Source organism: Streptomyces spororaveus (assembly GCF_016755875.1).
Taxonomy (GTDB): Bacteria; Actinomycetota; Actinomycetes; order Streptomycetales; family Streptomycetaceae; genus Streptomyces; species Streptomyces spororaveus.
Map to the genome: position 1 here is coordinate 2,645,001 of NZ_BNED01000005.1, position 115,107 is coordinate 2,760,107.

Annotated in this window: 103 protein-coding genes (1 of these 103 cut by a window edge); 31 read left to right on the forward strand and 72 right to left on the reverse strand. The window is 71.7% G+C overall.

Annotated features, from left to right (window positions below; translation table 11 throughout):
- Positions 1-121: 121 nt before the first annotated feature.
- The 3 genes from Sspor_RS13995 to thyX all read right to left on the reverse strand — a co-directional run bounded on the left by Sspor_RS13995 (position 122) and on the right by thyX (position 3,771).
- Positions 122-1,807: a ribonuclease J gene (locus Sspor_RS13995; protein ID WP_202199443.1), complete on the reverse strand. Its 1,686-nt coding sequence runs from the start codon at positions 1,805-1,807 to the stop codon at positions 122-124.
- Between the two features lie 123 nt (positions 1,808-1,930).
- A complete protein-coding gene (gene dapA, locus Sspor_RS14000) occupies positions 1,931-2,830 on the reverse strand; it encodes a 4-hydroxy-tetrahydrodipicolinate synthase (protein ID WP_202199444.1) in 900 nt (299 codons plus the stop codon).
- Between the two features lie 200 nt (positions 2,831-3,030).
- The gene (gene thyX, locus Sspor_RS14005; RefSeq protein WP_030011069.1) at positions 3,031-3,771 is read right to left on the reverse strand and encodes an FAD-dependent thymidylate synthase; all 741 of its coding nucleotides are present in this window, start codon (positions 3,769-3,771) and stop codon (positions 3,031-3,033) included.
- A 223-nt stretch (positions 3,772-3,994) separates the two neighbouring features.
- Here thyX and Sspor_RS14010 point away from each other — a divergent pair, with 223 nt between their 5' ends.
- Both Sspor_RS14010 and Sspor_RS14015 read left to right on the forward strand, forming a co-directional pair.
- Positions 3,995-4,234, forward strand: coding sequence for a hypothetical protein (locus Sspor_RS14010; protein WP_202199445.1), 240 nt, complete (start codon positions 3,995-3,997; stop codon positions 4,232-4,234).
- Between the two features lie 48 nt (positions 4,235-4,282).
- Complete coding sequence (locus tag Sspor_RS14015) at positions 4,283-4,849, forward strand: SCO5741 family PH domain-containing membrane protein (RefSeq protein ID WP_202199446.1); 567 nt, start codon at positions 4,283-4,285, stop codon at positions 4,847-4,849.
- A 35-nt stretch (positions 4,850-4,884) separates the two neighbouring features.
- Here Sspor_RS14015 and Sspor_RS14020 read toward each other — a convergent pair whose 3' ends face one another.
- From Sspor_RS14020 to eccD, 6 genes are all read right to left on the reverse strand, one after another.
- Positions 4,885-5,337: a tetratricopeptide repeat protein gene (locus tag Sspor_RS14020; RefSeq protein ID WP_202199447.1), complete on the reverse strand. Its 453-nt coding sequence runs from the start codon at positions 5,335-5,337 to the stop codon at positions 4,885-4,887.
- 16 nt (positions 5,338-5,353) lie between these two features.
- A complete protein-coding gene (dapB, locus tag Sspor_RS14025) occupies positions 5,354-6,106 on the reverse strand; it encodes a 4-hydroxy-tetrahydrodipicolinate reductase (RefSeq protein WP_202199448.1) in 753 nt (250 codons plus the stop codon).
- Between the two features lie 42 nt (positions 6,107-6,148).
- Positions 6,149-7,528 carry a M16 family metallopeptidase gene (locus tag Sspor_RS14030; protein WP_202199449.1) on the reverse strand — a complete coding sequence of 460 codons (1,380 nt, stop codon included), beginning with the start codon at positions 7,526-7,528 and terminating at the stop codon, positions 6,149-6,151.
- Entirely contained in the window at positions 7,525-9,747 is a 2,223-nt protein-coding gene (locus Sspor_RS14035; RefSeq protein ID WP_202203652.1) for a polyribonucleotide nucleotidyltransferase, read from the reverse strand. The genes Sspor_RS14030 and Sspor_RS14035 overlap by 4 nt, the downstream gene beginning before the upstream one ends.
- Before the next feature lie 306 nt (positions 9,748-10,053).
- A complete protein-coding gene (rpsO, locus tag Sspor_RS14040; protein ID WP_030011220.1) occupies positions 10,054-10,341 on the reverse strand; it encodes a 30S ribosomal protein S15 in 288 nt (95 codons plus the stop codon).
- Between the two features lie 183 nt (positions 10,342-10,524).
- Positions 10,525-12,045: a type VII secretion integral membrane protein EccD gene (eccD, locus tag Sspor_RS14045; protein ID WP_202199450.1), complete on the reverse strand. Its 1,521-nt coding sequence runs from the start codon at positions 12,043-12,045 to the stop codon at positions 10,525-10,527.
- Between the two features lie 196 nt (positions 12,046-12,241).
- On the opposite strand from eccD, the gene eccCa reads away from it, so the two are divergent.
- Together eccCa and Sspor_RS14055 are read left to right on the forward strand one after the other, a co-directional pair.
- Positions 12,242-16,198: a type VII secretion protein EccCa gene (gene eccCa / locus Sspor_RS14050; protein WP_202199451.1), complete on the forward strand. Its 3,957-nt coding sequence runs from the start codon at positions 12,242-12,244 to the stop codon at positions 16,196-16,198.
- Positions 16,199-16,341: 143 nt separating this feature from the next.
- Positions 16,342-16,587 carry a DUF397 domain-containing protein gene (locus Sspor_RS14055; protein ID WP_030708695.1) on the forward strand — a complete coding sequence of 82 codons (246 nt, stop codon included), beginning with the start codon at positions 16,342-16,344 and terminating at the stop codon, positions 16,585-16,587.
- Between the two features lie 107 nt (positions 16,588-16,694).
- On the opposite strand, the gene Sspor_RS14060 is transcribed toward Sspor_RS14055, so the two are convergent.
- From Sspor_RS14060 to eccB, 4 genes are all read right to left on the reverse strand, one after another.
- The gene (locus tag Sspor_RS14060; protein ID WP_202199452.1) at positions 16,695-17,006 is read right to left on the reverse strand and encodes a WXG100 family type VII secretion target; all 312 of its coding nucleotides are present in this window, start codon (positions 17,004-17,006) and stop codon (positions 16,695-16,697) included.
- A gap of 49 nt (positions 17,007-17,055) precedes the next feature.
- Entirely contained in the window at positions 17,056-17,397 is a 342-nt protein-coding gene (locus tag Sspor_RS14065) for a hypothetical protein (RefSeq protein WP_202199453.1), read from the reverse strand.
- 213 nt (positions 17,398-17,610) lie between these two features.
- A complete protein-coding gene (gene mycP, locus Sspor_RS14070) occupies positions 17,611-18,897 on the reverse strand; it encodes a type VII secretion-associated serine protease mycosin (RefSeq protein ID WP_202199454.1) in 1,287 nt (428 codons plus the stop codon).
- Between the two features lie 11 nt (positions 18,898-18,908).
- The gene (eccB, locus tag Sspor_RS14075; RefSeq protein ID WP_202199455.1) at positions 18,909-20,486 is read right to left on the reverse strand and encodes a type VII secretion protein EccB; all 1,578 of its coding nucleotides are present in this window, start codon (positions 20,484-20,486) and stop codon (positions 18,909-18,911) included.
- A 258-nt stretch (positions 20,487-20,744) separates the two neighbouring features.
- Between eccB and eccE the strand changes: the two genes are divergently transcribed.
- From eccE to Sspor_RS14090, 3 genes are all read left to right on the forward strand, one after another.
- Positions 20,745-22,019, forward strand: a complete 1,275-nt coding sequence (eccE, locus tag Sspor_RS14080) for a type VII secretion protein EccE (RefSeq protein ID WP_237403862.1) — start codon at positions 20,745-20,747, stop codon at positions 22,017-22,019.
- Positions 22,016-22,714, forward strand: coding sequence for a hypothetical protein (locus Sspor_RS14085; protein WP_202199456.1), 699 nt, complete (start codon positions 22,016-22,018; stop codon positions 22,712-22,714). The genes eccE and Sspor_RS14085 overlap by 4 nt, the downstream gene beginning before the upstream one ends.
- A gap of 105 nt (positions 22,715-22,819) precedes the next feature.
- Positions 22,820-25,162 carry an SCO5717 family growth-regulating ATPase gene (locus Sspor_RS14090; RefSeq protein WP_202199457.1) on the forward strand — a complete coding sequence of 781 codons (2,343 nt, stop codon included), beginning with the start codon at positions 22,820-22,822 and terminating at the stop codon, positions 25,160-25,162.
- A 72-nt stretch (positions 25,163-25,234) separates the two neighbouring features.
- Here the strand turns inward: Sspor_RS14090 and Sspor_RS14095 are convergent, their stop codons facing one another.
- The 9 genes from Sspor_RS14095 to rimP all read right to left on the reverse strand — a co-directional run bounded on the left by Sspor_RS14095 (position 25,235) and on the right by rimP (position 37,205).
- Complete coding sequence (locus Sspor_RS14095) at positions 25,235-26,191, reverse strand: bifunctional riboflavin kinase/FAD synthetase (RefSeq protein ID WP_202199458.1); 957 nt, start codon at positions 26,189-26,191, stop codon at positions 25,235-25,237.
- A gap of 126 nt (positions 26,192-26,317) precedes the next feature.
- A complete protein-coding gene (locus tag Sspor_RS14100; RefSeq protein WP_202199459.1) occupies positions 26,318-29,899 on the reverse strand; it encodes a serine protease in 3,582 nt (1,193 codons plus the stop codon).
- Positions 29,900-30,137: 238 nt separating this feature from the next.
- Positions 30,138-31,046 carry a tRNA pseudouridine(55) synthase TruB gene (gene truB / locus Sspor_RS14105; RefSeq protein ID WP_202199460.1) on the reverse strand — a complete coding sequence of 303 codons (909 nt, stop codon included), beginning with the start codon at positions 31,044-31,046 and terminating at the stop codon, positions 30,138-30,140.
- Complete coding sequence (rbfA, locus tag Sspor_RS14110; RefSeq protein WP_202199461.1) at positions 31,043-31,495, reverse strand: 30S ribosome-binding factor RbfA; 453 nt, start codon at positions 31,493-31,495, stop codon at positions 31,043-31,045. The genes truB and rbfA overlap by 4 nt, the downstream gene beginning before the upstream one ends.
- A gap of 28 nt (positions 31,496-31,523) precedes the next feature.
- A complete protein-coding gene (locus Sspor_RS14115; protein WP_030161467.1) occupies positions 31,524-31,817 on the reverse strand; it encodes a DUF503 domain-containing protein in 294 nt (97 codons plus the stop codon).
- Positions 31,818-31,977: 160 nt separating this feature from the next.
- The gene (gene infB / locus Sspor_RS14120; protein WP_202199462.1) at positions 31,978-35,112 is read right to left on the reverse strand and encodes a translation initiation factor IF-2; all 3,135 of its coding nucleotides are present in this window, start codon (positions 35,110-35,112) and stop codon (positions 31,978-31,980) included.
- Positions 35,113-35,261: 149 nt separating this feature from the next.
- Complete coding sequence (locus Sspor_RS14125; protein WP_202199463.1) at positions 35,262-35,549, reverse strand: YlxR family protein; 288 nt, start codon at positions 35,547-35,549, stop codon at positions 35,262-35,264.
- A 145-nt stretch (positions 35,550-35,694) separates the two neighbouring features.
- Positions 35,695-36,705, reverse strand: coding sequence for a transcription termination factor NusA (gene nusA, locus Sspor_RS14130; RefSeq protein WP_202199464.1), 1,011 nt, complete (start codon positions 36,703-36,705; stop codon positions 35,695-35,697).
- 2 nt (positions 36,706-36,707) lie between these two features.
- Complete coding sequence (gene rimP, locus Sspor_RS14135; RefSeq protein ID WP_202199465.1) at positions 36,708-37,205, reverse strand: ribosome maturation factor RimP; 498 nt, start codon at positions 37,203-37,205, stop codon at positions 36,708-36,710.
- A 167-nt stretch (positions 37,206-37,372) separates the two neighbouring features.
- Here rimP and Sspor_RS14140 point away from each other — a divergent pair, with 167 nt between their 5' ends.
- The 4 genes from Sspor_RS14140 to Sspor_RS14155 are packed head-to-tail and all read left to right on the forward strand — an operon-like array spanning position 37,373 to position 40,300.
- A complete protein-coding gene (locus tag Sspor_RS14140; RefSeq protein ID WP_202199466.1) occupies positions 37,373-37,915 on the forward strand; it encodes a hypothetical protein in 543 nt (180 codons plus the stop codon).
- Entirely contained in the window at positions 37,912-38,379 is a 468-nt protein-coding gene (locus Sspor_RS14145) for a ferritin-like domain-containing protein (RefSeq protein ID WP_237403863.1), read from the forward strand. Before Sspor_RS14140 ends, Sspor_RS14145 begins: the two co-directional genes overlap by 4 nt.
- Positions 38,380-38,395: 16 nt before the next feature.
- Positions 38,396-39,298, forward strand: a complete 903-nt coding sequence (locus Sspor_RS14150; protein ID WP_202199467.1) for an aminoglycoside phosphotransferase family protein — start codon at positions 38,396-38,398, stop codon at positions 39,296-39,298.
- 42 nt (positions 39,299-39,340) lie between these two features.
- Entirely contained in the window at positions 39,341-40,300 is a 960-nt protein-coding gene (locus tag Sspor_RS14155) for a slipin family protein (protein WP_202199468.1), read from the forward strand.
- 98 nt (positions 40,301-40,398) lie between these two features.
- Here Sspor_RS14155 and Sspor_RS14160 read toward each other — a convergent pair whose 3' ends face one another.
- The 11 genes from Sspor_RS14160 to Sspor_RS14210 form a co-directional block, all read right to left on the reverse strand.
- Entirely contained in the window at positions 40,399-42,096 is a 1,698-nt protein-coding gene (locus Sspor_RS14160; protein WP_202199469.1) for a proline--tRNA ligase, read from the reverse strand.
- A gap of 42 nt (positions 42,097-42,138) precedes the next feature.
- Entirely contained in the window at positions 42,139-42,681 is a 543-nt protein-coding gene (locus tag Sspor_RS14165; protein WP_202199470.1) for a GNAT family N-acetyltransferase, read from the reverse strand.
- Between the two features lie 86 nt (positions 42,682-42,767).
- Positions 42,768-43,610 (reverse strand): GNAT family N-acetyltransferase, encoded by an 843-nt coding sequence (locus tag Sspor_RS14170; RefSeq protein ID WP_202203655.1) that lies wholly within the window; start codon positions 43,608-43,610, stop codon positions 42,768-42,770.
- A gap of 159 nt (positions 43,611-43,769) precedes the next feature.
- Positions 43,770-44,927, reverse strand: coding sequence for a flavodoxin-dependent (E)-4-hydroxy-3-methylbut-2-enyl-diphosphate synthase (ispG, locus tag Sspor_RS14175; protein ID WP_202199471.1), 1,158 nt, complete (start codon positions 44,925-44,927; stop codon positions 43,770-43,772).
- A gap of 174 nt (positions 44,928-45,101) precedes the next feature.
- On the reverse strand, positions 45,102-46,403 hold the full coding sequence (locus Sspor_RS14180; protein WP_202199472.1) for a M50 family metallopeptidase: 1,302 nt from the start codon (positions 46,401-46,403) through the stop codon (positions 45,102-45,104).
- Complete coding sequence (gene dxr, locus Sspor_RS14185) at positions 46,400-47,653, reverse strand: 1-deoxy-D-xylulose-5-phosphate reductoisomerase (protein WP_202199473.1); 1,254 nt, start codon at positions 47,651-47,653, stop codon at positions 46,400-46,402. Before dxr ends, Sspor_RS14180 begins: the two co-directional genes overlap by 4 nt.
- A 20-nt stretch (positions 47,654-47,673) precedes the next feature.
- Positions 47,674-49,002: a hypothetical protein gene (locus tag Sspor_RS14190; protein ID WP_202199474.1), complete on the reverse strand. Its 1,329-nt coding sequence runs from the start codon at positions 49,000-49,002 to the stop codon at positions 47,674-47,676.
- Between the two features lie 91 nt (positions 49,003-49,093).
- Positions 49,094-51,037, reverse strand: coding sequence for an acyl-CoA dehydrogenase family protein (locus tag Sspor_RS14195; RefSeq protein WP_202199475.1), 1,944 nt, complete (start codon positions 51,035-51,037; stop codon positions 49,094-49,096).
- A 230-nt stretch (positions 51,038-51,267) separates the two neighbouring features.
- Positions 51,268-52,713, reverse strand: coding sequence for an aldehyde dehydrogenase family protein (locus Sspor_RS14200; RefSeq protein ID WP_030011232.1), 1,446 nt, complete (start codon positions 52,711-52,713; stop codon positions 51,268-51,270).
- A gap of 176 nt (positions 52,714-52,889) precedes the next feature.
- Positions 52,890-54,470 carry a PucR family transcriptional regulator gene (locus Sspor_RS14205; RefSeq protein ID WP_202199476.1) on the reverse strand — a complete coding sequence of 527 codons (1,581 nt, stop codon included), beginning with the start codon at positions 54,468-54,470 and terminating at the stop codon, positions 52,890-52,892.
- Positions 54,471-54,597: 127 nt separating this feature from the next.
- The gene (locus Sspor_RS14210; RefSeq protein ID WP_202199477.1) at positions 54,598-56,709 is read right to left on the reverse strand and encodes an ATP-binding protein; all 2,112 of its coding nucleotides are present in this window, start codon (positions 56,707-56,709) and stop codon (positions 54,598-54,600) included.
- A gap of 253 nt (positions 56,710-56,962) precedes the next feature.
- On the opposite strand from Sspor_RS14210, the gene gabT reads away from it, so the two are divergent.
- Both gabT and Sspor_RS14220 read left to right on the forward strand, forming a co-directional pair.
- Positions 56,963-58,309, forward strand: a complete 1,347-nt coding sequence (gene gabT, locus Sspor_RS14215; protein ID WP_030012869.1) for a 4-aminobutyrate--2-oxoglutarate transaminase — start codon at positions 56,963-56,965, stop codon at positions 58,307-58,309.
- Positions 58,310-58,703: 394 nt separating this feature from the next.
- Complete coding sequence (locus tag Sspor_RS14220; protein WP_308296070.1) at positions 58,704-59,240, forward strand: phosphatase PAP2 family protein; 537 nt, start codon at positions 58,704-58,706, stop codon at positions 59,238-59,240.
- Here the strand turns inward: Sspor_RS14220 and Sspor_RS14225 are convergent.
- From Sspor_RS14225 to Sspor_RS14260, 8 genes are all read right to left on the reverse strand, one after another.
- Positions 59,206-61,011: a chitinase gene (locus Sspor_RS14225; RefSeq protein ID WP_202199479.1), complete on the reverse strand. Its 1,806-nt coding sequence runs from the start codon at positions 61,009-61,011 to the stop codon at positions 59,206-59,208. The two genes, Sspor_RS14220 and Sspor_RS14225, sit on opposite strands and share 35 nt — an antisense overlap.
- 70 nt (positions 61,012-61,081) lie before the next feature.
- On the reverse strand, positions 61,082-61,570 hold the full coding sequence (locus Sspor_RS14230) for a hypothetical protein (protein WP_202199480.1): 489 nt from the start codon (positions 61,568-61,570) through the stop codon (positions 61,082-61,084).
- 141 nt (positions 61,571-61,711) lie between these two features.
- Complete coding sequence (locus Sspor_RS14235; protein ID WP_202199481.1) at positions 61,712-63,130, reverse strand: NAD(P)/FAD-dependent oxidoreductase; 1,419 nt, start codon at positions 63,128-63,130, stop codon at positions 61,712-61,714.
- A 42-nt stretch (positions 63,131-63,172) separates the two neighbouring features.
- Positions 63,173-63,979: an ABC transporter permease gene (locus Sspor_RS14240; protein WP_030386359.1), complete on the reverse strand. Its 807-nt coding sequence runs from the start codon at positions 63,977-63,979 to the stop codon at positions 63,173-63,175.
- Entirely contained in the window at positions 63,979-64,917 is a 939-nt protein-coding gene (locus tag Sspor_RS14245; protein WP_202199482.1) for an ABC transporter permease, read from the reverse strand. The genes Sspor_RS14240 and Sspor_RS14245 overlap by 1 nt, the downstream gene beginning before the upstream one ends.
- Positions 64,914-66,086: an ABC transporter ATP-binding protein gene (locus Sspor_RS14250; protein ID WP_202199483.1), complete on the reverse strand. Its 1,173-nt coding sequence runs from the start codon at positions 66,084-66,086 to the stop codon at positions 64,914-64,916. The genes Sspor_RS14245 and Sspor_RS14250 overlap by 4 nt, the downstream gene beginning before the upstream one ends.
- A 64-nt stretch (positions 66,087-66,150) precedes the next feature.
- On the reverse strand, positions 66,151-67,401 hold the full coding sequence (locus tag Sspor_RS14255) for a polyamine ABC transporter substrate-binding protein (RefSeq protein ID WP_202199484.1): 1,251 nt from the start codon (positions 67,399-67,401) through the stop codon (positions 66,151-66,153).
- Positions 67,402-67,470: 69 nt separating this feature from the next.
- Positions 67,471-68,988 (reverse strand): gamma-aminobutyraldehyde dehydrogenase, encoded by a 1,518-nt coding sequence (locus Sspor_RS14260; RefSeq protein ID WP_202199485.1) that lies wholly within the window; start codon positions 68,986-68,988, stop codon positions 67,471-67,473.
- A gap of 194 nt (positions 68,989-69,182) precedes the next feature.
- Here Sspor_RS14260 and ybiA point away from each other — a divergent pair, with 194 nt between their 5' ends.
- Both ybiA and Sspor_RS14270 read left to right on the forward strand, forming a co-directional pair.
- Positions 69,183-69,749 carry a riboflavin biosynthesis intermediates N-glycosidase gene (ybiA, locus tag Sspor_RS14265; protein ID WP_202199486.1) on the forward strand — a complete coding sequence of 189 codons (567 nt, stop codon included), beginning with the start codon at positions 69,183-69,185 and terminating at the stop codon, positions 69,747-69,749.
- 475 nt (positions 69,750-70,224) lie between these two features.
- Entirely contained in the window at positions 70,225-71,814 is a 1,590-nt protein-coding gene (locus Sspor_RS14270) for a TROVE domain-containing protein (RefSeq protein WP_202199487.1), read from the forward strand.
- 10 nt (positions 71,815-71,824) lie between these two features.
- Here the strand turns inward: Sspor_RS14270 and Sspor_RS14275 are convergent, their stop codons facing one another.
- The gene (locus Sspor_RS14275; protein WP_202199488.1) at positions 71,825-72,511 is read right to left on the reverse strand and encodes a DUF4190 domain-containing protein; all 687 of its coding nucleotides are present in this window, start codon (positions 72,509-72,511) and stop codon (positions 71,825-71,827) included.
- A gap of 110 nt (positions 72,512-72,621) precedes the next feature.
- Between Sspor_RS14275 and Sspor_RS14280 the strand changes: the two genes are divergently transcribed.
- From Sspor_RS14280 to Sspor_RS14300, 5 genes are all read left to right on the forward strand, one after another.
- Positions 72,622-73,647, forward strand: coding sequence for an adenosine deaminase (locus Sspor_RS14280; RefSeq protein ID WP_202199489.1), 1,026 nt, complete (start codon positions 72,622-72,624; stop codon positions 73,645-73,647).
- Between the two features lie 36 nt (positions 73,648-73,683).
- Positions 73,684-74,373: a glycerophosphodiester phosphodiesterase gene (locus Sspor_RS14285; RefSeq protein WP_202199490.1), complete on the forward strand. Its 690-nt coding sequence runs from the start codon at positions 73,684-73,686 to the stop codon at positions 74,371-74,373.
- Positions 74,367-75,536, forward strand: coding sequence for a sensor histidine kinase (locus tag Sspor_RS14290; RefSeq protein WP_425587389.1), 1,170 nt, complete (start codon positions 74,367-74,369; stop codon positions 75,534-75,536). Before Sspor_RS14285 ends, Sspor_RS14290 begins: the two co-directional genes overlap by 7 nt.
- On the forward strand, positions 75,533-76,210 hold the full coding sequence (locus Sspor_RS14295) for a response regulator (protein WP_202199491.1): 678 nt from the start codon (positions 75,533-75,535) through the stop codon (positions 76,208-76,210). Before Sspor_RS14290 ends, Sspor_RS14295 begins: the two co-directional genes overlap by 4 nt.
- A gap of 147 nt (positions 76,211-76,357) precedes the next feature.
- Positions 76,358-77,545 carry a serine hydrolase domain-containing protein gene (locus Sspor_RS14300; protein WP_202199492.1) on the forward strand — a complete coding sequence of 396 codons (1,188 nt, stop codon included), beginning with the start codon at positions 76,358-76,360 and terminating at the stop codon, positions 77,543-77,545.
- 3 nt (positions 77,546-77,548) lie between these two features.
- Here the strand turns inward: Sspor_RS14300 and Sspor_RS14305 are convergent, their stop codons facing one another.
- The 3 genes from Sspor_RS14305 to Sspor_RS14315 all read right to left on the reverse strand — a co-directional run bounded on the left by Sspor_RS14305 (position 77,549) and on the right by Sspor_RS14315 (position 80,800).
- Entirely contained in the window at positions 77,549-78,013 is a 465-nt protein-coding gene (locus tag Sspor_RS14305) for a hypothetical protein (RefSeq protein ID WP_202199493.1), read from the reverse strand.
- A 76-nt stretch (positions 78,014-78,089) separates the two neighbouring features.
- The gene (locus Sspor_RS14310; RefSeq protein ID WP_237403864.1) at positions 78,090-79,268 is read right to left on the reverse strand and encodes a polyamine ABC transporter substrate-binding protein; all 1,179 of its coding nucleotides are present in this window, start codon (positions 79,266-79,268) and stop codon (positions 78,090-78,092) included.
- Between the two features lie 92 nt (positions 79,269-79,360).
- The gene (locus Sspor_RS14315) at positions 79,361-80,800 is read right to left on the reverse strand and encodes a gamma-aminobutyraldehyde dehydrogenase (protein ID WP_202199495.1); all 1,440 of its coding nucleotides are present in this window, start codon (positions 80,798-80,800) and stop codon (positions 79,361-79,363) included.
- 168 nt (positions 80,801-80,968) lie between these two features.
- Between Sspor_RS14315 and Sspor_RS14320 the strand changes: the two genes are divergently transcribed.
- The 10 genes from Sspor_RS14320 (at position 80,969) to Sspor_RS14365 (ending at position 90,780) form a co-directional block, all read left to right on the forward strand.
- A complete protein-coding gene (locus tag Sspor_RS14320; RefSeq protein WP_007266859.1) occupies positions 80,969-81,472 on the forward strand; it encodes an Lrp/AsnC family transcriptional regulator in 504 nt (167 codons plus the stop codon).
- A gap of 3 nt (positions 81,473-81,475) precedes the next feature.
- Positions 81,476-82,837 (forward strand): aspartate aminotransferase family protein, encoded by a 1,362-nt coding sequence (locus Sspor_RS14325; protein WP_202199496.1) that lies wholly within the window; start codon positions 81,476-81,478, stop codon positions 82,835-82,837.
- A 185-nt stretch (positions 82,838-83,022) separates the two neighbouring features.
- Positions 83,023-83,781 (forward strand): ABC transporter ATP-binding protein, encoded by a 759-nt coding sequence (locus tag Sspor_RS14330; protein ID WP_202199497.1) that lies wholly within the window; start codon positions 83,023-83,025, stop codon positions 83,779-83,781.
- Positions 83,763-84,836, forward strand: coding sequence for a hypothetical protein (locus Sspor_RS14335; RefSeq protein WP_202199498.1), 1,074 nt, complete (start codon positions 83,763-83,765; stop codon positions 84,834-84,836). Before Sspor_RS14330 ends, Sspor_RS14335 begins: the two co-directional genes overlap by 19 nt.
- A gap of 26 nt (positions 84,837-84,862) precedes the next feature.
- Entirely contained in the window at positions 84,863-85,954 is a 1,092-nt protein-coding gene (locus tag Sspor_RS14340) for an LOG family protein (RefSeq protein WP_202199499.1), read from the forward strand.
- 79 nt (positions 85,955-86,033) lie between these two features.
- Positions 86,034-86,939, forward strand: a complete 906-nt coding sequence (locus Sspor_RS14345; RefSeq protein ID WP_202199500.1) for a DMT family protein — start codon at positions 86,034-86,036, stop codon at positions 86,937-86,939.
- A 100-nt stretch (positions 86,940-87,039) separates the two neighbouring features.
- Positions 87,040-87,681, forward strand: coding sequence for a hypothetical protein (locus tag Sspor_RS14350; RefSeq protein ID WP_237403865.1), 642 nt, complete (start codon positions 87,040-87,042; stop codon positions 87,679-87,681).
- 121 nt (positions 87,682-87,802) lie between these two features.
- Positions 87,803-88,066, forward strand: a complete 264-nt coding sequence (locus tag Sspor_RS14355; protein ID WP_202199501.1) for a ferredoxin — start codon at positions 87,803-87,805, stop codon at positions 88,064-88,066.
- A complete protein-coding gene (locus Sspor_RS14360) occupies positions 88,063-89,466 on the forward strand; it encodes an NAD(P)/FAD-dependent oxidoreductase (protein WP_237403866.1) in 1,404 nt (467 codons plus the stop codon). Before Sspor_RS14355 ends, Sspor_RS14360 begins: the two co-directional genes overlap by 4 nt.
- Before the next feature lie 66 nt (positions 89,467-89,532).
- The gene (locus Sspor_RS14365) at positions 89,533-90,780 is read left to right on the forward strand and encodes a cytochrome P450 (protein ID WP_202199502.1); all 1,248 of its coding nucleotides are present in this window, start codon (positions 89,533-89,535) and stop codon (positions 90,778-90,780) included.
- A gap of 48 nt (positions 90,781-90,828) precedes the next feature.
- Here the strand turns inward: Sspor_RS14365 and Sspor_RS14370 are convergent, their stop codons facing one another.
- From Sspor_RS14370 to rpsB, 9 genes are all read right to left on the reverse strand, one after another.
- Positions 90,829-91,866 (reverse strand): ABC transporter ATP-binding protein, encoded by a 1,038-nt coding sequence (locus Sspor_RS14370; RefSeq protein WP_202199503.1) that lies wholly within the window; start codon positions 91,864-91,866, stop codon positions 90,829-90,831.
- On the reverse strand, positions 91,866-93,482 hold the full coding sequence (locus Sspor_RS14375) for an ABC transporter permease (RefSeq protein ID WP_202203659.1): 1,617 nt from the start codon (positions 93,480-93,482) through the stop codon (positions 91,866-91,868). Before Sspor_RS14375 ends, Sspor_RS14370 begins: the two co-directional genes overlap by 1 nt.
- Before the next feature lie 95 nt (positions 93,483-93,577).
- Complete coding sequence (locus Sspor_RS14380; RefSeq protein ID WP_202199504.1) at positions 93,578-94,675, reverse strand: thiamine ABC transporter substrate-binding protein; 1,098 nt, start codon at positions 94,673-94,675, stop codon at positions 93,578-93,580.
- Between the two features lie 253 nt (positions 94,676-94,928).
- Positions 94,929-96,041 (reverse strand): dual-specificity RNA methyltransferase RlmN, encoded by a 1,113-nt coding sequence (gene rlmN / locus Sspor_RS14385; protein ID WP_073911009.1) that lies wholly within the window; start codon positions 96,039-96,041, stop codon positions 94,929-94,931.
- 93 nt (positions 96,042-96,134) lie between these two features.
- Positions 96,135-97,211, reverse strand: coding sequence for a phosphatidate cytidylyltransferase (locus tag Sspor_RS14390; RefSeq protein WP_202199505.1), 1,077 nt, complete (start codon positions 97,209-97,211; stop codon positions 96,135-96,137).
- A complete protein-coding gene (gene frr, locus Sspor_RS14395; protein ID WP_030016386.1) occupies positions 97,211-97,768 on the reverse strand; it encodes a ribosome recycling factor in 558 nt (185 codons plus the stop codon). Before frr ends, Sspor_RS14390 begins: the two co-directional genes overlap by 1 nt.
- Before the next feature lie 93 nt (positions 97,769-97,861).
- Positions 97,862-98,641, reverse strand: a complete 780-nt coding sequence (gene pyrH / locus Sspor_RS14400; protein WP_030016384.1) for a UMP kinase — start codon at positions 98,639-98,641, stop codon at positions 97,862-97,864.
- Between the two features lie 162 nt (positions 98,642-98,803).
- On the reverse strand, positions 98,804-99,640 hold the full coding sequence (tsf, locus tag Sspor_RS14405; RefSeq protein WP_202199506.1) for a translation elongation factor Ts: 837 nt from the start codon (positions 99,638-99,640) through the stop codon (positions 98,804-98,806).
- A 135-nt stretch (positions 99,641-99,775) separates the two neighbouring features.
- Positions 99,776-100,657, reverse strand: coding sequence for a 30S ribosomal protein S2 (gene rpsB, locus Sspor_RS14410; protein ID WP_202199507.1), 882 nt, complete (start codon positions 100,655-100,657; stop codon positions 99,776-99,778).
- A 251-nt stretch (positions 100,658-100,908) separates the two neighbouring features.
- Between rpsB and Sspor_RS14415 the strand changes: the two genes are divergently transcribed.
- Positions 100,909-101,379: a M23 family metallopeptidase gene (locus tag Sspor_RS14415; RefSeq protein WP_202199508.1), complete on the forward strand. Its 471-nt coding sequence runs from the start codon at positions 100,909-100,911 to the stop codon at positions 101,377-101,379.
- 31 nt (positions 101,380-101,410) lie between these two features.
- Here Sspor_RS14415 and Sspor_RS14420 read toward each other — a convergent pair whose 3' ends face one another.
- The 18 genes from Sspor_RS14420 to proS all read right to left on the reverse strand — a co-directional run.
- Positions 101,411-101,968: a TetR/AcrR family transcriptional regulator gene (locus Sspor_RS14420; RefSeq protein WP_202203660.1), complete on the reverse strand. Its 558-nt coding sequence runs from the start codon at positions 101,966-101,968 to the stop codon at positions 101,411-101,413.
- A gap of 52 nt (positions 101,969-102,020) precedes the next feature.
- Complete coding sequence (whiG, locus tag Sspor_RS14425) at positions 102,021-102,857, reverse strand: RNA polymerase sigma factor WhiG (RefSeq protein WP_202199509.1); 837 nt, start codon at positions 102,855-102,857, stop codon at positions 102,021-102,023.
- A gap of 209 nt (positions 102,858-103,066) precedes the next feature.
- A complete protein-coding gene (gene dprA / locus Sspor_RS14430; protein ID WP_202199510.1) occupies positions 103,067-104,242 on the reverse strand; it encodes a DNA-processing protein DprA in 1,176 nt (391 codons plus the stop codon).
- A complete protein-coding gene (locus tag Sspor_RS14435) occupies positions 104,239-105,873 on the reverse strand; it encodes a YifB family Mg chelatase-like AAA ATPase (protein ID WP_202199511.1) in 1,635 nt (544 codons plus the stop codon). The genes dprA and Sspor_RS14435 overlap by 4 nt, the downstream gene beginning before the upstream one ends.
- Positions 105,873-106,244, reverse strand: a complete 372-nt coding sequence (locus Sspor_RS14440; protein WP_202199512.1) for a YraN family protein — start codon at positions 106,242-106,244, stop codon at positions 105,873-105,875. The genes Sspor_RS14435 and Sspor_RS14440 overlap by 1 nt, the downstream gene beginning before the upstream one ends.
- Before the next feature lie 126 nt (positions 106,245-106,370).
- Positions 106,371-106,679 carry a DUF2469 domain-containing protein gene (locus Sspor_RS14445; RefSeq protein ID WP_006139554.1) on the reverse strand — a complete coding sequence of 103 codons (309 nt, stop codon included), beginning with the start codon at positions 106,677-106,679 and terminating at the stop codon, positions 106,371-106,373.
- Positions 106,680-106,734: 55 nt separating this feature from the next.
- A complete protein-coding gene (locus Sspor_RS14450; protein WP_202199513.1) occupies positions 106,735-107,241 on the reverse strand; it encodes an NUDIX hydrolase in 507 nt (168 codons plus the stop codon).
- Complete coding sequence (gene lepB / locus Sspor_RS14455) at positions 107,231-108,013, reverse strand: signal peptidase I (RefSeq protein ID WP_202199514.1); 783 nt, start codon at positions 108,011-108,013, stop codon at positions 107,231-107,233. Before lepB (Sspor_RS14455) ends, Sspor_RS14450 begins: the two co-directional genes overlap by 11 nt.
- A 45-nt stretch (positions 108,014-108,058) precedes the next feature.
- Positions 108,059-108,958: a signal peptidase I gene (gene lepB, locus Sspor_RS14460; RefSeq protein WP_202199515.1), complete on the reverse strand. Its 900-nt coding sequence runs from the start codon at positions 108,956-108,958 to the stop codon at positions 108,059-108,061.
- Between the two features lie 112 nt (positions 108,959-109,070).
- Positions 109,071-109,955, reverse strand: a complete 885-nt coding sequence (lepB, locus tag Sspor_RS14465; protein WP_202199516.1) for a signal peptidase I — start codon at positions 109,953-109,955, stop codon at positions 109,071-109,073.
- The gene (gene lepB / locus Sspor_RS14470) at positions 109,948-110,685 is read right to left on the reverse strand and encodes a signal peptidase I (protein WP_202199517.1); all 738 of its coding nucleotides are present in this window, start codon (positions 110,683-110,685) and stop codon (positions 109,948-109,950) included. Before lepB (Sspor_RS14470) ends, lepB (Sspor_RS14465) begins: the two co-directional genes overlap by 8 nt.
- Before the next feature lie 44 nt (positions 110,686-110,729).
- Positions 110,730-111,080 (reverse strand): 50S ribosomal protein L19, encoded by a 351-nt coding sequence (gene rplS, locus Sspor_RS14475; protein ID WP_030011886.1) that lies wholly within the window; start codon positions 111,078-111,080, stop codon positions 110,730-110,732.
- A 133-nt stretch (positions 111,081-111,213) separates the two neighbouring features.
- Positions 111,214-112,035 carry a tRNA (guanosine(37)-N1)-methyltransferase TrmD gene (gene trmD, locus Sspor_RS14480; protein WP_202199518.1) on the reverse strand — a complete coding sequence of 274 codons (822 nt, stop codon included), beginning with the start codon at positions 112,033-112,035 and terminating at the stop codon, positions 111,214-111,216.
- Positions 112,035-112,604, reverse strand: coding sequence for a ribosome maturation factor RimM (rimM, locus tag Sspor_RS14485; RefSeq protein ID WP_202199519.1), 570 nt, complete (start codon positions 112,602-112,604; stop codon positions 112,035-112,037). Before rimM ends, trmD begins: the two co-directional genes overlap by 1 nt.
- A gap of 125 nt (positions 112,605-112,729) precedes the next feature.
- Complete coding sequence (locus tag Sspor_RS14490) at positions 112,730-112,969, reverse strand: RNA-binding protein (RefSeq protein WP_030011889.1); 240 nt, start codon at positions 112,967-112,969, stop codon at positions 112,730-112,732.
- Between the two features lie 2 nt (positions 112,970-112,971).
- A complete protein-coding gene (gene rpsP, locus Sspor_RS14495) occupies positions 112,972-113,412 on the reverse strand; it encodes a 30S ribosomal protein S16 (protein ID WP_030011890.1) in 441 nt (146 codons plus the stop codon).
- A gap of 308 nt (positions 113,413-113,720) precedes the next feature.
- Complete coding sequence (locus tag Sspor_RS14500; protein ID WP_202199520.1) at positions 113,721-114,317, reverse strand: hypothetical protein; 597 nt, start codon at positions 114,315-114,317, stop codon at positions 113,721-113,723.
- A 226-nt stretch (positions 114,318-114,543) separates the two neighbouring features.
- A protein-coding gene (gene proS / locus Sspor_RS14505; RefSeq protein ID WP_202199521.1) for a proline--tRNA ligase crosses the window boundary here: on the reverse strand, positions 114,544-115,107 show its 3' end. 849 nt of this gene lie beyond the right edge of the window; only the last 564 of its 1,413 coding nucleotides appear in the window; its start codon lies beyond the right edge, outside the window; it ends in the stop codon at positions 114,544-114,546.

The window sequence follows — 115,107 nt, forward strand, 5'->3', positions numbered from 1 at the left end:
ACCCGTCCGGGCACACGTGCGTGCCGGGGTGCCGTGCGAGGTGGAGACGTAAACGTACTGGAGCGGGGCCCCCGGATGCAAATCCGGTTGCCCCGCTCCCGTTCGGTCGCTACGGCGAGGGTCAGACCTCGACGACGACCGGGAGGATCATCGGGCGGCGGCGGTAGCCGTCCGAGACCCACTTGCCCATGGTGCGGCGGATGAGCTGCTGGATCTGGTGCGGCTCGGCGACGCCGTCGGCCGCGGCGCGGGCGATGGCTTCCTCGATCTTCGGGATGACCGAGGAGAAGGCCGAGTCGTCGATGCCGGAGCCGCGGGCCTGGATGTTCGGGCCGGTGACGACCTTGCCGGTGGAGCTGTCCACCACGACGTAGACCGAGATGATGCCCTCGTCGCCGAGGATCCGGCGGTCCTTGAGCGAGGCCTCCGTGACGTCGCCGACCGAGAGGCCGTCCACGTACACGTAGCCGGCCTGGACCTTGCCGGAGATCCGGGCCTTGCCGTCGATCAGGTCGACGACGACCCCGTCCTCGGCGATGACGATGCGGTCCTTCGGGACGCCCGTCATGGCACCGAGCTCGGCGTTGGCGCGCAGGTGGCGCCACTCGCCGTGGACCGGCATCAGGTTCCGCGGCTTGCAGATGTTGTAGAAGTACAGCAGCTCGCCGGCCGAGGCGTGGCCCGAGACGTGCACCTTGGCGTTGCCCTTGTGCACGACGTTGGCGCCCCAGCGGGTCAGACCGTTGATCACGCGGTAGACCGCGTTCTCGTTGCCCGGGATGAGGGACGACGCCAGGATCACGGTGTCGCCGGGGACGATCCGGATCTGGTGGTCGCGGTTGGCCATGCGGGACAGGGCCGCCATCGGCTCGCCCTGGGAGCCCGTGCAGACCAGCACGACCTCGTCGTCCGGCAGGTCGTCGAGGGTCTTGACGTCGACGACGAGACCGGCCGGGACCTTCAGGTAGCCCAGGTCACGGGCGATGCCCATGTTGCGGACCATCGAACGGCCGACGAAGGCGACCCGGCGGCCGTACTCGTGGGCGGCGTCGAGGATCTGCTGGATGCGGTGCACGTGGCTGGCGAAGGACGCCACGATGATGCGCTTCTGGGCACCCGCGAAGACGCCGCGGATGGCGTTGGAGATGTCGCGCTCGGGCGGGACGAAGCCCGGGACCTCGGCGTTCGTGGAGTCGGAGAGGAGGAGGTCGATGCCCTCCTCGCTCAGACGCGCGAAGGCGTGCAGGTCGGTGAGGCGGTTGTCCAGCGGGAGCTGGTCCATCTTGAAGTCGCCGGTGGCCACGACCATGCCGGCGCCGGTACGGATGGCCACGGCCAGGGCGTCCGGGATGGAGTGGTTGACCGCGATGAACTCGCAGTCGAAGGGGCCGAGGGCCTCTCGCTCGCCTTCCTTCACCTCAAGGGTGTAGGGGCGGATGCGGTGCTCCTGGAGCTTGGCCTCGATGAGGGCCAGCGTCAGCTTGGAGCCGATCAGCGGGATGTCCGGCTTCTCCCGCAGGAGGTAGGGGACGGCGCCGATGTGGTCCTCGTGGCCGTGCGTGAGGACGATGCCGTCGATGTCGTCGAGGCGGTCCCTGATGGACGAGAAGTCCGGCAGGATCAGGTCGATGCCCGGCTGCTCCTCCTCGGGGAAGAGGACGCCGCAGTCGACGATCAGCAGGCGGCCGTCGTACTCGAAGACGGTCATGTTGCGGCCGATCTCACCGAGACCACCCAGGGGGGTGACTCTGAGGCCGCCCTTGGGCAGCTTCGGCGGCGGACCGAGTTCCGGATGCGGATGGCTCAAAAGTGTCTCCTCACCACGCACGCCACGTACCCGGAAGGCACGTGGCGCGCATGTCATTCGTGCACTATCTGTTGTCTGTTCTGTATGCGGTTGTTCGTGCTTATTCAGTTGTGAAGTCTGTTGTCAGAGCTGTACCCCGCCGGCGGCAAGATCGATCTTGAGCTGGGCCGTCTCTTCGGCGGTCAGCTCGATCAGCGGGAGCCGCAGCGGGCCCGCGGGCAGGCCCTGCAGGTTCAGTGCGCCCTTGGTGGTCATCACACCCTGCGTACGGAACATGCCGGTGAAGATCGGGAGCAGCTTCTGGTGGATCTCTGTCGCCTTCTGGACGTCTCCGCCCAGGTGGGCCTCCAGCATGGCGCGCAGGTCGGGGGTGACCACGTGGCTGACCACGGAAACGAATCCGACCGCGCCGATCGACAGGAGCGGCAGGTTCAGCATGTCGTCGCCCGAGTACCAGGCCAGGCCGCTCTGCGCGATGGCCCAGCTTGCGCGGCCGAGGTCGCCCTTGGCGTCCTTGTTCGCAACGATACGGGGGTGCTCGGCCAGCCGGACGAGGGTTTCGGTGTCGATCGGGACACCACTACGGCCGGGGATGTCGTAGAGCATGACCGGCAGCTCGGTGGCGTCGGCGATCGCCGTGAAGTGCCGGAAGAGGCCTTCCTGCGGCGGCTTGCTGTAGTACGGGGTGACGGCGAGCAGACCGTGCGCGCCGACGCGCTCGGCCTGTCGGGCCAGCTCAAGGGTGTGGCGGGTGTCGTTGGTGCCGATGCCGGCGACCACGTGGGCGCGGTCTCCGACCGCCTCGACCACGGCTCGTACGAGGTCGTTTTTCTCCGCGTCGGTGGTGGTCGGCGACTCACCGGTGGTGCCGTTGATGATCAGGCCGTCGTTGCCTGCGTCCACCAGGTGGACGGCGAGCTGCTGCGCGCCGTCGAGGTCGAGTGCGCCATCAGCCGTGAACGGCGTGATCATGGCGGTGAGGACCCGCCCGAAGGGGGTCTGCGGAGTCGAGATCGGAGCCATGGGTAACACGCTACTCGCTGCCATGGTCGCGGTGTCCCCTCGGGGGACGTCAACGGGGTGTTGGACGCCGGCACTGCCTGCTCGGGGGTTCAAGCAGTGCCGGGTCCGTTTGATCAGCCTAGATGAAGTTTACGAAACGTCGCAATACGGACACTTAGGACTTGACGCCGTACATCTGTACGCCGCGGGTGTACCGACCCTTACGGGGCAACGCGACCGTTGCCGTTGTAGGCCGCGTACGTCAGCGGCATGAGCTTCGCCCAGTGCTGCTCCATCTTCTCGCCGACCATCTCGATCTCCCGCTGCGGGAAGGACGGGACCGCCGCGAGCTCGTGCTGCGTACGCAGGCCGAGGAAGTGCATCAGCGAGCGGGCGTTGCACGTGGCGTACATCGAGGAGAAAAGACCGACCGGCAGGACCGAACGGGCAACCTCCCGGGCCACGCCCGCGGCGAGCATCTCGCGGTAGGCCTCGTAGGCCTGCACGTAGGAGTCCTCCATGACGCGGCCGGTCAGTTCCTGCTGCGCCTGGGTGCCCTCGACGAAGACGTACTTGCCCGGGCGGCCCTCCTGGACCAGCTTGCGCTCGGCGTCCGGGACGTAGAAGACCGGTTCGAGCTCCCTGTAGCGGCCCGACTCCTCGTTGTACGACCAGCCCACGCGGTGGCGCATGAACTCGCGGAAGACGAAGATCGGGGCGCTGATGAAGAAGGTCATCGAGTTGTGCTCGAACGGGCTGCCGTGGCGGTCGCGCATCAGATAGTTGATGAGGCCCTTGGAACGCTCCGGGTCCTTCTGCAGCTCCTCCAGCGACTGCTCGCCGGCCGTGGAGACGCGAGCGGCCCACAGTACGTCGGAGTCGGCGGCGGAGTGCTTCACCAGCTCCACCGTCACGTCACTGCGGAAGCTGGGTTTCAGATCTGAAGCGGCGGTTTCGCTCACCGGGGGTCCTTCCAAACGTGCGTCCTGGGGCGCGCCCACTCTACGGCGCCCCTCGCACGGCCTGCGCAGACGCACGCGGACTCCGGGGCCCGCGCGGGGCGTCCCGGAGCTGACGCACCGCCATGAATTTTTCCTAATGTCCTGAAATCCGGCACGGATTGAGCGGCTCGTACGTCCTACCTAGAAGAACGCACACCCCACCACCCCGAGGAGATTCGTTCTGATGTTCCTCCGGCGCGAACCCGTTCCGTTCGCCTTCGTCTCCGAGGCAGACCGTTTCCGAAGCAACGTCACTCCGCCGCCGCGCGAGCGCCTGGGGAGGACCCAGTTGCTCGCCCGTACCCTGGTCGGACTGACCGTGGTTGCGGGGCTCGCCGGCTCACTGCTCCTCGGCATGCCCGCACTGCAGCCGAGCAAGGTGCCGGAGAAGTCGCAGCAGTCGGAGGCGTCCCAGGGGCGGTAGCCTCACGGGCACAGCCCAACCGAACGTGCATGTGAGTGAGGTCCAGCCGTGCCCCTGCCCTTCCTGACGGCCGACGGCGTATCCGATGTGGATGACGACGGCGACGGCGACGAGATCCTGGCCCATGCCGACCAGGACCGCTGGCGCCGGCCCTACCGGCCCGGCCCCTGGCGCGTGGGCATCGGCGCGCTCCTGCTGCTGCTGTCGGCCTTCATGCTGCTGGCCACGATGATCGTCGCCTTCGCGGGCGGCTGGGGCGGAGCCCTCGTCTGTCTGATCGCCGCGCTCGCGGTCGTCGGGTCGGCGGTGCAGATCCTGCGCGTCGGCGTGTGGGTGAGCCCCGCCGGGCTGCGCCGGGTGGGGTTCTTCGTCACCCGCACCACCGCCTGGAGCGAGATCGGCGAGCTCCGTACGGTGCAGCAGCCGGTGCGCTGGCTCGGGCTGCCGAGGACCGTACAGGGGCAGGCGCTGACGATGTCGGGGCAGGGCGGAGCGGAGGCGCCGGTCCTGCTGACCGACCACAACGCCGACTTCCTGTCCCGGACCGAGGCCTTCGACCGCGCCGCCGACACGGTGGGGGCCTGGGCCGACGAGTACCGGCCCGTGACCGCCTGACCGGCCGGAACGGCCCCCGTAAGCCCGTACAGGGATCAGACCTGTACGGGCTTCTTGTCGTGCAGGGCGATCGCGCGCTGCATCGCCTTGCGGGCCCGCGGGGTGTCCCGGGCGTCGTGGTAGGCGACGGCGAGCCGGAACCAGCTGCGCCAGTCCCCCGGCGCGTCCTCGGTCTCGGCCTTGCGGCGCGCGAAGACCTCGTCGGCCGAGTCCCGCAGGATCCGTCCGTACTTGTCCCGCTCCAGCTCGTCGACGGGCAGTCCGCCCTCGGCCTCCAGCTCGGTCGCGAGATGGTTGGCCCGCGTGACGAACCGGGTGTTCTGCCAGAGGAACCAGACACCGATGACCGGCAGGATCAGCACGGCCACCCCGAAGGTGACGGTGAGCAGGGTGCCGTGCTCGATGAGCATCAGGCCCCGGCTGCCGACCAGGACGAAGTAGACCACCAGGACGGCGGCCGTGAGGAAGTACGTGATCTTCGCGCGCATCGTGAAATCAGTCCGGTCAGCCCAGGTCGAGGAAGTGTTCCAGGCCGAAGGTGAGGCCCGGGGTCTGCGTCACTCGGCGCACACCGAGCAGGATGCCCGGCATGAAGCTGCTGTGGTGCAGGGAATCGTGACGGATGGTCAGGGTCTCGCCCTCGCCGCCGAGGAGCACCTCTTGGTGGGCCAGCAGGCCCCGCAGGCGGACGGCGTGCACCGGGACGCCGTCGACGTCCGCGCCGCGCGCCCCGTCGAGGGCGGTGGCGGTGGCGTCGGGCTGGGCGCCGAGGCCGGCCTCGGCACGGGCGGCCGCGATGAGCTGCGCCGTACGGGTCGCGGTGCCGGAGGGGGCGTCGACCTTGTTGGGGTGGTGCAGCTCGACGACCTCGACGGACTCGAAGTAGCGGGCGGCCTGGGCGGCGAACTTCATGGTGAGGACGGCGCCGATGGAGAAGTTCGGGGCGATGAGCACACCGGTCTCCGGCGAACCGTCGAGCCAGGTGCCCAGCTGCGCGAGACGGTCCTCGGTCCAGCCGGTGGTACCGACCACTCCGTGGATGCCGTGGCGGATGAGGAAGTCCAGGTTCCCCATCACCGATGCCGGAGTGGTCAGCTCGACCGCGACCTGGGCACCGGCGTCGGCCAGCGTCTCCAGCTTGTCGCCGCGGCCGAGCGCCGCGACCAGTTCCATGTCCTCGGCGGCCTCGACCGCCTTGACGGCCTCGGCGCCGATCCGGCCCTGGGCTCCTAGGACTGCCACGCGCAGCTTGCTCATCATTACGTCCTTAGATAAACGCAGTCTTGCTTGCCGTACGAACTAGGCGACCGCTTCGTCGAGACGGGCGGCCTGCTTCTCCTTCAGCGGGCCGATCACCGCGAGCGAGGGCCGCTGGGCCAGTACATCCTGTGCGACCGAGCGGACGTCGTCCGGGGTCACGGCGGCGATCCGGGCCAGCATGTCGTCGACCGACATCTGGTCGCCCCAGCACAGCTCGCTCTTGCCGATGCGGTTCATGATCGCGCCGGTGTCCTCCAGGCCGAGGACGGTGGATCCGGAGAGCTGGCCGATGGCCCGCCTGATCTCCTCGTCGGCCAGTCCCTCGGTCACGACCTTGTCGAGCTCGTCGCGGCAGATCCGGAGCACGTCGTGCACCTGGTTGGGGCGGCAGCCCGCGTACACGCCGAAGAGGCCGGTGTCGGCGAAGCCCGAGGTGTACGAGTACACGCTGTAGGCGAGGCCGCGCTTCTCCCGGACCTCCTGGAAGAGGCGGGAGGACATGCCGCCGCCGAGGGCGGTGTTCAGGACGCCCAGTGCCCAGCGGCGCTCGTCGGTACGGGCGAGGCCGGGCATGCCGAGGACGACGTGGGCCTGCTCGGTCTTGCGGTTCACCAGGTCGACGCGGCCGGCCGTGCGGATGCGCTTGGCGCCGGTGCGCGGGCCGATCGGCTCGGCGTCGGTACGGCCGAGGGCGCCGGCCTTCTCGAAGGCGGCGCGGACCTGGCGTACGACCTTGTTGTGGTCGACGTTGCCGGCGGCGGCCACGACCAGGTGGGTCGGGTCGTAGTGCTTCTTGTAGAAGCGGCGGATCCGGTCGGCGCCGAGCGCGTTGATCGTGTCGACGGTGCCGAGGACCGGACGCCCCAGGGGGGTGTCCCCGTACATGGTCTGCGCGAACAGGTCGTGCACCATGTCGCCCGGGTCGTCCTCGGTCATCGCGATCTCTTCGAGGATGACGCCGCGCTCGGCGTCGACGTCCTCCTCGCGGATCAGCGAGCCGGTGAGCATGTCGCAGACCACGTCGATGGCCAGCGGCAGGTCGGTGTCGAGCACCCGGGCGTAGTAGCAGGTGTACTCCTTCGCCGTGAAGGCGTTCATCTCGCCGCCGACCGCGTCGATCGCGGAGGAGATGTCGAGGGCGCTGCGCTGCTGCGTGCCCTTGAAGAGGAGGTGCTCCAGGTAGTGCGTGGCGCCGTTGAGCGTGGGCGTCTCGTCACGGGAGCCGACGTGCGCCCAGATGCCGAAGGTGGCGGAGCGGACGGAGGGCAGCGTCTCGGTGACGATGCGCAGTCCGCCGGGCAGGACGGTGCGCCGGACGGTGCCGATGCCGTTGCTGCCCTTGAGGAGGGTTTGGGTACGGGCGACGGCCCGCCCCTCCGAAGAGGGGCGGGCCGTCACACGGGAACTACGCGACATCACTTGTCGGAGTCGTCCTTGTCAGCGTCGTCGCCGGCGGTCTCGCCGTCGATCACGGGGACCAGCGAGAGCTTGCCGCGCTGGTCGATCTCGGCGATCTCCACCTGGACCTTGGTGCCGACCGCGAGCACGTCCTCGACGTTCTCCACGCGCTTGCCACCGGCGAGCTTGCGGATCTGCGAGATGTGCAGCAGGCCGTCCTTGCCGGGCATGAGGGAGACGAAGGCACCGAAGGTGGTGGTCTTGACGACCGTACCCAGGTAGCGCTCGCCGACCTCCGGCATGGTCGGGTTGGCGATCGAGTTGATCGTGGCGCGGGCGGCCTCGGCGGCCGGGCCGTCGGAGGCACCGATGTAGATGGTGCCGTCGTCCTCGATCGTGATCTCGGCGCCGGTGTCCTCCTGGATCTGGTTGATCATCTTGCCCTTGGGGCCGATGACCTCACCGATCTTGTCCACGGGGATCTTGACGGTGATGATCCGCGGGGCGAACGGGGACATGGCGTCCGGCGTGTCGATCGCTTCCATCATCACGTCGAGGATGTGGAGGCGGGCGTCGCGGGCCTGCTTGAGGGCCGCGGCCAGGACGGAGGCCGGGATGCCGTCCAGCTTGGTGTCCAGCTGGAGCGCGGTGACGAACTCCTTGGTGCCGGCGACCTTGAAGTCCATGTCGCCGAAGGCGTCCTCCGCACCGAGGATGTCGGTGAGGGCGACGTAGTGCGTCTTGCCGTCGATCTCCTGGGAGATCAGGCCCATGGCGATACCGGCGACGGGGGCCTTGAGGGGCACACCGGCGTTCAGCAGCGACATGGTGGAGGCGCAGACCGAGCCCATGGACGTCGAACCGTTGGAGCCGAGGGCCTCGGACACCTGACGGATCGCGTAGGGGAACTCCTCGCGGGTCGGGAGGACCGGCAGGATCGCGCGCTCGGCGAGCGCGCCGTGGCCGATCTCGCGGCGCTTCGGCGAACCGACGCGGCCGGTCTCGCCGACGGAGTACGGCGGGAAGTTGTAGTTGTGCATGTAGCGCTTGCGGGTCACCGGGGAGAGGGTGTCCAGCTGCTGCTCCATGCGGAGCATGTTGAGGGTGGTGACGCCCAGGATCTGGGTCTCGCCACGCTCGAACAGCGCCGAGCCGTGCACGCGCGGGATGGCCTCGACCTCGGCGGCGAGGGTACGGATGTCCGTGATCCCGCGGCCGTCGATGCGGACCTTGTCCTTGATGACGCGCTCGCGCACCAGGGCCTTGGTCAGGCTGCGGTACGCGGCGGAGATCTCCTTCTCGCGGCCTTCGAAGGCCGGGAGGAGCTTCTCGGCGGCGATCTCCTTGACGCGGTCCAGCTCGGCCTCGCGGTCCTGCTTGCCCGCGATGGTCAGCGCCTGGGAAAGCTCGCCCTTGACGGCGGCCGCGAGGGCCTCGTACACGTCGTCCTGGTAGTCCAGGAAGACCGGGAACTCGCCCTCGGGCTTGGCGGCCTTGGCGGCCAGGTCGGCCTGGGCCTTGCAGAGGACCTTGATGAAGGGCTTCGCGGCGTCCAGACCGGCGGCGACGACCTCCTCGGTCGGCGCCTCGGCGCCGCCCTTGACGAGGGCGATGGTCTTCTCGGTGGCCTCGGCCTCGACCATCATGATCGCGACGTCGCCGTCCTCAAGGGTGCGACCCGCGACGACCATGTCGAAGACGGCGTCCTCGAGCTCGGTGTGCGTCGGGAACGCCACCCACTGGCCGCGGATCAGCGCGACGCGGACGCCGCCGATCGGGCCGGAGAAGGGCAGGCCGGCCAGCTGCGTGGACGCGGACGCGGCGTTGATCGCGATGACGTCGTACAGGTGGTCGGGGTTGAGCGCCATGATGGTGGCGACGACCTGGATCTCGTTGCGCAGGCCCTTCTTGAAGGACGGGCGCAGCGGGCGGTCGATCAGGCGGCAGGTGAGGATCGCGTCCTCGGAGGGGCGGCCCTCACGGCGGAAGAAGGAGCCGGGGATCTTGCCGGCCGCGTACTGCCGCTCCTCGACGTCCACCGTCAGGGGGAAGAAGTCGAGCTGGTCCTTGGGCTTCTTCGACGCGGTGGTGGCGGACAGCACCATCGTGTCGTCGTCCAGGTAGGCAACGGCGGAGCCGGCGGCCTGGCGGGCCAGACGGCCCGTCTCGAAGCGGATGGTGCGGGTGCCGAAGGAACCGTTGTCAATGACGGCCTCGGCGTAGTGGGTCTCGTTCTCCACTAGCGTTTTCTCCATTTTCGTCGTCTCCGTCCGCCGCCCGTGTGGCGGTGGACGGTTGCGGAGAAGCGCTCCTGGCGTGCGGGCCGGTCTTCGATCGAAGCACCCGGTTCGTTGCCCTTCGGGGCATTCCGGGTGCCACTACCGAGGACCGGCGGCGTGGGAGGGCGCTCCCCCTCTTCAGTTGTGCACGTCTCGTCGTCGGACGTACACGTGCGTCGTTTCCAGACTACAAAGGGTCCGGTCCGTCCCGCACGTACAGCAAAGGGAGCGGCCCCCGGATGTGGGAACCGCTCCCTTCACGGCGTCTTACTTGGCGCCGGCCGCACCGCGGCGGATGCCGAGGCGCTCGACCAGCGTACGGAAGCGCTGGATGTCCTTCTTGGCCAGGTACTGCAGCAGGCGGCGACGCTGGCCGACCAGGATCAGCAGACCACGACGGGAGTGGTGGTCGTGCTTGTGCGTCTTGAGGTGCTCGGTCAGGTCCGAGATGCGGCGGGAGAGCATCGCAACCTGGACCTCGGGGGAGCCGGTGTCGCCCTCCTTGGCACCGAACTCGGTGATGATCTGCTTCTTCGTAGCGGCGTCGAGCGGCACGCGTACTCCTCGTTTAGGTCTTCGTTGCCACCGAGTGCCCCAGGTCTGAGTCTCTGGGGAGCTTCCGTTACTCGGGAGGCGGGGTCCGCTGAGCGCAGTCCACAGACCCTCTTGCCGAGGAGTCCGGGGACGCGTACACAAACGGCCGTCACACAGCGTACCAGGCTGCCGCTCCGCCACGTCTCAGCTGGTGAGAGACCTGGCGCGGGAGTATACGTCCAGCACGGCCAGGGTGAGCGGCACAAGGGCGAGCAGGACCGCCGCCTCGGTGAGGTCGAGCAGCCGCCCCCAGAAGGGTGACAGACCCTTGCGGGGAATGACCAGCGCAATTCCGGCGAGGAGGGCCGCGCCGGCCGCGACGGCCGCGGTCAGCCAGATCGTCCGCAGGTCCAGGCCGCTGCTGTCGTGGTCCAGCAGGAGGGCTTCGATCAGGTTCCTCGGCGGGTGCAGGGCCATGCCCAGGATCAGCAGCGCGATGGCGACGAGGCCCGCGGTCAGGGCGCAGACCACCTGGGAGGTGTAACGGAAGAGGCGGGCGCGCAGCAGCATGGCGAGGCCGGTGGTGAGCGCCAGCAGGCGGCCCCAGACGTTGTCGGAGAAGCCGAGGACGGCGGCGGCGCCGACGGCGACCGCGGCGCAGCCGCCGACCAGGCCGAGCAGCATCTCGTGGCCGCGGCGGGCCTGGGCGGCGATGGCCTCGGCGTCGAGCGGGGCGCCGGCCGCCTCGTGCTGGTCGGAGCCGGACTGCTCGCCGTACGGCTCGGTCTCGTACCGGTCCGCGGTCACCGCGTGGTCGACGTACTCGTCCGTGGCGCTCTGCGGAGCGGCGTAGCCGATGGGCAGGCGGGCGAAGCGGGCGGAGAGGCCGGGGAGGAAGGCGACGAGGCCGATGGCCACGGGGGCGCAGACGGCGGCGGTGGAGGTGGCGGAGGCTTCGGTGGCGATGGCCGCGAAGGTGGCGAGGGTCCCGGTGGTGGCGACGAAGGTGGCCGCCACGAACGGGGCGTCGCCGCTGGGGGTCAGCGCGACCAGGGCGACGGAGGCCGTCAGGGCGCAGACGCAGCCGAGCAGGAACTGGAGGCGTCCGGGGCCGTGGCCGACGGCCGGGGCGATGATCCCGGAGCCGGCGATCATCAGGTGCGGGAGGGCGCCGAGGCCGAGCGCGACGGCGGAGAGGCGGTCGCGGTAGACGCGGGCGCGCACTCCGGCGACGGCGGTGAGCAGGACGCCGACGGCGCCCGCGATGATCCCGGGCAGGCCGTGCATGTCGTGGCGCAGCGGGTCGGCGTACCAGAGGACGAAGCCCAGCATGACGAGCAGGACGGCCGAGCCGGCCAGGCCCGCGCCGCGCAGCATGTCGTCGCTCCAGCGGTGCCGGTCGCGGACGACGGCGGAGGCGACGGCGTCGGACACGTCGTCGAACACGGCGGGCGGCAGGGACTCCGCGAAGGGGCGCAGGCTCAGCACCTCGCCGTCGAGGACCTGCTGCCCGGCGAGGGTCCGGGCGCCGTCGAGGACGGTGCCGGAGCGGCGGACGAGGTGGAAGCCGGTCGGGGCGCCCACCGGCTGGGTCTGGCCGGTGAGGCGCAGCAGCTCGGGGTAGACGTCGGCGACGGCGATGTCCTCGGGGAGGGCGACGTCGATGCGGCTGTCGGGGGCCACGACGGTGACCCTGCAGAATCCCGTCGTCCCGGCCGTACTCACCTGTGTGACCCCCCTGGTTGGTGCCCGCACCGGCGGACGATTCGCGGATGCGCATGCTGCGCGCGCCACCCTACCGGGCTTATGACCGACTGTCGGCAAGTAGGATCACCGTCGCGTGGGGGAGACCCCCTTCGCGCCCGGGACTTGGGGGCGCCGGTTGCGACGTCCCGTCCGTTTTCGAGGGATTGATGCTCCGGTGAGCCAGATCGTCGTCAAACGCCCGCCGCGGTCCCTGCCGCCCGAGGTTCCCGCGGAGGAGCTGCGGCTGGAAGCTCCGCCCGAACTTCCGCGCGGGCAGCAGGAGGGCATGCTGATGCAGCTCCTGCCGATGCTCGGCATGGGCTCGTCCGTCGTCTTCTTCTTCATGCCGGGCGCCGCTCCCTTCATGCGCATCATGGGTGTGCTGATGCTGGCGTCCACGGTGGCCATGGTCGTGGCCCAGTTGGCGCGCCATCGGCGTGGTACGCAGGGGCAAATGGCCGATGTGCGCCGGGACTACCTCAAATATCTCGCCCAGACACGCCGTCAGGTACGCCGGACCGCGCGGGCGCAGCGCGACGCGCAGCTCTACCTGCACCCGGCTCCCGAGCAGTTGTGGTCGGTGGTGGCGGAGGGCTCCCGGCTGTGGGAGCGGCGGGTCGGCGACCAGGACTTCGGGCAGGCCCGGGTCGGGCTGGGCGCGCAGCGCCTGGCGACACCGCTGGTGGCGCCGGACACCGCGCCGGTGGACGAGCTGGAGCCGCTGACCGCGGGCGCGATGCAGCGGTTCCTGAAGGTGCACTCCTCGCTGGACGGACTCCCGATGGCGCTGTCGATCCGCGCCTTCTACCACGTGACGGTGTCCGGGGAGCCGGAGTCCGCGCGCAGTACCGCGCGGGCGATGGTGGCGCAGCTGGCGACGCTGCACTCCCCCGAGGACCTGATGGTGGCCGTGGTGGCCGCGCCGGGTGCGGTGCCCGCGTGGGACTGGACGAAGTGGCTGCCGCACACGCAGGTGCCGGGTCAGGTCGACGGGGCCGGTACGAAGCGGCTGTTCGGCGACGACCTCGTCGAGCTGGAGGGGCTGCTGGCCTCCCGGCTGGACGGCCGGCCGCGGTTCAGCCGCGAGGTGTCCCCGGTGCTGGACCAGCCGCACCTGGTGGTCGTGCTGGACGGTGGCATGGTGCCGCCGGACTCGGTGTTCGCCGCGGCCGAGGGCCTGCAGGGCGTCACCATAGTCGAGGTGGTCGCGGGCGAGCTGGACGAGCCGCGCGGCGGTCTGTCGGTCGTGGTACGGCCGGGCCGGCTGCGTCTGGATTCGGGCGCGGGGGTCGCGTACGAGGGCGTGCCGGACACGCTGTCGCTGCCCGCGGCGGAGGCGCTGGCCCGGCAGCTGGCGCCGATGCGCACCGGTGGCGGGGACGACGACGAGCCGCTGCTGGCCAATCTGGACTTCACCGATCTGCTGAACCTGGGTGACGCGGCCGCGGTCGACGTCGCGCGGACCTGGCGGCCGAGGTCGGCCGGTGAGCGGCTGCGCGTGCCGATCGGTGTGGGCGAGGACGGCGCCCCGGTCATGCTGGACCTGAAGGAGGCCGCGCAGGAGGGCATGGGTCCGCACGGTCTGTGTGTGGGCGCGACCGGTTCCGGCAAGTCGGAGCTGCTGCGCACGCTGGTGCTGGGTCTGGCGGTCACGCACACCTCGGAGACCCTGAACTTCGTGCTCGCCGACTTCAAGGGCGGTGCGACCTTCACGGGTATGGGGCAGATGCCGCACGTCGCGGCGGTGATCACCAACCTGGCGGACGACCTCACGCTCGTGGACCGCATGGGCGACTCGATCCGCGGTGAGCTGCAGCGCCGTCAGGAGCTGCTGCGTTCGGCGGGCAACTACGCGAACATCCACGACTACGAGAAGGCCCGTGCGGCGGGCGCCCCGCTGGAGCCGCTGGCCTCGCTGGTGCTGGTCATCGACGAGTTCAGCGAGCTGCTGACGGCGAAGCCGGACTTCATCGACATGTTCATCCAGATCGGCCGTATCGGCCGTTCGCTGGGTGTGCACCTGCTGCTGGCCTCGCAGCGCCTGGAGGAGGGCAAGCTGCGCGGTCTGGAGACGTACCTGTCGTACCGGATCGGTCTGCGGACCTTCTCGGCGGCGGAGTCGCGGACCGCGATCGGTGTGCCGGACGCCTACCACCTGCCGTCGGTGCCCGGTTCGGGCTATCTGAAGTTCGGTACGGACGAGATGACCCGCTTCAAGGCGGCGTACGTCTCGGGCACCTACCGTTCGGGCGGGCCGGACCTGTCGGTGGGGCAGTTCCCGGTGGAGCGGCGGCCCGCGCTGTTCACGGCGGCGCCGGTGCCGGTGGTGTACGCGGCCCCGGACCCGGCGTACCTGGCGGCGCAGTCGGCGCGGGAGGACGACGCGCTGGCGGACACGGTGCTGGACGTGATCGTGAGCCGGCTGGAGGGCCAGGGCGTACCGGCGCACCAGGTGTGGCTGCCGCCGCTCGACCAGGCTCCGCCGCTGGACCAGTTGCTGCCGGCGCTGGCGCCGAGCGCCGAGCGCGGGCTGCACGCGGACGGGTACACGCGGCTCGGTGGGCTCGTCGTCCCGCTCGGCCTCATCGACAAGCCGTTCGAGCAGCGGCGCGAGGTGCTGTACCGGGACTTCTCGGGTGCGGCGGGCCACATGATGGTGGTCGGCGGTCCGCAGTCGGGCAAGTCGACGCTGATGCGGACGCTGATCGCCTCGTTCGCGCTGACCCACACCCCGCGCGAGGTGCAGTTCTACGGGCTGGACTTCGGTGGCGGCAGCCTGTCGTCGATCGCCGAGCTGCCGCACGTGGGCGGGATCGCCTCGCGGCTTGACCCGGAGCGGGTCCGGCGTACGGTCTCGGAGGTGGGGGGCATCCTCAACCGCCGTGAGGAGTTCTTCCGCGCGAACAACATCGACTCGATCGGCACCTACCGGCGCCGGCGGGCGGCCGGCGACCTGCCGAACGAGCCGTGGGGCGACGTGTTCCTGATCGTCGACGGCTGGGGCAACTTCCGGGGCGAGTACGAGGGCCTGGAGCAGATCGTCACGGACATCGCCTCCCGGGGTCTGGGCTACGGCATCCACGTGGTGATCACCGCGGCTCGGTACATGGAGGTGCGGGCCGCGCTCAAGGACCAGATGCTCAGCCGTCTGGAGCTGCGGCTCGGCGACACGATGGACTCCGAGTTCGACCGCAAGGTCGCGGCGAACGTCCCCACCGGGATGCCCGGCCGCGGCCAGGTCGCGGAGAAGCTGCACTTCCTGGGCGCGCTGCCGCGGACGGACGGCTCGCACGAGGAGGGCGACCTGTCCGAGGCCACGGCCGCGTTCGTGGCCGCGGTGAAGCAGAACTGGGCGGGGCAGGCGGCTCCCGGGGTGCGGCTGCTGCCGCGGCTGCTCCACTCCGACCAGCTGCCCAAGGGCGGGGAGTACCCCGGCCGCGGGATCGCGATCGGTATCGACGAGACCGATCTGGAGCCGGTCTTCATCGACTTCGAGTCCGATCCCTTCCTGCTCGTCTTCGGTGAGAGCGAGTCGGGCAAGACGAACCTGCTGCGGCTCATCGCCAAGCAGATCTCCGAGCGGTACACGCCTGACCAGGCACGTCTGGTCGTGGGCGACTACCGGCGGGGCCTGCTCGGGGCGCTGCCGGAGGAGCACCTGCTGGAGTACGCGCCGATGGCGAGCTCGCTGCAGATGCACATGGAGGCGCTGGGCGGGGTGTTCTCGCGGCGGCAGCCGCCGACCGACGTCACTCCGCAGCAGCTGCGCGACCGCAGCTGGTGGACGGGCCCGGACGTGTTCATCATCATCGACGACTACGACCTGGTCTCCACGAGCCAGGGCAATCCGCTGGCGCCGCTGGTGGAGTTCCTGCCGTTCGCGCGGGACACGGGTGTCCGCTTCATCATCGCGCGCAACTCGGCGGGCGCCTCCCGTTCTCTGTACGAGCCGTTCATGCAGCGGTTCAAGGAGCTGGGCGCGCAGGGCCTCGTACTGTCCGGCGACCCGTCCGAGGGCGACCTGATCGGCACCGTGCGGCCGCGTCCGATGCCGCCGGGCCGGGCCTACTTCTCCTCGCGCAGGCGGGGGACCTCGCTGGTCCAGCTCGGCCGGATGCCGGGCGGCATGTGAGTCCCCGGGCCCTGGTGGCGGGCCGGCCGGAGCGCCGCTCACCAGGGCCCGGGCACCGGGCATCCGGGGGAAACCCGTCCCGGCCGGCGGCGCAGCCCCGATAATCGGCGGTGAAGACCGCGCCACCGAGGGAAGGGCCTCCTATGGGCACCCAGCAGGAGAAGGACGAGCTGTACGCGCTGGACATCAGCGGTGTGGAGTGGGAGGGGCCGCCCGGGACCAGCCCGGACGAGGAGCGGGTCGAGATCGCCCGGCTTCCCGAGGGAGCGGTCGCCATGCGGTCCTCGCTGGACCGGGACACGGTGCTGCGCTACACCGCCGCCGAGTGGGAGGCGTTCGTACTCGGCGCCAGGGACGGCGAGTTCGACCTCGACCGGCACCGTCCCTGACCGGACGGACGACACGGCGGGGACGGTACGGCGATGCGCCGAAGGGGCGCGCCCGGTGCGGGCGCGCCCCTTCGGCGCATACGGAACGAAACGGCGTGCTACCGGGCTCAGTAGGCCTCGGTGAACAGGCGCGAGGCCTTCACGTCGGTGGCGCGGTAGTCGCCCTTGCCCTGCTCGATGAGGCGGGCGACCTGCTCCAGCGTCTTCTGCATGTGGTCGGCCTTGGCCCTGTACTTGCCCTGGAGGGTGACGTACTCCTGGTGCGCGTCACCGTCCCAGGTGTCGGTGACGACCTTGAGGGCCGTCTCCATTTCCTTCAGGTCCTGGATGATGTTCCCGGAAACGACGCGGATGCGATCCGCCATCTGCTGGACCGACTCATACCGGACCTTGGTGTGCCCGTCATTGGCGCCCGACATGCTCTTCTCCTTCTCGCTGCGCTGCGGTAACTGGTGAACGACGCTTGCGTCAGATGGCGTTGAGGCCGGAGCTGTTGCCTCCGCCGCTCGACTGGACGGCCCGGAACGCGGCGCGCACCTCGTCGTCCTGCGCGTTGCTGAGGTTCTTGGTCTGAGCCACCGCGTTGTGCAGGACCCCGAGCATCCGGCGGATCTCGTCGTGGTCGTCGTTGACCGTGCTCTGCGCGGAGATGAACCCCGAGGCACCCACACCGGTCCAGCCGGCGCTCACGGTGGCCAGGATGTCCGCGAGCTCGCGGGCCTGCCTGGTGACGGCGTTGGCCGTCTCCTCGATCTTGTTCTTCGCCTTGACGACCGGATCGTCCGCAAGTCCGAAGGTGTTCGTGCTCATCGAAGCTCCTCATTTCTCAATTCGCCGGCAGAACCGGCGGATTGCGCGGCGGAGCGGACGTGGCCCGGCGCGGTTTTGATCCACGCGCCTCGGGTGTCCCCCTCCGCTTCACGCGATCCCCCGATCACACTCGTGAAGCCTGGTGTCACTCTAGCCAGTTCATCGCCCGCCCCCAACACCGGTGGGCCGCTTCCGTTGATGAACTGTGACCGTTCACTGCAAACGGCGTCGGCGGCCGCGCGCATCCCGGATGACCGTCGCGGTGCCGGCGATGACGGCGATGAGGACGGCGCCGATGCCGAGAGCGTACGTTCCGAACCGCTCCTCGCGCTCCTGCGCCGTCTCGGTGAGCTGGAGCGCGGCCGCCTCGGGGGCAGCCGCCGGGGGCGGGCCGGGGTCGGGGACCGGGGCCGTCGGGGCCTGCTGGTCGTGGGAGAGCGCGCGCACGGGGTCGACGACACCCCAACCCACGTAGTCGTCACGGCCGTTGACGGCGCGTTCGGCAGTGTTCTGGATCTGCCAGACGATCTGCTGCGCGGACCAGTCCCCGTGCTTGGCACGCAGCAGGGCGGCGACGCCGGCGACGTACGGCGCGGAGAAACTGGTGCCGTTGTCGATGCACTGGCCGAAACCGGGGACGGTGGAGACCATGTCGACGCCGGGTGCCGCCACCCCGATGAAGTCACCGGGCTGGGAGAACTGGGCCCGCTCGTTGTTGCGGTCCGAGGCCGCCACGGCGAGCACGCCGGGGAAGGCCGCCGGGTAGGTCTTGCGCTTCTGGCCGCTCATGCCGTCGTTGCCCGCCGAGGCCACCACCACGACGTTGGCGGCGACGGCCTTCTGGACCGACTTGCCCAGATCGGAGTCGGCGGACAGCTGCGCGTCGGTGTCCTGGGAGATGTTGATCACTTGTGCGCCCTTGGCCACGGCGTGGTCGATGGCCTGGCTCAGGTTCAGGGCGTTGCCCTTGCCCTGCCCGTCGTTCTGCCGGATCGGGATGATCGTCGATTCCGGGGCGAGGCCGACGAAGCCGGTGCCCTGCTGGGGGCGGGCCGCGATCAGCCCGGCGACCTTGGTGCCGTGGCCGACCGTGTCGGTCGTGCCGTCGCCGCCCTTGGGGTCGACGAAGTCCTTGCCGGCTCCGGTGTCGATGGCGGCGCTGAGCTGCGGGTTCGCCCGGTCCACCCCGGTGTCGATGACCGCGACGCGGACGCCGTTGCCGTTCTTGTCCTTGCCCTTGGTCTGCGCCCAGAGCTCGTCGAGCAGCAGTCGCTGGAGGGCCCAGGGCCGGTCCTCGATCTGCTTCTTCATGGGGAAGGTGCACTCCCCCGCGCCGTCGAGGCGCAGCACGTGGGGGAGTTGCGCGTACGGGGCCGGCGCCCCCGGGTGCTGCGGCACGGCGGCCGGGGCCGCGGCGGCCGTGCCCGCGCCGCCCGAGGCCAGGGTGAGCGCGAAGGCGGCGGCCAGGAGGGTCCGCCGGGGCGCGTGGGTGCGGGTCATCGGCGGCGTCCTCACGAACCCTGGGGCTGACGTGCGGAGTTGGTATCCAGCCGGGGTCCCTTGGAGAGGAACTCCGACCAGGCGATGGGCACCATGGCCGGGTTGACGCTGCCGTAGCCGAGCCGGACCTGTGCCTGGCTCGCCTCGGGGCGGACGTCCGTACCGGCCTTCGACTGGTCGGGCGCGCCGATCTTCGACTGCTCGGAGTCGCTGTCGCCGTTGGCCTGGACGGCGTACCGCAGGCCGGTGTCGGTGACCAGGAAGAGGGAGCCGCCTGCCGTGGTCTGCTTGCCCTGGACCTGGGTGTAGAGCAGGCCCGAGCCCGGGGTGACGTACGCGCTGGTGCCGCTGGCGGTGATGTCGACGGGGAAGCCGGTGCCGGCCCAGGTGCTCAGGGTCTGGTTGCCCTGGCCGTCGACGGAGCGCAGGACGCTGCAGACCGTGTCGCGGTTGTTGGCGCCGCCGGCCTGGTTGCCGGCGGGCGGCGTCGTCTGGTTGATCCGTTCGGTCTTCTTCTGGGGCCACTTGACCTCGCCCGCGAACGGGGTGGCGTCCGGGTTGATCGACTGGAGGTCGACCTCGCGGGGCTTGCCGTGCATGTTGAGGCCGTCGGTCGCGGGCGCCGAGATCAGCAGCCAGGCGACGAAGTCGGAGACCGGTGCGACCTTCCCGGGCAGCACCACGTAGTGCTGTGCGCCGGAGCCGGTCTGCGCCTTGAGCACCATCCCGACCTTGTTGTCGGCGGTCCCCAGGCCCTTGACCCCGGCGTCGGTCCCGGCCTTGCCGGGCAGCGGCGGGAAGGACAGGTCCTCGCCGGAGTTGAGGGTCCCCAGCCACTCCGGGCTCACCTGCTGCGGGGTGGCGCCGGTGCCGACCAGCGCGTTGGTCATCGTCCCGGCCGCCGGGGTGCCCTCGGGGAACTTGTACTTCGTCCCGGCCGCGTCGACCAGGTAGCGCTCCTGGCCCGCGGCCGTGCTCTGCACGTACAGCGACTGGGTGTCGGTGAGCCTGCGGGCGTCGTCCGTCTTGGCCGCCTCGCGGTCGGCGAGCACGAAGGTGGCGGTCTGCACACCACGGCCGTTGCCGCCCGGCTGCTGGCAGACCGCCCAGCGCTTGGCCTTCCCCGCTTCCTCCTTGGAGGGGAGCCGGTCGGGGGCGTACTGGATGCCGATGATGGGGCCGCGCGGCGGGTTGCCCGCGTCGAGGACCTTGTCCTCCACCTGGATCACCTTGAACTTCGAGGGATCCAGCAGGAGTCGGGCGGACGCCAGGTTCAGCACCGGGTGCAGCCGGGTCTGGTCCTTGCCGCCCACCTTCGTCGTCAGGACCACGTACCGGGTCGTCGATTCCTTGCCGACGATGACCCTGGTCCCCGGTTCCGCCCAGCCCTTGGGGGCCGTCGGCTTGAACATGCCCCAGGCGCCGAACCCGGCGAGCACCAGCGCGCCGGCGATCAGCCCCGGGAGGACCGCGCGCAGCGGGCGCGGCGCACCTTCCTCGCTGCCCGTGGCGGATGGCTGGAGGAACGCGGCCACCGTGCGCCGCTTCGCAAAGGTGTACGCGTTGAGCTCATCACGTCGTGATGCCATGACCGCCTGTTTCTCCCCGCACGGCCCGGCCGGTGAGTACGGTCCCCGGGCCTCGATTGTCGGACCGGGCACCTACTATGCCTCTTGACGGACGGTATGAAGGGGCCGGGTAGGGTGAGCCTGCCGCCCAGCCCCCTCCGCACCGGGTCAATCAGGGCTTGTTGGGGTGGATTGGGGAGATTCCGGGGTCATGCGGCAGGTGCCGCGCAGCGCCGGGACTCACGGGGTCTGGCCCCGGAAAGGGGAAGTGCGCGAGTGATGGCCACCGCGACGGAGCAGCAGACCGGCGCGCCCGCACCGGCACGTGTCGGGGTGACGCCGCATCCGAAGTCGAGCCCCGGCCGCTTCGGACCGTTCCGACTGCAACAGCTCGTGCTGCTCCAAGTCGCCGCAGCCGCCCTGCTGGTGGCCTGGGTGGTCGAACCGCTGCTGCTGGTTCCCGCCGGTGTACTGGCGCTCGTCCTGGTGGTGCTCGCGGTCGTACGCCGCCACCAGCGCTCCCTGCCGGAATGGATCGGCGGCGCCCTCGCCCTGCGCACGCGCCGGCGCCGGGCCGCGTCCTTCACCGTGCCCGCGGGCACCGAGCCGGGTCTCGCGCCGCTGGTCGAGGCAGATCCGGCGCTGCGCACCCTCACCTTCAGCGACCGCGACCGGCGCCCGGTCGGGATGATCGGCGACGGGACCTTCCTGACCGCGGTCGTCCAGGTGGACTCGGACGCCACCGCGCTGCGGCCCGACCGGGCGGCGCGGCCGCTGCCGCTGGCCGTCGTACGGGACATCCTCGAAGTGGACGGCATCCGGCTGGAGTCCGCGCAGCTCGTGCAGCACACCCAGCCGGCGCCGGCCCCGCACCTGCCCGCCCAGTCGATGGCGACCCGCAACTACGCGCCGCTGCAGGCCCGGACGGGAACCCCTGCGGTCCGGCTGACGTGGATCGCGCTCAAGCTGGACCCGGAGCTGTGCCCGGAGGCCGTCACTGCGCGCGGCGGCGGGCTGCCCGGCGCGCAGCGCTGCCTGGTGCGTGCGGCGGACCAGCTGGTGAGCCGGCTGGCCGGGGCCGGGTTCTCGGCCACCGTGCTGACGGAGCAGGAGCTGACGGCGGCGCTGGCCACCTCCTCGTGCGCCAACCCGATGGCGATCACCCAGGCCGGGCGGTCGAACAGCACCGGCCGGCGGACCGAGGAGACCTCGCGGACCTGGCGCTGCGACGACCGGCGGCACACGACGTACTGGATAGGCCGCTGGCCGCAGCTGGGCGGCGCCGGTTCGGCGGCGCTGCCGCAGTTCGTGGCGCTGCTGACCTCGCTGCCCGCGCTCGCGACGAACTTCAGTCTGACGATGGCCCCGGCGGAGCGACAGGGCGTCACCCTGACCGGACACGTACGGGTGACCGGCCGCAGCGACGAGGAACTCGTGGCGGCCCGCCGGGAGTTGGAGAGGACGGCCCGGGGCGTGAAGACCGGGCTGGTCCGGCTCGACCGTGAACAGGTGCCGGGGCTGCTGGCTTCGCTGCCGCTGGGAGGGGCGCGATGAGGGGCGGATTCGGGCTGGTCGGCCCGCGCAGGGAACGGCACGTGGTGCCCGCCGCGGACCTCGACCTGCTGGCGCTGCCCGTGGGTGACGACGGGGTCGTCATCGGCGTGGACGCCGAGGGCCGGTCGGCGGTGCTCGGCATCAACCGGCCGACACCGTACGAGGTGACGCTGATCGGCGGCCTGTGGACGGCCCAGGTGCTGGCGCTGCGCGCGGCGGCCACGGGTGCCCGCGTCGCGGTGGAGACCGGACGCGGACAGGTGTGGTCCGGGCTGGCCCAGGCGGCGGGCGGCGGGCAGCAGTGCGTGACCCTGCACGAGGTGGGCCGGATACCGCCGCAGGGCGCCTCCGCGGGCAGCCCGGTGCTGGTGATCCGCGACTGCGGGATGCGGCCGCCGCGCGGTCGCGTGGTGGCCGGCCCCTGGCAGTCGGTGCTGACCCTGCTGCCGTACCTGAGTCCGACCGCGCCGCGCCTGCTCCAGCAGTCGTCCCTGGTGGGCGTGCAGCGGGTGTCCCCGGACGAAGCGGAGCAGATCGGCCGGCTGATGCGGCTCCCGAAGCAGGCGGTGGACTCCCTGCCGACGCTGGGCGACGGGGTGACCCTGTGGTGCACGCCGCGGGACCGGCAGTTCGTGATGACCCAGGGGACGGACGCCGAGACGGGCCTGCTGGGCGGGGCCCGGCGCATCGACTGACCCGGCCCCTGAGGGGGGCGGACAGTGGTGTCGGCGCGCGATTAGGCTGGGTCCGGGCGCGGCGAGGTGGGCGCCGGACCAGTGTTCGACAGACCAGGAGGACCAGTGAGCGGCGATCGGAACGAGAGGCGCGGCGGGACGTGGGACGTCCCGACGGACGATCAGTCCGACGCGGAGACCGAAGTGACGGGCGAGTTCACGATCGACTACACCCCGCCCGCCTGGTACATGCAGGGCGGGGCCCCCGCCGCGCAGGTACCGGGACTCCCCGAGGGCAGCGGCTTCGAGCCCCACCGCCCGTCGGCACTGGAATCGCCGTCGACGATGCGGATCGCTCCGCCGGCTCCGCGGACGCCGTCCGACGGCGCGGGCCTGCCGGCTCCGTTCCCGCCCGCGCCCGCCGCCCCGGCCGACGCGGCCCCGGCGTACCAGGCGCAGGCGCTGCCGTACTCGACCCCTGCTCCTGCTCCTGCTCCTGCTCCTGCTGCCGAGGCTCCGGCCCCGGCTCCTGCTGCCGCCGAGGCCCCGGCTCCGTTCGAGGCCCCGGCTCCGGCCCCCGCTGCGTTCGAGGTCCCGGCTCCGGTGCCTCCGACCGCCCCGGCGCCCGTGCCGTTCGAGGTCCCGGCCCCGGCTCCCGTCGAGGACGCCCCGCCCGCGCTCGAAGCCCCGGCTCCGGTCGCACCGTTCTCGGACCCGGCCCCGGCCCCGGTCGCCGACGTACCCGCACCCCCGGCCGCGGCCGATGAGGTCGTCCCGGCTCCCGCCGACGCTCCGCCCCCGACGCCGTTCCCGGCCCTGCCGCCCGTCGACGGGGTCACGCCGTACCCGGCCCTGCCGTCGGCCCCCGTCGCGGAGCCGGTCGCCGAGCCGGTGGCCGAGGTTGCGCCCGCGCCCTGGGCAGGCCCCCGGGACACTCCCGCCGAGGGAACGCCCGTACTGCCGCCCGTCGAGCAGCCCTCGGCGCCGGTGGCTCCGGTCGGCCCCGCGGACGCGCCGCCGGCCGTCGCCGAGGCCCCGTTCGGGGGATCCGTCGGCGAACTGCCGTCGCCGCCGCCCTCGTTCGGGAGCCCGGAGGCCTACGCGTTCCCGCCTCCGACTCCCACGCCGCCGCAGCAGCATGCGCCGCAGCCGCAGCAGTACGACCCCCGCACCGCCGGCCAGTGGTCCGCCGGGCCCGGGCAGCAGCACCCGCAGCCGCATGCGCAGCAGCCGCAGCCGCCGCAGCCGCACGACCCCCGTTATTCGGCCGGCCAGACCGGCGGCGGGGCTCCCCTCGGCTACACCGCCGCCGTCGAGCTGTCGTCCGACCGCCTGCTGCGCAACAAGCAGAAGCCCAAGAACAACAACAACGGTGTCGGCGGCCGGTTCCGCTTCGGCGGCAAGGCGGCCGAGGCGGAGCGCCAGCGCAAGCTGGAGCTGATCCGCACCCCGGTCATGTCCTGCTACCGCATCGCCGTCATCAGCCTCAAGGGCGGCGTCGGCAAGACCACGACCACCACCGCCCTCGGCGCCACCCTCGCCACCGAGCGCCAGGACAAGATCCTGGCCATCGACGCGAACCCCGACGCCGGTACCCTCGGCCGCCGGGTCCGCCGCGAGACCGGTGCCACCATCCGGGACCTGGTCCAGGCGATCCCGTACCTGAACTCGTACATGGACATCCGCCGGTTCACCTCCCAGGCGCCCTCCGGCCTGGAGATCATCGCGAACGACGTGGACCCGGCCGTCTCCACGACCTTCAACGACGAGGACTACCGCCGCGTCATCGAGACGCTGGGCCGCCAGTACCCGATCATCCTCACCGACTCGGGCACCGGCCTCCTCTACTCCGCCATGCGCGGCGTCCTGGACCTGGCCGATCAGCTGATCATCATCTCGACCCCGTCCGTGGACGGCGCCAGCAGCGCCAGCACCACCCTCGACTGGCTCTCCGCGCACGGGTACGCCGACCTCGTCTCACGCTCCCTGACCGTCATCTCGGGAGTCCGTGAGACCAGCAAGATGATCAAGATCGAGGACATCGTGCAGCACTTCGAGACCCGCTGCCGCGGTGTCGTCGTGGTGCCGTTCGACGAGCACCTCGCGGCCGGCGCCGAGGTCGATCTCGACATGATGCGGCCCAAGACGCGCGAGGCGTACTTCAACCTCTCCGCCCTCGTGGCCGAGGACTTCCTGCGGGCCCAGCAGCAGGCCCCGCAGGGTCACTGGGGTGCCCCGCAGCAGCCCCAGGCTCCTCAGCACGCCTACGGGCAGCAGCCGCCTCAGCAGCCGCAGCCGTACGGCCAGCCCCAGGGACAGCCCACGTACCAGCAGCCGCCCCAACCTCAGCAGCCGCAGCCCTACGGTCAGCCGTACCCGCAGCCCGGCCAGCCCTGGCAGCAGCCCCAGGCCCCGCAGCAGCAGCCGCCCCAGCCCCAGCAGCCCCCGCGCGACCCGCGCCTCGGCTGACCGACGGACGAAGCAGAAGGGCCCGTACCACCCCCGGGGGTGGTACGGGCCCTTCTGCTTCGTCCGTCGGCGTCAGCGCTTCATGTCGTACGCGTCCGTCAGCACCCGCGCCCGCTTCACGTCGTCCGCGATCGCCTCCAGCAGCCCGTCCAGCGACTCGAACTTCGCCATCCCCCGCACGTACGCGAGGAAGTCGACGGCGACGTGCATCCCGTACAGATCGAGCCCCACGCGGTCGATCGCGTACGCCTCCACGGTCCGCTCGGTCGCGTCGAACTGCACGTTCGTCCCCACCGAGATCGCCGCGGGCATCCGCTCGCCGTCCGCCGTCAGCCAGCCCGCGTAGACCCCGTCCGCCGGGATCGCGGTGTGCGGCTGCGTCTCGACGTTCGCCGTCGGGTAGCCGAGCTCGCGCCCGCGCTGCGCACCGCGCACCACCACGCCCTCGACCCGGTGCGGACGCCCCAGGATCTCGGCCGCGCCGTCCATGTCGCCCTCCGAGACCAGTCGGCGCGCCAGCGTCGAGGAGAACGGCACCCCGCCACCCGCCTCGCCCCGCTCGACCAGGTCCACGACGTCCACCTCGTAGTCGTACGTGGAGCCCAGCTCGCGCAGGAAGTCGACGTTCCCGGCGGCCCGGTGGCCGAAGCGGAAGTTCGGGCCCTCGATGACGGCGCGCGCGTGCAGCTTGTCGACGAGGACCTTCACGATGAAGTCGGCCGGGGACAGCTGGGAGAACTCCGCCGTGAACGGCAGGATCAGCAGCGCGTCCACGCCCAGTCCGGCCATCAGCTCGGCACGCCGGTCGTAGGGGGCCAGGATCGGCGGGTGGCTGCCGGGGCGGACCACCTCGCTCGGGTGCGGGTCGAACGTGACCACCACGGAGGGGACGCCGAGCTCACGCGCCGCGGCCACCGCCCGTCCGATGATCAGCTGATGTCCCCGGTGCACGCCGTCGTAGGAGCCGATGGTGACGACGCTGCGTCCCCAGTCCTGGGGGATGTCCTCCAAGCCACGCCAGCGCTGCACTGTGACCGCTCCTCGCCCGAACCCGTTTAGTCCTTGAACTGATTGCCGATTGCAGGTCTAAGACTGCCATGCCGGTGGCCGGTGCCCCGCATCGGCATCTGCCTGGATCCGCCACCGTGTCTGTCGTCACGTCACATCCGCGGCCGCCCTGCTCAGTGTCTCCAGCGTCCGCCGGGCGCTCGGCCCGAGCAGGGCCGCGGACTCCGCCGTCGCCGTCGCCAGCCAGCGGGCCACCAGCGCCCCGAAGACCGGCTCGGCCCGGGCCAGCTCCACCGTCCGCCGCTCGAAGACCGCCGCCCCGCCCGGGGCCCGCAGCAGCTGCCGCCCGGTGCGCCGCAGCAGCTCCCGCGTACGGTCCTCCGCGCGCCCGGGGGCCTTCGCCGCGAGGGCCCCGAGGAACGCGTCGAGCACGCCCGGATCGGCCTCCTCGCGCAGCAGGGTGTCGGCCAGCTCGCCGCGCAGCGGGTGCGAGGCCGCCGCACCCGGCGCGGCCAGTACGGCGGCCAGCTCCGCCCGCACCCCGGCCGGGGCGCCGCGGAGCAGGTCCAGCACCAGCGGCCGTACGACCGAGACGGCGGCCGGGCCCTGGTCGAGCCGCCGGTCCACGAAGAAGGCTGCGTGCGGTGCGTCCCCGGGGCTCCGCGCCAGGTGCTCCCGTACGAGCTCACCCGCGCGCCGGGCCAGCCCCGGCGTGGTCAGCGCGGCCAGGGCCCGCACGACCTCGCCGTCGGCCCGGGCCCGCAGGGCGGCGAACACCTCGTCCGGGTCGGGCAGTACGGGCAGGGCCGCGACCAGCGCCGCCGCGGGCAGCCGGGAGCCGGACCCGGGATCGCGGAAGCGGGCGAGGGCGTCGGGCAGGTAGCGGCCGCGCGCCTGCGGGTCGCGCAGCAGGATCGCGAGGGCGCTGCCGTGCAGGGCGGTGTCGGCGGGGCGGGCGAGCAGCGTCTGGGCGGCGTGGCGCAACAGCTCGCGGTCGGCGGGGGTGCGCACGTACGGGGCGGTGGCGAGCCCGTAGGCGGCGGCCGCGACCCGCCGCTCGGGCCGTTCGTCGTGCGCCCAGCGGTCGACGGCCCGGCACAGGGCGGAGGGCTCCTCCTCGGCGAGTACGGCGAGCAGCTCGTCGGCGCGCGGGTGCGCGGCGCGGACGAGCGCCTCGGTGAGGTCGTCCACGGCGAGGCGGCGGTGGGTGTGCAGCAGGGCCTGCGCGGCGGTGGCCACGGTGGCCCCGGGGCGGCCGCGCAGTCGGCGCCCGTCGGTGAACCAGGCGCAGAGCAGCGGCTGCGCGCGCTGCGGGTCCCTCGCGAGGCGGCGGGCCGCGGCATCGAGATAGCGGTCGCCGGGGACCGCCTCGGCGGGGTCGGCGGGCAGCAGCCGGCGCAGCAGGTCGAGGCGGTCGGGCTCGGGCAGCCGGAGCCGGGTCCAGAACCAGCCGCCGAACTCCCCCGGGCCGGCCCGGGTCACGTGCTCGGCGAGGGCGTGCAGGACGGGGAGGTGGGTCCGGGCGTCGGGGGCCCGGAGCAGGGTTTCACGCAGCAGCCGGGCGGCCCACCAGGCGCGGTCCGGGGTGGCCCCCTCCGGTTCCTCGGTGAAACGGTTGAGCCGGTCGACCAGAGCCGTGAGCTCGCCGCGCAGCCGGTCGGGGGCGAGCCTGCGCAGGGCCTCCAGGACGGGCCCGATCCGGTGCCGGGGCACGGGCAGCCCGGGCTCGGCGGGGCCGTGTACGAGCAGGGCGAGCGCGGTGGGGACGTCCAGGTGGCCGGCCTGGATCCAGTCGGACAGCTCCTCGTGGGCGAAGCGGTAGCCGGTGCCGGCGGGCACCAGCAGTCCCTCGGTGAGCACGGCGGAGGCCCAGCCCGTACGCCAGGGGAACAGCTCCTCGAAGGAGGTCCGGTCCAGCTGCCCCTGTCCGGGTCCCAGGGCGCGGCGCGCGGCCTCGTGGACCCGGCCGGCCACGCGCGCCGCGAGCCGCCTGACCCCGGGCCCGTGCACCCTGGCGCCCCCGGCGTCGGCGCAGGCCGCGGCGATCCGGACGGCGGTACGCAGGCACAGCAGGTCCAGATGCGCGGCGAAGACCTCGTCGCGGCCGGGGCGGCCGGCGGTGACCTCGGCGGCGCGGATCCCGGCGAGCAGGCGCAGGGTCAGCGGGTGCCGGGCGTCGGCCTCCCGGACGGCGTCGGCGGGGATGCCGAGGCGGGCCCTGGCGGTCTCCGCCTCGGCGGCGGTGAGGTCCGCGAGCGGGAGGGCGGGCGGCAGCCGCCGGGCGGGGCGGGCCGGGGTGTGCAGCGCCCCGGGCGGGTAGAGGGCGCCGGCCCCCTCCCAGTACTCGGGCCGGGCGGCGACGATCAGCCGGGTGCCGGTCGCGTGCAGCCACTCGGCGGTGGTGGTGGTCCAGGGGCCGAGGCGGTGGGCGAGCTCCGGCGGCATCTCCTCGGGGGCGTCGAGCACGACGAGCAGGCGGCGGCCGGCGCGGGCGACCACGTGCGCGAGCCGCGCCGCGGCTCCCGCCGGCTGCCCGCGCCGCTCGGCCGGGGTGGTTCCGCCGGGGCCGGGCGTGCGCCGGGGCGTCTCCTCCGGCGCCGAACGTGGCGAGGCGCCGGAAGGCGCGGCGGCAGGGCGTTCGGCGCCCTGTGGGGAGCGCCCCGGCGCACACCCGGCCCCGTCGGAACCATGGCGCGGGGAGTGTTCCGGCGTGCTCACGGGCCCGTCGGAACCATGGCGCGGGGAGTGTTCCGGCGTGCTCACGGGCCCGTCGTCACCGCGCGCGGCGGCGACGATGCGGGCCGCCGCGGTCAGGGCGCGGGTCGCCGCGTCGGCCAGGGAGGTGTCGGCGGCGCGCAGGTCCGCGCCGCGCAGCCACAGCGTCGGCGCCGGGCAGGCGCCCCGCGCGCGGCGCACGGCCAGGGCCGCGAGCGCCGTGGTGCGGCCCGTGCCCGGGTCTCCCACGAGGCCGAGGACCGGGCGGTCCCCGGTGGTGAAGGCGGTGAGTTCGGCGACGATGCCCGGGCGCTCCACGGCTTCCGGGTCGTCCGGGGCGAAGGCGGCTCCGAGCGTGGTCGCGGTCAGTTCCAGCGCTCCGGCGAGGTTCAGGTCCCCGCCGTGGCCGGGCACGGTCGCGGCATTGCGCTCCAGCAGGGCGGCCAGCGGGCCGTCCGGGTCGGTACCGGCCGCCGCCCGCAGGGCCACCGCGAAGCCGCCGGAGCGGTGTTCCGCCCGCAGAGCGGTGCCCACCACCGCGAGCACCGCTCCGGTTCCGGCGTCGAGGACCGGGCCCCCGCATGCCTCCCCGCCCAGTCGCAGCGCGTCCCGGCCGTCGGTGCCGATCGCCAGTTCCACGGCCACGCCCGTCCGTACCGCGTGGGACCGGTCCGCCGCCGGGTAGCTGACCTCGGCGCCGCCCAGCACTCGCGCCTGCCGCCATCCCCGCGCGGGCAGCCGTACGTAGGTCCCGGGGTCGATCAGTTCGCGCGGCGCCACCGGGAGCGGCCGTACGCCGAGTCCGTCGGTGCGGATGAGGGCCAGTGCCAGGCCGGGCAGCGCGGTCACGTCGGCCGGCTCGGCCAGCCAGGTCCGCCCGGGGGCGTGCAGCACCACCCGGGTCAGGCCGTCGACGGCCTCGTGACTGGTGACCACCGTCCCGCGGTCGTCGGCGACGAATCCGCTGCCGCGCGTGCGCCCGGCGGGATCGCAGATCTTGACGAGCTCCGCCATGGCCGCACCACTCCCCGCACCGCTTCCCCGCAACGCCCCGTGCTCACGACGGTAGGCAGGTGAAGATCAGCACGAAAAGCACGCGAGGCGAAAGCGCCCCCTTACGCTCCCTCCATTCACTCCGAGCGCCTGCTCGGACGGGTGAATACAGGGGTCCGGGTGGATAGAGACCTACCCGAGGGGGGTCGTGGAGCGGTGAGCCGCAGTTGCCTGTGCGCTCACCGCTCCACGACAACGATCAGGCGAAGACCGCGAGGGACTTGGCCTTGCCGTTCTTGTTCTCGACGAGTCCGAGCAGCTGCCCCTGCGGCCCGAAGACCGCGACCGTGCGACCGGCCTCGTACTCCTGGGGCATGTCGATCCGTACGCCGTTGGCGAGCAGCGAGGCCCGCCGGGCGTCCAGGTCCCACCGGGGGAAGGCCGCGGCGGCCGCCTCTCCGATGGGCATGACGGTCAGCTCCTCCTGGAGCTGGTCCAGGGTCCGCGCCTTGTCGAGCTTGTACGGGCCCACCCGCGTGCGGCGCAGCGCGGTGAGGTGCCCGCCGACGCCGAGGTCGGCGCCCAGGTCACGGGCGAGGGCGCGGATGTACGTACCGCTGGAGCAGACCACGGAGACGACGAGGTCGACGACCTTCGTGCCGTCCTCGGCCTCCGCCTCGCGCATGTCGTACACCTGGAAGGAGGAGATCGTGACCGGCCGGGCCGGGATCTCGAAGTCCTCACCGTCGCGGGCGCGCTTGTAGGAGCGCACGCCCTTGATCTTGATGGCGCTGACCTTGGACGGGACCTGCATGATCTCGCCGGACAGCTTGGCGATACCCGCGTCCACGGCTTCCCGGGTGACCCCGGTGGCGTCCGTGGAGGAGGTGATCTCGCCCTCGGCGTCGTCCGTCAGGGTGTCCTGGCCCAGGCGGATCGTGCCGAGGTACTCCTTCTCCGTGAGCGCGAGGTGGCCGAGGAGCTTGGTGGCCTTCTCCACGCCGAGGACCAGCACGCCGGTCGCCATCGGGTCGAGCGTGCCGGCGTGACCGACGCGGCGGGTCTTGGCGATCCCGCGCATCTTGGCGACCACGTCGTGCGAAGTGAAGCCGGACGGCTTGTCGACGATGACAAGCCCGTCCGGCGTCTTCCCTGCGTTGTTGCTCATTCGGAGGCTGCGTCCTCGTCGTCCTCGTCGCCCGGCTTCTTGTACGGGTCGGCGTCGCCGGCGTACTGGGCACCGGAGGACACCTCGCGCACCTGGGCGTCGGAGGAGCGCGCCTTGTCGAGGAGGTCCTCGATGGTCTTGGCGTTCTCCGGGAGGGCGTCCGCGACGAAGGTCAGGGTGGGCGTGAACTTGGTGCCCGCCGCCCGGCCGACCGCGGAGCGCAGAACGCCCTTGGCGCTCTCCAGGCCCGCCGCCGCGCTGGCCCGGTCCTCGTCGTCGCCGTAGACCGTGTAGAAGACCGTGGCCTCCCGCAGATCGCCGGTGACCCGGGTGTCCGTGATGGTCACGTGCGTACCGAGGCGGGGGTCCTTGACACCGCGGAGCAGCTTCTCGGCCACCACCTCCCGGATGAGGTCCGCCAGCTTCTTCGCCCGCGCATTGTCGGCCACTGGTCCGTCTCCTTCTTATGTCTTGCTATCAGTCTTCATCACCGTGGAGGCGCCGTCGCACGGACAGCAGCTCCACTTCCGGACGCGCAGCGACCAGCCGCTCGCAGCGGTCCAGTACGTCCGAGAGGAACCCCGTGTCCCCACTCACCAGAGCGACCCCTATACGGGCCCTGCGGTGCAGGTCCTGGTCGCCCACTTCAGCCGCGCTCACGGAGAACTTGCGTTGGAGCTCGGCCACGATGGGCCGGACCACGGAGCGTTTCTCCTTCAGCGAGTGGACGTCGCCGAGGAGCAGATCGAAGGACAGAGTCCCCACGTACATGCAGTTCCGGATATCCCGCCGGTGCGGGTTCGGTGGCCTGCCGGCCGTCGCGCGGCAGGGTCACCAGAACCGTACACGCAACGGCCGGGGCCGATCGACGGATATTCCGCCGACCGGCCCCGGTGTGACGAGCTACGACACGGTGCGATGTGCCTCGCGCTTACGCGCGCGGCTTCTCGCGCATCTCGTACGTCGCGATGACGTCGTCGATCTTGATGTCGTTGAAGGAACCGAGGTTGATACCACCCTCGAAGCCCTCGCGGATCTCGGTGACGTCGTCCTTGAAGCGGCGCAGACCCGAGATGGTGAGGTTCTCGGCGACGACCTTGCCGTCGCGCAGGAGCCGCGCCTTGGTGTTGCGCTTGACCTCGCCGGACCGGATGAGGACACCGGCGATGTTGCCCAGCTTGGACGAGCGGAAGATCTCGCGGACCTCCGCCGTACCGAGCTCGACCTCTTCGTACTCCGGCTTGAGGAGACCCTTCAGGGCCGCCTCGATCTCCTCGATGGCCTGGTAGATCACCGAGTAGTAGCGGACGTCGACGCCCTCGCGGTCCGCCATCTGCGCGGCACGGCCGGCCGCACGGACGTTGTAACCGATGACGATGGCGTCGGAGCCCATCGCCAGCGAGATGTCGGACTCGGTGACCGCACCCACACCGCGGTGCAGGACGCGGATGTCGACCTCTTCGCCGACGTCGAGCTGGAGCAGCGAGGACTCGAGAGCCTCGACCGCACCGGACGCGTCGCCCTTGATGATGAGGTTGAGTTCCTGGACCAGACCGGCCTTGAGGACCGAGTCGAGGTCTTCCAGGGACACCCGGCGGACGCGCTTGGCGAAGTTGGCGTTGCGCTCACGCGCAGCACGCTTCTCGGCGATCTGACGGGCCGTACGGTCCTCGTCCACGACGAGGAAGTTGTCGCCGGCGCCGGGGACGTTGGTGAGACCCAGGACCAGGACGGGGGTCGACGGACCCGCTTCCTCGACGTTGTTGCCCTTGTCGTCGAGCATGGCGCGCACGCGGCCGTAGGCGTCGCCCACGACCATCGTGTCGCCGACGCGGAGGGTACCGCGCTGGACGAGGACGGTGGCGACGGCACCGCGGCCGCGGTCGAGGTGGGACTCGATCGCAATACCCTGAGCGTCCTGCTCCGGGTTGGCGCGGAGGTCGAGCGAGGCGTCGGCGGTGAGGACGACGGCCTCCAGCAGGGAGTCGATGTGCAGACCCTGCTTGGCGGAGATGTCGACGAACATCGTGTCGCCGCCGTACTCCTCGGCGACCAGACCGAACTCGGTGAGCTGACCGCGCACCTTGACCGGGTCGGCACCCTCGACGTCGATCTTGTTGACCGCGACGACGATCGGGACGCCGGCGGCCTTGGCGTGGTTGAGCGCCTCGATCGTCTGCGGCATGACGCCGTCGTTGGCCGCGACCACGAGGATCGCGATGTCGGTCGACTTCGCACCACGGGCACGCATGGCGGTGAACGCCTCGTGACCCGGGGTGTCGATGAAGGTGATGCGACGCTCTTCGTCGTTGACCTCGGTGGAGACCTGGTACGCACCGATGTGCTGCGTGATGCCGCCGGCCTCGCCCGCAACGACGTTCGTCTTGCGGATGGCGTCGAGCAGTCGGGTCTTACCGTGGTCGACGTGACCCATGACGGTCACGACCGGCGGACGCGGCATGAGGTATTCCTCGCCGCCCTCGTCCTCGCCGAACTCGATGTCGAAGCCCTCGAGGAGCTCGCGGTCCTCTTCCTCCGGGCTGACGATCTGGACGACGTAGTTCATCTCGCCGGCCAGCATCTCGAGCGTCTCGTCGGAGACGGACTGCGTGGCAGTGACCATCTCGCCGAGGTTCATCATCACGGCGACGAGCGACGCCGGGTTGGCGTTGATCTTCTCCGCGAAGTCGGTGAGGGAGGCACCGCGCGACAGGCGCACGGTCTCGCCGCCACCGCGCGGCAGCATCACGCCGCCGACGGACGGGGCCTGCATGGCCTCGTACTCCTGGCGCCTCTGACGCTTGGACTTGCGACCACGACGCGCCGGACCACCGGGACGGCCGAAGGCACCCTGCGTGCCACCACGGGCACCGGGACCACCGGGACGACCACCGAAGCCAGGACGACCGCCGCCACCGGCACCGGCCGGACCGCCGCCGAAGCCGCCGCCACCGGGACGCGGGCCGCCGAAGCCGCCACCGCCGCCGGGACGCGAGCCCGGACCGGCCGGACGACCGGCGAAGCCGCCGCCCGCGGGACGACCGGCACCGCCGGGACGACCTGCGCCGCCCGCACCGGGACCACGGCCACCGGGGCCGCCACCGGGACGGGGACCGGGACCACCGGCAGCGGGACGCTGCGGCATCATGCCCGGGTTCGGACGGTTACCACCGGGAGCACCACCGGGACGCGGGGCGCCGCCCTGCGGACGCGGCATGCCGCCCGGGGTCGGACGGGCGCCGCCGGGACCCTGCGGACGCGGAGCGCCGCCGGGACCACCCTGCGGGCGGGGAGCACCCTGGCCGCCACCGGCGCCGGGGGCACCGGGACGGGGCGCGCCGGCCGGACGGGGCGCCTGGGGGCGCGCCATGCCGGTGGAGCCGCCGGAGGTGAAGGGGTTGTTGCCCGGACGGGGACCCGCCGGACGGGCACCCTGCGGACGCGGCGCCTGGGAGCCGGGGGCTCCGGCGGGACGCTGCGTCTGGGCACCGGGGGTGGCGCCGGCCGGGCGCGGGGCGCCGGGACGGGCACCGGCCTGGCCGCCCTGACCCTGGGCCGGACGCTGCTGCGCCGGACGGGGGCCGGGAGCCGCGGCGGGACGCTCGGTGCGCGCCGGGGCGGCCGGGGCCGCCGGAGGCGCGGAGAACTCGGTCGCCACGGGCGCCGCCGGAGCGGGCTTCGGGGCGGCCGGAGCCTTCGGGCCGGGACGCGGGCCGGAGGCGGCCGGAGTCACCGGTGCGGGCGCTGCGGCGGCCGGAGCCTCCGCGACGACCGGCTTGGGGGCCGGTGCGCCGGGCTTCGGCGCAGCGGGACGTGCGGCGGCACCCGGGGTCGGGGCCCCGGGCTTGGCGGGGGCGGCCTTGCGGGGCGCACCCGGCTTCGCGGCGGACTTGCCGGCGTTACCGCCGGGGCCCTGCAGCGCGTCAGTCAACTTGCGTACAACCGGCGCCTCGATCGTCGAGGACGCCGAACGGACGAACTCACCGAGTTCCTGGAGCTTGGCCATGACGACCTTGCTCTCAACTCCGAACTCCTTGGCGAGTTCGTATACCCGGACCTTAGCCACTTCGCTCCTTTTAGGTCCGGGTTACGCCGGACCGTCGCTACTTCATGGGCGTACTCATCGCGTACTCATCGAGTGCTCATCGCAATCTCGACCTACTTCCAACTCGCGAGGTACCTGACCGCACGGGGTATCCGTGCCGTACTACTTCTTTACGGTGTGGCCCCGGCCTCACGGGCCACGGCATTGCGCAGGTTCTCCGTGTCGAGCGCTCCGGCGGACCGAAGGGCCCGGGGGAACGCACGACGCCGAATCGCCTGGTCGAGGCAGACCACGGCAGGGTGCACATAGGCACCCCGTCCTGGCCGCGTACCGCGTGGATCAGGGACGCATGCGTCCCCGTCCGCCACGACGCGCAGCAGTTCGTTCTTGGCCGCTCGCTCCCGACACCCCACACAGGTGCGTTCGGGGCATGCGCGGGCTTGCGTCCGGCCAGACACGCCTAAGTCTACCTCCCCGCACCGACCTCTCTCCCGACAAGTCGCGGGGGAAAGATCGAACGGCTGTCGTGTTGTCTTGTATCCGCTGCCGGAACAGCGGCCGTGCACCCTGTCTACCGTCCGGGGAAGCCCGGACGGTACCGGTTTATTCCCCGTCCCGGTCCCGGTCGGTGTCCGGGGACACCTCGGTGTCGGGACGGATGTCGATGCGCCAGCCGGTGAGCCGCGCGGCGAGGCGGGCGTTCTGGCCCTCCTTGCCGATGGCCAGCGACAGCTGGTAGTCCGGCACGGTCACCCGGGCGGACCGGGAGTCCCAGTCGACGACCTCGACCTTGCTCACCCGGGCGGGTGACAGGGCGTTCGCGACCATTTCCGCCGGGTCGTCCGACCAGTCGACGATGTCGATCTTCTCGCCGTGCAGTTCGGCCATCACGTTGCGCACGCGGCTGCCCATCGGGCCGATGCAGGCGCCCTTCGGGTTGAGGCCCGAACGGGTGGACCGGACGGCGATCTTGGTGCGGTGACCGGCCTCGCGGGCGATCGCCGAGATCTCGACGCTGCCGTCGGCGATCTCCGGGACCTCCAGCGAGAAGAGCTTCTTCACCAGGTTCGGGTGGGTGCGCGAGAGGGTCACGGACGGACCGCGGACGCCCTTCGCCACCCGTACGACGTACGCCTTCAGGCGCAGACCGTGCGTGTACTCCTCGCCGGGGACCTGCTCCTGCACCGGCAGGATGGCCTCCAGCTTGCCGATGTCGACGAGGACGTTCTTCGGGTCCTTGCCCTGCTGGACGACGCCGGTGATGACATCGCCCTCACGGCCGGCGAACTCGCCGAAGGTCAGGTCGTCCTCGGCGTCGCGCAGACGCTGCAGGATCACCTGCTTGGCGGTCGTCGCGGCGATCCGGCCGAAGTCCGACGGGGTGTCGTCGAACTCCTTGGGCTCCTGGCCCTCTTCGAGATCCCTCGGGTCTTCCGTCGCCCACACGACCACGTGACCGTTGGTGCGGTCCAGCACGACGCGAGCGCGGCGGAAGCTCCCCTCGGTCCGGTGGTACGCGATGAGGAGGGCCGACTCGATCGCCTCGACGAGCAGGTCGAAGGAGATCTCCTTCTCCCGGACCAGACCCCGCAGGGCACTCATGTCGATGTCCACGGCTACGCCTCCTCTTCCTTCTTGTCCTTGCGGTTGAACTCGATCTCGACACGCGCCTTGGCGATGTCGGTGAATGCGATACGCCGGGCGGTCGCCTTGCGGCCCTTCACGCCCGGGACTTCGAGGTCCAGGCCCTCGTCGTCGGCTTCGAGAATGCGGGCGATCAGTTCCCCGCCCTCGACGAGCTGGAACTTCACGAGACGGCCGATCGCCCGAACGTAGTGACGGTGCTCGGTCAGCGGGCGGTCGGCGCCCGGCGAGCTCACTTCGAGGACGTACTCGTCCTCACCCATCACATCGGTTTCGTCGAGCTTGTCGGAGACCTCGCGACTCAGCTCCGCACACGCGTCCAGCTCCACGCCCTCGTCGGAGTCCACGATGATCCGCAGCATCCGGCGCTTGCCCGCCCGCGACATCTCGATCTCTTCGAGGTCCAGGCCCTTGGCGGCGACGAGCGGCTCCAGCAGTCCGCGCAGCCTGTCGCTCTGGGTGGTGCTCATCCGGGTGACTCCTCGGCCGCGTGTGCTGTTGTGATTTCCGTCGTGTGTCAGGTCAAAGGGTATCCGGTGTCGGAGGGTGTTGCCGTCCGCCCTGTGGACAGGGCCCCGGGTACCGTGATCACACCCTGCCCCGCCATCAGCCCCGTCATCACCCGGAGGACGTCGCCGTGTCCTGGACCCAGCCTTCGAGACCCTCGCGCAGGAGCCTGCTCGCCGGTGCGGCCGGCGCGGCCGGCGCCGCGCTGCTGACCGGGTGCTCGGACGGCCGAACGAGCGGTGCCGGCACCACGGTTCCACTCGAACGGCGGATGCGGGAGACGGCCGTTCGTGACAGCGCCCGGCTGCTGGAACGTTACGACGCCACCGCGGCCGCCCATCCGGCCCTGGCCGCGCGGCTCGCCCCGCTGCGCGCCGCCGTCGCCGCCCACACCGCGGCCCTGTCCCTCACCCCTTCGGCCCCGCCGTCGCCCTCCCCGTCCCGCTCCGGCGGTACGGGGGCCGCCGCGCCCGCGGCGAGCGGCGGGCCGGTGCCGCCGAAGCCCGAGGAGGCCCTGACCGAGCTCGCGGACGCCGAGCGGAGCCTGTCCGAGTCCCGGACCATCGACCTGGCCGGGGCTCCCGGGGAGCTGGCCCGGCTGCTGGCCTCGGTGGCCGCCTGCGGCGCCGTACACGCGTACCTGCTGACCTCGAATCCCGGAGCCACCTCGTGAAGCCCGAACCCTCCCCCGCCGGCCGGGCCCTGGAAGCCGCCCAGGCCGCTCTCGCCGCCGAGCACGCGGCCGTGTACGGCTACGGCGTGATCGGCGCCCGGTCCGCCGGGGCCCGCGCGACGCAGGCCCGGGAGTCCTACGGCGGCCACCTCGCGCGGCGTGACGCGCTGGCCCGGACCGTACGGGAGCTGGGCGGCGCGCCCCGGCCCGCGGAGGCCGCGTACGCCCTGCCGTTCGAGGTGCGCAGCCAGGCCGACGCGGAGCGGCTGGCCGCCGAGATCGAGGACCGGGTGGCCGGCGCGTACTCCGATCTGGTGCGTGCGTCGGAGGGTCCGCTGCGCCGGGAGGCGGCCGACGCGCTGAGCGCGGCGGCAGTGCGCGCGGCACGCTGGCGCGGTGTCGGCGTAGCCTTCCCTGGGCTCACGGAACGCGCTGACGAGGCGCAACGGGCCCGGCACAGCTGAAAGGGACCACGCACGCATGGCTTTCGAACCGCCGCAGCGGCTTGTACGGGCGCTCGGCGAGATGCCGGAAACGGCGCAGGACACGGACTGGCTGGGGCAGCTGCCCCGACTCACCGAGGCCGCGCTGTCCCGGCGCGGGGTGGAGGCCCGGCGGGTGCAGGCCCCGGGCGGCCGCAGCAGCCTGGTGGTGCTCGTCACGTACGCCGACGGGACCCCGGCCGCACTGAAACTCGCGCCCCCGCACGCCCGCCCCGACCGGGAGCTGGCCGCGCTGGCCCACTGGGGCGGATTCGGGGCCGTACGGGTCCTCGACACGCGGCACCACGACGACGACGGGGCGCTGCTGCTGGAGCGGCTGCACCCGGAGGTGTCCCTGCGCTCGCTGCCGGAGGCGAAGGCCCTGCTGGAGGCGAGCGGCACGCTGCGCAGGCTCTGGGTGACACCGCCGACCGGGCACGGGTGGGAGACGGTGGTGGAGCGCACGCAGGCGCAGTCGGCTGCCCTGCGGGCTGCCCCGGCGGAGACCCGGGCGCTGGCCGACACGGCGCTGGCGATGCGGGCGGAGCTGGTGGCGGCCCCGCCGGAGGAACTGCTGCTGCACGGGAACTTCCGGCAGGGCAAGGTGCTGGCGGGCGAGCGGGCCCCGTGGCTGACGGTGGGGCCCGATCCGCTGGTCGGTGAGCGGGCGTACGACCTGGCGCGGCTGGTCCGGGACCGGCTGGAGGACCAGGTGGCCTCCTCGGCGGGGGCGGCGGGAGCCCGGCGCCGGGTGAACAAGCTGGCGGACGCCCTGGAGGTGGACCGCGAGCGGCTGCGGGGCTGGACGCTGTTCCGGGCCGTGGAGTCGGGCAACCGGGCACTGGCGGCCGGCCGGCGCCGGGACGCGGAGCTGCTGCTGGAGTTCGCGGCCTGGTTGTAGGGCATACCGTAGATATCAAGGTATGTCCGGCAGGGGGCCGTCATGGTCGAAGAACTGCTGACAGCGGCCATCGCCACGGGTGTGGGCGTCGCGGTCTACGTGGGCGCCGCGGCCCGGGTGGTCAAGCAGTACGAGCGGGGCCTGGTCTTCCGCTTCGGCAGGCTGCGCGAGGAGGTCCGCGGTCCCGGCTTCACGACGATCGTTCCGTTCGTGGAGCGGCTGCGCAAGGTCAACATGCAGATCGTGACGCTGCCGGTGCCCGCGCAGGAGGGCATCACCCGGGACAACGTCACCGTGCGGGTGGACGCGGTCGTGTACTTCAAGGTCGTGGACCCGGCGAGCGCGATCGTGGCGGTGGAGGACTACCGGTTCGCCGTCTCGCAGATGGCGCAGACCTCGCTGAGGTCGATCATCGGAAAGTCCGACCTGGACGATCTGCTGTCCAACCGGGAGATGCTCAACCAGGGCCTCGAGCTGATGATCGACAGCCCGGCGGTGGGCTGGGGCGTGCAGATCGACCGGGTCGAGATCAAGGACGTCTCGCTGCCGGAGACGATGAAGCGGTCGATGGCCCGGCAGGCGGAGGCCGACCGGGAGCGCCGGGCGCGCGTGATCAACGCGGACGCGGAGCTCCAGGCCTCGCACAAGCTCGCCGAGGCGGCGGAGGTCATGTCGGAGCAGCCCGCGGCGCTGCAGTTGCGCCTGCTGCACACGATCGTGGCGGTCGCCGCCGAGAAGAACTCCACGCTGGTACTGCCGTTCCCGGTGGAGCTGCTGCGCTTCCTGGAGCGCTCGGCCCCTCCGCCCGCGGCGGCCCCCGCGCGGGACAGACCGGCCCCGGCCGGCCCGGCTTCCGAAGGCCCCGGGCCGGCCGAGGTCGCCGACGCGGACGCCGACGCCCTCGACGGAGCCGCGGTTCCGGACGCGCTCGGCGGCCCGGCGGACGGGCTGATGCTCGACGCGCCGCCGCCGGAGGAGGAACGGGAGGGGCTGCGCGACTAGCCGCTGCGCGGAGCCCTCCGGCCGGGCGCTGCCCGGACCCGCGCCTCAGACGCCGGCGAGGCTGAAATTGCGGTCCGGGAAGCCGGGGCGCGGCCGGGCTACGGCGTCAGGCGGGCGAGGGCTTCGGCCATCGGGAGTTCTTCGCGGGTGCCCGATGCGCGGTGCTGGAGTTCGACCACGCCGTCGGCGGAGCGGCGGCCCGCCACCAGGATCCACGGCACGCCGATCAGTTCCGCGTCCGTGAGCTTCACGCCGGGCGACAGGCCGGCGCGGTCGTCCAGCAGGACCCGCAGCCCCGATCCGGCCAGGGCCGCCGCCGCCTCCTCCGCCAGCGCGAGCGGCACCGCCTTGCCCGCCGCCACCACGTGGACGTCGGCCGGGGCCACCGCCGCGGGCCAGCACAGGCCGCGCTCGTCGGCCGTCTGCTCGGCCAGCGCCGCCACCGCGCGGGAGACGCCGATGCCGTACGAGCCCATCGTGACCCGGACCGGCTTGCCCTCCCGGCCGAGGACGTCCAGCCCGAAGGCGTCCGCGTACTTGCGGCCCAGCTGGAAGATGTGCCCGATCTCGATCGCCCGGTCGAGGTGCAGCCCCGCTCCGCAGGACGGGCAGGGGTCGCCCGGCTCCACGACCACCACGTCCAGGTACCGGTCGACCTCGAAGTCCCGTCCGCAGACCACGTTCCGGGCGTGCGTGTCCGCCCGGTTGGCCCCGGTCACCCATGAGGTGCCGGGCGCGATCCGGGGGTCGGCCAGGTAGGGGACCTTCTCCAGCCCCTGCGGGCCCACGTAGCCGCGTACGAGGTCCGGACGGCCCTCGAAGTCCTCGGCCGTCACCAGCTCCACCACCGCCGGGGCCAGGTGCTCGCCCAGCTTGCCGAGGTCGACCTCCCGGTCCCCCGGCACGCCCACGGCCGTGATCCGGCCGTCGACCTTGACCAGGAGGTTCTTCAGCGTCGCCGAGGCGGGTACCCCCAGGTGTGCGGCCAGGGTCTCGATCGTCGGTGTGTCCGGGGTGTCCACCTCCTCCAGCGCCGGGTGCTCGGCGGCGACGGGGGCCAGGGCGAAGGTCACGGCCTCCGTGTTGGCCGCGTAGTCGCAGGACGGGCAGTCCACGAAGGTGTCCTCGCCCGCCGCGGCCGGGGCCAGGAACTCCTCCGACGCCGAACCGCCCATCGCGCCGGAGACGGCGGACACGATCCGGTGGTCCAGGCCGAGCCGCTCGAAGATGCGGACGTACGCCTCGCGGTGGAGCCGGTAGGACTCCTCCAGCCCCTCGTCGGACACGTCGAAGGAGTACGAGTCCTTCATCTGGAACTCGCGCCCGCGCAGCACCCCGGACCGGGGCCGCGCCTCGTCGCGGTACTTGGTCTGGATCTGGTACAGCATGACCGGCAGGTCCTTGTAGGAGGTGCACTGGTCCTTCACGACGAGGGTGAAGATCTCCTCGTGGGTGGGTCCGAGCAGGTAGTCCGCGCCCTTGCGGTCCTTGAGGCGGAAGAGCAGGTCCCCGTACTCCGACCAGCGTCCGCTGACCTCGTACGGTTCCTTCGGCAGCAGGGCCGGGAGCAGCACCTCCTGGGCGCCGATGGCGTCCATCTCCTCGCGGACGACGCGCGAAACGTTGTCCAGGACCCGCTTGCCGAGCGGCAGCCACGTCCACACCCCGGCCGAGCTGCGCCGGACGTATCCGGCGCGGACCAGGAGCCGGTGGCTGAGGGTCTCGGCGTCGGCCGGGTCCTCGCGGAGGGTCTTGGCCATGAGGCGGGACATGCGCTGCACGTGTTGCGTAGACATGTCGGGAGGTTACCGGGGGCCCGGCGGCCCGCGGTACCGGTTTCAGGGCCTGGTCAGCGGCAGGGGGGCGCCCATGACCGCGTACGGCAGGCTCGCGCTCGGGAAGTGGACCTGGCGGGCGAGGTCGGTGTAGCCGAGGGCCCGGTAGAGGCCGCGGGCGGGGCTCTCGGTGTCGATGGCGGAGAGGATCGAGCGGGGCTCGGCGGCGTCGTCGGTGAGGGCGGTGATGAGGGCGCGGCCGACGCCGTGGCCCTGGAAGCCGGGGTGGACGTGCAGCTCGGTGATCACGAAGGAGCCGTCGAGCCAGCCCTCGTGCCCGCCGGCCCGCAGGTAGGGCTCGACGATGGTGGACCACCAGTGGGTGCGGTCGTTCGGCATCCCGTACACGAACCCGGTGAGCGCCCCGTCCTCGGCGAACGCCCCGAGGGCGCGGGCCCCTCGGCAGGTCATGTGGCGCTGGACGATGTAGCGCCGGATGCCGACCTCCTCCTCGCTGAGGCCGAAGGCGACGGCCTGCACGCGCAGGGCCTCGTCCACGCGGCCGGCGAGGTCGAGGGGACCGATTCGGACTCCGGAAGGCAGCATGCGGCGACCTTACTTCGCGGTACGGGGCTGCCGGAATGCCGCAGCGGGGGTCCGTGGCCCGCCTTTCGGATCGGGGGCGGCCGGGGTCAGAAGAGCACGCTCATGAACGCGCCGACCTCGCGGAAGCCCACGCGGCGGTAGGCCGCACGTGCCGCGGTGTTGAAGTCGTTCACGTAGAGGCTGACCACGGGGGCCACGTCGCGCAGCGCGTACTCGACGACGGCGGCCATCCCGGTCTCCGAATGGCCGAGGCCGCGGAACTCGGGGTCCACCCAGACGCCCTGGATCTGGCAGGCGCGAGCGGTGGCGGCGCCGATCTCGGCCTTGAAGACGACCTTGCCGTCCTCGACGTGGGCGAAGGAGCGGCCGCTGGCGACGAGTTCGGCGACGCGGGCCTGGTAGAGCAGCCCGCCGTCGCCGGCCATCGGCGAGATGCCGACCTCCTCGGTGAACATGGCCACGCAGGCGGGCATGATCAGTTCCATCTCGTCCTTGCGGATCCGGCGGACCCGCGGGTCGGCCTCGACCGTGGTGGACGGGCGCTCGATGACCATGAGCGGCTGGTGGGAGCGGACCTCGCGGGCCGGGCCCCAGCTGGGCTCCAGGAGCTGCCACAGCAGCCGGGTGGCCTCGGCGGGGCCGACGATGGAGGAGCAGCGGCGGCCGGTGCGGCGGGCGCGGTCGGCGAAGGCGCGTACGGCGTCGGGTCCGGCGCAGACGGGGACCAGGTTGGCGCCCGCGTAGCAGAGGGAACGGAGCTCGCCGTCGGCGTACCAGCCCCACATCTCGCCGCCCAGGCGCCAGGGGTCGAGTCCGGCGACCTGGACCCGGGAGGTGACGAAGGCGTTCTCGACCGGCTCGCGTCCGAGGATTTCCATCGCGGCGTCGAGATCACTGGGCTCAAGGACCCGGGTGGTGGTCTGCGTCAACACTGGGGCCTCACCATGCAAGTCTGCTGATCTCCGCACTGTACCCGGCGGCGCCCGGGGATGCCGCGTCCGAGGTCGCCAAAAGGCCCCGGACCGCCCCCGAGCTGCGGGAACGGTGCCGGGGCCACTGACGACGGGGCCCGGGCCGGGCCCGGAGGATCAGACGCCGATGGCGACGGTGGGCTCGCCGCTCATCACGCCGTCGGCCTCCATCTGCGCCGCGATCTTCATGGCCTCTTCGATGAGGGTTTCCACGATCTTCGACTCGGGGACGGTCTTGATGACCTCGCCCTTCACGAAGATCTGGCCCTTGCCGTTGCCGGAGGCGACGCCGAGGTCGGCCTCGCGGGCCTCGCCGGGGCCGTTGACGACGCAGCCCATGACCGCGACGCGCAGCGGGACCTCCATGCCCTCCAGGCCCGCCGTGACCTCTTCGGCGAGCTTGTAGACGTCGACCTGGGCGCGGCCGCAGGAGGGGCAGGAGACGATCTCCAGGCGGCGCGGCTTGAGGTTCAGCGACTCCAGGATCTGGATGCCGACCTTGACCTCCTCCGCCGGCGGGGCGGAGAGGGAGACGCGGATGGTGTCGCCGATGCCCTCGGAGAGCAGCGCGCCGAAGGCGACGGCGGACTTGATGGTGCCCTGGAAGGCGGGGCCGGCCTCGGTGACGCCCAGGTGCAGCGGGTAGTCGCAGGCGGCGGCGAGCTGGCGGTAGGCGTTGACCATGACGACCGGGTCGTTGTGCTTGACCGAGATCTTGATGTCGCCGAAGCCGTGCTCCTCGAAGAGGGAGGCCTCCCACAGCGCGGACTCGACCAGCGCCTCGGGGGTGGCCTTGCCGTACTTCTTCAGCAGTCGGGCGTCGAGGGAGCCGGCGTTCACACCGATGCGGATCGGCGTGCGCGTCTCGTTCGCGGCCTTCGCGATCTCCTTGACCTTGTCGTCGAACTGCTTGATGTTGCCCGGGTTCACGCGGACCGCGGCGCAGCCGGCGTCGATCGCGGCGAACACGTACTTCGGCTGGAAGTGGATGTCGGCGATGACCGGGATCTGCGACTTCTTGGCGATCACGGCGAGCGCGTCGGCGTCGTCCTGCGTCGGGCACGCCACGCGGACGATGTCGCAGCCGGAGGCGGTGAGCTCGGCGATCTGCTGGAGCGTCGCCCCGATGTCGGAGGTCCTGGTGGTGGTCATCGACTGGACGGAGATCTGTGCGTCGCCGCCGACGGCCACCTTGCCGACCTGGATCTTGCGGCTGACCCTGCGGTCGGCAAGCTTCGTCGGCACGGCCGGCATTCCGAGAGAGATGGCAGTCATCTGCTGTGCAACCCCAAGGTGTGGATCAAGGTCCCGAGATCGGCGGGCTCCAGGCTTCGAGATTACGCCAACCAAGGCGCGGCCCGTGCATCCGAGGGGTACGCCACCCGAACGTAGGGAGCCGGGCACGATCCGTGCCCGGCTCCCGTGGTGGTGGGGCGGCGCCCCCGCAGATCAGGTGATCTTGATCGGGTTGACCACGTCCGCGACCATCACCAGCAGGGTGAAGCAGATGAACAGGCCCGCGACCACGTAGGCGACGGGCATCAGCTTCGCCACGTCGAACGGGCCGGGGTCGGGGCGCCGGAAGACGCGCGCCACATTCCGCCGGAGCGACTCCCACAGGGCGCCGGCGATGTGTCCGCCGTCGAGCGGCAGCAGCGGCAGCATGTTGAACAGGAACAGCGAGAGGTTGAAGCCGGCCAGCAGGTTGAGGAAGAAGACCAGCTGGTGCTGGGCGGGGATGTCGAGGGTGAAGATCTCACCGCTGACGCGTGCCGCGCCGACGACGCCCATCGGGCTGTCCTGCTTGCGCTCGGCCCCGTTGAACGCCGCGTTCCACAGGTCCGGGACCTTGGTCGGGAGGGCGACCAGCGACTGGACGCCGGCCTCCATCATCTCGCCCATGCGGTCGACGGACTGGCCGAAGGACTGCGGGACGTAGCCGGAGGCGGGGGCGAAGCCGAGGAAGCCCGCGGTGACGTACTCGTCCTTGACGTACCTGCCGCTGCCGTCGGTCTTGGCGACCTTGTTCTCGATCAGGTTCGCCGAGAGGTCCAGGCGCTGACCGGCCCGCTGGACGGTGATCGTGGCGGGGCCGACGGTGGCGCGGATGTCCTTCTGCAGGGCCGACCAGTCGCCGACGGGCCGGCCGTCGAAGGCGACGATCTTGTCGCCCGCCTTCAGGCCCGCCGCCTTGGCGGGGGCGGCCGGGTCGCCGGGGACGCACTTGTCACGCTTCTCGCTCTGCTGGATGACGCAGTCCGAGACGGTGGCGACCGAGGTGGTCTGGGTGTTGAGCCCGAAGGTCATCAGGGTCGTGAGGAAGATCGCCACGGCCAGGATCAGGTTCATGAACGGTCCGGCGAACATCACGATCACGCGCTTCCACGGCTTGCGCGTGTAGAAGAGCCGCTCGTCGTCCCCGGGCTGGAGCTCCTCGTACGCGGCCGAGCGCGCGTCCTCGATCATCGACCGGAACGGCGAGGTGGAGCGGGCCGTGACCTTGCCGTCCTCGCCGGGCGGGAACATCCCGATCATGCGGATGTAGCCGCCCATCGGGATGGCCTTGATCCCGTACTCGGTCTCGCCCTTCCTCCGCGACCAGATGGTCGGGCCGAAGCCCACCATGTACTGCGGCACGCGGATGCCGAAGATCTTGGCCGTGGAGAGGTGCCCCAGCTCGTGCCAGGCGATGGAGACCAGCAGGCCGACGGCGAAGACCACGACCCCGAGCACCGTCATCAGTAGTGTCATGCGCGCGCCTCCACGGCGGCCCGCGCCGCCATCTCCCGCGCCCGGGCCCTGGCCCAGGCCTCCGCTTCAAGGACGTCCTGGACGGTCAGGGAAGTTCCCGACTCCGGTGTCCCGTGCTCATCGACCACGGCAGAGACCGTATCCATGATTGCTGTGAACGGCAGCCGACCTGCCAGGAATGCCTCCACGCACTCCTCGTTGGCCGCGTTGAACACGGCCGGGGCGGTGCCGCCGAGGGTGCCCACGTGCCGGGCGAGGCCCACCGACGGGAAGGCCTCGGTGTCCAGCGGGAAGAACTCCCAGGTGGACGCCTTGCTCCAGTCGAAGGCGGGGGCCGCGTCCGGGATCCGCTCGGGCCAGCCGAGGCCGATCGCGATCGGGCCGCGCATGTCCGGCGGGGTGGCCTGGGCGAGCGTGGAGCCGTCCGTGAACTCCACCATCGAGTGCACGTAGGACTGCGGATGGACCACGACCTCGATGCGGTCGAAGGGGATGTCGTAGAGCAGGTGCGCCTCGATGACCTCCAGCCCCTTGTTGACCAGGGTCGCGGAGTTGACGGTGATCACCGGGCCCATGGCCCAGGTGGGGTGCGCGAGGGCGTCCTGCACGGTCACGCTCGCCAGCTCGGCGCGGGTGCGGCCGCGGAACGGCCCGCCGGAGGCGGTGACCACGAGCTTGCGGACGTCGGCCCGGGTGCCGGCGGCGAGCGCCTGGAACAGCGCCGCGTGCTCGGAGTCCACCGGGATGATCTGGCCGGGCTTCGCCAGGGCCTTGACCAGCGGGCCGCCGACGATCAGCGACTCCTTGTTGGCCAGGGCCAGGGTCCGGCCCGCCCGCAGTGCGGCGAGGGTCGGCGCGAGGCCGATGGAACCGGTGATGCCGTTGAGAACGGTGTGGCACTGCGAGGCGGCGAGTTCGGCCGCGGCGTCCGGACCGGCCAGGATCTCGGGCAGCGGCTCGTTCGGCCCGTACCGGGCGCTCAGCGCCTCTTTCAGGGCGGGTACGACGTCCTCGCGGGCCACGGCCACGGCCTGGACCCGCAACTGCCGGGCCTGCTCGGCCAGCAGCTCCACCCGCCCGCCGGCGGCGGACAGCGCGGTGACCCTGAACCGGTCGGGGTTGCGCAGGGCGAGGTCGATGGCCTGGGTCCCGATGGACCCGGTGGACCCGAGGATGACGATGTCCCGGAGGCCGGCCGCGGGGTCGAAGAGGAGGTGCGGATCGGCGAGGGGGGCTGGGCGGTCGCTCATGCCCCCATTGTTGCCTCACGTCATGAGCGGCCGGACACGGAGCCCCCTTCCGTTACCCGCAGCAGCAGGTGGGGCAGCGTTCCGGCGAACTCCGGGAGCGTACGGGCGACGCTCCACCAGGCTTCGGGGTCCTCGTCGAGGGCCAGGGCCAGCAGCTGGTCGGCCTCGGCGTGGGAGGCGAGGACGGCCGCGGGCCGGTCGTGCCGGTCGGGGTGGTCCACGTCCCCGAGCCAGTGGTCCTGGTCCAGGGCCCAGCAGGCCGGCAGCTTGTGCCGGATCACGTCGTTGCCGGTGAGCAGGCCGCGGTCGAGGCAGTCGCGCACCCAGCGGATGTCCTCCCGGACGCTGTCCATCGGCACGGCGAGGCTGGTCAGGGCCAGCTCGCGCTCCACGCCCCCGTAGGGCTCGATCGCCGTCGGGGACAGGTGGCGCACGGCGCGGACGAGGTCGGGGCCGGGGTCACCCGCGTCGGCCGCCTCGGGCACGGTGCCGTCGGCGAGGGCGGCGACCAGCTCGGGCAGCGGGCCGGGGTGGCCCGGGGCGTGCCTCAGCAGCTCCGCCCACAGGCGGGGATCGTCCCCGAGCGGGCGCAGGGCCCGCAGGACGGCCGTCTGCATGCCGGCCTGCTCGGGCAGGGTCCAGCGCAGGCCGGCGGTGTCGGGGAGACGGGCGAGCAGCAGGGTCCGGCGCGCGGGGGCGACATGGGCGACGAGTTCCTCGTGCGTGACCCGGCCCATCCGCACGGCGCGGACGGCGGGCCGGTGCCAGGAGCGCCCGTCCGGCCGCGCCGCCCCGGCGGCCAGGAACGCGAGGACGGTCTCCAGGGGCAGGTCCGCGACCAGCAGCAGGGCCTCGACCGAACCGGTCGGCAGCGGTTCGCGCAGGTGCTCGGCCAGCAGCAGTTCGGGGTCGGGCCGGTGGCTCAGCGCCAGGATGTCCAGCGGGACCCGCGGTCCGCGCCTGCCGTGCCGGCGCAGCAGGCCGACCAGCTCGGCCGTGGTGAGCGGGCCGTCACCGGGGTCCCGGCCGAGGTCGGCGCGGAGCAGGGGCAGGAGTTCGGGCGGGGTGCGGCGGCGGGCGTAGCGGGCGGGTCCGGGCAGGCCGGGCAGTGGCCGGCCGACGACCCGGGGGTTGCGCGCGATGAAGGTGCGGTCGGCCGCGCCGCCGTGGCGCAGCAGCAGGGTGACGGTCGAGGCCGACAGCCACTCGTCCCGGCACAGGTACTTGCGGGTGGGCTCGTCCAGCCGGCCGATCATGTCGGTGACGACGTGGTCCGGTGCGTGGCGCAGCAGGTGCGCCACGCACCAGGCCAGCCGTCGGCTGGTGCGGTCTTCCTCGGCCGTCGACATCGTTCTCGTCCGCCTCGCGCTGTGCTCGTACGCGTACCAGTACTCGTACTCATCCTCGTACGTCTGTCCGACGTCCGGCGATGATCGCAGGTCAGCGGATGGGGCGGTGCACGTTTTTCTGAGTCGAGGGTCCGGGCGTCGCGTCCGCGATCCAGGGGCCCTCGCCGGACGGGTCGAGGACGCCCTCCTCCAGCCATGCGTAGGTGCCGGACAGGACGCCCGCGACCACCTTGCGGTCGAGGTCGTCGGTGTTGGACCAGAGCCGGCCGAAGAGTTCCTCCACGCGCAGCCGGGACTGCTCGCAGAAGGCGTCGGCCAGCTGGTAGGCCTCGCGGCCGTGGGCGCCGGTGGCGCGCAGGTGCTCGGCGCGGACACAGGCCGCGCTCATCGCGAAGAGCTCGGCGCCGATGTCGACGATCCGGCCGAGGAAGCCCTGCTTGGTCTCCATCCGGCCCTGCCAGCGGGACATGGCGTAGAAGGTGGAGCGGGCGAGTTTGCGGGCGCTGCGCTCCACGTAGCGCAGGTGGGTGGAGAGGTCGGGGTGGCCGTTCGGGTGGAAGGCGCGGTAGGTGCCGGGGACCTGGCCGGGGCCGGTGGCGAGCTTGGGCAGCCAGCGGGCGTAGAACCCGGCGGCGCGGGCTCCGGCCTTCGCCTTGTCGCCGAGCGCCTTGTCCGGGTCGATGAGGTCGCCCGCGACCGAGAGGTGGGCGTCGACGGCCTCGCGCGCGATCAGCAGGTGCATGATCTCGGTGGAGCCCTCGAAGATCCGGTTGATCCGCAGGTCGCGGAGCATCTGCTCGGCGGGGACGGCCCGTTCGCCGCGGGCGGCGAGGGACTCGGCGGTCTCGAACCCGCGCCCGCCGCGGATCTGGACCAGCTCGTCGGCCATCAGACAGGCCATCTCGGAGCCGTAGAGCTTGGCGAGGGCGGCCTCGATACGGATGTCGTTGCGGTCCTCGTCGGCCATCTGGGAGGCGAGGTCGACCACCGCTTCGAGGGCGAAGGTGGTCGCGGCGATGAAGGAGATCTTCGCGCCGACCGCCTCGTGCCGCGCGACCGGCCGGCCCCACTGCTCGCGTACGCCGGACCACTCGCGGGCGATCTTCAGGCACCACTTCCCGGCGCCGACGCACATGGCGGGCAGGGACAGCCGGCCGGTGTTGAGCGTGGTCAGGGCGATCTTGAGCCCGGCGCCCTCGGCGCCGATGCGCTGGGCCGCGGGGACCCGTACCCGGTGGAAGCGGGTCACGCCGTTCTCCAGGCCGCGCAGGCCCATGAAGGCGTTGCGGTGCTCGACGGTGATCCCCGGCGAGTCCGCCTCCACGACGAAGGCGGTGATCCCGCCGCGGTGGTGCTCGGACTTCGGCACGCGGGCCATCACGACGAGCAGGTCCGCGACGACCCCGTTGGTGGTCCACAGCTTCACGCCGTCGAGCACGTACGCGTCGTCGCCGTCCGGGACCGCCGTGGTGGCCAGGCGCGCCGGGTCGGAGCCGACGTCGGGCTCGGTGAGCAGGAAGGCGCTGATGGCGGTGGTGGCGCAGCGGGGCAGGTAGGTGTCCTTCTGCTCCTGCGTGCCGAACATCTTCAGCGGCTGGGGGACGCCGATCGACTGGTGGGCGGAGAGCAGGGCCCCGATGGCCGGGCTCACCGAGCCGACGAGGGCGAGCGCCTTGTTGTAGTAGACCTGGGTGAGACCGAGCCCGCCGTACTTGGGGTCGATCTTCATGCCGAGGGCGCCGAGCTCCTTGAGACCGCGCACGGTCTCGTCGGGGATCCGCGCCTCGCGCTCGATGCGGGCCCCGTCGATGCGGGTCTCGCAGAACTCCCGCAGCCGGGCCAGGAAGGCCTCGCCCCGCCGGACGTCCTCGTCGGCGGGGAGCGGATGGGGGTGGATCAGGTCGAGCCGGAAGCGTCCGAGGAACAGTTCCTTGGCGAAACTGGGTTTGCGCCAGTCCTGTTCGCGGGCCGCTTCCGCGACCTGCCGTGCCTCGCGCTCGGTCACCTTGGGCTGTGCGGGCTGTGTTGCGGACATGCGGGGACTCACCTCGCCGCCGGAGTCGGTTCACCGGATTACCAGCCGGTGCTACTTGTGAGTCGTACCCCGTCCTCCTCCACCGGAAAAGCCGGAGCGGTCCGGTCGGGGGAATCGGTCCGGCGATCGGCGTCCCGCGTGCCGCGCGAGCGCACCCGCTCAGGAAAAAAGGGGACGGCCGGAGCCCCCGCACAGTGGGCTCCGGCCGTCGGCTTTTCGGCCGTACGAGATCAGATGTCGAGGCCGGTCAGGACCAGGACCCGCTCGTACGTGTAGTCGTCCATCGCGTAGCGGACGCCCTCGCGGCCCACACCGGACTGCTTGACGCCGCCGTACGGCATCTGGTCGGCGCGGTAGGACGGCGCGTCGCCGATGATCACACCGCCGACCTCCAGCTCGCGGTGGGCACGGAACGCGGTCTGGACGTTGCGGGTGAAGACGCCGGTCTGCAGACCGAACTTCGAGTCGTTGACGGCGGCGAAGGCCTCGTCGGTGTTCTCGACCTTCTTCAGCGTCAGGACCGGGCCGAAGACCTCCTCGGTGGCGAGCTTGACGCCGTCCGGCACGTGGGCCAGGACGGTGGGCTCGTAGGAGGCACCCGCGCGCTTGCCGCCGGTGAGCAGCTTGGCTCCGCCGGCCACGGCCTCGTCGACCCAGGACTCGACGCGCTGGGCGGCGGCCTCGGAGACGAGGGGGCCGACGTCGGTGGCGGAGTCGGACGGGTCGCCGGTGACCTGGGCCTGGACCTTCTCGACGACCTTCTCGACGAGGCGGTCGTAGACGGAGGCGTCGGCGATCACGCGCTGCACGGAGATGCAGGACTGGCCGGCCTGGTAGTTCGAGAAGGTCGCGATACGGGTCGCGGCCCAGTCGAGGTCGGCCTCGGAGGACCAGTCGTCCAGGACGACGGCCGCGGCGTTGCCGCCGAGCTCCAGGGTGCAGTGCTTGTGGGGCACCGACTGCTGGATGGCGTAGCCGACGGTGTCGGAGCCGGTGAAGGAGATGACGGGCAGGCGCTCGTCCTTGACCAGGGCCGGCATCTTGTCGTTCGCGACCGGCAGGACCGACCAGGAGCCGGCGGGGAGGTCGGTCTCGGCGAGCAGCTCACCCAGGATCAGGCCGGACAGCGGCGTGGCCGGGGCGGGCTTGAGGATGATCGGCGCGCCGACGGCGATGGCCGGGGCCACCTTGTGGGCGCACAGGTTCAGGGGGAAGTTGAACGGCGCGATGCCGAGAACCGGGCCCTTGACGAAGCGGCGGGTCAGCGCGAGACGGCCGACACCACCGGCGTCGGTGTCGAGGCGCTGGGCCTCTCCGCCGTTGAACCGGCGGGCCTCTTCGGCGGCGAAGCGGAACACGGACACCGCACGGCCGACCTCACCGCGGGCCCACTTGACGGGCTTGCCGTTCTCGGCGGAGATCAGCTGGGCGATCTCCTCGGTGCGCTCGGTGAGCCGCTTGGACACGTGGTCCAGGGCCGCGGCCCGTACGTGGGCGGGGGTCGCGGAGAACTCCGCCGTCACGGCGTACGCCGCGGCCACGGCCTCTTCGACCTGCTCGTCGGTGGGCACGCTGACGGTGCCTACCAGTCGGCCGTCCCACGGGGAGTGGACGTCGAAGCTGTCCTCGCCGGTGGCCTGGCGGCCGGCGAGCCAGAAGGCGTGGGTGGAAGTCATGCGAATCCCGGCCCTTCGGAAGTGTGCGGTGGGTCCTGACCCCTCCACCGTAGAACTCCGTCGGCGTTTCGGTGTTTGTCCCTGATGGAGCGGCGGGTCGTCGCGCTTCGCCGCTTTGTCACTGTCCATCCGACCGCGTGGGCGTGCGCGGCACGGCCCGGCGCCCCCGGACGGGGTCAGGACGGGGCCGAGGTGGCCTTGAGGGCGAGCCACAGCTCCATACGGACGTCCGGGTCCTCCAGGGAGCGGCCGAGGATCTCCTCGACCCGCTTCATCCGGTAGCGCAGGGTGTGCCGGTGCACGCCGAGGTCGGCCGCGGCCGCGTCCCACTGCCCGTGGCGGGAGAGCCAGGCCTGGAGCGAGGCGACCAGGTCGCCGCGCCCGGTCGCGTCGTGCTCCCGCAGCGCGCGCAGGGTGCCGTCCGCGAAGGCCCGTACGGCGTCGTCGGCCAGCAGCGGCAGGACCGAGCCCGCCGCCATGTCCTCGTGCTCCACCATCGGCCGGCCGCGGCGCCGGGCCACGGCGAGGGCCTGGTCGGCCTGCTTGAGGGCCGCCGCCACACCGCCCGGTCCGGCCGGCGCGGACAGGCCGACCACCAGCTCGTCCGGCTCCGGCCCGGCCGCGTCCCGGCCGCGCCGCGCCTCCAGTGCCTCCGCGTGGTCCACGCACGCCTGGACGGCCGCGCCCTCGTCGGAGGCCAGGACCACGAGCCGCCCCGCCTCCGGGACGACGAGCAGCGCCTCCCCGGTCCGGGCCGCGGCCGACTCGACCGTGTCCGACAGCAGCGCCAGGCCCTCCGGCTGGGCGGTCCCCGCCAGGGCCGGCTCGGCCACGATGAGCCGGAACGGTGCCTCCAGCAGGGCCCCGTACAGGTCCCCGGCCACGGAGCGCGCGTGCTCCGCCTCGCCCGCGAGCAGCATCCGGAGCACCGCCGCCCCCAGCCGGGACTCGGCGTCGTGCAGCGAGCGCGAGCGCTCGGTGGTGAGGGTGAGGAGCGCGACCGCGGAGTGCACGGCGTACCGCTCGGCCGTGCCCAGGGGGGCCGCGGTGCCGACGGCGAGCGCGCCGCGCGCCCGCCTGCCCGTGCCCAGGGACTGGAGTTCCACGCGGTCCTCGGAGCCGCCGACGACGGCGCTCGCGGGCGCCGGGCGCTCCCGCAGCCGTTCCACGTCGGGGGTCAGCCGGGCGGCACGGCGCGCGGCCCAGTCGGGGGCGGCCGCGACGACCGCGCCCGAGGTGTCGTAGAGCGCGGCCCAGCCGTGCACGTGCGCGGCCAGCTTCACCAGCAGTTCGGTGGGGCCGTCGACGGAGAGGGCGGCGCGCGTCAGCTCGCGCTGGGCCTCGAAGCCGGCGGTCACGGCCCGGTACTGGTCCGCCGCGAGCGCCGCGGAGACCGCCTTGCTGATCGCCAGGAAGGGGGTCCGCCGCGGTACCTCCAGCAGCGGCATGTCCTCGGTCCGCGCGGCCTCGACCAGCGCCTCGGGGATCTCCTCGTAGTTGACGCCGATCGCGAAGCCGATGCCGACGACCCCGGCCGCGGCGAGGCGGCGTACATAGGCGCGCATCTCCTCGGGGTCCCCCGCGTCCAGCTTCATCGCCGTGATGAGGAGCAGCTCCCCGCCCTCCATGTAGGGGACGGGGTCGGCGAGCTCGCTGACGTGGGCCCAGCGCACCGGGGTGTCGAGGCGGCCCTCGCCGGCCCGGACGCTGAGCTTGAGCGCCGAGTGCTGGACGAGTGAGGCGAGGGTGAGCGGCATCGGTTACCAGTGGCCTTAGCGGGAGGGGGCGAGCGGGAGGGGTCGGATGGGTACCGCTGACGGTTTTCGCCGTGTCGTATGAACGACTCCCCTCGATTCTGCCACCTCGTACGGGTCGGGGTGCGGGTCAGGACGTTCCGGCCAGGCGGACCAGGAGCGGAGCCGCCCGTTCCCCGCGCACCGAGGTCAGCGACAGCACCGCGTGCCCCGGCGGCACGGCGTGCGCCAGGTCCGAGGCGGACCAGCGCTCCCGCTCCACCTGGCGCACGGTCACCGCGTCCGTGGTGACCGCCTTGCCGGTGACGAGCTTGCGGAAGGAGTGGATCGCCCGGGTCAGCGGCTGGTCGGCGAAGACCGTGCGGTGGGTGACGTCGCGCGTCTCCACCCACTCGGTGCCCCAGGCCTCGGCGAACCGCTTGCCGTCCCAGGTGGTGACCCCGGAGAAGGCCATCCGGCAGCCGACCGCCCCGAGCAGCGGCGTCCGCAGCGCCTCCGGCACGTCGTCCAGCGAGCGCAGCGTGAGCAGGACGCCCGCATGCGCGGAGCGCAGCCGCTGGACGCCCCGGACGGTCTCGGGGGTCAGGGTGTGGGAGGCGTCGTCGAAGGCGAGGAAGGCGAAGAGGGAACGGTCGGTGCGGGCGGCCGCTGCGGCGTTGAACTGGGCGAGCAGCAGCCGGGCCAGCATCCGGGAGGCGTCGGCGTGCCCGCGCTCGGGCAGGTCCACGCGGACGCGGATCGGGTGTTCCAGGGCGCGCAGCGAGAACGGCCGGCCCTGGCCGGTGGTGTCGAAGAAGCCGGCGAAGGCGGGCCGGTCCAGCAGGGCCACCCGGTCGGCGAGGGCGGGGCCGGGGTCGCCGTGGGCCCCCTGCTGCCGGATCCGGGCGTCGAGCTCGCGCAGCATGGCGTGCTGCCCTGCGAGGTCGCGGCGCAGCGCGTCGAGGGCCTCCGGGACCCGGTCGAGCAGCTCGCGCAGCTCGGGCACGGTCGGGAAACGGTCGTACGCCGCCCGGAACGGCCCGAGGAGCTGGGCGAGGGCGGTGGCGGCCCGGCGCACGTCGATCCCGGGGACGTCCCCGACGAAGGACTCGGCGAGCAGGGTGGCGGCCTCGTCGGGGTCGGTGGCGCCGCCGTAGAGGTCGAGGTCGTAGACGGAGGCGGGGTCGCCGACCCGGACCACGACGTCGAAGGCGGCGTCGGGCCCGAGCTGGGCGCCGGCCGCGCCGACGGCGACGACGGCGGCCTGGCCGGCGAGGGCCTGGAGCGAGAGCGACTCGACGACGGGCCGCACCAGCCGCCGCGTCTTGCCGGTACCGGAGGGCCCGACGGCGAGCAGCGACGTCCCGAGCACGTCGGGGTCGAGCGCGAGGGCGGTTCCGCGCCGGGAGTACGGGTTGCGCACGCCGTCCTCCACGGTGCCGAGCAGCACCTGCCGGGCCAGCAGATCGTGCCGGGCGGCCCGTACGGGCAGGTCCCGCGCCCCGGACGGGTGCACACAGGCCCCGGCGCCCTTGTCGCGCACGGCGTCGGTGAAGGCCCGCATGCGCGAGGGGTCGACGCGCACGGAGTCCCACGCCCGCCGGATCCGGGCGTAGTCCACGTCGTTCATCCGGCCGCCCCCGGCCTCCGCCTCCAACCGCTCGGCGGCCTCCCCCAGTCCGGCGGCCCGCAACTGGGGCCACCGCGCGAGGTCGTCCGGTCCGCCGGCTTCGGGACCGGCGGAGTCGGCGGGGCGTGCGGGCTGCACCGTGCGCAGGGCTCGGCTGCCGAGCACCCGGCGGCCCAGTTCGGGCCACCGGCCGAGACGCCCGAAGCCGATCACCAGGATGGAGACGACCACGGCGTACCAGATGTAGCTCGCCCAGACGGATTCGGGAGAGCGATTGTGTGCCCAGGAGTCGGGCGTGAACATGTAGAGCGGCCACAGCCAGAATCCACCGAGGTAGCCGTTCCACAGCAAGGACCAGAGCAGCAGTCCCGCGAGCAGCGAGATCAGCGCACCGCTGATCAGCTGCCGGGTCGGCGTCCGCTCCGGCTCCTCGGCGGCCCGCGGCACGTGCCCGTACGTCCATACGCCCGGCCCGTCCGAGGCGCGCGGGTGGCGCAGCCAGTCGCCCAGCGTCGGCCCGGCCGTCGGCGCGTGCGAGGGCTTCGGGGGGAGACCCGGGTTCGGCGGCGCGGCCGGTCTCGGGACGTGCCCGGCCCGGGGCGAGCGCGTCTCGTGCGTGCCGTCGGTGTCCATGAAACCCCTGCCCCCTGCCCGTGCCTGCGCTGCGTCGCTCAATGTAGTTGCCCGGGCCTCTGCCGTGGGCCCGTACCCGCGCTCCGGTTCGCCGTGCCGTACACGAGACACGCGCCCGGGTCCTTCCTATGGCCGTCAAGGACAAGGACACGCGGTGATCACTACCGAACGGAGCATGCAGGACCCCCGCTCCCGGGCCTAGCCTGCGGACAAAGAGACAAGTGCGTCCGAAAACACCCCCCAGGAGCCCCCTATGACCGCTGTTCCGCAGGAGCGCAAGATCGTCACCGCGATCCCCGGCCCCAAGTCGCAGGAGCTGCAGGCCCGCCGCCTCCAGACCGTGGCCGGTGGCGTGGGCTCCGTGCTGCCCGTCTTCACGGCCCGCGCGGGCGGCGGCATCATCGAGGACGTCGACGGCAACCGCCTGATCGACTTCGGCTCCGGCATCGCCGTGACCTCGGTCGGCGCTTCCGCCGAGGCCGTCGTGCGCCGCGCCTCCGCCCAGCTCGCCGACTTCACCCACACCTGCTTCATGGTCACCCCGTACGAGGGCTACGTCGAGGTCTGCGAGGCCCTCGCCGAGCTGACCCCGGGCACCCACGCCAAGAAGTCGGCCCTGTTCAACTCCGGCGCCGAGGCCGTCGAGAACGCCGTCAAGATCGCCCGTTCGTACACCAAGCGCCAGGCCGTCGTCGTCTTCGACCACGGCTACCACGGCCGTACGAACCTCACCATGGCGCTGACCGCGAAGAACATGCCGTACAAGCAGGGCTTCGGTCCGTTCGCCCCCGAGGTCTACCGCGTCCCGGTCGCCTACGGCTACCGCTGGCCCACCGGTGCCGAGAACTGCGGCCCCGAGGCCGCCGCCCAGGCGATCGACCAGATCACCAAGCAGATCGGTGCCGAGAACGTCGCCGCGATCATCATCGAGCCGGTCCTCGGTGAGGGCGGCTTCATCGAGCCGGCCAAGGGCTTCCTGCCCGCGATCGTGAAGTTCGCCAACGACAACGGCATCGTCTTCGTCGCCGACGAGATCCAGTCCGGCTTCTGCCGCACCGGCCAGTGGTTCGCGTGCGAGGACGAGGGCATCGTCCCGGACCTGATCACCACCGCCAAGGGCATCGCGGGCGGTCTGCCGCTCGCCGCCGTGACGGGCCGCGCCGAGATCATGGACGCCGCGCACGCCGGTGGCCTGGGCGGCACCTACGGCGGCAACCCGGTGGCCTGCGCCGGTGCGCTCGGCTCCATCGAGACCATGAAGGAGCTCGACCTCAACGCCGCGGCGAAGAAGATCGAGTCCGTCATGAAGGCCCGCCTGACGGCCATGCAGGAGAAGTACGACATCATCGGCGACATCCGCGGCCGCGGCGCCATGATCGCGATCGAGCTCGTCAAGGACCCGGTCTCCAAGACCCCGTTCCCGGAGGCGGCCGGCGCGCTCGCCAAGGCCTGCCACGCCGAGGGCCTGCTCGTCCTCACCTGCGGCACCTACGGCAACGTGCTCCGCTTCCTCCCGCCGATCGTCATCGGCGAGGACCTGCTGAACGAGGGCCTGGACCTCATCGAGGCCGCGTTCGCGGCCATCGGCACGGCCATCTGATCGAACGTCTAGAACGTTCGCACGCAGCGACCGGCCCCTACCGCCGGTAACGGGCGGACGCTGTGAAGAAGCTGTGGGGGGCCGATGGCGGGAGCGCGATCCTGCTGTCGGTCCCCCTTCCTCTGCCGTACGGTTTCTGCAGATGAGTGAGACACCCCGCTCACGGGAAACCGAGGGCGACACCAGTACTGGGCTTCCCCAGCACCGTACTGGGCATGCGTTCGCGCACACTCCTCACCGATCGGACAGCCGTTCGCCCCAAACCCCCCGGGGCGCCCGGCAACCCGGTCCGGGCGGCCGTCCCGGAACCATCCCCCCTGTTCCGGGACGGCCGGCCACTCCTCTCCTGATCGCCGCGGTCTGCGGCCTCCTCTTCTCCCTGGTCACCTGGCAGGTGCTGGTCTCCGGCCCGCTGCTGGCCCCGGACCACGCGCTGAGCCGCGCCCTGGTGCGCACGGTCCCGGACTCCGTCACCGAGCGCCTCTCCGACCTCGGCAACATCCCGGTCGCCGTGCCCGTCCTCGTCCTGGCCATGGCCTACGCCGCCCGGCGCGGGCGCGCCCTCGCCGCCGGGGCCGCGGGGCTGGCGATGGCCCTGGTGCCGGCCCTGGTCATCCCGTTCAAGGAGTGGACCGCCCGGCCGGGCCCCCTGGAGCCCTGGGCCGCCGGCTACTTCCCCTCGGGCCACACGGCCACCGCCGCCGTCGCCTACCTCGGCGCGGCCCTGCTCGTGCGTCCGGACACCCGCCGGGCATGGCCGACGGCCGCCGCCCTGGTCCTCACGGGGGCGACGGCCGCCGGACTGATCCTGCGGGGGTGGCACTGGCCGCTGGACGTCCTGGCCAGCCTGCTGATGTGCACGCCCCTGCTGCTCGTGGTCGGCTGGGCCGACCGGGTCAGCCGCCGAAGTAGGCGTCGAAGTTCCGGCTGAACTCCCAGCCTCCGAAGCGGTCCCAGTTGATCGACCAGGTCATCAGGCCGCGCAGGCCGGGCCAGGTGCCGTGCGTCCGGTAGCTCCCGCAGTCGGTCGCCCTCGTCAGGCAGTTCAGCGCCTTGTTCACCTCGGCGGGCGCGGTGTGGCCGTTGCCCGCGTTGGTCGTGGCCGGGAGGCCGATGGCGACCTGGTCCGGACGCAGGGCCGGGAAGACCCGGGCGGTGTTCCCGGCGACCGGGAAGCCGGTGAGCAGCATGTCGGTCATGGCGATGTGGAAGTCCGCGCCGCCCATGGAGTGGTACTGGTTGTCGAGGCCCATGATCGAGCCCGAGTTGTAGTCCTGGACGTGGAGCAGGGTGAGGTCGTCGCGCAGGGCGTGGATGACCGGGAGGTACGCGCCGGCGCGCGGGTCCTGGCCGCCCCAGGGGCCGGAGCCGTAGTACTGGTAGCCCAGCTGGACGAAGAACGTCTCGGGGGCCATGGTCAGGACGAAGTCCGGTCCGTACCTGGCCTTCAGGGTCTTCACGGCCGAGATCAGGTTGACGACGACCGGGGTAGTCGGTGCCCGGAAGTCGGTGTCCCCGGTGGCCAGGGAGAGGGAGTGGCCCTCGAAGTCGATGTCCAGGCCGTCGAGGCCGTACTCGTCGATGATCCTGCCGACCGAGGAGACGAAGGCGTCCCGGGCGGCCGTGGTCGCGAGCTGGACCTGGCCGTTCTGGCCGCCGATGGAGATCAGCACCTTCTTGCCGGCCGCCTGCTTGGCCTTGACGGCCGCCTTGAACTCCGCAGCGGACTCCACGTTCGGGCACTCCGCGACCGGGCACAGCCGGAAGCGGATGTCGCCCGAGGTCACCGAGGTCGGTTCGCCGAAGGCGAGGTTGATGACGTCCCAGGAGGCGGGCACGTCGGCCATCCGGACGTAGCCGGAGCCGTTGGCGAAGCTCGTGTGCAGGTAGCCGACGAGCGCGTGCGCGGGGAGGCCGCCTCCCCCGCCACCGCCGCCCCCGGGCGTGGTCGCGGAAGCGGGCGCGCTCTGCGGTGACTCGCCCGCCGCGTTCACCGCGGTGACCCGGAAGGTGTGGGTGGTGGCCGCGGCGAGACCGGTCACGGACGCCGAGGCGGAGGTGACGGACAGGGGCGCCGCGCCGTCACGGTGGACGGTGTACGAGGTGGCGCCGGGCACCGCCGACCAGGCCAGCGCGACCGAGCTCGACGAGGTGGCGGTGGCGGTCAGGCCGGTGGGGGCGGCCGGGAGCTGGGGCTGCCCGGGACCGCCGGGGTCCGGGCCGACCAGGGTGAGGTCGTCGGTGAAGTGGGCGCTCTGGCCGTACCAGCCGTGGGTGTACACCGTCACGGAGGTCGTGGCCGGGCCGGTACGGAAGGTGGTGGTCAGCTGCTTCCAGGTGCCCGGGGTCTGCGTCCACGCCGACACGTCGGTGGTACCGGTCCCGGTCGCGCCCAGGTAGACGTACGCGCCCTGCACCCACGCGGCGAGCATGTACGCCGAGTCGGGCTTGACGGTGACGGTCTGGGAGCAGCGGGCGTTGTCCTGGCCGGCCGGAGTGGCCCTCAGGGCGGAAACCCCACCGTGGACGGGCGTGGTGACGACGGCTCCGCTGCCGCCCGAGCAGCTCCAGCCGTCGAGGCCGGTCTCGAAGCCGCCGTTGCGTACGAGATCGGCGTCGGCCGCCGCGGCGGGCGGGCCCGCGGCGAGGAAGCCGGCCACCGCCAGGGCGGCGGCGGTGAGGAAGGGTATGGCTCTGCGCACAACTGCCTCCGGTGCATGGGGGGATGGAGGGGGTCAGCGGCGCCCAAGATGGTCCAGACCAATACCCTTGTCAAGACTTCCGGCCCTCCTTCGCCAGCACGCGCGCGGCCGCCTCGTGCATCGCGAGCTCCAGCACCGCCGGGTCGGTGAGCGTCCCCTCGCCGTCCGGGAGCACCAGCCAGCGCACCCCGCCGGTCACCCGGCCGGGATACGGGACCACGATCCAGCTCCCGCGCCCGGCACCCCGTACTCCCGTGGCCAGCCACCGCGACGCCGTGCCCGCGGGCACGAAGAAGCCCAGCCGCGGCATCGACGTGCCGCTGCGCCCCGCGGCGCCGTCATCGGCGAGCACCGGGCCGGGCCGGGCGAGGAGCAGCCGGAGCACGTCGAGGGTGGGCCGGCCCAGCTCCCCCGGCATGATCAGCACGTCCCAGCGCCGGCCTGCGGGCAGCAGGGCCACTCCGAGGGGGCTGCGCTCCCACTCCCGGCGGCAGGCCTGCGGGTCCGGCGCCGCCGATACCAGCCACTCCACCGCCGTCTTGGTCCCCGAAATCGCCATCGCCCGGCCTCCGTTCCCTGTAGGTGAGGGGTTCTCACCCGAAGAGAGCGGGGCCGGGCGCAGGTATGACGCGGGTTGCGTTACTCCATGCCGGTGAAACAGGTCACACGGTGAGCGGCGGGCCGGCCGCCTGACGACGCCCTAGCTGTCGAAGCCGAGGCCGAACCGGTCCAGCGTCTTGAGCCACAGGTTCCGGTGTCCGCCGCGGGCGTCCGCGCGGGCCAGGGACCACTTGGTGAGCGCGATTCCGGTCCAGGCGAAGGGCTCGGGCGGGAACGGCATCGGCTTGGACTTCACCATCTCCAGCTGTGTGCGCTCGGTGGAGAGCCCGTCCAGCAGATCCAGCATCACGTCGGCGCCGAACCGGGTGGCCCCCACGCCGAGGCCGGTGTAGCCGGCCGCGTACGCCACCTTGCCGGAGTGCGCCGTTCCGAAGAAGGCTGAGAAGCGCGAGCAGGTGTCGATCGCGCCGCCCCATGCGTGGCTGAACTTCAGCCCCTCCAGCTGCGGGAAGGCGGTGAAGAAGTGCTCCGCGAGCTTGAGGTAGGTCTCGGGGCGGTGGTCGTACTCGGAGTCGAGCTTCCCCCGGTAGGGGTAGATCGCGTCGTACCCGCCCCACAGGATCCGGTTGTCGCGGGTGATCCGGAAGTAGTGGAACTGGTTGGCGCTGTCGCCGAGCCCCTGCCGCCGCTTCCAGCCGATCGCGGCGAGCTGGGCCTCGTCGAGCGGCTCGCTCATCAGCGCGTAGTCGTAGACCGGGACGGTGAACGGGCGGACCCGGCGGACCAGCGAGGGGAAGATGTTGGTGCCCAGGGCGACCCGGCGGGCGAGGATCGTGCCGTAGGGGGTGGTCACGGTCATCCCGGAGCCGGCCTGGGCCAGCTTCAGGCCGCGGGTGTTCTCGTAGATCCGCACCCCGAGTTCCAGGCAGGCCCGCTTGAGGCCCCAGGCCAGCTTCGCCGGGTTGAGCATGGCGACGCCGTCGCGGTCCCAGAGGCCCGCGAGGAAGGTCGGCGAGTCGACCTCGGCGCGCACCGCCTCGCCGTCCAGCCATTCGGAGCCGTCGGCCAGGCCCAGGCGCAGCGCCTCCTCGTGCAGTTCGCGCAGCTCCTCGACCTGGTGCGGTTCGGTGGCGACGTCGATCTCGCCGGTCCGCTCGAAGTCGCAGTCGATGCCGTAGCGGGCGACGGCCTCCTCGATGGCGTCGAGGTTGCGGGCGCCCATCTCCTCCAGCTTCGCCAGCTCGCCGGGCCAGCGGGCCATGCCGTTGCTGAGGCCGTGGGTGAGGGAGGCGGCGCAGAATCCGCCGTTGCGGCCGGAGGCGGCCCAGCCCGCCTCCTTGCTCTCGATCAGTACGACGTCCCGCCCGGGGTCGCGCTCCTTGGCGATCAGCGCGGTCCACAGCCCGCTGTAGCCGCCGCCGACGACCAGCAGGTCGCAGCGCTCGTCGGAGGTCAGCGCCGGCTCGGGGGCCGGCTTGCCGGGGTCGTCCAGCCAGTACGAGACCGGCTTCGCTTCGGAAAGGGATTTCGCAACACTACGCATGGCGACTGGGGCCATGTCTTCCAACTCCCTACGGAACTGATGACGTGCTTTCCCGAATTACTTCGGTTGTGCCTTCTTACGGCGGTTGCCGACCATCTGGCCGGCCAGGACCACCAGCACCGCGATGACGAACATCGCCGTACCGATGACGTTGATCTGCACGGGCGTACCGCGCTGGGCCGAGCCCCACACGAACATGGGGAAGGTGACGGTGTTGCCCGAGTTGAAGTTGGTGATGATGAAGTCGTCGAAGGAGAGCGCGAAGGAGAGCAGCGCGCCCGCCGCGATACCGGGTGCGGCAATCGGCAGGGTGACCCGTACGAAGGTCTGCACCGGGCCGGCGTAGAGGTCGCGGGCGGCCTCCTCCAGCCGCGGGTCCATGGACAGGACACGGGCCTTGACAGCGGCGACGACGAAGCTGAGGCAGAACATGATGTGCGCGATCAGGATCGTCCAGAAGCCCAGCTGGATGCCCATGTTGAGGAAGAGGGCGAGCAGCGAGGCCGCCATCACGATCTCGGGCATCGCCATGGGCAGGAAGATCAGCGAGTTGACCGCTCCGCGCGCCCGGAAGCGGTAGCGCACGAGCGCGAAGGCGATCGCGGTGCCCAGCGCCGTCGCGGCCAGGGTGGACCACAGGGCGATCTGGAGCGAGAGGGACAGCGACCCGCACATGTCGGCGACCCCGCAGGGGTCCTTCCACGCGTCGAGGGAGAACTCCTGCCAGGCGTAGTTGAACCGCCCGGTGGGGTTGTTGAAGGAGAAGACGGTGACGACGACGTTCGGCAGGATCATGTACGCGAGCGTGCCGAGGCCCGCGATGACCACCAGGTTGCGCCGGAGCCAGGTGAGGGGATTGCGCATCAGACCAGGTCCTCCGTCCCCGCTCGGCGGATGTAGATGGTGACCATGATCAGCACGATCGCCATGAGAATGAAGGACAGCGCGGCCGCCGTCGGGTAGTCGAGGATCCGCAGGTACTGCGACTGGATGACGTTGCCGATCATCCGGGTGTCCGTGGAGCCGAGCAGTTCGGCGTTCACGTAGTCGCCGCTCGCCGGGATGAAGGTGAGCAGGGTCCCGGAGACCACGCCCGGCATCGAGAGCGGGAAGGTCACCTTCCGGAAGACCGTGGCGGGGCGGGCGTACAGGTCGCCCGCGGCTTCGTGCAGGCGGGTGTCGATGCGCTCCAGCGAGGAGTACAGCGGCAGGATCATGAAGGGGAGGAAGTTGTACGTCAGACCGCAGACCACCGCGAGCGGCGTGGCCAGCACCCGGTCCCCCTCGGTCATGCCGAGCCAGCTGGTGACGTCGAGGAAGCCGATCGCGTTGAGGCCCGCGACCACCGGGCCGCCGTCGGCCAGGATCGTCTTCCAGGCCAGGGTGCGGATCAGGAAGCTGGTGAAGAACGGGGCGATGACCAGGACGAGCAGCAGGTTGCGCCAGCGGCCGGCCTTGAAGGCGATCAGGTAGGCCAGCGGGTACCCGAGCAGCAGGCACAGCGCGGTCGCGGTGCCCGCGTAGAGCAGGGAGCGCAGGAACTGCGGGTAGTACTCGGTGAAGGCGTCCCAGTAGGTCCCGAAGTGCCAGGTGACCTGGAAGCCCTCTTCGAGGGAGCCGGTCTGCACCGAGGTGGAGGCCTGGTAGACCATCGGCAGGACGAAGAACACCAGCAGCCACAGGATGCCGGGGAGCAGCAGCCAGTACGGGATCAGCCGCTTGCGCAGGGACGGCTTGTGGACCGGGGGTTCGGTGGGGGCGGGCGCCTGGGGCGGCGCCGTCTCCACTGCGGAGCCGCTCACACGCTCTCCTCGACCGTCTCGATGCCCGCGTCGATGTCCTGGTCGGCGTCCAGCCCGAAGGTGTGCTCCGGGCTCCAGTGCAGGACCACCTCGGCGCCCGGCGCCAGACGGGCGTCCCTTTCTATGTTCTGGACGTACACCTCCAGCTCGGGGCAGACCGGGCTGTCGATGACGTACTGGGTGGAGACGCCGATGAAGGAGGAGGCGGCGATCCGGCCCGGGACCTTGTTGCGGCCGGCCGCGATGGTGTCCTCCTCGTCCGCGTGGACCAGGGAGATCTTCTCGGGGCGGACGCCGACCAGGAGTTTTCCGCCCGTGCGGGGCGTGGTCGAACATCGCGCGGCCGGCAGTCGCAGCGTGGCGCCGGAGGCGGAGACGACGATCTCGGACCCGGAACCGGCGGCGGCGCCGGTGCCGGCGGTCTCCACGGTGGCCTCGATGAGGTTGGAGGTGCCGAGGAAGTTGGCGACGAAGGTGGTACCCGGGTTCTCGTAGAGCTCGGCGGGGGCGCCCAGCTGCTCGACGCGGCCGCCGTTCATCACGGCGACCGTGTCGGCCATGGTCATGGCCTCCTCCTGGTCGTGCGTGACGTGCACGAAGGTGATGCCGACCTCGGTCTGGATCCGCTTGAGCTCCAGCTGCATCTGGCGGCGCAGCTTGAGGTCGAGGGCGCCGAGCGGCTCGTCGAGGAGCAGCACCTGCGGGTGGTTGATCAGGGCGCGGGCGACGGCGACGCGCTGCTGCTGGCCGCCGGAGAGCTGGTGCGGCTTGCGCTGGGCGAACTGGCCGAGCTGCACCAGCTCCAGCATGTCGTCGACCTGCTTCTTGACCGACTTGATGCCGCGGCGGCGCAGTCCGAAGGCGATGTTCTCGAAGATGCTCAGGTGCGGGAAGAGCGCGTAGCTCTGGAAGACCGTGTTGACCGGGCGCTTGTACGGCTGCAGGTCGGTGACCTCCCGGTCTCCGAGGTGGACCGTGCCGGTGGAGGGCTCCTCCAGGCCGGCGATCATGCGCAGGGTGGTGGTCTTCCCGCAGCCGGAGGCGCCGAGCAGGGCGAAGAAGGAGCCCTGGGGGATGGTGAGATCAAGCGGGTGCACGGCGGTGAAGGTGCCGTAGTGCTTGCTGATCCCGGAGAGGCGGACGTCGCCGCCCGCGGTCTTGTCAGTCATGAAAGGTCCCGGGGTTGGGTAGGTCAAGGGGTCGAAGGCTCGGCGGGGCCGCAGCGGGCGTGCGTCAGGCGCCGATGAGCTTGGCGAACTTCTCCTCGTACGCCGTCTCTTCCTCGCTGGTGAGGGAGCGGAAGGCGTGGGCCTTGGCGGCCATCGCCTTGTCCGGGACGATCAGGGGGTTGTCCGCGAGCTCGGGATCGATCTTGGCCAGCTCGTCCTTGACTCCCTCGACCGGGCAGACGTAGCTGATGTACGCGGCCAGCTGGGCGGCGATCTCGGGCTCGTAGTAGAAGTCGATGAGCTTCTCCGCGTTGGCCTTGTGCCTGGCCTTGGCGGGGACCAGCAGGTTGTCGCTGGAGGTGATGTATCCGGGGGCGGGGATGGCGTACTTGATGTCCGGGTTGCCGGCCTGGAGCTGGATGATGTCCCCGGCCCAGGCGAGGCAGGCGGCGAGGTCGCCCTTGTCGAGGTCGGACGTGTAGTCGTTGCCCGTGAAGCGGCGGATCTGGTTCTTGTCCACGCCCTTCTGGAGCCGGCCGATGGCCTCGTCGAAGTCGGCGTCGGTGAATTTCGCCGGGTCCTTGCCCTGGTCGAGCAGGGTCATGCCGACGCTGTCGCGCATCTCGGTGAGGAAGCCGACGCGGCCCTTGAGGGAGGGGTCGTCGAGCAGCTGGGTGACGGAGTCGACCTTCCTGCCGCCGGTCGCCTTCTCGTTGTAGGCGATGACGGTGTCGATGCCGGTCCAGGGATAGCTGTACGACCGTCCCGGGTCCCAGTCGGGGGTGCGGAACTGCGGGATCAGGTTGGCGTAGGCGTGCGGGAGGTGCGCCGGGTCGAGCTTCTGGGCCCAGCCGAGGCGGATGATGCGGGCGGCGAGCCAGTCGGTGACGACGATCAGGTCGCGGCCGGTGTCCTGGCCGGCCGCGAGCTGGGGGCGGATCTTGCCGAAGAACTCGACGTTGTCGTTGATGTCCTCGCTGTACTTGACCTTGATGCCGGTCCGCTTGGTGAACTCCTCCAGCGTGGGACGGCTCTTCTCGTCCTCGCTGGTGTCCATGTACTCGGTCCAGTTGGAGAAGTTGATCTCCTTCTCCTGGGCCGAGTGGTCGTCGGAGGCCACGGCCGCGTCGCCCTCGCGTTTGGCGGGCGGGATCCCGCACCCGGTGAGGGCGGCCAGCCCTCCGAGGGTGAGCGCCCCGACTCCGGAGGCGCGCAGCAGCGAGCGGCGGGTGAGGGCGCCGCGCCCGCTGGTGAGGCTGCGCCGCATCGCGGCGAGTTGCGCCGCAGAGAGGCGGTCGGGCTCGAACTGCTCCATGCGCTGTGCCCTTTCGGGAGGTGTACCGCTGGTCAGGCGGTGGGCCCACGCGGCGTTGGCCGCAAATGGTTACGGACGGTCCCCGAAGATCGTGCGGTGCCAGTCCTTCTCGGCCACCGCGGTGTTGTCGTACATCACGTGCTTGACCTGCGTGTACTCCTCGAAGGAGTAGGCCGACATGTCCTTTCCGAAGCCGCTGGCCTTGTAGCCCCCGTGGGGCATCTCGCTGATGATCGGAATGTGGTCGTTGACCCAGACGCAGCCCGCCTTGATCTCGCGGGTGGCCCGGTTCGCCCGGTAGAGGTCACGGCTCCAGGCGGAGGCCGCGAGTCCGTACGGGGTGTCGTTGGCCAGCGCGATGCCCTCGTCGTCGGTGTCGAAGGGCAGGACGACGAGGACCGGGCCGAAGATCTCGGACTGGACCACCTCGCTGTCCTGGGCGGCGCCGGAGATGAGGGTGGGCCGGTAGTACGCGCCGTCGGCCAGGTCCCCGGCCGGGATCTCACCGCCGGTGACGACGGTGGCGTAGGCGCGGGCCCGCTCGACGAAGCCGGCGACCCGGTCGCGCTGGGCGTGCGAGACCAGCGGGCCGAGGTCGGTGGTGGGCGCGAAGGGGTCGCCCAGGCGGACGGTCTCCATCAGCTCGGCGACCCGGGCGACGAAGGCGTCGTGGAGGGGGCGCTGGACGTAGGCGCGGGTGGCGGCCGTGCAGTCCTGGCCGGTGTTGATGAGGGAGGCGGCGACGGCGCCGTGCGCGGCGGCCTCCAGGTCGGCGTCGTCGAAGACGAGGAAGGGGGCCTTGCCGCCGAGCTCCAGGTGGAGCCGCTTGACGGTGGCGGTGGCGATCTCGGCGACCCGCTTGCCGACGGCGGTGGAGCCGGTGAAGGAGGTCATCACCACGTCGGGGTGGCCCACGAGGTGCTCCCCGGCTTCCCGGCCGGCACCGGTGACGATGTTGATCACACCGTCGGGCAGGCCCGCGTCCTTGGCCGCCTGCGCGAACATCAGGGAGGTCAGCGGGGTGAGCTCGGCGGGCTTGAGGACGATCGTGTTGCCCGCGGCGATCGCCGGGAGGATCTTCCAGGCGGCCATCTGGAGCGGATAGTTCCAGGGCGCGATCGAGCCGACGACCCCGATGGCCTCGCGGCGTACGTACGAGGTGTGGTCGCCCGAGTACTCGGCGGCCGCCTGGCCCTGGAGGTGCCGGGCTGCGCCCGCGAAGAAGGCGGTGTTGTCGATGGTCCCCGGTACGTCGAACTCCGTGGACAGCTTGATCGGCTTGCCGCACTGGAGGGACTCGGCGTACGCGAAGTCCGCCGCCTGCTCGGCCAGCACGGCGGCCAGCTTGTGCAGCGCGTCCGAACGCTCGCCGGGGGTGGCCCCGGACCAGCCCGGGAAGGCCCTCCTGGCGGCGGCGACGGCCTCGTCGACGTCCGCGGTGCTCGCGAGCTCGTAGGTCAGGACCTCGTCGCCGGTGGCCGGGTCGACCACGGTGTGTGACTGTCCGGAGGTGCCGGTCCTCAGCTGCCCGTCGATGTACTGCGCGCCGTCCGCGAAGCGGTCTTTGACCTGGAAGCGGTTGCCCATAACGCTCTCACGCTCTCCGTAGCTACAGTTCGAGCTACAGCTCGAATTGAGTGCCGATCCTGGCAGAGGTGATGCCCTCGGCCAAGTGATTCCGTTGTTGCTCTTTGATTACGCGACGGAATCGGTCGACCATGTGTCGAGGCACACCGAAAATCCCGTACGAAGTGTCAGTGGCGACTGCCAGACTCGCGTGCATGGAGATGATCGACGACTTGATCAAGCAGGTCAGCCGTGGTGAGCGGGTGAAGTACCTGCCGTTCTGGGGGCACCGCCCGCAGCCCGACGGCAGGCTCGGTCCGAGCTGCCTGAGCCAGTGGTGGCCCGCTTCTTTCACTGTCGGTGACGTCCGATATGCGACTGCGGAGCACTGGATGATGGCCGGCAAGGCCCGGCTCTTCGGGGACGCCGAGGCGGAGCGCGCCGCGGTGGAGGCGAAGAGCCCGGCGGAGGCCAAGAAGGTCGGGCGGCTGGTGCGCCGCTTCGACAACGCGACATGGGAGCGGGAGCGCTTCGCCCTGGTGGTGGAGGGCAGCGTCCACAAGTTCGGATCCGACCCGGCGCTGCGCGGGTACCTGCTCGGCACCGGGAACCGGGTCCTGGTGGAGGCGAGCCCGATGGACCGGATCTGGGGCATCGGGCTGGCGGCCGACGACGAGCGCGCCCTGGCCCCGGCGCGGTGGCGCGGCCTGAACCTGCTGGGCTTCGCCCTCATGGAGGCCCGGGAGAGGCTGCGCGAGGCGGGCGACGCGGGTACGCGGTAAATGCGTGGCGGCGCCCGGACGGGCCGCCTAACGTGACCGGTGTCCAGGTGCGAAGGCGAGACCTACTTCGACTCATAATCGGGCGGCCGCGGGTTCGAGTCCCGTCACCGGCTTCGGGCCGGTGTAGCTCAGCTGGCAGAGCACCTTGTGGTTTCGCCGACCTCGATCTCTGGACACCTACGTCACGCACCTCCCGGTGCGCGGGCTGCGGCTCCTTCTTCTCCAAAGAAACCCACGCCGCCGCCACCTTGATCTCGGGAGGCACGCGTGGGGGATGCCCGGTGCGCAGGCGACGGTTACTTCTGGGGACCCGGAGGTCGTGGGTTCGAATCCCACCCGGCTCGTCACCCGCAAGGGAACGGGCCGGTGGAGCAGTCGGGTGGCTCGCCGGGATACAAGTCCGCCGCCGACTCCTGATCTCGGGCATCCCTCACGCAACGCCTCCCCGCTTCCATCGAATTCGGGGGGGATTCTCATGGCTCGTTTCAACCTGCGCGCGTCCAAGCCGGCGCCCGCCGGGCCCACTTCGCCGGTGCGCTTCACCGGCGCCGCCCGCACCGTTCAGGGCGCACCGGGCCGGCTGCGCGATCCGCGCTCGGAGCTGTTCCTGCTCGCCGTCGCCAACTTCGTGACGCAGCGGACCGCGTACGAGAGCGGAGAGGGCCGCGACGACCGCTTCGCGGCGCTCGTACGCACCCTCGCCGTCCAGGATCCCGCGTGGACGGCCGGCCTGCTGGGCTGGCTCCGCGGGGACGCGAACATGCGGACCGCCTCGCTGGTCGGCGCCGCCGAGTACGTGAAGGCGCGGCTCGACGCGGGCGCCACCGAAGGGCCTTCGAACCGCCAGGTGGTCGACTCCGTACTGCGGCGCGCGGACGAGCCGGGTGAGCTGCTGGCCTACTGGACGGCGACGTACGGGCGCAATGTGCCCAAGCCCGTCAAGCGCGGTATCGCCGACGCCGTACGCCGGCTCTACTCCGGCACCTCGCTGCTGAAGTACGACACCGACTCCAGGGCCTACCGCTTCGGCGACGTCCTCAACCTCGTGCACGCCTCCCCCGACCCGGCCAAGCCGTGGCAGGGCGAGCTGTTCCGCTACGCCCTCGACCGCAGGCACAACCCGGAGAGCGCTCGGGTCCCGGCCGGCAACCGGACCCTCGCGGCCCACCGGGCGCTGATGGAGCTGCCGGTGCGGGAGCGCCGGGCGCAGGTCGTCGCCCCGGACGGGGCCGAGCGGCTCGCGGAGGCGGGCATGACCTGGGAGTCGCTGGCCGGCTGGCTGCAGGGGCCGATGGACGCGGCCGCCTGGGAGGCGGTCATCCCCTCGATGGGAGCGATGGCGCTGCTGCGCAACCTGCGCAACTTCGACCAGGCCGGTGTCTCGGACGCGGTGGCCGCGCAGGTCGCGGCGAGGATCTCCGACCCGGAGGCCGTCGCCCGGTCCCGGCAGTTCCCCTTCCGCTACCTGGCCGCCTATCAGCACGCGCCCTCGCTGCGCTGGTCGTACCCGCTGGAGCAGGCCCTCGGCCACTCGCTGGCCAACGTACCCGCGCTGCCGGGCCGGACGCTGGTGCTCGTCGACCGGTCCGGGTCGATGTGGTCCCCGCTGTCGGACCGGTCCCGGCTCAACCGGGCCGACGCCGCGGCCGTCTTCGGCACTGCGCTGGCGCTCCGGGCCGAGCAGGCCGACCTGGTGCAGTTCGGCACGACCAGCGAGGCGGTCCGGTACCGGCGCGGCGAGTCCGTGCTGAAGGTGCTGGAGCGGTTCGGGACGCTCGGCGGGACCTACACGGCCGAGGCCGTGAAGAAGCACTACCAGGACCACGACCGGGTGCTGATCGTCACCGACGAGCAGGCCGCCTCGTACGGCCACGGCGGTGACCCGACGGCCGAGGTGCCGCCCGCGGTTCCGGTCTACACCTGGAACCTCGCCGGCTACCGGGTGGGGCACGCGCCCTCCGGCACCGCGAACCGGCACGCCTTCGGCGGGCTCACGGACGCGGCCTTCCGGATGGTGTCCCTCATCGAGGCCGGCTGCGACGCCGACTGGCCGTGGGCCTCCTGAGGCGGCCCCGTCAGACCCTCTCGCGTACCTGCGAGTTGTCGTAGGGGCTGTCGTAGGGCGAGTCGTCCCCGGCGTCCCGGTCCATGAAGCCGATGAACATGACCGCGATCATCAGGGCGCCCAGCAGGATGCCGATCGCGCCCAGGATGATGCCGGCGAGGGCCATCCCGCCGTTGTCGGCCTCGCCGCGGCTCGCCTTGCCGCGGCCCAGGGTGCCGAAGACGACCGCGGCTATGCCGAGCGCCACGGCGAAGAAGCTGGTGATGCAGCCGATGACCGCGAGTATCCCGAGGACGAGCGCGGTGATTCCGAAGCCGTTGCTGCGCTGCACCCCGTAGGGCGGGTAGGCACTCTGGCCCGGGTATCCCGGGTACCCGGGATAGCCCGGGTGGCCGCTCTGCCCGGGGTACCCCGCGTCGCCGGGGTACCCGTAGCCGGGCTGGGCCGGGTACCCGTAGGCCGCGGACCCGGGCGGCCCGGTCATCGGGGGCGGGGTCGTCGTCGGTACCGGGGCCGGGGCCGCCGCGGGCGGGGCGTACTGGTCGCCCGGCATCCCGGCGAGCGTCGGCTGGTCGTGCACGGACGGAGGGCCCGACACGCCCGGCGTGCCCTGCCCGCCCTGCGACTTGCCCAGCTCGACCGCCGGCCGCTCCGGCGGCGCCCACGGGTCTCGCGGCTCGGGACTGCTGTCGGTCATACGGCGCCCCCCTCTCGTACAGCCATGCTAAGCGCTGCCACCGACAGTCACGGGCGTGCCTACGATGAATCCCGACCTGCCCGCACCCGCGTCCTCCCGGAGGCACCCCCATGACCGACCTGCACCCCTTCATCGCGGGGCTGCCCAAGGCCGAACTCCACGTCCACCACGTCGGCTCGGCATCTCCGCGCATCGTGGCCGAGCTCGCCTCCCGGCACCCCGACTCGAAGGTCCCCACCGACCCCGAGGCCCTCGCCGACTACTTCACCTTCACCGACTTCGCGCACTTCATCGAGGTCTACCTGTCGGTGGTCGACCTGGTCCGCACCCCGGACGACGTGCGCACCCTCACCTTCGAGGTCGCCCGCGACATGGCCCGGCAGAACATCCGCTACGCCGAGCTGACCATCACCCCGTACTCCTCCACCCGTCGGGGCATCGACGAGAAGGCCTTCATGGAGGCCATCGAGGACGCCCGCCGGGCCGCCGAGGCCGAACTCGGCGTCATCCTGCGCTGGTGCTTCGACATCCCCGGCGAGGCCGGCCTGGAGGCCGCCGCCGAGACCGCCCGGCTCGCCGTCGACCACCGCCCCGAGGGCCTGGTCTCCTTCGGCCTCGGCGGTCCCGAGATCGGCGTCCCCCGCCCGCAGTTCAAGCCGTACTTCGACGCCGCCCGGGCCGCCGGTCTGCGCAGCGTCCCGCACGCCGGTGAGACCACCGGTCCGGAGACGATCTGGGACGCCATCCGCGAGCTGGGCGCCGAGCGCATCGGCCACGGCACCAGCGCCACCCAGGACCCGGAGCTGCTCGCGTACCTCGCCGAGCACCGGATCGCCCTGGAGGTCTGCCCGACCTCCAACATCGCCACCCGCGCGGTGACCGACCTCGACCGGCACCCGGTCAAGGAGATGGTCGCGGCGGGCGTGCTCGTCACCATCAACAGCGACGACCCGCCGATGTTCGGCTCCGACCTCAACAACGAGTACGCGGTGGCCGCCCGCCTCCTCGACCTCGACGAGCGCGGGCTCGCGCAACTCGCCAAGAACGCCGTCGAGGCCTCCTTCCTGGACCCGGCCGGCAAGGCGAAGCTGACCGCGGAGATCGACACGTACACCGCCGAATGGCTCGCGCGCTGACGCCTCCCCGGCAACTGCGCCCCTGAGAATGGGGACATGAGCACTCTGACTGCCGTCGGCCACCGCGGCGATCCCTACCGTGTCCGTGAGAACACCCTGGCCTCGATCCGCTCCGCCTTCGCGCGCGGGGCGGACGCCGTCGAGATCGACGTACGGCTGACCCGGGACGGGGTGCCGGTCCTGCTCCACGACGACACGCTCCAGCGGCTGTGGGGCCATGACGTACGCCTCGACGACGTCACGGCCCCGCAGCTGAAGGGGCTGACGGTGGGCGGAGTCCCCACGCTGCGCGACGCCCTGACGGCCGCCGGGGCGGGCCGGCTGATGCTCGACCTCCCCGGCGCCACGCCCGAGGCGGTACGCATCGTCATGGGCGAGGTCCGCGACTGCGGGGCGCGCGAGCGGACGTACTACTGCGGGGGCCCGAACACGATGCTGTCGGTCCGCGCCACCGATCCGGGCGCGGAGATCGCGCTGACCTGGACCTCGCTGTCGCCGCCGCGGCGGGCGCTGATCGACGCCATGGCGCCGCGCTGGCTCAACTACCGCTTCGGGCTGGTGAGCCGGGAGCTGGTGGACGCGCTCCACCGGGACGGCCTGCTGGTGTCGGCCTGGACCGCGGACACCAGGCGGACGATGAAGGGCCTCGTCGCGGCGGGCGTCGACTCGATCACCACCAACCGGCTGGACGCGCTGACCTCCGTACGCGCCGGCCTCGGGTGGTGATACGGGCCTTCGGCGAGCGGGTCCGGAACGCGGATGCCCGCCGGCAGGACCTGGGGCTGGCGCTGCTGGTGCAGGTGGCCGTCACGATGCCCTTCGTCGTGCCCCGGTCGCCCGATCTGCCTCCCGTGACCTGGGCCTCGTACGCGATGACGACGGCGGCCGTGCTGCCCTTGATCTGGCGGCGCCGGGCACCGGTGGGCGTACTGGTGGCGATCCTGGTCCTCGGAGGGGTCTACAAGGTCACGCTCGACGGACCGGGCCAGCCGCTGCCGTACGCGGGCCTCATCGCCTTCTACACGGTCGCCCTCCGGTGCACCCCCCGGGTCCGGGTGGCCGCGGGACTGGCCAGTGCGGTGGTGGTCGCCCTGTCGGTGGGCTGGGAGACGGGGACGGCGCGGGAGCTGCTGTTCACGCTCTTCGTCTCGGCGGCGGCCTACGCCCTGGGACGGCTCCAGCACACGCGGCAGGCGTACACGGCGGCCGTGGAGGCGCGCGCCGCCGAACTGGAGCGGGCCAACCGGATCGAGGCGGAGCAGGCCGCCGCACGCGAACGGGCCAGGATCGCCCGGGAGATGCACGACATCCTCTCGCACGCGGTCAGCATCATGATCGTGCAGGCGGAGGCCGGCCCGGTGGCCGTGCGCGCGGCACCGGAGCGGGCCGAGGCCGCCTTCGAGGCGATCGCGGAGACGGGTCGGGACGCGATGGCGCAGCTGCGCGCGATGCTGGGTGTGCTGCGCACCGACGGGGCCGCGCCCCGGAGCCCGCAGCCCGGGATCGCCGCGCTGGCGGAGCTGGTGGACCGGGTACGGGCCGGCGGGCTGCGGGTGTCGTACGAGCGGACGGGCACGGTGCGCGAGCTGCCGGCCGCACTGGAGGCGACCGTGCACCGGGTGGTGCAGGAAGCCCTGACCAATGTGGTCAGGCACGCCGGGGCCGCGGCGGCGGACGTGACGCTGGCGTACGGACCGGGGACGCTCACGGTGACGGTCACCGACGACGGCCGCGGGCCCGGTGGCGCCCCGGGCGGACACGGGCTGATCGGCATCCGCGAGCGGGCGGCGGCCCACGGCGGAACGGCCGAGTCCGGTCCGGGGCCGGGCGGGGTCGGGTACTCGGTCCGGGTGTCCCTTGTAACCTCGCCGCTGGAGGTGGGGAATTGACGATCCGTGTGGTGGTGGCCGACGACCAGGAGCTGGTGCGCAGCGGGTTCGCGATGATCCTGGACGTCCAGGAGGACATCGAGGTCGTGGCGGAGGTCGGGGACGGCGCGGCGGCGGTCGCGGCGGTGGACCGGCTCGCGCCGGACGTGGCGCTGCTGGACATCCGGATGCCGGTGCTGGACGGGATCGAGGCGTGCCGGACGATCTCCGCCGGGAGCGCGTGCCGCACGGTGATGCTGACGACCTTCGACTCGGACGAGTACGTGTACGAGGCGTTGCACGCGGGCGCGAGCGGGTTCCTGCTGAAGGACGTGCGGCGGGACGACCTGGTGCACGCGGTACGGGTAGTGGCGGCGGGCGAGTCTCTGCTGGCCCCCTCGGTGGCGCGGCGGCTGATCGAGGAGTACACGGCGGTGACGGGGGCCGCGGCGCGGAGCGACCTGCCGGCGGACCGGCTGGCGGTGTTGACGGCGCGGGAGCGGGAGACCCTGCTGCATCTGGGGCGGGGGCTGTCGAACGCGGAGATCGCGGCGGCGCTGGTGGTGAGCGAGCACACGGTGAAGTCGCATGTGGGGAACGTGCTGGCGAAGCTGGGGCTGCGGGACCGGATCCAGGCGGTGATCTGCGCGTACGAGACGGGACTGATCGCGGCGGGTACTCCCTCCGGCGGGTGAGGGGACGGCGTGTCGTATCCCTCGCGCCGGTGAGTTGTCGTACCGGTGAAGACCCCTCTCGCAGGTGATCCGCAACGACCCCTCCGAGCTGGAGCATTGAGTCATCCGGGCCGCGGTGGCCCGGATGACTCACAGGGGGATTCCGCCATGAAGGCTCGCACGCGCACGCTGATCGCCGCCGCTCTGGTTCTGGGCATCGCATCCGGACCGGCCGTCGCTCACGCGGCTCCGGTCCCCGTCCCGGCGGGGGTCACGGCGCCTCTCGTCCCGGCCCCGCCGAATGCCGCGGCACTGGAGCGCGCGATCGCCGGTCTGGGGGCGGAGCACGGGGACGCGACCGCCGCACTGGTCCGCGTCGGGGGGACGAGCGGTGCCTGGCGGGGCAGTTCCGGTGTCGCGGACGTCGTCACCGGACGGGCCGCCGTCGAGGAGGGGCGGTTCCGGGCGGGGTCGGTCACCAAGACCTTCACCGCGGCGGTGGTGCTCCAGCTGGCGGCCGAGGGCCGGGTGGACCTGGACCGGCCGGTCCGGCGGTACCTGCCCGGGACCGTGCCCGATTCCTACGGTGCGGTCACGGTACGGCAGTTGCTCAACCACACCAGCGGGATACCGGCGGCGGACGGCCCGGGCGACTCGTTCGAGGCGCAGTGGGAGCACCGCTTCGACGTGACCGACCCGCACGACCAGATCGCCGATGCCCTGGCGAAGCAGCGGGAGTTCGCCCCGGGCACGGCTCAGCACTATCTGAACATCAACTACACCGTGCTGGGCGTGCTCGTCGAGAAGGTGACGGGCACCTCGTACGAGGAGGCGGTCGGCCGGCGGATCCTGCGGCCGCTCGGTCTGCGTCAGACCTCCTTCCCGTCCCGGACGCAGACGAGGATCCACGGTCCGCACAACCGCGGGTACCAGGCGATAGCCCGGGCCGACGGCTCCCGGGAGCTGCGGGACGTGACCGAGTGGAACTCCTCGGACCGCTGGGCGGCGGGGGACATCATCTCGACCACGGCTGATCTGGAGCGGTTCACCAAGGCCCTGTTCGGCGGGCGGGTCGTGCCGGCGGCCCAGTTGGAAGAGATGTTCACGGTGCCCGCGGTGAAGACCTTCGGCAAGGGCGAGGCCGCCACCATGACCGCGGGGATGTCCAGGATCACCCTGCCGGACGGCACGGTGCTGTGGGGCAAGTCCGGTGGCCGGTACGGGTACAACACCGGCATGGGCGCGACCCGGGACCTGTCCCGCACCGTGGTCTACTCGGTCAACTCCACGAACGCCAAGGGCGAGGACACGAACCCGGTGGTCATGGGCATCGTGGGGGCGGCCTTCGCCCGGTAGGCGTCAGGCGGGCATGGCCTCAAGGCGCTTGATCATGCGGCGGAGCACCAGCAAAGGAATCACTCCGAAGACGCCGAACGACATGTCGATGACGCTCCACCAGAAGGGGATGCCCCGGATCGGGCCGCATATCAGGGCCAGCGGTATCACTCCGGCGCAGGCGATCATGCCGGCCTCGACGATCCAGACGTTGCGTACCGGGTCGCGGTGGACCCCGTAGAAGAAGACGGCGATGACGAGGTGGGCGAAGGCGAGCCAGTCGGTTCCGTAGAGGAGGAAGGGGTAGTCGGCGTCGGCCCGCTCCAGTCCGTCGCCCACCCGTCGCAGCCACTCGTGGTCGATCAGGGCGTTGGCCCAGCGGAGCTCACTGACCAGGGGGAAAGCCGTGAGGCCGCTGAGCACCAGGCAGATCAGGAACAGGGTCAACCAGGCACGGATCCGCCGCTGAAGGGCGCTTCTCTCGCTCATGGAAGGAAGCCTACGCCCATTTCTGAACACGTTCAGCCAAATTGCTGAACGTGTTCAATATTTGCCGCGCCGCCGGTCAGAGGCCGACGATCGCGTTCCAGCGCTTGGCGAGGGACCGGCGCTCGGCCGAGGAGATGTCCCGGGCCACGACCAGCCTCTTGCGCATGTCATCGTCGGGGAAGATCAGCGGGTTCTCGGCCAGTTCGGCGGTCTCCCTGTCGTCCGAGCCGGCCAGGACCTCCCGGGCGGCCGGGACGGGGCAGACGTAGTTGACGGAGGCGGCGAGCGAAGCGGCCACCTCGGGGGCGTAGTAGTAGTCGATGAGGGCCTCGGCATTGGCCTTGTGCCGGGCCAGGTTGGGGACGAGCAGGCTCTCCGCCCAGAGTTCGGCCCCCTCCTCGGGGACGACGAACTCGATGTCCGGGTTGTCGGCCTGGAGCTGGATGGCGTCACCGGAGTAGGCCTGGCAGGCGAGCACATCGCCCTTGCTCAGATCGGAGGTGTAGTCGTTGCCGGTGAAGCGGCGGATGTGCTTCTTCTTCACCATGTTCTCGACCTGGTCGCACATCCGGTGGAAGTCGGACTCGGTCCAGCGGGTGACGTCCACGCCTTCGCCCTGCATCAGCAGGGCGAAGGACTCGTCGAGGCCCGAAAAGAGGGTGACCTTGCCCGCCAGGTCCGGTTGCCACAGGTCCTTGACCGACTTGATCTCCCGGCCGAGGGCCTTGCGGTTGTAGGCGATGCCGGTGATCCCCGACTGCCAGGGGACGGTGTGCAGCCGGCCCTCATCGAAGGCGGGGGAACGCAGTTGCGGATCGAGGTGCCTGGCCACGTTCGGCTGGGCCGGCCGGTCCAGCTTCTGGGCCCAGCCCAGGTGGACGAAGCGGGCGGCCATCCAGTCGCTGACCACGATCAGGTCGTGGCCGGTCTCCTGGCGGTTCATCAGGGCCGGGCTGACCTTGCCGAAGAACTCGTCGTTGTCGTTGATCTCCTCGGTGTACCGGACCTCGATGCCGGTCTGCTCCGAGAAGGCCTCCAGCGTCGGGCGGCGCTCCTCGTCCTCCTCGTCGGTGTCGATGTAGAGCGGCCAGTTGGAGAAGGCGACGCTGCGGTCCCGCTCGGAACGGTCGGGGCCCTCGCGCCCCTCCTCGGGAACGTAGGCGGCCGGCACACCGCAGCCGGCGAGGGCGGCCGACAGGCCCGCGGCACCGAGGCCGTACAGCGCAGAACGGCGGGAGAAGGCGAGTTCAGGCATGGGCACAGCCTCGGCGAACGCGAGGGGGCGGGCAATAGACATGTTGTCTACTGCCCGCCCCGTCAACGCTGTGCTGTGATCGATGCGGCCGATCAGCCGTCGAGCGAGGTCATCACGTGCTTGATGCGCGTGTAGTCCTCGAAGCCGTAGGCGGAGAGGTCCTTGCCGTAGCCGGACTTCTTGAAGCCACCGTGCGGCATCTCGGCGACGAGCGGGATGTGGGTGTTGATCCACACGCAGCCGAAGTCGAGGTTCTTGGACATCCGCATGGCGCGGCCGTGGTCCTTGGTCCACACGGAGGAGGCGAGGGCGAACTCGACGCCGTTCGCGTACTCCAGGGCCTGACCCTCGTTCGTGAAGGACTGGACGGTGATGACCGGGCCGAAGACCTCGTTCTGGATGATCTCGTCGTCCTGCTTGAGGCCGGAGACCACGGTCGGGGCGTAGAAGTAGCCCTTCTCGCCGACCTGGTGGCCACCCGCCTCGACCTTGGCGTGCGCGGGGAGCCGCTCGATGAAGCCCGCGACCTGCTTGAGCTGGTTCGGGTTGTTCAGCGGGCCGTACAGCACGTCCTCGTCGTCCGGCGCGCCGGTCTTCGTGTCGGAGGCGGCCTTGGCGAGCGCGGCCACGAACTCGTCGTGGATCGACTCGTGCACGAGCACGCGGGTGGCGGCGGTGCAGTCCTGGCCGGCGTTGAAGTAGCCGGCGACCGCGATGTCCTCGACGGCCTTGGCGATGTCGGCGTCCTCGAAGACCACGACCGGGGCCTTGCCGCCCAGCTCCAGGTGGACGCGCTTGACGTCCTTGGAGGCGCTCTCGGCGACCTGCATGCCCGCGCGCACCGAGCCGGTGATGGAGGCCATCGCCGGGGTGGAGTGCTCGACCATGGCCTTGCCGGTCTCACGGTCACCGCAGACGACGTTGAAGACGCCCTTGGGCAGCACCGAGTCGATGATCTCCGCCATCAGGACGGTGGAGGCCGGGGTGGTGTCCGAGGGCTTGAGCACGACGGTGTTGCCCGCCGCGATGGCCGGGGCGAACTTCCACACGGCCATCATCATCGGGTAGTTCCACGGCGCGACCTGGGCGCAGACGCCGACCGGCTCACGGCGGATGATCGAGGTCATCCCCTCCATGTACTCGCCGGCCGAGCGGCCCTCCAGGAGGCGTGCGGCACCCGCGAAGAAGCGGATCTGGTCCACCATCGGCGGCAGCTCCTCGCTGGCCGTGAGGCCCAGCGGCTTGCCGGTGTTCTCCGACTCGGCGGCGACGAGCTCGTCCGCGCGCGCCTCGAAGGCGTCCGCGATCTTCAGCAGGGCCTTCTGGCGCTCCGCGGGGGTGGTGTCGCGCCAGCCCGGGAAGGCGGCCGCGGCAGCGGCCATGGCGGCGTCCACATCGGCCTGGCCCGAGAGCGGGGCGGTGGCGTACACCTCGCCGGTGGCCGGGTTGACCACCTCGGTGGTCCGCCCGTCGGCGGCGTCCTTGAACTCCCCGCCGATGTAGTTGCGCAGACGACGCAGTTCGGTGGTCACTACAGCCACACTCCTGATCACATGTCCAACGATTGAGACGATTACCAAGCCTAGCCTCTCGGCGGAGGCTTTCGACAGACCCAGACGCCACCAACTACGAAATCAGTGGGATCACGGTCGCCAATCAACGGATTTCATCGATTCCGTCTTGCGGAACAGACGACCCTCGTGCACAGTGAGGTCGTGGTCAGTCGAAGCGCAGATTCCAGGAACAGACAACCGTCCCCTTCGGTCGATGCTGTGTCCCTGGCGATCATCGAGCAACTGCAGGAGGACGGACGCCGTCCCTACGCGTCGATCGGCAAGGCCGTCGGCCTCTCCGAAGCGGCCGTGCGCCAGCGCGTGCAGAAGCTGCTCGACCAGGGCGTCATGCAGATCGTCGCCGTCACCGACCCGCTCACCGTGGGCCTGCGACGCCAGGCCATGGTCGGCATCAACGTCGAGGGCGACCTCGATCCGGTGGCCGACGCACTGACCGCCATGGCCGAGTGCGAGTACGTGGTCATGACCGCAGGGTCGTTCGACCTGATGGTGGAGATCGTCTGCGAGGACGACGACCACCTGCTCGAAACGATCAACAAGAAGATCCGCACGCTCCCCGGCGTGCGATCAACCGAAAGCTTCGTTTATCTGAAGCTGAAGAAGCAGACCTACATGTGGGGAACTCGATAGCCCGTGAGCCAGGACCTCTCCAAGACCGCGTACGACCACCTGTGGATGCACTTCACCCGCATGTCTTCGTACGAGAACTCCCCCGTCCCCACCATCGTGCGTGGTGAGGGCACCTACATCTGGGACGACAAGGGCAAGCGCTACCTCGACGGGCTCGCGGGCCTGTTCGTGGTCAACGCCGGTCACGGCCGCAAGGAACTGGCCGAGGTCGCCTACAAGCAGGCCCAGGAACTCGCGTTCTTCCCCATCTGGTCGTACGCGCACCCCAAGGCCGTCGAGCTCGCCGAGCGCCTCGCCCACTATGCCCCGGGCGACCTGAACAAGGTCTTCTTCACCACGGGTGGCGGCGAGGCCGTCGAGACCGCCTGGAAGCTCGCCAAGCAGTACTACAAGCTCCAGGGCAAGCACACCAAGTACAAGGTCATCTCGCGTGCGGTCGCCTACCACGGCACCCCGCAGGGCGCCCTGTCGATCACCGGCCTGCCGGCCCTGAAGGCCCCCTTCGAGCCGCTGGTGCCCGGCGCGCACAAGGTGCCGAACACCAACATCTACCGCGCCCCGATCTACGGCGACGACCCCGAGGCCTTCGGCCGCTGGTGCGCCGACCAGATCGAGCAGGAGATCCTCTTCGAGGGCGCCGACACGGTCGCCGCCGTCTTCCTGGAGCCGGTGCAGAACGCCGGCGGCTGCTTCCCGCCGCCGCCCGGTTACTTCCAGCGGGTCCGCGAGATCTGCGACGAGTACGACGTCCTGCTCGTCTCCGACGAGACGATCTGCGCGTTCGGCCGCCTGGGCACGATGTTCGCCTGCGACAAGTTCGACTACGTGCCGGACATGATCACCTGCGCCAAGGGCATGACCTCGGGCTACTCCCCGATCGGCGCCTGCATCATCTCCGACCGCCTCGCGGAGCCCTTCTACAAGGGCGACAACACCTTCCTGCACGGCTACACCTTCGGCGGCCACCCGGTCTCCTCGGCGGTGGCGCTGGCCAACCTCGACATCTTCGACAAGGAAGGCCTCAACCAGCACGTGCTGGACCACGAGGACGCCTTCTTCTCGACGCTGAAGAAGCTGCACGACCTGCCCATCGTCGGCGACGTCCGCGGCAACGGCTTCTTCTACGGCATCGAGCTCGTCAAGGACAAGGTCACCAAGGAGTCCTTCACGGACGAGGAGACGGAGCGCGTGCTCTACGGCTTCCTCTCCAAGGCGCTCTTCGAGAACGGCCTGTACTGCCGGGCCGACGACCGCGGCGACCCGGTCATCCAGCTCGCGCCGCCGCTGATCGCCGACCAGGGCACCTTCGACGAGATCGAAGGCATCCTGCGCTCGGTGCTCACCGAGGCATGGACCAAGCTGTAACCGGCGCCTAGACCGCCCGAGCCGCTGTAGTCCAACCACACGGCCCGGATCCTCCGTTCGAGTGAGAACGCGGGGGTCCGGGCCGTGTGCTGTCACCATCCAAGACGTTCATCTCTTTACATCTCAGTGCGGCGCCAGTGACTTCGACCGGTTCCGCTTCGTTCCCTCGGACGGAGGTGTACGCCATGGTGGCTCCACCGGACAATGCCCCGCCTGACAATGACGTCCTGTGGGCTCGGTCCCTTCACTACTCCCACGACCGCTCCCCCGCCCTCGTCGAGATCTCCGTCTCGGTCCGCCAGGGCGAGATCCTCGCCCTGACCGGTCCCCGCGGCAGCGGCAAGACCACCCTGCTCCGCTGTCTGTCCGGGCAGCTGCGCCCCCAGCAGGGCGAGGTCTGGTTCAACAGCGTCCCCGTGCACACCATGGGCGCGCTCGTCCGCGAACGGCTGCGCCGCGACCGGTTCGGCTGGATCGGCCACGAGCCGCAGCTGCTGCCCGAGCTGAAGGCCTGGGAGAACGCGGCCCTGCCGCTGCTGCTCGCGGGCGCCTCCCACCGCAGCGCCCGCAAGGCCGCCTGCGAATGGCTGGACCGCCTCGACATCGCCGGCCTCGCCCGCAAGCGCCCCGGCGCCCTGACCCGCGCCGAGTCCCAGCGGGTGGCACTGGCCCGGGCCCTGGTCAACGAGCCCGCGGTGATCTTCGCCGACGAGCCCACGGCTCCGCTGCACCGCACCGACCGAGCCCTGCTGCTCCGTACGCTGACGACCGCGGCCCGCTCCCACGACATCACCGTGCTCATGGCCACCCACGACGAGGCCACCGCGGCCGTCGCGGACCGCCGGATCGCCCTGCTCGACGGCCGCCTCGCGGGGGCCGCGGCCGCCGCCTCCCCCGTCGCCGACACCCCGGAGGACCAGGCCGCGTGCTCGCTCTCCGCCTAGCCCGCGGTTCCCGGCCGCTCGTCCAGCTGCGGCGGCTCCTCGTCGCCGCGGCCTCGGCCGGAACCGGTTTCCTCCTCCTCTATGTACTCGCCGGGGCCGTGGCCCAGCCCGCCGGATCGTTCCCTCGCCTGCTGTGGGCCCTGATCCCGCTGGCCGTCACCGTCCACTTCGCCGTCGTCGTGGCCCGGGCGGACCCCGCCACCCAGCCCCGCGAGGGACTGGACGCCGTCGGACTGGGGCCCTTCCGTCTCCTGCTGGCCGCCGCGATCTCCACCGCCGTCGCCTGCGCCCTGGGCAGTGCGGTGGCCCTGGCCGCCTTCCTCCACCTGCGCGGGGAACTGGCGGGTCTGCCGTTCGACGCGGCCGGGGCCCGGCTGCTCCACGCCGAGCAGCCGCTGCCGGTCGCCGGCGCCCTCACCCTGCTGGCCCTGATCCCGCTCACCGCCTCGGCCGCCACCGCCCTCGCGCTGCGCCCGCACCCGCCGCTGGCCCCCCAGAGCGGGCTGCCCTGGGGCATCGCGCTGACCGCCTGCGGGCTCGCGGCCTCGGCCTACACGGGCCGGGGCGGCCCCGGCACACTCATCGGCTGGTCGCTGACCGCGGTCGGGCTCGCCCTGGCCGGACCGGGGCTCGCGTACGCCTGCGGGAGCCTGGTCCAGGCCGTCCGCCCGGGAGCGCCGCGGCTGCTGGCCGGGCGGATCCTCCAGGAGGAGGCCCCCCGGATCGGCCCCCCGCTGGGAGTGCTCTGCTCGGTGGCCGCGGGCGCCCTGACCGCGTTCGCCCTGCGCGACCGGGGCGGGCTGCCCGTCCCGCTGGGCCCGCTGACCGGGCCGGCCGTCGCCCTGGTGACCCTGTGCGCCGCCGCGACCCTTCTCACATCGGTGCTGGAGGCACGCCGGAGCCGGGAGCCCGGACGGACGGCCCTGCTCGACCTGGGCGCCCCGTCCAACGTCCTGAGGACCGCCGCGAGTCTGCGGGCCACGGCGCTCCTGGCCGTGTGCGTACCGCTCAGCTGGGGTGTGGCGCAGCTGACGTCGCTGGCATTGACCCGCTGACACGAGCAGCCCTTAGGGTGGGCCGAATGGTCAACCCAGACATCGAGATCGAGACGCTCGCCGAATTCGATCAGGTCGCCGCACGCGGCTCGCTCAGCGGCTACCGGATCCAGTCGGTCAACCTGCTGGAGCGGACCTTCGCGCTGCTGGCCGCCGACACCTCGACGGCCGTGTTCCTGGGCTGCCCGATGGAGCCCGACGCGGCGGCGAAGGTCCGCGCCGACGGCGCGCTGGTCTTCCCGCCGGTACCGGACCTGCCGTTCAACCCGTACCGGGGCCTGCTCTACACGCCCGAGGAGCTCTTCACCGGGCTGCGTGACGGGTACGAGGCCACCCCGGACGCCGAGGCGTACGCCTGGTTCCAGGAGACCAAGTCCGACGGCGACGTCTTCTCCTCGATGCTCCGCTCCGTCCATGACGACGCCATCTCCGACGCCCTCGACGAGCACCTCGCCGGTGCCCGGGTCGTAGGCGTGATGGGCGGCCACGCGATGGCCCGCGGGGGTACGCACTACCGCGGTGCGGCCGAGCTGGGCCGGGCGCTGACCCGGTCCGGGCTGACGGTGGCCACCGGCGGCGGCCCCGGCGCGATGGAGGCCGCCAACCTCGGCGCCTACCTGGCCCCGGCCCCGGACGAGGCCCTCGCGGAGGCCCTGGAGCTGCTGGCCAAGGCCCCCTCCTTCGCGCCGTCGGTGTCCGAGTGGGCGGGCGCCGCCTTCGCCGTACGCGAGCGCTGGCCCGCCGGCGGGGACTCGGTGGGCATCCCGACCTGGTTCTACGGGCACGAGCCGCCGAACGCCTTCGCCGGCCACATCGCGAAGTACTTCGCGAACGCCACCCGCGAGGACGGGCTGCTGGCGCGCTCCACCGCGGGCGTGGTCTTCCTGCCCGGCGCCGCGGGCACCGTCCAGGAGATCTTCGACAACGCGACGCCGAACTACTACGAGTCGCGGGGCGAGCCGGCCCCGATGGTCCTGGTCGGCCGCGCCCACTGGACCGAGCACCTCCCGGCCTGGCCCCTGCTCCAGGCCCTGGCGCGCGGCCGGGCGATGGAGTCCCGGATCGCGCTCGTCGACTCGGTGGACGAGGTCCCGGACGCCCTCGCGTCGATGAGCTGAGCTCCGGAGGCAACTTCCCGGCCCGTTCTCACGTCTGGCAGAGGTACGCAAAACCTGCCAGACGTGAACGGAGCCCTTGGTGCTCATAGGCCTGCTGACCGCTGTCGCGGCGTCCATCTGCTACGGCACGGGATCCGTGCTGCAAGCCGTCGGCTCGCGCCGCGCCGCACGCATGTCCCCGACCGACACCGGGGTGACCGCCCACGGCGGCCCCAACCTGTCGTCCACCGCGAAAGCGGCGATGACCTGGGAATTCATCGTCGGCACCATCCTGGACTTCGTGGGCTTCGGACTCGGGGCCCTGGCCGCCCGCATGCTCCCCCTCTTCCTGTCGCAGACGGTCATCAGCGCCAACCTGGTGATCACGGCCGTGCTGAGCGTGAAGATGCTCGGCATCCGGCTGAGCCGCAAGGAGTGGACCTCGATCGGGGTCGTCTGCACCGCGCTGGTACTGCTGGCGACGGCCGCGGGCCACGAGGGCGGCCACGACGCGCCGATGGCCACGCACTGGTGGCTGCTGGGGATCACCCTGCTGCTGATGGTGGGCGGCACGGTGGCCGTACGCCTCCTCGGCGGCGGCGCCGCGATCCTGGCGGGCCTGCTGTCGGGTCTGGGCTTCGGCGCGCTCGGCGTCGGCGTCCGGATCCTGAACGGCGTGGACCCGTTCGACCTCACGGCCCTCCTCACCGACCCGGCCCTCTACGCCATCCTCGTGGCCGGCATCGGCGGCATGTACCTGCACACGGTCGCCCTCCAGATCGGCTCGGTGAACGGCGCCACGGCGGCCCTGGTCGTCGGCGAGACGGTCCTGCCGGGCGCGATCGGCGTCCTGTGGCTCGGCGACGCCTCCCGCCCGGGACTCGCCTGGCTCGCGGTCCTCGGCTTCGTCATGGCCGTCGCCGGAGCGGTGGCGGTCGCCTGGTACGGCAAGCACGAGGGGGCCGCCGAGGCAGCCGCCGACCCCGTACCGGAGCCGGTCGGCTGACCCACCGGCCGGCCGGGGTCCCTCACCCGGTCGGCCGCCCCCCGGTGGTGGCGCGGCAGTGACTGCCGCTTGCTGGACCAGGGGAGAGAGTGAGGGGTTCGTGAGTACCACGACCGATCGGCTCGACACGCCACGCGCGGCCGGGATGGCCGGAATCGCCTTCGCCCTGCTGCTCGGGGCGGCGATCGTCCTGATGCGGATCGCCGTCCCGTCGGGCAACGCCGTCGAAGGGCCCGTCGACCCGGACAAGCGCTGGGCGATCCAGGTGGCGCTGGAGATCGTGCCCTTCGCGGGCATCTTCTTCCTCTGGTTCATGGGCGCCCTGCGCGCCCATACGGGTTCCGCCGAGGACCGGTTCGTCGCCACCGTGTTCCTCGGCAGCGGATTCGTCTTCGTGGCCACCCTGTTCGCCTCCGCCGCGGCGGCGGGCACCGTGCTGGCCGAGGGCACGCCCTCCGATTTCGGCCGCCACTACGCGTACACCCTCCTCGCGACGTACGCCATGCGGATGGCGGCCGTCTTCGTCCTCGCGACCTCGACCATCGGGCGGATGCTCGGGGTCTTCCCGAGGCCACTGGCCCTGCTGGGCACCGTCGTCGGCCTGGTCCTGCTCGTGGCCGGGTCCGGAGTGCCGTGGTCCGAGCTGGTGTTCCCGGCCTGGGCGCTGATCGTCAGCGTGTACATCCTGCGTGTCCGGCGCGGTGCCGCCCGCCGGGCTCCGACCCCCACAAACCCACCCTGACCTGCGAATCCGTACCCCGGCAGGCGGCCTGTGGGTGCCGCGTGCATGCTGGTGGAAAGGGGAGGACCCGGGGGTTCCGGGGGGTGACGGGGATGGACGGCCAAGGAAAGGCAGAACCGTCATGAGGCTTGTCGTCGACCTCAACCGCTGCCAGGGATACGCCCAGTGCGCGTTCCTCGCTCCCGATGTCTTCGCCATGCACGGCGACGAGTCGCTGCTGTACAACCCGCAGGCGGATCCGGCACAGCGCGAGGACGTCCTGCGTGCCGTGGCCGCCTGCCCGGTGCAGGCGATCCTCCTGGAGATCACGGACGAGGACATGGCGAACATGGTGGCCCCGGGCGCCGTGGCCGGCGCCGGATCTCCTTCCGGAGGCGCACGGTGACCGGTGCGGGAACACACGACGGATCCCTGGAGCGCCTCAAGCGCGAGGGCCGCATCGTCGTCGTCGGCGCCTCTCTGGCCGGTCTCCGGGCCGCCGAGACCATGCGCGACAAGGGTTTCACCGGTTCGCTGACGATGATCGGCGACGAACCGTACGAGCCGTACGACCGGCCCCCGCTGTCCAAGCAGGTCCTGCTGGGCAACGCGGTCGCCGACCACACGGCGCTCCCCCGCCGCCGGGCGATCGACGCGGACTGGCGCCTGGGGGTCCCGGCCACGGGCCTGGACATGGGCGCCCGCCGGGTCAGGCTCGGCAACGGCGACGAGGTCGAGTACGACCGGCTGCTGATCGCCACCGGTGTGCGTGCCCGGCCCTGGCCCAATCCGGAGGAAGGCGCCCTGAAGGGCGTCTTCGTCCTGCGCACCCGGGACGACGGCGAAGGGCTGCAACGCGCCTTGGCCGCCGGCCCCCGCCGGGTGCTGGTCATCGGGGCCGGGTTCACCGGGTCCGAGATCGCCTCCGCCTGCCGCGAGCGCGGCCTGGACGTCACCGTCGCCGAACGGGGCGACGCGCCCCTGGTCGGTGCGCTGGGCGGAGTCATCGGCGCGGTGGCGGCCGAGATGCACCACGAGAACGGCGTCGACCTGCGCACCGGGGTCATGGTGACCTCGCTGGAGGGCGACCCCTCCGGCCGGGTCCGCGCCGCGCACCTCTCCGACGGGTCCACCGTGGAGGCGGACGTGGTGGTCGTGTCGCTGGGCGCTCAGCGCAACACCGAGTGGCTGGCGGGCTCCGGGCTGGGCGCGGGGCCGCGGGGCATCGCATGCGACGCGGGCTGCCGGGCCTTCGACGTCCGGGGCATCGTCACCGACGACATCTACGTGGCGGGTGACGTGGCACGTTCCCCGCACGCCCTGTTCGGCTACCAGTTCCTGTCGCTGGAGCACTGGGGCAACGCCGTCGCCCAGGCCGACACCGCCGCGCACAACATGCTCAGCGAGAGCGCCGACCGCCGCCCCCACCTGTGGGTTCCGGCGTTCTGGTCCTCCCAGTTCGGCGTGAACATCAAGTCGGTCGGGGTGCCGCCGATGGGGACCGAGATCCTCGTCACGCAGGGCTCGCTCGCCGAGCGCCGGTTCGCGGCCGTGTACGGGTACCAGGGGCGCATGATCGCCGCGGTCACCTTCGACAACTGCCGCTGGCTGCCGTTCTACGAGCAGCAGATCGAGTCCACCGCGCCGTTCCCGCCCCCGTTCTCCACCGTGGACCGCAGGCCGGAGGGGGCCAAGCCGCAGCCGGCCGACTTCCCCGACCCGTCGGTGCCCACCCACGGGCCGACCATCACGCTGAGCGGTTACTCGCCGGCGGACCGGAAGATGACCTTCACTCCCGGAAGATGACCTTCGTTCCCGCGCACCACCGGCCACGCCGTACCGCGCCCTCCCCGAGGATCACGAGGACCTGTCATGTCACAAGCCCTGCTGCGGGAGATCATCGACTACGCGAACCGCGCGAATCCGTACCCGCTGTACGAGGAGCTCCGCAAGACCCCGGTCTCCCATGACGGGGACGGCCCGTACGTCGTCAGCACGTACTACGAGATCCACAGCCTGCTGCACGACCCGCGGATCAGCTCCGACGCCAAGAACCTGAAGGCGACCGGGGACGATCTGCTGGGCGACCAGTCCGACGAGGAGGGCACGACCCTGCCCCCGTCGTTCCTCAAGCTCGACCCGCCCGACCACGACCGGCTGCGGCGGATGACGAACCGGCCGTTCGGGCCGCCGCACGCCCCCCACCGGGTCCACGACATGCGCGACGAACTCGGCGGTCTCGTCACCGGGCTCATCGACGGCATCCGGGAGACCGGGCAGCTGGACCGTATCGACCTGGTCGACCAGTTCGCCTACCCGTTCCCGGTCACGGTCATCTGCCGGCTGCTCGGCATCCCCCGTGAGGACGAGCCGCGCTTCCACGTGTGGGCGGAGACCCTGGCCGCCAGCCTGGACCCCGACCCGGACGCGGACCCCACGAAGCGCGGCAAGGGCTCGATGGACGCCCGGATGGAGCTGGGCATGTACCTGGCCGGGCTGATCGAGGAACGCCGCAAGAATCCCGGCGACGACATGCTGTCCCAGCTGGCCACGGCCGACGGCCCGGACGGCGCGATGACCACCATGGAGGCGCTGAGCACCTCCGCGCTGCTGCTGATCGCGGGCCACGAGACCACGGTCAACCTCATCACCAACGGGATGCTGACGCTGCTGCGCTTCCCGGACGTCCTCCAGCGGCTGCGCGAGGACCCGGACCTGGCCGTCCCGATCGTCGAGGAACTGCTGCGCTACGAGCCGCCCGTGCAGCTGCTGCCCCAGCGCACCACCCTCTCCGACGTCGAGGTCGCCGGAGTCACGATCCCCAAGGGCGCGTCCGTGTGGCTGATGCTGGCCTCCGGGAACCGCGACCCGAAGCGCTTCGAGGACCCGGACCGCTTCGACCCCGACCGCAAGGACATCCAGCACCTCGGCCTGGGCAGTGGGATCCACAGCTGCTTCGGGGCACCGCTGGCCCGCCAGGAGGCCCAGCTCGCGCTGAGCGAACTGGCCCGACGGCTGGAGAACCCTCGGCTGCTGGAGGACCCGCCGCAGTACCGCCAGAATTCGGTCCTGCGCGGCCCGCGCCACCTGCAGGTCGCCTGCGACGGCATCCGCGGCTAGGTCCTGCCCCTCGGGTCAGCGCCGTGCCGGGACGAGGATGGCGCGTCCTCAGGGAGTCTGCGGCGGAAGGACGACCACCTCGGCGGGGGTGAAGCCCACCTCGACCCGGTCCCCCACGGCCGGCGCCCCCGCCAGACCGCACTCCGCCTCCAGCAGCGGACCCGCCTCCGGCCGCAGCTGCAGTGCGACGTGCGTACCGCGGAAGGTGCGGGACACCACCTCGCACCGCAGGCCCGCCGCGCGGAGCACCACGCCGGCCGGCCGGATCAGCAGCCGCTGATCCCCCTCGGGGGATCCGGCCGGTACCGGGACCTTGCCCCACACGGTGGCGGCCCACGTGCCCGAGACCACGGCCGGGACCACGTTCTCGAAGCCGAGGAAGCGCGCCACGAACTCCGAGGCGGGCCGCTGCCACACCTCCAGCGGGGTCCCGGCCTGCTCGATCCGGCCGTCCCGCATCACCACCACCCGGTCGGCCAGGGCGAAGGCCTCGCCCTGGTCGTGCGTGACGGCCAGCACGGTCGTGCCCAGCCGGGAGAACAGCCCCCGCAGCTCCGCCACGAGCCGCTCCCGCAGCCCCCGGTCCAGCTGACCCAGCGGTTCGTCCAGCATCAGCAGCCGCGGCGACGGTGCCAGCGCCCGGGCCAGCGCCACCCGCTGCTGCTCCCCGCCGGACAGGGAGGCCACCGCCCGGCCCTGGGCCCCGGGGAGCCCGACCAGTTCCAGCAGTTGCGCGACCCGGTCCGCGGAGGAGGCCCGCCCGGCTCCCCTCATCCGCAGCCCGAACGAGACGTTGGATCCGACGTCGCGGTGCGGGAAGAGCTGGTGGTCCTGGAACATCAGGCCCACACCCCTCCGGTGCACTGGGACGCCCGCCTGGTCCGCCCCGCCCAGCAGCACCCGGCCGGCGGACACCCGCTGGAGTCCGGCGACGACCCGCAGCAGCGTGGACTTACCGCTTCCGCTCGGCCCCAGCACGCACACGACCTCGTGTTCGGCGACCGCCAGGTCCACGCCGTCCAGGGCGTACTGGGCCGTGCGCTCGCCGAAGCGGACCGACACCCCCGCCAGCTGAAGCAGTGTCATCAGAACTCTCCGGAGGTCTTGTCGGGTCGCAGTCGCTCCAGCAGCAGCAGGGACACCGCGCACACCAGCATCAGAATCGTGCTCAGGGCCATCGCCTGCCCGTAGTTCAGCTCTCCGGCCCGCCCCAGCAGCCGGGCCACGGCCACCGGGAGCGTCGGCCGGTCCGCCCGCGCGATGAACACGGTCGCGCCGAACTCCCCGAGCGACACCGCGAAAGCGAACCCGGCCGCGATCAGCAGCGCCCGCCGCACCAGCGGAAGGTCCACCTCCCGCCAGGCCCGCAGCGGCGACGCGCCGAGCACCGCGGCGGCCTCCCGCAGCCGCCCGTCCACCGCGCGCAGCACCGGCAGCATGGTCCGTACGACGAAGGGCACACCCACCAGGGCCTGCGCCAGCGGCACCAGGATCCACGAGGTCCGCAGGTCCAGCGGCGGCTCGTCCAGGGTGATGAGGAAGCCGAAGCCGACCGTCACCGCGGACACCCCGAGCGGGAGCATCAGCAGCGCGTCGAATCCGCGGACGAACCGGCCCCCGCGCCGGGTCAGCGCCGCGGCCGCGAGTCCTCCGACGGCCAGGGCGATCGCGGTGGCGGCGAGCGCGTACTGCAGGGAGTTCCAGATCGCCTCCAGCGGCGCCACGAGGAAGGTCCCGCCACCGGCGCCCGCGTCCTGCAGGGCCCGGTAGTAGCCGAGGCCGTAGCCGCCGGGGGTGTCGAAGGACCGTTCGACGAGCACGCCCAGCGGCAGCACGATCAGCAGGGCCACGGTCAGCAGCACCCCGCCCAGCAGGGTGCGCTGTCCCCAGCCCCGGGGCCGGTGCGTGGTGCGGCCCGGATCCACCAGCCGCAGCGCGGTCTCGCGCTTGCGCACGGTCCAGGCGTGCACGGCGAGGATCGCGCCGATCGCGGCGAACTGCACCATCGTCAGGACGGCCGCCGTCGGCAGGTCCAGGAGCTGCGCGGTCTGCCGGTAGACCTCCACCTCCAGGGTGGAGTACGAGGGTCCGCCCAGGATCAGCACGACGCCGAAGGAGCTGAAGGTGAACAGGAACACCATCAGCGAGGCGGCGGCCACCGCCGGGGCGAGCGCGGGCAGGGTCACGCGCCGCCAGGCGGTGAACCGTCCGGCGCCCAGCACCCGGGCGGCCTCCTCCTGACGCGGGTCCAGCTGGGCCCACAGCCCGCCGACCGTGCGGACGACGACGGCGTAGTTGAAGAAGACGTGGGCGAGCAGGATCGCCCAGACGGTGGTGTCGAGCCGGACGCCCACCAGTTCGTCCAGCAGACCGCCCCGTCCCAGCAGCGCGAGGAAGGCGGTGCCGACGACGACGGTCGGCAGCACGAAGGGAACGGTCACCACGGCGCGCAGCAGCTGCTTGCCCGGGAACTCGAAGCGCGCGAAGACATACGCGGCGGGGAGGGCGATCAGCAGGGTGAGCAGCGTGGAGGCGAACGCCTGCCAGGTGGTGAACCACAGCACGTCGGCGATGTCGGGCCGGGACAGCACCTCCGCGAACCGGCCGAACTGCCAGCCCTCGTCGGTCTTCAGGCCGCGCCCGACGATCGCCGCGACGGGATAGGCGAAGAACAGCCCGAAGAAGACGAGGGGGAGGGCCATCAGGGCGAGCCGCACGGCGGTGGCCCGCGCCCCCTCGCGGGGGCCGGAGGCCGGCGCGGCGCCCCCCGACGCCGCGCCCGGCTCCTTGGTGCCGCTTACTTCACGACGAGCGCGGTCCATGCCTTGACCCACTGCTCACGGTTCTTGGCGATGGTCTCGGGAGCCACGTTCTCGGGCTTCTCGACCACCACGCCGTGCTTGGTGAACAGCTCCGGCAGGGCGGCGTCCTTCGTCACGGGGTTCACGAACATCTGGAGCGGCATGTCCTCCTGGAACTTCTTGCTGACCAGGAAGTCCACCAGGGCCTTGCCGCCCTCCTCGTTCTTCGCGCCCTTGAGCAGGCCCGCGAACTCGATCTGACGGAAGCAGGTGCCGGTGGAGACGCCCGTGGGGGCCTCGGCCGGCTGGGGCTCGCCGTACAGAACCTCGACCGGCGGGCTGGAGGCGTAGGAGACGACCAGCGGGCGGTCGCCCTTGGCCTTCTTGCCGCCCGCGGAGCCGGAGAAGCGCTCGTTGTAGGCCTGCTCCCAGCCGTCGACGACCTCGACGCCGTTGGCCTTCAGCTTGCTCCAGTAGTCCTTCCAGCCGTCCTCGCCGTACTTGCCGACGGAGGCGAGCAGGAAGCCGAGGCCGGGCGAGGAGGTCGCGGCGTTCTCGGTGACCAGCAGGTTCTTGTACTCCGGCTTGATCAGGTCGTCCAGGGTCTGCGGCGGGGCGATCTTCTTCTCGGCGAAGTACGCCTTGTCGTAGTTGACGCAGATGTCGCCGGAGTCGATCGGGGTGACCCGGTGCTCCTTGTCGAGCACGTACTCGGGCTTCACGTCGGCGAGGCCCTTGGCCTCGTACGGCGTGAAGATGCCGTTGTCGAGGGCGCGCGAGAGAAGGGTGTTGTCCACACCGAAGAAGACGTCACCGCGGGGGGAGCCCTTGGTGAGGATCTCCTGGTTCAGGGCCGCGCCGGCGTCCCCGGACTTCAGCACCTTGACCGTGTAGCCGCTCTGCTGCTCGAACTCCTTGAGGACCGAATCGGTCACGTTGAAGGAGTCGTGGGAGACGAGCGTGACGGTCGTCGACTTCGGGGCGTCGCTCGCGCCCGCGGTCTTGTCCTTGCTCTCGTCGCCGCAGGCGCTGAGCGTGGTGACGCCCAGCGCGGCCGCGAGCGCGACGCCCGCGATCTTCTTGGTGGTGCTCATTGGTCAATTCCTCCTGGGATGTCCAGGAGAAGACGCGGCCCTGCCCGGCGCTCTGTGCGAGCGGACGCCGGGCAGGGCGCAACAGCAAGAGTGGTGACCGAACTTCCTACCCCGAATGACCGGGGCGAGGTTCAGAGGGTCTGCGGATGACGGATACCGCACTCTCAGCGCTGTGGCGCTCCCCTGTCGGAATATGAAATTGGTTCGGCCACAGGGTACCCCGTGGCCGAATAGCGTCGAACAGAAGCGGAATCTAGCGCTCCGAGGCAGCCAGCTGGCCGCACGCGCCGTCGATCTCCTGGCCCCGGGTGTCCCGCACGGTCACCGGCACGCCGTGGCGGGCGATGGCCTCCACGAAGGCCTTCTCGTCCTCGGGCCGCGAGGCGGTCCACTTGGAGCCCGGCGTCGGGTTCAGCGGGATCAGGTTGACGTGTACGCGCTTGCCCTTGAGCAGCTTGCCCAGGAGGTCACCACGCCAGGCCTGGTCGTTGATGTCGCGGATCAGCGCGTACTCGATCGAGATCCGGCGGCCGGACTTCTCGGCGTACTCCCAGGCGGCGCCGAGCACCTCGCGGACGTTCCAGCGGGTGTTGACCGGGACGAGGGTGTCGCGCAGCTCGTCGTCGGGCGCGTGCAGCGAGACGGCCAGACGGCACTTGAAGCCCTCGTCGGCGAACCGCAGCATGGCCGGGACCAGGCCGACGGTGGAGACGGTGATACCGCGCTGCGACAGGCCCAGGCCGTCGGGCTCGGGGTCGGTCAGGCGGCGGATGGCACCGACGACGCGGTTGTAGTTGGCGAGCGGCTCGCCCATGCCCATGAAGACGATGTTCGACAGGCGCGCCGGACCGCCCGGGACCTCGCCGTCGCGCAGCGCGCGCATGCCGTCGACGATCTGGTGCACGATCTCGGCGGTGGAGAGGTTGCGGTCCAGGCCCGCCTGGCCGGTGGCGCAGAACGGACAGTTCATGCCGCAGCCGGCCTGCGAGGAGATGCACATGGTGACCCGGTCGGGGTAGCGCATCAGCACGGACTCGACGAGCGTGCCGTCGTGCAGCTTCCACAGGGTCTTGCGGGTGGTGTCGTCGTCGCACGAGATGTGCCGGATGACGTTCATAAGGTCCGGCAGCAGCTCCTGCTGGAGCTTCTCCCGCGAGCCCGCCGGGATGTCGGTCCACTCGGCCGGGTCGTGCGCGTACCGCGCGAAGTAGTGCTGGGAGAGCTGCTTGGCCCGGAACGGCTTCTCGCCGATCGCGGCGACCGCCTCGCGGCGCTCGGCCGGGGTCATGTCGGCGAGGTGCCGGGGCGGCTTCTTGGCCCCGCGAGGGGCGACGAAGGTGAGCTCTCCCGGAACGGGGCGGGCCATGGCAGGTACTCCTTGTAAGACGAAAGGCGCGCCGCAGAAGCAGCGCGCCCTCCAAGAGTAACCGCCCGGCGTCCTGCGACGCCTTTTCGCAGGTCAGCCGGTACCGACAAAGGCCGCCAGCAGCAGCCAGACCACGGGGGCCGTCGGAAGCAGGGAGTCCAGCCGGTCCATGATGCCGCCGTGTCCCGGCAGCAGGGTGCCCATGTCCTTGATCCCGAGGTCCCGCTTGATCATCGACTCGCCCAGGTCACCCAGGGTGGCGCTGACCGCGACCACGAGGCCCAGCAGGAGGCCCTGCCACCACGAGCCGCCTTCGATGAGGAACTCCATGCACAGCGCGCCGGCCGCCATCGCGAAGGCCACCGCACCGAACAGGCCCTCGCGGGTCTTGCCGGGGCTGATGCGCGGCGCCAGCTTGGTCTTGCCGAAGCGCCAGCCGACCGCGTACGCCCCGGTGTCGCTGACCACGGTCAGGAGCAGGAAGGTGATCACGCGCTCGGGGCCGTCGTCGGCGGTGAGCAGCATGGCGACGAAGGTGGCCAGGAAGGGCACGTAGAACGCCGCGAACGCGCCCGCCGTGACGTCCTTGAGGTAGTCCTCGGGCGGTTCGGTCATCCGCCACACCAGGACCGCCAGCACGGTCAGGGCCATGGCGACCCAGGCGCCCTCGGCCCCCCGGACGTATCCGGCGATGACCATGGCGGCGCCGCCGACCGCGAGCGGGACCAGCGGGGCCTTGATGCCCTTCTGCTCCTGCAGACGGGAGGTGAGCTCCCACAGGCCGACGACGACCGCGACGACGATGACGCCGACGAAGACGGCCTTGACGATCAGCAGCGAGGCGAAGATCACCGCGCCGAGACCCACGCCCACCCCTATGGCAGCCCGCAGGTCCCGGCCCGCGCGCTTCTTCGGCGGCGGGGGCGAGGCGTCCTGCGGCTGCTGGGCATGCGGAGGCGGGGGGCTGGGCATGGGCTCCTGCGGCGGCGTATCGGCGCGGAAGAGGGGGCCGCCGTCGGCGGCGACCCCCCGATCGCGTGCTTCCCGGTCGTCGAAGTCACGGCCGGCGGCATCGGGCACGATGGGCATGGGCCGAGTGTGCGGGCCCACCTGCGCATCGTATGCGGGACCCGCCGGAACCGGCTCCGGCTGCCAGGAAGTGTCGTTCATCAGACTTCGAGGAGCTCGGCTTCCTTGTGCTTCAGGAGCTCGTCCACCTGCGCGACGTACTTCGCGGTGGTGTCGTCGAGCTCCTTCTCCGCGCGGCGCACCTCGTCCTCGCCGGCCTCCTTGTCCTTGACCAGCTTGTCAAGGGCGTCCTTGGCCTTGCGGCGGACGGCGCGGAGCGAGATCTTCGAGTCCTCGGCCTTGGTGCGCGCGACCTTGATGTACTCCTTGCGGCGGTCCTGCGTCAGCTCGGGGAAGGTCACCCGGATGATGCTGCCGTCGTTGCTCGGGTTGACACCGAGGTCGGAGTCGCGGATGGCCTGCTCGATGTTGCGCAGGGCGCTCTTGTCGAACGGGGTCACGATCGCCATGCGCGGCTCGGGCACCGAGAAGGAGGCGAGCTGGTTGATGGGCGTGATGGCGCCGTAGTACTCCGCCACGATCTTGTTGAACATCGCCGGGTGCGCACGGCCGGTGCGAATCGCGGCGAAGTCTTCCTTGGCGACGACGACGGCCTTTTCCATCTTCTCCTCGGCCTCGAGGAGGATCTCTTCGGTCACCACGTGCTCCTGCATGTCAGATTTGGATGGTTCAGGCGGGCGGGCGTGGCCGGCGAGCCGGCCTGCGGCTCGCTCGGTGCGGCAGCGGACTGCTCAGGCCCGGGTTTCCTGGTCGCTCACGAGCGTGCCGATCTTCTCACCCTTGACGGCGCGGGCGATATTGCCCTCGGCGAGGAGTTCGAAAACGAGGATCGGCAGCTTGTTGTCGCGGCAGAGCGTGATCGCGGTGGCGTCGGCGACCTTGAGGTCGCGGGAGAGGACCTCGCTGTACTCCAGCGCGTCGAACTTCACCGCGTCCGGGTTCTTCTTCGGGTCCGAGTCGTAGACCCCGTCGACGCCGTTCTTGCCCATGAGCAGGGCCTCGGCGTCGATCTCCAGGGCGCGCTGGGCGGCCGTGGTGTCGGTGGAGAAGTAGGGCATGCCCATGCCGGCGCCGAAGATGACGACGCGGCCCTTCTCCAGGTGCCGCACGGCACGCAGCGGGATGTACGGTTCCGCGACCTGGCCCATGGTGATGGCGGTCTGCACGCGGGAGTCGATGCCCTCCTTCTCCAGGAAGTCCTGGAGCGCGAGGCAGTTCATGACGGTACCGAGCATGCCCATGTAGTCGGACCGGGCCCGGTCCATGCCGCGCTGCTGGAGTTCGGCGCCGCGGAAGAAGTTGCCGCCGCCGATCACGACGGCGATCTCCGCGCCGTCGCGGACCACCGCGGCGATCTCACGCGCGATGGCGTGGACGACGTCGGGGTCGACGCCCAGTCCTCCGCCACCGGAGAAGGCCTCGCCCGACAGCTTCAGCATGAAGCGGCGGCCCTTCTTGTCCTGGTCGCTCTTGTCGTCGGATGCGGTGTGGGGGTCCACGCCCTGATTCATGGAGATCTCCTCGTGCACATACGAAGAAGGCCATTGCCGGTGGGTCCTTGCGGTTCCCTCTACGGCAATGGCCTCCTCGTCAGATCTGCGGTCGTCTCGCGCGAACGCGGACGACTGCCTCAGACCCTACCGGGGTCCGGTGTCCGTCGCGTACGGACGGACTCAGATGCCGACCTTGATGCGGGTGAAGCGCTTCAGGGTGACACCGGCCTCGTCCAGGACCTTCTGGACGGACTTCTTGTTGTCCAGGGCGTAGGCCTGGCCGAGCAGCGTGGCGTCCTTGAAGAAGCCGTTGACGCGACCCTCGACGATCTTCGCGATGGCAGCCTCGGGCTTGCCCTCCGCGCGGGTGACCTCTTCGGCGATGCGACGCTCGGACTCGACCTTCTCGGCCGGGACGTCCTCGGCGGACAGCCACTGCGGGGCGAACGCGGCGATGTGCTGCGCGACGCCGCGGGCGACCTCGGCGTTCTCCTTGTCGAGCTCGACCAGGACGCCGATCTGGAACGGCAGGTCGGGCATCGTGCGGTGCATGTACGCGGTCACGTAGCCGCCGGTGAACTGCGCGAAGCGGTCCAGGACGATCTTCTCGCCGAGGTTGGCGTTGGCCTCGTCGACGAAGGCGGTGACGGTCTGACCGGGCTTGATCTCGGACGCGAGCAGCGCCTCGAGGTCGGCCGGGGAGGTGGCGGCGACGTGCGCGGCCAGCTCGTTGGCGACGGCCAGGAACTTCTCGCCCTTGGCGACGAAGTCCGTCTCGCACTTCAGCTCGACGATGACACCGGAGGTGTTGTCGTCGGCGATGAGGGAGACGACCGCACCGTTCTCGGCAGAACGGCCCTCGCGCTTGGCGACGCCCTTCTGGCCCTTGATGCGGAGCGCTTCCTGGGCCTTGTCGACGTCACCGTCGGCGTCCACGAGCGCGTTCTTGCAGTCCAGCATGCCGGCGCCGGTGAGCTCGCGGAGCTTCTTGACGTCAGCGGCGGTGTAGTTCGCCATGAGTCTGTGATTCTCTCTCGAAGTCGTAGATCTACGGGTGAACGGCGGAGGCGCCGCGCTCGTGGCGCGGCTCCCCCGCCGTCATCGTCCGTGCTGTGAGTGCCCGGCGCGTGAACGCCGGGCGCTCTCAGTGGGTCAGGCCTGCTCGGCGTCGGCGGCCGGGGCCTCGACAGCCTCGGCGGCCGGGGCCTCGACGACAGCCTCGGCAGCCGGGGCAGCCTCGGTCTCGTCGGCCTTCTTCTCGCCCTCGAGCAGGTCGCGCTCCCACTCGGCGAGCGGCTCGGCGGCGGCCTTCTCGCCCGGCTTCGAGTCACCGGTCGCAGCGCCGGAGCGGGCGATGAGGCCCTCGGCGACGGCGTCGGCGATCACGCGGGTGAGCAGGGTGACGGAACGGATCGCGTCGTCGTTGCCCGGGATCTTGTAGTCGACCTCGTCGGGGTCGCAGTTGGTGTCGAGGATCGCGACGACCGGGATGTGCAGCTTGCGCGCCTCACCGACGGCGATGTGCTCCTTCTTGGTGTCGACGATCCAGACGGCGCTGGGAACCTTCGACATCTCGCGGATACCACCGAGGGTCTTCTCCAGCTTGGTCTTCTCGCGGGAGAGGACCAGGAGCTCCTTCTTGGTGAGACCCGAGGCGGCGACGTCCTCGAAGTCGATCGCCTCAAGCTCCTTCAGACGCTGAAGGCGCTTGTAGACGGTGGAGAAGTTGGTGAGCATGCCACCCAGCCACCGCTGGTTGACGTACGGCATACCAACGCGCGTCGCCTGCTCGGCGATGGCCTCCTGGGCCTGCTTCTTGGTACCGACGAACATGATGGAGCCACCGTGCGCGACGGTCTCCTTCACGAACTCGTAGGCGCGGTCGATGTACGACAGCGACTGCAGCAGGTCGATGATGTAGATGCCGTTGCGCTCCGTGAAGATGAAGCGCTTCATCTTCGGGTTCCAACGGCGGGTCTGGTGACCGAAGTGGACGCCGCTTTCCAGCAGCTCCCGCATCGTGACGACGGCCATGGCCATCTCCTTGGTTTCTCGGTTTGGTTCCTGACGCCCCACCGCGCCCTGCCCCGATGAAGGGACCGAGAGACGCTGTCACCTGGCTGTTCCAGCCTGGCGCCGGGGCGTGCGAAGTCGACCCGGTGACCCGGATCGCCACAAGAAGTGTACGGGACCCGGCGGTATGCCGGGTGACGCCGTTGTCCACAGTGCCCCGGCCGTCCACAGGCCCGGGCGCCGGTCCGGGAGGGCGCGGGACGCTGGGGTCCATGACGACCTTGCTGCTCAGCCTGCTCCTGGCCCTGGCCCAGGCGGCCCTTCCCGGGGTCCGCCCGCTGCCCGCTCCGCTGTCGGTGGCCCGCTGGTGGGACCCGCCGCCCACCCCCTACGCGGCCGGTCACCGCGGGGTGGACCTGTCGGCGCCGGTGGGCGCGGAGGTCCGGGCGGTCGCGGCGGGCCGGGTCCATTTCGGGGGGCCCGTCGCCGGCCGCGGGGTGCTCTCGCTGGCCCTGCCGAACGGGCTGCGCACCACCTACGAGCCGGTCCGGCCCCTGGTCACGGAGGGCGAGCAGGTCACGGCGGGCCAGGTGGTGGCGGTTCTGACGGAGGGCTCGCACTGCCCCGCGCCGTGTCTGCACTGGGGTCTCCTGGCGGGCGAGGTGTACCTCAACCCGCTCACCCTGCTCCCGCGCCCGGCGCCCCGGCTCCTGCCGGAGGGCCCCCACCCGGGCTACGGCTGAGGCACCGGGTCCGGGGCGGAGCTCCGGGTCCTCAGCCCCGGACGCCCCGCAGGGCCATGGCGACGGCGGCCTCGGTGACCACGTCGGGGTCCTCCGCCGCGCCGAGCTCGATCCGGCGCACGGCGGCGTCCACGACCCCCTGCAGCAGCATCGCGGCCAGCCTCGGCTCGCTCTGCCCCAGGGCGCTCAGTGCCTCGACGATCATCGCCACGAGCCCGCCGTGGGCCGCGCGGATCTTCTCGCGGGCCCCCGCGTCGAGCTCGCTGGCCGAGATGGCCACGACCGCCCGGTGCCGGCGGTCGCCCACCAGCCCCAACTGGCTGCGGACGTAGGCCTCGATCTTCTCCTCCGGCGAGGGGGCCTGCTCCATGGCCGCTTCGATCTCGGCGGCCCACACGGGGAAGTCCACTGCGCACAGTTCTTCGACCACGGCGGCGCGGGAGCGGAAGTACTCGTACACGGAGGAACGGGCGAGCCCGGTCCGCTCCGCGAGGGCGGGGAAGGTCAGCGCCTCCGTCCCGCCTTCGGACAGCAGGGAACGCGCGGCGTCCAAGAGGGCGCCGCGCTGCATCGACCGGTGCTCGGCCACGGAGGCCGCTCGAATCCTGGGCACACATCCACTCTACGGAGGTGGCGCAAGCTCACCTCCCCACATCTGCCAACTTCGCGCGCAGTTGCAGGACGGACTTGGTGTGGATCTGGCTGACCCGGCTCTCGGTGACGCCGAGGACATGGCCGATCTCGGCCAGCGTGAGGCCCTCGTAGTAGTAGAGGGTCACCACGGTCTTCTCCCGCTCGGGCAGCGTGTTGATGGCCCGCGCCAGCAGGCGCCGCAGCTCGCGGTCCTCGGCCACCGCCACCGGGTTGTCGGCGGCGGTGTCCTCCAGGGTGTCCATCAGCGAGAGGCGGTCGCCGCCCTCCCCGCCGACGTGCAGCAGCTCCTCCAGGGCGACCACGTTGGCCAGCGACAACTGGCTGAAGACGGTGTGGAGATCCTCCACCCCGATCCCCATCTCCCCGGCGACCTCGCTCTCCGTCGGGGTGCGCCGCAGCTGGGCCTCCAGCGTGGCGTAGGCCCGTTCCACGGCGCGCGCCTTCTGCCGGACAGAGCGCGGGATCCAGTCCAGTGCCCGCAGCTCGTCGATCATCGCGCCGCGGATCCGGGTGATCGCGTACGTCTCGAACTTGATCGACCGGTCGATGTCGAACTTCTCGATGGCGTCGATCAGCCCGAACACCCCGGAGGAGACGAAGTCGGCCTGCTCCACATTGGGCGGCAGGCCCACGCTGACACGGCCGGCCACGTACTTGACCAGGGGCGAGTAGTGCAGGATCAGCTGCTCCCGCAGTCGCTCGTCACCCGACTCCTTGTACGAGCGCCACAGCACCTCCAGGGACGAGGGCGCGGTGGACCGCACGCTGCCGCGGGCAGCGGGGGGCACCGCAGCGCGGTCGGACCCTGAGGTGTGCTGGGGCATGCTTCGCCTTTGCCGGAGCCGGATTCCTTGGGAGCGTAGCGTGACGAGATTGTCGCGGTGCGCGAAGAGTACGGGATGGCGCGGGGGCCGGGAGGCGCCCGGACTCGCGCGGGCGACCCGGGACCGGCGCCTGGCGCTCGGTCCCGGTGACCGCCACCTGGAAGACCGCGTCTCTCATCGGTTTCACTCTTTCACCGGAACACCCCAGGTCAACGACCGCCTCGCCGGTCGGCTCCGGTTTGTGTGCCTCCTCCAGCCGTTTGTCTGCTCAACTGCCAGCCGTCGCCCTGCCGTTCGACGAACCCCAGAGAGTGAAGTTCGTACAGTCTGCCGATGACTTCATCGGTGCCGGTGCCGGAGGCAAGTGCCAGCTCGGCCACGTCCGCCGGGCGGCCGGCGGGCAGGGCTTCGAGCACACGAGCGGTGTCCGGGTCCAGCAGGTCCCGGGCGAGCACCGGGCCGCGCCGCTCGGGAGCCAGCTCGCCCATGGCCCCGACCAGTTCGACCACCTCGGCCGCGTCGGTGACGAGCACGGCCTCGCCCCGCAGCAGTTCGTGCACCCCTGCGGAGAGCCCGCTGGTGGCGGGCCCGGGGACGCCCATCGTGAACCGCCCCAGGCGCTGCGCCCGCCGTGCCGTGACCAGGGAGCCGCTGCGGTGCGCGGCCTCGACGACGACCGTGCCCCGGGTCAGGGCGGCGATGACCCGGTTGCGCAGGACGAACCGGCTGGGGGTCGGGTGGCTGCCCGGTGGCAGCTCTCCGAGGATCAGCCCCTGCCCGGCGATCCGGCCGAGCAGCCCGGCGTGTCCGCGGGGGTAGGCGACGTCCACCCCGCAGGCCAGCACCGCCGCGGTGGCGCCGCCCGAGGCGAGGGCGCCCCGGTGGGCGGCGCCGTCGATCCCGAACGCGGCGCCGGACACCACGACCCAGCCCCGTTCGGCGAGTCCGGCGGCCAGGGTCTGGGCCATGTGCGCGCCGTACGGGGTGCAGGCGCGGGCCCCGACCACGGAGACCGAACGCAGCGCCCAGGTGCGGAGGTTCGGCCGGCCGCGCAGCCACAGTCCGACGGGCCTCTCGTCGCCCAGGTCGTCGAGCTGGGTCGGCCACTCCGGCGACCCCGGGAAGACGAACCGGCCCCCCGCCTCGGCGGCATCCGCGAGGTCGCGCTCGGGGTCGGCCCGCGCGGCGCGTCTGCGGTACCCGGCGAGCCGCTCGGGCCCCACCCCGGACGGCGTGTCCGGCTCCGCCCCGGGGGCGGTGAGCAGCCGTATCAGCCGGGCCGCGCCGAACTCCCGAAGCCACCGCCCGCCGTGCGTGTCGCCGGGCTCCAGCACCCGGGTGAGCGCCGCCCGCGCCAGCAGTTCCGTGTGCCCGGAGCCGGTCATGTCCCGGCCTCCGGCAGCGGCATCGCCCCGCGGGCGATGCCGGTCCGCAGCTCCAGCGCCACGGCCACGTCCGGCGTCTCGGGCCGGTCCCGCCCCCGCAGGTCGGCCACGGTCCAGGCGACCCGCAGCACCCGGTCCAGCCCGCGCGCGGTGAGCAGCCCCCGTTCCAGATCGCGTTCGGCCGGGGCCAGCGCGCCGGGCGCCGCCCGCCACCGGGTGCGCAATTCCCGCCCGGGCACTTCGCAGTTGAGCCGCCACGGCGTGTCGGCGAGCCGGGCGGCGGTACGCTCCCGGGCCTGCCGCACCCGATCGGCGACCACCTCGGTGGATTCTCCGCGGCCGCCCCGCCCCAGCAGGTCGCAGCGGGTCACGGGCTCGACCTCCACCCTGAGGTCCACCCGGTCGAGCAACGGCCCGGACAGCCGCGCCTGGTAACGCCGGATCACCGAGGGCGGGCATTCGCACCCCGCTCCGTGCAGGGTGTGGCGTCCGCACGGGCAGGGGTTGGCGGCGAGCACCATCAGGAACCTGGCGGGCAGCCTTACCACTCCGGCGGCGCGGGCGATGACCACGTGCCCGGATTCGAGGGGCTGCCGCAGCGCGTCCAGCGCCCGGCTGTGGAACTCGGCGGCCTCGTCCAGGAAGAGCACGCCCCGGTGGGCCAGGGAGACCGCCCCCGGCCTGGGGATCCCGGTCCCGCCGCCCACCAGGGACTGCATGGTCGCCGAGTGGTGCGGTGCGCAGTAGGGCGCTCTGGCGACCAGCGGTTCGCCGGGCGCGAGGATTCCCGCGACCGAGTGGACGGCCGTGACTTCCACGGAGTCCTGACGGGTGAGCGGCGGCAGGAGCCAGGGCAGCCGCTCGGCCAGCATCGTCTTGCCCGCCCCGGGCGGTCCGCTGAGGAAGAGGTGGTGCCCTCCGGCGGCAGCCACCTCCAGGGCGCGGCGCGCCGTGTGCTGCCCGGCCACGTCCGCGAGGTCGGGGAAGTCCGCGCCGTCCTCCCGGCCGGGCCGGGCCCGGGCGAGGCCCGTTCCCAGTCCCGCCCCCGGCACGAGCAGTCCGGCCAGTATCGGGTCCGGCCTGCCGGGCGGGTCGCCCGGTTCCTCCTCGGGGACCTCGCCGCCGGTGAGGACCGCGATGAGCTGGCTCAGGCTGCGTACGCCCAGGACCGAGACATCCGGTACGAGCGCGGCCTCGGCCGCGCACTGCTGCGGCACCACCACCTGCCGGTAGCCGGCCTCGGCCGCGGCGAGGACCGCCGGCAGGATTCCGCGGACCGGGCGCACCCGGCCGTCCAGACCCAGCTCCCCGATCAGGACGAGGTCGGCGATCGCGCCGGGGTCCACCACCTCGGCGGCCCCGAGCACGGCCGCGGCGACGGCCAGGTCGAAGCCGGCGCCGGATTTCGGTACGGAAGCCGGGCTCAGCCCGACCGTGAGCTTCTTCTGCGGCCAGGCCGCACCCGAGTTGACCACGGCCGCCCGGACCCGGTCCCGGCTCTCGACCAGGGTCTTGTCCGGCAGCCCCACCAGGGTGAAGGCGGCCACGCCCGGCTCCAGGTCGGCCTGTACCTCGACCACCACGCCGTCGACCCCGACCAGGGCCACCGAGCAGGCCCGTGCGAACCCCATCAGGCCACCCCCCTGACGTGTTCCACCAGGGGGGCGCCGCGCCGCGGCAGGAGCACCCCGACCAGGTCGATCCGCACCCCGCCCGGGGGCGGTCCGCCGTGGTCGGCGAGCCAGCGCCCGGCGAGCGCGCGCAAGCGCTCGGCCTTGACGGGCCGGACGGCGGCCATGGGGTGCTCGAACTCGCCCGCCCGGCGGGTCTTGACCTCGCAGACGACGAGGGCGTCCCCGTCCCGCGCGACGATGTCGATCTCGCCGCCGCGGCACCGCCAGTTCCGCGCGATCACGGTCATCCCGGCCTCGGCCAGCCGCCGTGCCGCGAGTTCCTCGCCGTACCGCCCCAATGCCTGCTGTGCCACGCCCTTCGCGTTCATCCGGCACCACCTCCGGCACCGACGGTCCCGCACCCCCGCCCACCTTGTGGATCTTGGTGGATGGTCCGGCCGTTGTGGAAAACCGCCTCACCCTCCCGGGTGAGGCGGTTCGGCAGGCGTCGTCCCTCAGCTGCCGGGCAGTTCGAGATCGCTCTTGTTGAGCTCCTCGATGTTCACGTCCTTGAAGGTCAGCACCCGCACCTGCTTCACGAAACGGGCCGGCCGGTACATGTCCCAGACCCAGGCGTCGGCCATGGTGACCTCGAAGAACACCTCCCCCTGAACCGAATGCACCTGCATCTCGTAGTCGTTCGTGAGGTAGAAACGGCGCTCCGTCTCGATCACGTACTTGAACAGCCCGACGACGTCGCGGTACTCCCGATAGAGCTTCAGCTCCATCTCGGTCTCGTACTTTTCGAGGTCCTCGGCACTCATGGCATGTTCCCCTTCAGCCGTGCGTCCCCCTATTGTGCGCCAGGCCCCTGCGCCCCTAAACGATTTCCGGGGCCAGGACCACCGGCTCACCCGGAGGACCGTCGACGAGCAGCGTACGGAGCAGCTCGGCGAGTCTGGTCGGGTACACCGTCTCATGGGCCGCGAGCAGTTCCTCGGAGGTCCACCACCTGGCTCCGGTGACGCTGCGCCGCTCCAGCTCGGTGAGGCCGCCCATCTCGGTCTCGGTCCGGGTGGTCCGGGCGAGGAAGTACCACTCGTCCTGCTCCCAGCGCCGCCCGTCGAAGGGGAAGGAGCAGTAGCGGTGCCACAGCACCGGACCCAGTTCCACCTCGGTGATCCCGGTCTCCTCGGCCAGCTCGCGCAGCGCGGCCTGCTCCCGGGTCTCGGTCCCCTCCAGTCCGCCGCCGGGGGTGAACCACCAGTCGTCCGAGGGGTCGGCCGGTTCGAAGCCGTGCAGCAGCAGGATCCGGTCCGCCGGGTCGAGCAGGATCACCCGTGACACCTTCCGGCCGCCGGTCCCGGCGGCCGGGTCAGCGGACACCGGCCCGCTCCTGCCGCCGGCCGCGCGCGAGGAGCCGTGCGACCGGCCCGTACGCGGCCCCCAGCACCACCAGGGCGGCCCCGGCCAGCACCGCCGCCACCTGGAGGCGCAGCGGCCCGGGCCGCGAGATCCCGCCCGGCAGGGCGGCGTACGTGGCCGGCCGCTCCAGCATCGATACGGAGGGCCAGGCCAGGGCGTCGACCCGGGCACTGACGGCCGACCGGGACACGGTCCCCTGCCCGGTCTCCTGCAGGTGGGCCCGGGAGTCCAGGGAGGCGGCCCGCCGGTCGCCGAGGAGGAAGAGGTTGCCTTCGGGGACCGCCACCTCGAAGGGGGTGCCCGAGGGCGCGGTCTGTCCGGGCGGCATGGCCAGGCCCGTGTCCGGCTTGGTGGTGTCGGCGTACGGCTCGTCCAGCGTGGCGCCGTTCACCGTCACCTCGCCGGCCGGGCCGCAGCACTTCACGACGTCGCCGCCGATGCCCACGACCCGCTTGACCATCGGGGAGTCGCTCCACAGGGAATCGGTGAAGATGACCACGTCACCGCGGCGCACCTCACCGCCGTCGATGCGCTGCGCGAGCACCCGGTCCCCGGGCCGCACCGTGGGCATCATCGAGTCGGTGGGAACCGTGTAGGGCCGGTAGACGACCGCCCCCCACACGAAGCCGCCCAGGAAGAGCGCGAAGCCGATGGCCACGGCGATTCCCGACAGCACGTTGCCGAGACCGCCGCGGCCGTCCTCGCCACTGCGTATTGCTTGTGTTCCGCCCATTCCAGCGCCCCCACACACTTCGGGATCGTCGACCTGGGCGGCACCCTACCCGTCGGTACGGCCGCTGGTCAGCTTCTGCCTGCGCCACATGACCAGCGGAACCGCTCCCACGAGCCCCAGCGCGGCCGGTCCGAGCCCGACCGGGGCCAGACCGGCGGCCCCGAGGCCGAGCGCGGCCGCCGCCGCCTGGTTGCCGATGCCCGGCTGGTCGAAGGTGTCCGGGACCGGCAGGGTGGACCAGCGGGTAACCGGCCACGCGACCACGACGGCCCGCCCGACGACCTTGTCCACCGGGACGAAGCCCTTGGTGGAGTCCTGCTGGTGGTAGCGGGAGTCCTCGGAGTTCTGCCGGTGGTCACCCATGACCCAGATCTTGCCCTTGGGCACCGTGATCGGGCCGAACGGGGCGTCGTCGCACGGGGTGTTGCCGGGGTAGATGTACGGCTCGTCCAGCTCCTTGCCGTTGACGACGACCGGTCCCCCCTTCTTGCACTCGACCGTGTCTCCGCCGATCGCGATGACCCGCTTGATCAGGTCCTTCTCGGAGGCGTCCGGCATCAGGCCGATCTTGCTGAGCACCTGCTGGAAGACGTTCGGCTCGGGAGTGGGCTGCCCCGACAGCCAGTCCGCGGGGTCGTGGAAGACGACGACCTCGCCGCGCTCCGGCTCGGAGCCGAACCACGGGGTCAGCTTGTCCACCAGCACCCGGTCGCCCATCTGCAGGGTGTTCTGCATGGAGGCGGACGGGATCGAGAACGCCTGGAGCAGGAACGTCTTGATCAGCAGGGCGAGCAGCAGGGCGATACCGATGAGGAGCGGGAGCTCCTTCCAGAAGGACCGGTGCGCCTGCTCCGTGGCATCGCCGTCCGCCTCGGTCTCGCGCTCGACGGCGTCGTCCGGCCGTTCCTCGCCTTCGTCGCGTCCGGACCGTGCGCCTACCGCCACGTCCCCCACATCCACTCCTCACTCGCGATTGCCGCCCGCGCCGAATCCGGCACGGGCCCTCCCCTCCCTTAACGAGCGGGAGTTCCCTAAGGCGCGGGAGACCGAGGACACACTATGCGAACGGGGCGCCCCGACGGCGCCGCCGACGGCCGCGCCCTTCGCGCCGCGCCTGATCGGGCACCATCCGGAAGGTCGCGGGCTGCTCCAGCTTGGTCCAGTGCCCGTAGGGCCAGGCGATCACTACGGCCTCCCCGACCACCCCGCTCTCGGGGATGGTGCCCGAAAAGCCCTCGTCGAGGTGGAACCGGGAGTCGGACGAGTTCGCGCGGTGGTCGCCCATCACGAACAGCCGGCCCTCCGGCACCGTCACCTCGAACGTGATGTCCGAAGGAGTGTTGCCCGGATTCACGTAAGGCTCATCGAGGGGCGATCCGTTGACGGTGACCCGGCCCTGGCTGTCACAGCATTTGACGGTGTCCCCGCCGACGCCGATGACGCGCTTGATCAGATCCTGCTCGTCGGCCGAGGGCAGCAGGCCGATGAAGGTCAGCGCCTCCTTGATCTGCTTGACCACGATCGGATCCTTGGGCGGCCGGGCCGCCTCGCCCTTGAGCCAGCCGCCGGGGTCCTTGAACACGACGATGTCGCCGCGCTCGATCTCGGAGCCGAACCAGGGCGTCAGCTTGTCCACCAGGACCCGGTCGCCGATCCGGATCGTCTGCTCCATCGAGCCCGACGGAATGAAGAAGGCCTGCACCAGGAAGGTCTTGAGGAGCAGGGCGATGCACAGCGCCACGACCACCAGCAGCGGCACCTCACCGGCCCGGCGCGTGCGGCGGCGCCGGCGCACCTTGCGAGCCGTCCGGCGCCGTTCGGCCCGGCCGCCCTCCACCCGGCCGCCGACACCCACCGGGGGCGGTGCGGGCTCCGGCTCCGGCTCGGGTTCGGGCTCGAAGTCCCAGTCCCGTCCGCCCTTCGGCCGTCCGCGGCTACCCATGGCCACCGCCTACGGATTCCCAGCGCGAGAGCGGCCAGCCGATCCAGTCGGCCCGCCCGATCACCTTCTCCACCGGCACCATCCCCCCGCCCGGCTCCCCCAGGTGGTCCCGGGAGTCCCGGGACTGGGAGCGATGATCACCCATGACCCACAGCGTCCCCAGCGGTACGACGATCCGGAAGGGCACCGCCGAAGGGGCGTCGCCGGGCTGGAGGTACGGCTCCTCCAGCGGCACGCCGTTGACCGCCACCCGCCCGCCGGCGTCACAGCACACCACGTCGTCGCCGCCGACGCCCACGACCCGCTTCACGAAGTCGGTGTCGGACGGCTCGGCCAGCCCGAGCGCCGAGGCCGCGCCGTGCAGTACGGTCCCGACCGGATTGCCCGCGGGGCGTTCCCGTACGAAGGAGCCCGTGCCGTCGAAGACCACCACGTCCCCGCGGCGCGGCTGTTCGCCGAAGCGGTACGCCAGCTTGTTGACCAGCACCCGGTCCCCGACCCGGAGCGTCGGCTCCATCGAGCGGCTCGGGATCAGGAAGGGCTGGACCACGAAATTGCTGAACAGCAGCAGGAAGACGGTGCAGATCACACCGAGCACTCCGGCGCGGCGCCACGTGAGGGGCCGCCGGCCGGCCGTCCGGCCGGTCCGGGAGAACGCAAAACGCGGCCGCTCCTCCCCCTCGACGGGGGAAGAGTGGCCGCGCTGCGTGTGAGGTGCTTCGGTGTCCATCGGGGGCGAGCCTACTCGGCCGCCTCCGGACTCCGGGAGTTACCTCAGCGGTCGCGCTTCTCCTTGATCTTCGCGGCCTTGCCGCGGAGCTCACGGAGGTAGTACAGCTTGGCACGGCGAACGTCACCGCGGGTGACGAGCTCGATCTTCTCGAAGATCGGGGAGTGGACCGGGAAGGTACGCTCCACACCGACGCTGAAGGAGACCTTGCGCACGGTGAAGGTCTCGGAGACACCGGCACCCTGGCGGCGGATGACTACGCCCTTGAACTGCTGGATACGGGAGCGGTTGCCCTCGATCACGCGGACGTGCACGTTGATCGTGTCACCCGGGCGGAAGGCCGGGACGTCCGAGCGGAGCGTGGCGGCGTTGACGCCGTCGAGCAGGTGAGACATGTTCTTCGTCTGCTTTCTTCGCATGACGCCACAGGTCGCCAGTGCGGGTTTCCGTAGAGAATTCGGGAGCTGCGGGGCCCGGCGGACGACGGTCCCCCTGTGGCAGGGGCGCCCGCGAGCACACAGCAGCCGCCTATTCTTCCACGGTCTGCGCCCTGCGCCAAAATCGGCCGTCGGCGGACGGCTGCCAGCCCAGGACGGAGAGGATCTCCCGGTCCTTCTTGTCGAAGCCGGCGGCCTCGCAGCGCTCGATCAGGTCGGGACGGTTCTGCGCGGTCCGGCGGAAGGCCTCGTCCCGGCGCCAGCGGGCGATCTTCCCGTGGTGCCCGCTGAGCAGCACCTCGGGGATGTCGCGGCCGCGCCACACCGGGGGCTTGGTGTAGACGGGCCCCTCCAGCAGGTTCGCCATCTCGCCCGGCGCGAAGGAGTCGTCGCGGTGCGACTCGGCGTTGCCGAGCACCCCGGGCAGCAGCCGGGCCACGGCCTCGGTGACCACCAGTACGGCCGCCTCGCCGCCCGCCAGGACGTAGTCGCCGATGGAGACCTCGTACACCGGCATCCGCGTGGCGTACTCGTCCATGACCCGGCGGTCGATGCCCTCGTACCGGGCCGGCGTGAAGATCAGCCAGGGCCGCTCGGAGAGTTCGACGGCCAGTTCCTGGGTGAAGGGCCGGCCGCTCGGTGTGGGAACGACCATGACGGGACCGCGGGCGCCCGCCTCGTAGCCGTCGGCCAGCGCGGAGTCCAGGGCCTCGCCCCACGGCTCGGTCTTCATGACCATGCCGGGACCACCGCCGTACGGGGTGTCGTCCACCGTGTTGTGCCGGTCGTAGGTCCACTCCCGCAGGTCGTGCACGTGTACGTCGAGCTGCCCGCGGGCGCGCGCCTTGCCGACGAGGGAGACGTTCAGCGGCTCCAGGTACTCGGGGAAGATCGTGACGACGTCGAGTCGCATCAGGCGTCGTCCCCGGATTCCGCGGCGTCCTCGTCCCGGGTCGAGACGACGACGGCGTCCCGCTCGTCGATCAGCCCCGGCGGCGGGGTGATGACGCAGCGCTGCTCCTCCAGGTCGATCTCGGCGACGATCTCCTCGACGAAGGGGATCATCACCTCGGAGCCGTCCGGCCGCTCGACGATGAAGAGGTCCTGCGAGGGCAGGTGGGAGATCTCGGTGATCCGGCCGATCTCCGTGCCGTCCTCCAGCACCACGTCCAGGTCCATCAGCTGGTGGTCGTAGTACTCGTCGGGCTCCTCCGGGAGCTCCGCCGGGTCCACCTCGGCGATCAGGAGGATGTTGCGCAGCGCCTCGGCCCCGGTGCGGTCCTTGACGCCCGCGAAGCGCAGCAGCAGCCGTCCGCTGTGCACGCGGCCCGTCTCGATCGTCAGCGGTCCCGCCGTCGCGGGCTCCGTCTTGAGCACGGCGCCCGGACTCAGTCGCAGCTCCGGTTCGTCGGTGCGCACCTCGACGGTGACCTCACCCTTGATGCCGTGGGCGCGGCCGATCCGCGCGACTACCAACTCCACTGTGCTCTTCCCTTACTGCGGCGTGGTTGCTCACATCAATGGTCGCTCCTGCCCGGAGGCAGAAACGACACGGGCCGGGGCGGGCGACCAACGCCCTCCCCGGCCCGTGCCGGTGAATCAACTGCTCAGCGGACCTGGTCCACGTCGACGAGGTCGACGCGGATGCCCCGGCCGCCGATGGCGCCCACGACGGTACGCAGAGCACGTGCGGTGCGGCCGTTGCGGCCGATCACCTTGCCGAGGTCGTCGGGGTGAACCCGGACCTCAAGCACCTGCCCGCGGCGCAGGTTGCGCGAGGCGACCTGCACTTCGTCGGGGTTGTCCACAATGCCCTTCACGAGGTGCTCAAGAGCCTCCTCGAGCATGCTCAGGCCTCGGTCGACTCGGCGGCGGCCTCAGCCTCGTCCGCCTTCTTGTCGGCCTTCTTCGCCTTCTGCGTGATGGCCTCGCCCTTGCCCTCGCCGATGCCCTCAAGGGCCTTGGCGAACTCGTCGAAGGAGCGACGCTTGCTCTCCTTCGTGGCCGGCTGCAGGAGCGGCGCGGGGGCGGGGAGACCCTTGTGGGCCTGCCAGTCACCGGTCAGCTTCAGGATGGCGAGCACAGCCTCGGTGGGCTGGGCGCCGACGGACAGCCAGTACTGCGCACGCTCGGCGTTGACCTCGATGCGCGACGGGTTGTAGGTCGGGTGGTAGATACCGATCTCTTCGATCGCGCGACCGTCCCGGCGGGTGCGGGCGTCGGCGACGACGATGCGGTAGTGCGGCTGGCGAATCTTGCCGAGGCGCTTGAGCTTGATCTTGACTGCCACTGGAGTGGTGTCTCCTGAACTTGACGTGGTTGGGCACATGAGATGCCACGTGGGGTTGCGGTACTCGGGTGCCCGATGGACGCGTCAGCCGGAGGAGAGAGGGGTCCTATGCGACTGTCGAGTACAGCTAGCCATTGTGCCATACGCCTGCGGCGCGCTCAGCCGGGCGGTCGGGTCCGGCGCCCGCCGGCGGTACGGCGGTACGGGGGACCCGTGCGTGCGCCGTCGGCGGCCGCCCCGGGTGGGGGCGACGGCCCGGCGCCCGGTTCGCCGTGGGGCGGTGGCCCGGGCGACGGCGGGGAAGGCGGTCAGGAGGCCGCGGCGATGGCCACGTCGGGGATGCGGAAGGGCTTCATGCAGCCACCGCACACGATCGGCGCCTGGGCCAGCACGGAGGGGACCACCCGTACGTTGCGCCCGCAGTCGCAGACCGCCTTGACCCGCACGCCGCCGCCGGAGGAACCGTGCCGTGCGGCCGGGCCCCGGAAGCTGCGCTTGGTGTCGGCCGCGGTGGCGGCCGTGTGCGCCTTCAGCGCGCGCTGCAGCCGCTCGATGGTGGGCCGGTAGCGCCGCTTCGCCTCAGGATCGAGCGTGACCAGGGAGAAACCACTGCTCGCGTGCGGCTCCTCGGAGTGGTCAAGCCCCATCTCCTCGGCGATCGCGAGGAATCTGCGGTTGTGGTAGCGGCCTGCGCGCGAGGTGTCGCGGACACCGCGGGCGGCGGCGATGCCGTGGACTGCCTCGTGCAGCAGTCGCTCGAAGGAGAGCTCGGCGCCGCAGGCGGACGAGGACTCTCCGATCAGGGACTCGGGCGCGGCAAGGTCAGGCAGCTCGGGGTGGTACCGCTGAATATCGGCCCACGCCTGCGCCAGCTCTGCGGCGAGAACAGGTGGTGTCGTGCTCACGTCGTGACAACGAGCCGAGGTGCCCGGGTGTTCCGATTCCGGGCCATTCCAAATTTTTTGCACGTACCAGTCAGTTCACTCTCATGCGTCCTGACGAGGACGGGTGCGCCGATCTCAGGAGGAGTCGGTACGTAACGTCGACCAACTCGTCCCGGCCGGCCGATACGAACCGGCCCCGGCGCGCGGCACGAGCCGCACGCCGGGGCACAGGAACCGGTCGGTCCGATCAGTACGAACGCGCGACGATCGCGAGCGTACCGGGGGCGTCGTCCGCCTCCGGCACGGACCCGTCCTCGGCGATCAGGCAGCGCACGGAGACGGCCTGCTCGGCCAGCTTCGCCTCGCCCTCCGGACCGAGGTCCGCCCACGGGATCCGCGCCCAGCCACCGGCGACGGCGGCCTCGGCGGCCTCCCCGATGGTCGCGACGTCGGTCGTACGGGCCACCCGGCGTTCGCGGGACTCACGCAGCAGCTGCGCCTGGTCCTCGTCCAGCACCTTGGGCAGCAGGTCGGCGAGCGCGTCGATCTGCACGGGGGTCTTCCCGCCCGGGATCCGGCGGGCCAGCATCGCGGTGCCGGCCTCCAGGTCGCGGGGGCCGATCTCGATGCGGACCGGTACGCCCTTGAGCTCCCAGTCCACGGCGCGACGGCCGAAGGGGGTGTCGACGCGGTCGTCGACGTGCACGCGGATGCCGGCGGCCTTCAGCTGCGCACCGAGCTCGCGGACCTTGGTGACGGCCTCGTCGCCCTTGATCGCCATGACGACGACCTGGACGTGGGCGAGGCGCGG

Bases quoted from the DNA above. Each gene is read 5' to 3' on its own strand.
- Sspor_RS14230 (WP_202199480.1), bottom strand. From the start codon at position 61,570: ATGGCGATTTCGGGGACCAAGACGGCGGTGGAGTGGCTGGTATCGGCG.
- Sspor_RS14445 (WP_006139554.1), bottom strand. From the start codon at position 106,679: ATGAGTGCCGAGGACCTCGAAAAGTACGAGACCGAGATGGAGCTGAAG.
- Sspor_RS14055 (WP_030708695.1), top strand. From the start codon at position 16,342: ATGGGCACCCAGCAGGAGAAGGACGAGCTGTACGCGCTGGACATCAGC.
- Sspor_RS14390 (WP_202199505.1), bottom strand. From the start codon at position 97,211: ATGAACGACACTTCCTGGCAGCCGGAGCCGGTTCCGGCGGGTCCCGCA.
- lepB (WP_202199514.1), bottom strand. From the start codon at position 108,013: ATGGGCGGAACACAAGCAATACGCAGTGGCGAGGACGGCCGCGGCGGT.
- Sspor_RS14270 (WP_202199487.1), top strand. From the start codon at position 70,225: ATGGCTCGTTTCAACCTGCGCGCGTCCAAGCCGGCGCCCGCCGGGCCC.
- ispG (WP_202199471.1), bottom strand. From the start codon at position 44,927: ATGACTGCCATCTCTCTCGGAATGCCGGCCGTGCCGACGAAGCTTGCC.
- dprA (WP_202199510.1), bottom strand. From the start codon at position 104,242: ATGACCGGCTCCGGGCACACGGAACTGCTGGCGCGGGCGGCGCTCACC.
- rplS (WP_030011886.1), bottom strand. From the start codon at position 111,080: ATGTCTCACCTGCTCGACGGCGTCAACGCCGCCACGCTCCGCTCGGAC.
- tsf (WP_202199506.1), bottom strand. From the start codon at position 99,640: ATGGCGAACTACACCGCCGCTGACGTCAAGAAGCTCCGCGAGCTCACC.
- Sspor_RS14065 (WP_202199453.1), bottom strand. From the start codon at position 17,397: ATGAGCACGAACACCTTCGGACTTGCGGACGATCCGGTCGTCAAGGCG.
- Sspor_RS14300 (WP_202199492.1), top strand. From the start codon at position 76,358: ATGAAGGCTCGCACGCGCACGCTGATCGCCGCCGCTCTGGTTCTGGGC.
- Sspor_RS14165 (WP_202199470.1), bottom strand. From the start codon at position 42,681: ATGCTGCCTTCCGGAGTCCGAATCGGTCCCCTCGACCTCGCCGGCCGC.
- rpsB (WP_202199507.1), bottom strand. From the start codon at position 100,657: ATGGCCGTCGTCACGATGCGGGAGCTGCTGGAAAGCGGCGTCCACTTC.
- whiG (WP_202199509.1), bottom strand. From the start codon at position 102,857: ATGCCCCAGCACACCTCAGGGTCCGACCGCGCTGCGGTGCCCCCCGCT.
- Sspor_RS14435 (WP_202199511.1), bottom strand. From the start codon at position 105,873: ATGGGGTTCGCACGGGCCTGCTCGGTGGCCCTGGTCGGGGTCGACGGC.
- Sspor_RS14020 (WP_202199447.1), bottom strand. From the start codon at position 5,337: ATGCGCGCGAAGATCACGTACTTCCTCACGGCCGCCGTCCTGGTGGTC.
- Sspor_RS14240 (WP_030386359.1), bottom strand. From the start codon at position 63,979: ATGCGCAATCCCCTCACCTGGCTCCGGCGCAACCTGGTGGTCATCGCG.
- Sspor_RS14260 (WP_202199485.1), bottom strand. From the start codon at position 68,988: ATGGGCAACCGCTTCCAGGTCAAAGACCGCTTCGCGGACGGCGCGCAG.
- eccB (WP_202199455.1), bottom strand. From the start codon at position 20,486: ATGGCATCACGACGTGATGAGCTCAACGCGTACACCTTTGCGAAGCGG.
- mycP (WP_202199454.1), bottom strand. From the start codon at position 18,897: ATGACCCGCACCCACGCGCCCCGGCGGACCCTCCTGGCCGCCGCCTTC.
- Sspor_RS14330 (WP_202199497.1), top strand. From the start codon at position 83,023: ATGGTGGCTCCACCGGACAATGCCCCGCCTGACAATGACGTCCTGTGG.
- Sspor_RS14255 (WP_202199484.1), bottom strand. From the start codon at position 67,401: ATGGAGCAGTTCGAGCCCGACCGCCTCTCTGCGGCGCAACTCGCCGCG.
- Sspor_RS14340 (WP_202199499.1), top strand. From the start codon at position 84,863: ATGGTCAACCCAGACATCGAGATCGAGACGCTCGCCGAATTCGATCAG.
- Sspor_RS14155 (WP_202199468.1), top strand. From the start codon at position 39,341: ATGGTCGAAGAACTGCTGACAGCGGCCATCGCCACGGGTGTGGGCGTC.
- dapA (WP_202199444.1), bottom strand. From the start codon at position 2,830: ATGGCTCCGATCTCGACTCCGCAGACCCCCTTCGGGCGGGTCCTCACC.
- ybiA (WP_202199486.1), top strand. From the start codon at position 69,183: ATGGAGATGATCGACGACTTGATCAAGCAGGTCAGCCGTGGTGAGCGG.
- Sspor_RS14085 (WP_202199456.1), top strand. From the start codon at position 22,016: ATGAGGGGCGGATTCGGGCTGGTCGGCCCGCGCAGGGAACGGCACGTG.
- rlmN (WP_073911009.1), bottom strand. From the start codon at position 96,041: ATGGCCCGCCCCGTTCCGGGAGAGCTCACCTTCGTCGCCCCTCGCGGG.
- Sspor_RS14150 (WP_202199467.1), top strand. From the start codon at position 38,396: ATGGCTTTCGAACCGCCGCAGCGGCTTGTACGGGCGCTCGGCGAGATG.
- Sspor_RS14275 (WP_202199488.1), bottom strand. From the start codon at position 72,511: ATGACCGACAGCAGTCCCGAGCCGCGAGACCCGTGGGCGCCGCCGGAG.
- dxr (WP_202199473.1), bottom strand. From the start codon at position 47,653: ATGAGCGACCGCCCAGCCCCCCTCGCCGATCCGCACCTCCTCTTCGAC.
- Sspor_RS14210 (WP_202199477.1), bottom strand. From the start codon at position 56,709: ATGGACACCGACGGCACGCACGAGACGCGCTCGCCCCGGGCCGGGCAC.
- Sspor_RS14380 (WP_202199504.1), bottom strand. From the start codon at position 94,675: ATGAGCACCACCAAGAAGATCGCGGGCGTCGCGCTCGCGGCCGCGCTG.
- Sspor_RS14365 (WP_202199502.1), top strand. From the start codon at position 89,533: ATGTCACAAGCCCTGCTGCGGGAGATCATCGACTACGCGAACCGCGCG.
- Sspor_RS14115 (WP_030161467.1), bottom strand. From the start codon at position 31,817: ATGTACGTGGGGACTCTGTCCTTCGATCTGCTCCTCGGCGACGTCCAC.
- gabT (WP_030012869.1), top strand. From the start codon at position 56,963: ATGACCGCTGTTCCGCAGGAGCGCAAGATCGTCACCGCGATCCCCGGC.
- Sspor_RS14285 (WP_202199490.1), top strand. From the start codon at position 73,684: ATGAGCACTCTGACTGCCGTCGGCCACCGCGGCGATCCCTACCGTGTC.
- rimP (WP_202199465.1), bottom strand. From the start codon at position 37,205: ATGAGCACCACCCAGAGCGACAGGCTGCGCGGACTGCTGGAGCCGCTC.
- trmD (WP_202199518.1), bottom strand. From the start codon at position 112,035: ATGCGACTCGACGTCGTCACGATCTTCCCCGAGTACCTGGAGCCGCTG.
- Sspor_RS14100 (WP_202199459.1), bottom strand. From the start codon at position 29,899: ATGGCGGAGCTCGTCAAGATCTGCGATCCCGCCGGGCGCACGCGCGGC.
- eccE (WP_237403862.1), top strand. From the start codon at position 20,745: ATGGCCACCGCGACGGAGCAGCAGACCGGCGCGCCCGCACCGGCACGT.
- lepB (WP_202199516.1), bottom strand. From the start codon at position 109,955: ATGGGTAGCCGCGGACGGCCGAAGGGCGGACGGGACTGGGACTTCGAG.
- Sspor_RS14010 (WP_202199445.1), top strand. From the start codon at position 3,995: ATGTTCCTCCGGCGCGAACCCGTTCCGTTCGCCTTCGTCTCCGAGGCA.
- pyrH (WP_030016384.1), bottom strand. From the start codon at position 98,641: ATGAATCAGGGCGTGGACCCCCACACCGCATCCGACGACAAGAGCGAC.
- dapB (WP_202199448.1), bottom strand. From the start codon at position 6,106: ATGAGCAAGCTGCGCGTGGCAGTCCTAGGAGCCCAGGGCCGGATCGGC.
- Sspor_RS14200 (WP_030011232.1), bottom strand. From the start codon at position 52,713: ATGACTTCCACCCACGCCTTCTGGCTCGCCGGCCGCCAGGCCACCGGC.
- truB (WP_202199460.1), bottom strand. From the start codon at position 31,046: ATGAGCAACAACGCAGGGAAGACGCCGGACGGGCTTGTCATCGTCGAC.
- Sspor_RS14370 (WP_202199503.1), bottom strand. From the start codon at position 91,866: ATGACACTGCTTCAGCTGGCGGGGGTGTCGGTCCGCTTCGGCGAGCGC.
- Sspor_RS14280 (WP_202199489.1), top strand. From the start codon at position 72,622: ATGACCGACCTGCACCCCTTCATCGCGGGGCTGCCCAAGGCCGAACTC.
- Sspor_RS14490 (WP_030011889.1), bottom strand. From the start codon at position 112,969: ATGCTCGAGGAGGCTCTTGAGCACCTCGTGAAGGGCATTGTGGACAAC.
- Sspor_RS14310 (WP_237403864.1), bottom strand. From the start codon at position 79,268: ATGCCTGAACTCGCCTTCTCCCGCCGTTCTGCGCTGTACGGCCTCGGT.
- Sspor_RS14205 (WP_202199476.1), bottom strand. From the start codon at position 54,470: ATGCCGCTCACCCTCGCCTCACTCGTCCAGCACTCGGCGCTCAAGCTC.
- Sspor_RS14415 (WP_202199508.1), top strand. From the start codon at position 100,909: ATGACGACCTTGCTGCTCAGCCTGCTCCTGGCCCTGGCCCAGGCGGCC.
- Sspor_RS14180 (WP_202199472.1), bottom strand. From the start codon at position 46,403: ATGACACTACTGATGACGGTGCTCGGGGTCGTGGTCTTCGCCGTCGGC.
- Sspor_RS14355 (WP_202199501.1), top strand. From the start codon at position 87,803: ATGAGGCTTGTCGTCGACCTCAACCGCTGCCAGGGATACGCCCAGTGC.
- Sspor_RS14250 (WP_202199483.1), bottom strand. From the start codon at position 66,086: ATGACTGACAAGACCGCGGGCGGCGACGTCCGCCTCTCCGGGATCAGC.
- Sspor_RS14235 (WP_202199481.1), bottom strand. From the start codon at position 63,130: ATGGCCCCAGTCGCCATGCGTAGTGTTGCGAAATCCCTTTCCGAAGCG.
- Sspor_RS14190 (WP_202199474.1), bottom strand. From the start codon at position 49,002: ATGTCGACGGCCGAGGAAGACCGCACCAGCCGACGGCTGGCCTGGTGC.
- Sspor_RS14195 (WP_202199475.1), bottom strand. From the start codon at position 51,037: ATGTCCGCAACACAGCCCGCACAGCCCAAGGTGACCGAGCGCGAGGCA.
- Sspor_RS14305 (WP_202199493.1), bottom strand. From the start codon at position 78,013: ATGAGCGAGAGAAGCGCCCTTCAGCGGCGGATCCGTGCCTGGTTGACC.
- Sspor_RS14375 (WP_202203659.1), bottom strand. From the start codon at position 93,482: ATGGCCCTCCCCCTCGTCTTCTTCGGGCTGTTCTTCGCCTATCCCGTC.
- lepB (WP_202199517.1), bottom strand. From the start codon at position 110,685: ATGGACACCGAAGCACCTCACACGCAGCGCGGCCACTCTTCCCCCGTC.
- Sspor_RS14160 (WP_202199469.1), bottom strand. From the start codon at position 42,096: ATGTCTACGCAACACGTGCAGCGCATGTCCCGCCTCATGGCCAAGACC.
- Sspor_RS14440 (WP_202199512.1), bottom strand. From the start codon at position 106,244: ATGAACGCGAAGGGCGTGGCACAGCAGGCATTGGGGCGGTACGGCGAG.
- Sspor_RS14060 (WP_202199452.1), bottom strand. From the start codon at position 17,006: ATGTCGGGCGCCAATGACGGGCACACCAAGGTCCGGTATGAGTCGGTC.